Annotated in this window: 97 protein-coding genes, 1 tRNA gene and 1 pseudogene (2 of these 99 running past the window's edge); 42 read left to right on the forward strand and 57 right to left on the reverse strand. The window is 70.5% G+C overall.

What is annotated here, in order from left to right; translation table 11 throughout:
* Window positions 1-1,212: the 5' portion of a PQQ-binding-like beta-propeller repeat protein gene (locus KCH87_RS24075; protein ID WP_210588295.1), read on the reverse strand. The gene continues 198 nt to the left of window position 1, outside the view; the window shows 1,212 of its 1,410 coding nt (coding positions 1-1,212); it begins with the start codon at window positions 1,210-1,212; its stop codon lies off the left edge, out of view.
* Window positions 1,213-1,301: 89 nt separating this feature from the next.
* Entirely contained in the window at window positions 1,302-3,104 is a 1,803-nt protein-coding gene (locus KCH87_RS24080; RefSeq protein WP_210588296.1) for an ABC-F family ATP-binding cassette domain-containing protein, read from the reverse strand.
* Between the two features lie 229 nt (window positions 3,105-3,333).
* On the opposite strand from KCH87_RS24080, the gene KCH87_RS24085 reads away from it, so the two are divergent.
* Complete coding sequence (locus KCH87_RS24085) at window positions 3,334-4,932, forward strand: S8 family peptidase (protein ID WP_210588297.1); 1,599 nt, start codon at window positions 3,334-3,336, stop codon at window positions 4,930-4,932.
* 18 nt (window positions 4,933-4,950) lie between these two features.
* Here KCH87_RS24085 and KCH87_RS24090 read toward each other — a convergent pair whose 3' ends face one another.
* The 9 genes from KCH87_RS24090 to rsmI all read right to left on the reverse strand — a co-directional run bounded on the left by KCH87_RS24090 (window position 4,951) and on the right by rsmI (window position 15,198).
* Window positions 4,951-6,933, reverse strand: a complete 1,983-nt coding sequence (locus KCH87_RS24090) for an ATP-binding protein (protein WP_210588298.1) — start codon at window positions 6,931-6,933, stop codon at window positions 4,951-4,953.
* Between the two features lie 130 nt (window positions 6,934-7,063).
* A complete protein-coding gene (locus KCH87_RS24095) occupies window positions 7,064-7,840 on the reverse strand; it encodes an MHYT domain-containing protein (protein WP_210588299.1) in 777 nt (258 codons plus the stop codon).
* 68 nt (window positions 7,841-7,908) lie between these two features.
* Window positions 7,909-9,015 carry a peptidoglycan recognition family protein gene (locus tag KCH87_RS24100; RefSeq protein ID WP_308298896.1) on the reverse strand — a complete coding sequence of 369 codons (1,107 nt, stop codon included), beginning with the start codon at window positions 9,013-9,015 and terminating at the stop codon, window positions 7,909-7,911.
* Between the two features lie 184 nt (window positions 9,016-9,199).
* A complete protein-coding gene (locus tag KCH87_RS24105; RefSeq protein ID WP_210588300.1) occupies window positions 9,200-10,093 on the reverse strand; it encodes a 4-(cytidine 5'-diphospho)-2-C-methyl-D-erythritol kinase in 894 nt (297 codons plus the stop codon).
* On the reverse strand, window positions 10,090-10,983 hold the full coding sequence (rsmA, locus tag KCH87_RS24110) for a 16S rRNA (adenine(1518)-N(6)/adenine(1519)-N(6))-dimethyltransferase RsmA (RefSeq protein WP_210588301.1): 894 nt from the start codon (window positions 10,981-10,983) through the stop codon (window positions 10,090-10,092). The genes KCH87_RS24105 and rsmA overlap by 4 nt, the downstream gene beginning before the upstream one ends.
* A gap of 134 nt (window positions 10,984-11,117) precedes the next feature.
* On the reverse strand, window positions 11,118-12,611 hold the full coding sequence (locus KCH87_RS24115) for a ubiquitin-like domain-containing protein (RefSeq protein ID WP_374199024.1): 1,494 nt from the start codon (window positions 12,609-12,611) through the stop codon (window positions 11,118-11,120).
* A gap of 145 nt (window positions 12,612-12,756) precedes the next feature.
* Window positions 12,757-13,638, reverse strand: a complete 882-nt coding sequence (locus KCH87_RS24120) for a TatD family hydrolase (RefSeq protein ID WP_210588302.1) — start codon at window positions 13,636-13,638, stop codon at window positions 12,757-12,759.
* A 46-nt stretch (window positions 13,639-13,684) separates the two neighbouring features.
* Window positions 13,685-14,083, reverse strand: a complete 399-nt coding sequence (locus KCH87_RS24125) for a hypothetical protein (RefSeq protein ID WP_210588303.1) — start codon at window positions 14,081-14,083, stop codon at window positions 13,685-13,687.
* A gap of 263 nt (window positions 14,084-14,346) precedes the next feature.
* Entirely contained in the window at window positions 14,347-15,198 is an 852-nt protein-coding gene (gene rsmI, locus KCH87_RS24130) for a 16S rRNA (cytidine(1402)-2'-O)-methyltransferase (protein WP_210588304.1), read from the reverse strand.
* A 62-nt stretch (window positions 15,199-15,260) separates the two neighbouring features.
* On the opposite strand from rsmI, the gene KCH87_RS24135 reads away from it, so the two are divergent.
* From KCH87_RS24135 to KCH87_RS24150, 4 genes are all read left to right on the forward strand, one after another.
* Window positions 15,261-17,000 (forward strand): dolichyl-phosphate-mannose--protein mannosyltransferase, encoded by a 1,740-nt coding sequence (locus KCH87_RS24135; protein ID WP_210588305.1) that lies wholly within the window; start codon window positions 15,261-15,263, stop codon window positions 16,998-17,000.
* Window positions 17,001-17,127: 127 nt separating this feature from the next.
* The gene (locus tag KCH87_RS24140) at window positions 17,128-19,278 is read left to right on the forward strand and encodes a LamG domain-containing protein (RefSeq protein WP_210588306.1); all 2,151 of its coding nucleotides are present in this window, start codon (window positions 17,128-17,130) and stop codon (window positions 19,276-19,278) included.
* A 159-nt stretch (window positions 19,279-19,437) separates the two neighbouring features.
* Window positions 19,438-21,069, forward strand: a complete 1,632-nt coding sequence (locus tag KCH87_RS24145) for a penicillin-binding transpeptidase domain-containing protein (protein WP_210588307.1) — start codon at window positions 19,438-19,440, stop codon at window positions 21,067-21,069.
* 111 nt (window positions 21,070-21,180) lie between these two features.
* Window positions 21,181-22,860 carry a penicillin-binding transpeptidase domain-containing protein gene (locus tag KCH87_RS24150; protein WP_210588308.1) on the forward strand — a complete coding sequence of 560 codons (1,680 nt, stop codon included), beginning with the start codon at window positions 21,181-21,183 and terminating at the stop codon, window positions 22,858-22,860.
* Window positions 22,861-22,959: 99 nt separating this feature from the next.
* Here the strand turns inward: KCH87_RS24150 and KCH87_RS24155 are convergent, their stop codons facing one another.
* Entirely contained in the window at window positions 22,960-23,310 is a 351-nt protein-coding gene (locus KCH87_RS24155) for an SsgA family sporulation/cell division regulator (protein WP_210588309.1), read from the reverse strand.
* Window positions 23,311-23,497: 187 nt separating this feature from the next.
* On the opposite strand from KCH87_RS24155, the gene KCH87_RS24160 reads away from it, so the two are divergent.
* The 6 genes from KCH87_RS24160 (at window position 23,498) to KCH87_RS24185 (ending at window position 28,669) form a co-directional block, all read left to right on the forward strand.
* Window positions 23,498-24,544, forward strand: coding sequence for an energy-coupling factor ABC transporter permease (locus tag KCH87_RS24160; protein ID WP_210588310.1), 1,047 nt, complete (start codon window positions 23,498-23,500; stop codon window positions 24,542-24,544).
* 1 nt (window position 24,545) lies between these two features.
* Window positions 24,546-25,307: a cobalt ECF transporter T component CbiQ gene (gene cbiQ / locus KCH87_RS24165; protein ID WP_210588311.1), complete on the forward strand. Its 762-nt coding sequence runs from the start codon at window positions 24,546-24,548 to the stop codon at window positions 25,305-25,307.
* A complete protein-coding gene (locus tag KCH87_RS24170) occupies window positions 25,295-26,077 on the forward strand; it encodes an energy-coupling factor ABC transporter ATP-binding protein (RefSeq protein ID WP_210588312.1) in 783 nt (260 codons plus the stop codon). The genes cbiQ and KCH87_RS24170 overlap by 13 nt, the downstream gene beginning before the upstream one ends.
* Before the next feature lie 46 nt (window positions 26,078-26,123).
* Complete coding sequence (locus KCH87_RS24175; RefSeq protein ID WP_210588313.1) at window positions 26,124-26,585, forward strand: MarR family winged helix-turn-helix transcriptional regulator; 462 nt, start codon at window positions 26,124-26,126, stop codon at window positions 26,583-26,585.
* Window positions 26,586-26,714: 129 nt separating this feature from the next.
* Window positions 26,715-27,197, forward strand: a complete 483-nt coding sequence (locus tag KCH87_RS24180; protein WP_210588314.1) for an organic hydroperoxide resistance protein — start codon at window positions 26,715-26,717, stop codon at window positions 27,195-27,197.
* 302 nt (window positions 27,198-27,499) lie between these two features.
* The gene (locus KCH87_RS24185; protein WP_210588315.1) at window positions 27,500-28,669 is read left to right on the forward strand and encodes a serine hydrolase domain-containing protein; all 1,170 of its coding nucleotides are present in this window, start codon (window positions 27,500-27,502) and stop codon (window positions 28,667-28,669) included.
* Between the two features lie 118 nt (window positions 28,670-28,787).
* Here KCH87_RS24185 and KCH87_RS24190 read toward each other — a convergent pair whose 3' ends face one another.
* Both KCH87_RS24190 and KCH87_RS24195 read right to left on the reverse strand, forming a co-directional pair.
* The gene (locus KCH87_RS24190) at window positions 28,788-29,294 is read right to left on the reverse strand and encodes an RICIN domain-containing protein (protein ID WP_210588316.1); all 507 of its coding nucleotides are present in this window, start codon (window positions 29,292-29,294) and stop codon (window positions 28,788-28,790) included.
* 120 nt (window positions 29,295-29,414) lie between these two features.
* Window positions 29,415-29,690: a DUF1876 domain-containing protein gene (locus KCH87_RS24195; protein ID WP_210588317.1), complete on the reverse strand. Its 276-nt coding sequence runs from the start codon at window positions 29,688-29,690 to the stop codon at window positions 29,415-29,417.
* Window positions 29,691-29,866: 176 nt separating this feature from the next.
* On the opposite strand from KCH87_RS24195, the gene KCH87_RS24200 reads away from it, so the two are divergent.
* Window positions 29,867-31,375 carry a metallophosphoesterase family protein gene (locus tag KCH87_RS24200; protein ID WP_210588318.1) on the forward strand — a complete coding sequence of 503 codons (1,509 nt, stop codon included), beginning with the start codon at window positions 29,867-29,869 and terminating at the stop codon, window positions 31,373-31,375.
* A gap of 69 nt (window positions 31,376-31,444) precedes the next feature.
* On the opposite strand, the gene KCH87_RS24205 is transcribed toward KCH87_RS24200, so the two are convergent.
* Both KCH87_RS24205 and KCH87_RS24210 read right to left on the reverse strand, forming a co-directional pair.
* Window positions 31,445-32,155, reverse strand: coding sequence for a class I SAM-dependent methyltransferase (locus KCH87_RS24205; protein WP_210588319.1), 711 nt, complete (start codon window positions 32,153-32,155; stop codon window positions 31,445-31,447).
* A gap of 24 nt (window positions 32,156-32,179) precedes the next feature.
* Window positions 32,180-32,677 carry a YbaK/EbsC family protein gene (locus KCH87_RS24210; RefSeq protein WP_210588320.1) on the reverse strand — a complete coding sequence of 166 codons (498 nt, stop codon included), beginning with the start codon at window positions 32,675-32,677 and terminating at the stop codon, window positions 32,180-32,182.
* Between the two features lie 73 nt (window positions 32,678-32,750).
* Here KCH87_RS24210 and KCH87_RS24215 point away from each other — a divergent pair, with 73 nt between their 5' ends.
* Window positions 32,751-33,548 (forward strand): methyltransferase, encoded by a 798-nt coding sequence (locus tag KCH87_RS24215; protein WP_210588321.1) that lies wholly within the window; start codon window positions 32,751-32,753, stop codon window positions 33,546-33,548.
* A gap of 84 nt (window positions 33,549-33,632) precedes the next feature.
* Here the strand turns inward: KCH87_RS24215 and KCH87_RS24220 are convergent, their stop codons facing one another.
* Both KCH87_RS24220 and KCH87_RS24225 read right to left on the reverse strand, forming a co-directional pair.
* Window positions 33,633-35,846: an MMPL family transporter gene (locus tag KCH87_RS24220; protein WP_210588322.1), complete on the reverse strand. Its 2,214-nt coding sequence runs from the start codon at window positions 35,844-35,846 to the stop codon at window positions 33,633-33,635.
* A 125-nt stretch (window positions 35,847-35,971) separates the two neighbouring features.
* Window positions 35,972-36,577, reverse strand: a complete 606-nt coding sequence (locus KCH87_RS24225) for a TetR/AcrR family transcriptional regulator (RefSeq protein WP_210588323.1) — start codon at window positions 36,575-36,577, stop codon at window positions 35,972-35,974.
* A 168-nt stretch (window positions 36,578-36,745) separates the two neighbouring features.
* On the opposite strand from KCH87_RS24225, the gene KCH87_RS24230 reads away from it, so the two are divergent.
* The gene (locus tag KCH87_RS24230; RefSeq protein WP_210588324.1) at window positions 36,746-40,000 is read left to right on the forward strand and encodes a S41 family peptidase; all 3,255 of its coding nucleotides are present in this window, start codon (window positions 36,746-36,748) and stop codon (window positions 39,998-40,000) included.
* A 138-nt stretch (window positions 40,001-40,138) separates the two neighbouring features.
* Here KCH87_RS24230 and KCH87_RS24235 read toward each other — a convergent pair whose 3' ends face one another.
* From KCH87_RS24235 to KCH87_RS24250, 4 genes are all read right to left on the reverse strand, one after another.
* On the reverse strand, window positions 40,139-40,357 hold the full coding sequence (locus tag KCH87_RS24235) for a hypothetical protein (RefSeq protein WP_210588325.1): 219 nt from the start codon (window positions 40,355-40,357) through the stop codon (window positions 40,139-40,141).
* Between the two features lie 76 nt (window positions 40,358-40,433).
* Window positions 40,434-41,318 (reverse strand): SDR family oxidoreductase, encoded by an 885-nt coding sequence (locus tag KCH87_RS24240; protein ID WP_210588326.1) that lies wholly within the window; start codon window positions 41,316-41,318, stop codon window positions 40,434-40,436.
* Window positions 41,315-42,232, reverse strand: a complete 918-nt coding sequence (locus KCH87_RS24245) for an alpha/beta fold hydrolase (RefSeq protein WP_210588327.1) — start codon at window positions 42,230-42,232, stop codon at window positions 41,315-41,317. The genes KCH87_RS24240 and KCH87_RS24245 overlap by 4 nt, the downstream gene beginning before the upstream one ends.
* Complete coding sequence (locus KCH87_RS24250; RefSeq protein WP_210588328.1) at window positions 42,229-43,755, reverse strand: NAD(P)/FAD-dependent oxidoreductase; 1,527 nt, start codon at window positions 43,753-43,755, stop codon at window positions 42,229-42,231. Before KCH87_RS24250 ends, KCH87_RS24245 begins: the two co-directional genes overlap by 4 nt.
* A gap of 164 nt (window positions 43,756-43,919) precedes the next feature.
* On the opposite strand from KCH87_RS24250, the gene KCH87_RS24255 reads away from it, so the two are divergent.
* A complete protein-coding gene (locus tag KCH87_RS24255; protein ID WP_210588404.1) occupies window positions 43,920-44,540 on the forward strand; it encodes a MerR family transcriptional regulator in 621 nt (206 codons plus the stop codon).
* A 111-nt stretch (window positions 44,541-44,651) separates the two neighbouring features.
* Here the strand turns inward: KCH87_RS24255 and KCH87_RS24260 are convergent, their stop codons facing one another.
* Window positions 44,652-45,443 (reverse strand): exodeoxyribonuclease III, encoded by a 792-nt coding sequence (locus KCH87_RS24260; RefSeq protein WP_210588329.1) that lies wholly within the window; start codon window positions 45,441-45,443, stop codon window positions 44,652-44,654.
* Window positions 45,444-45,512: 69 nt separating this feature from the next.
* Between KCH87_RS24260 and KCH87_RS24265 the strand changes: the two genes are divergently transcribed.
* Window positions 45,513-46,025 (forward strand): GNAT family N-acetyltransferase, encoded by a 513-nt coding sequence (locus KCH87_RS24265; RefSeq protein WP_210588330.1) that lies wholly within the window; start codon window positions 45,513-45,515, stop codon window positions 46,023-46,025.
* On the opposite strand, the gene KCH87_RS24270 is transcribed toward KCH87_RS24265, so the two are convergent.
* Window positions 46,006-46,695 carry a response regulator transcription factor gene (locus KCH87_RS24270; RefSeq protein WP_210588331.1) on the reverse strand — a complete coding sequence of 230 codons (690 nt, stop codon included), beginning with the start codon at window positions 46,693-46,695 and terminating at the stop codon, window positions 46,006-46,008. The genes KCH87_RS24265 and KCH87_RS24270 overlap by 20 nt on opposite strands.
* Window positions 46,653-47,942 (reverse strand): sensor histidine kinase, encoded by a 1,290-nt coding sequence (locus KCH87_RS24275; RefSeq protein ID WP_210588332.1) that lies wholly within the window; start codon window positions 47,940-47,942, stop codon window positions 46,653-46,655. The genes KCH87_RS24270 and KCH87_RS24275 overlap by 43 nt, the downstream gene beginning before the upstream one ends.
* A gap of 408 nt (window positions 47,943-48,350) precedes the next feature.
* On the opposite strand from KCH87_RS24275, the gene KCH87_RS24280 reads away from it, so the two are divergent.
* The 4 genes from KCH87_RS24280 (at window position 48,351) to KCH87_RS24295 (ending at window position 52,373) form a co-directional block, all read left to right on the forward strand.
* Window positions 48,351-48,824: a nuclear transport factor 2 family protein gene (locus tag KCH87_RS24280; RefSeq protein WP_308298897.1), complete on the forward strand. Its 474-nt coding sequence runs from the start codon at window positions 48,351-48,353 to the stop codon at window positions 48,822-48,824.
* A gap of 193 nt (window positions 48,825-49,017) precedes the next feature.
* Window positions 49,018-50,658: an MFS transporter gene (locus tag KCH87_RS24285; protein ID WP_308298898.1), complete on the forward strand. Its 1,641-nt coding sequence runs from the start codon at window positions 49,018-49,020 to the stop codon at window positions 50,656-50,658.
* Window positions 50,659-50,972: 314 nt separating this feature from the next.
* On the forward strand, window positions 50,973-51,401 hold the full coding sequence (locus tag KCH87_RS24290; protein WP_210588334.1) for a nitroreductase family deazaflavin-dependent oxidoreductase: 429 nt from the start codon (window positions 50,973-50,975) through the stop codon (window positions 51,399-51,401).
* A 42-nt stretch (window positions 51,402-51,443) separates the two neighbouring features.
* Window positions 51,444-52,373: an NADP-dependent oxidoreductase gene (locus KCH87_RS24295; RefSeq protein WP_210588335.1), complete on the forward strand. Its 930-nt coding sequence runs from the start codon at window positions 51,444-51,446 to the stop codon at window positions 52,371-52,373.
* A 156-nt stretch (window positions 52,374-52,529) separates the two neighbouring features.
* Here the strand turns inward: KCH87_RS24295 and KCH87_RS24300 are convergent, their stop codons facing one another.
* Both KCH87_RS24300 and KCH87_RS49230 read right to left on the reverse strand, forming a co-directional pair.
* Window positions 52,530-55,178: a LuxR C-terminal-related transcriptional regulator gene (locus tag KCH87_RS24300; protein WP_210588336.1), complete on the reverse strand. Its 2,649-nt coding sequence runs from the start codon at window positions 55,176-55,178 to the stop codon at window positions 52,530-52,532.
* Complete coding sequence (locus tag KCH87_RS49230) at window positions 55,175-55,570, reverse strand: hypothetical protein (RefSeq protein WP_247196685.1); 396 nt, start codon at window positions 55,568-55,570, stop codon at window positions 55,175-55,177. Before KCH87_RS49230 ends, KCH87_RS24300 begins: the two co-directional genes overlap by 4 nt.
* A gap of 369 nt (window positions 55,571-55,939) precedes the next feature.
* Here KCH87_RS49230 and KCH87_RS24310 point away from each other — a divergent pair, with 369 nt between their 5' ends.
* On the forward strand, window positions 55,940-56,653 hold the full coding sequence (locus KCH87_RS24310; RefSeq protein WP_210588337.1) for a class I SAM-dependent methyltransferase: 714 nt from the start codon (window positions 55,940-55,942) through the stop codon (window positions 56,651-56,653).
* 429 nt (window positions 56,654-57,082) lie between these two features.
* Here the strand turns inward: KCH87_RS24310 and KCH87_RS24315 are convergent, their stop codons facing one another.
* A complete protein-coding gene (locus tag KCH87_RS24315; protein ID WP_210588338.1) occupies window positions 57,083-57,526 on the reverse strand; it encodes a DUF6069 family protein in 444 nt (147 codons plus the stop codon).
* Between the two features lie 8 nt (window positions 57,527-57,534).
* A complete protein-coding gene (locus KCH87_RS24320) occupies window positions 57,535-58,419 on the reverse strand; it encodes an NmrA/HSCARG family protein (RefSeq protein ID WP_210588339.1) in 885 nt (294 codons plus the stop codon).
* 72 nt (window positions 58,420-58,491) lie between these two features.
* On the opposite strand from KCH87_RS24320, the gene KCH87_RS24325 reads away from it, so the two are divergent.
* Window positions 58,492-58,977 carry a MarR family winged helix-turn-helix transcriptional regulator gene (locus tag KCH87_RS24325; RefSeq protein WP_210588340.1) on the forward strand — a complete coding sequence of 162 codons (486 nt, stop codon included), beginning with the start codon at window positions 58,492-58,494 and terminating at the stop codon, window positions 58,975-58,977.
* Window positions 58,978-59,001: 24 nt separating this feature from the next.
* On the opposite strand, the gene KCH87_RS24330 is transcribed toward KCH87_RS24325, so the two are convergent.
* The 9 genes from KCH87_RS24330 to galU form a co-directional block, all read right to left on the reverse strand.
* Window positions 59,002-60,054: a hypothetical protein gene (locus KCH87_RS24330; protein ID WP_210588341.1), complete on the reverse strand. Its 1,053-nt coding sequence runs from the start codon at window positions 60,052-60,054 to the stop codon at window positions 59,002-59,004.
* A 143-nt stretch (window positions 60,055-60,197) separates the two neighbouring features.
* Complete coding sequence (locus KCH87_RS24335; RefSeq protein WP_210588342.1) at window positions 60,198-61,814, reverse strand: PQQ-binding-like beta-propeller repeat protein; 1,617 nt, start codon at window positions 61,812-61,814, stop codon at window positions 60,198-60,200.
* 1,652 nt (window positions 61,815-63,466) lie between these two features.
* Window positions 63,467-63,540: transfer RNA gene (locus KCH87_RS24340), tRNA-Ala, on the reverse strand.
* 127 nt (window positions 63,541-63,667) lie between these two features.
* Entirely contained in the window at window positions 63,668-64,954 is a 1,287-nt protein-coding gene (glpR, locus tag KCH87_RS24345) for a gephyrin-like molybdotransferase receptor GlpR (RefSeq protein ID WP_210588343.1), read from the reverse strand.
* Window positions 64,955-65,138: 184 nt separating this feature from the next.
* Window positions 65,139-65,774, reverse strand: a complete 636-nt coding sequence (locus KCH87_RS24350) for a GNAT family N-acetyltransferase (protein ID WP_210588344.1) — start codon at window positions 65,772-65,774, stop codon at window positions 65,139-65,141.
* Between the two features lie 20 nt (window positions 65,775-65,794).
* Window positions 65,795-66,301 carry a molybdenum cofactor biosynthesis protein B gene (locus KCH87_RS24355; protein ID WP_210588345.1) on the reverse strand — a complete coding sequence of 169 codons (507 nt, stop codon included), beginning with the start codon at window positions 66,299-66,301 and terminating at the stop codon, window positions 65,795-65,797.
* Entirely contained in the window at window positions 66,298-66,810 is a 513-nt protein-coding gene (gene moaC / locus KCH87_RS24360; RefSeq protein ID WP_210588346.1) for a cyclic pyranopterin monophosphate synthase MoaC, read from the reverse strand. The genes KCH87_RS24355 and moaC overlap by 4 nt, the downstream gene beginning before the upstream one ends.
* An 85-nt stretch (window positions 66,811-66,895) precedes the next feature.
* Window positions 66,896-68,218: a gephyrin-like molybdotransferase Glp gene (gene glp, locus KCH87_RS24365; protein ID WP_210588347.1), complete on the reverse strand. Its 1,323-nt coding sequence runs from the start codon at window positions 68,216-68,218 to the stop codon at window positions 66,896-66,898.
* Window positions 68,219-68,223: 5 nt separating this feature from the next.
* On the reverse strand, window positions 68,224-69,126 hold the full coding sequence (gene galU, locus KCH87_RS24370) for a UTP--glucose-1-phosphate uridylyltransferase GalU (protein WP_210588348.1): 903 nt from the start codon (window positions 69,124-69,126) through the stop codon (window positions 68,224-68,226).
* A 132-nt stretch (window positions 69,127-69,258) separates the two neighbouring features.
* Here galU and KCH87_RS24375 point away from each other — a divergent pair, with 132 nt between their 5' ends.
* Window positions 69,259-69,852: a 5-formyltetrahydrofolate cyclo-ligase gene (locus KCH87_RS24375; RefSeq protein WP_210588349.1), complete on the forward strand. Its 594-nt coding sequence runs from the start codon at window positions 69,259-69,261 to the stop codon at window positions 69,850-69,852.
* A 46-nt stretch (window positions 69,853-69,898) separates the two neighbouring features.
* On the opposite strand, the gene KCH87_RS24380 is transcribed toward KCH87_RS24375, so the two are convergent.
* Window positions 69,899-72,658 (reverse strand): penicillin acylase family protein, encoded by a 2,760-nt coding sequence (locus KCH87_RS24380; protein ID WP_210588350.1) that lies wholly within the window; start codon window positions 72,656-72,658, stop codon window positions 69,899-69,901.
* Between the two features lie 248 nt (window positions 72,659-72,906).
* On the opposite strand from KCH87_RS24380, the gene KCH87_RS24385 reads away from it, so the two are divergent.
* From KCH87_RS24385 to mscL, 6 genes are all read left to right on the forward strand, one after another.
* Complete coding sequence (locus tag KCH87_RS24385) at window positions 72,907-74,436, forward strand: potassium/proton antiporter (RefSeq protein ID WP_374199026.1); 1,530 nt, start codon at window positions 72,907-72,909, stop codon at window positions 74,434-74,436.
* A gap of 235 nt (window positions 74,437-74,671) precedes the next feature.
* Window positions 74,672-75,964, forward strand: coding sequence for an MFS transporter (locus KCH87_RS24390; RefSeq protein WP_210588352.1), 1,293 nt, complete (start codon window positions 74,672-74,674; stop codon window positions 75,962-75,964).
* A 67-nt stretch (window positions 75,965-76,031) separates the two neighbouring features.
* The gene (locus KCH87_RS24395) at window positions 76,032-76,349 is read left to right on the forward strand and encodes an FmdB family zinc ribbon protein (RefSeq protein WP_210588353.1); all 318 of its coding nucleotides are present in this window, start codon (window positions 76,032-76,034) and stop codon (window positions 76,347-76,349) included.
* Window positions 76,350-76,456: 107 nt separating this feature from the next.
* Complete coding sequence (locus KCH87_RS24400) at window positions 76,457-77,290, forward strand: S-methyl-5'-thioadenosine phosphorylase (protein ID WP_210588354.1); 834 nt, start codon at window positions 76,457-76,459, stop codon at window positions 77,288-77,290.
* A gap of 153 nt (window positions 77,291-77,443) precedes the next feature.
* Window positions 77,444-78,022 (forward strand): hypothetical protein, encoded by a 579-nt coding sequence (locus KCH87_RS24405; RefSeq protein ID WP_210588355.1) that lies wholly within the window; start codon window positions 77,444-77,446, stop codon window positions 78,020-78,022.
* Between the two features lie 138 nt (window positions 78,023-78,160).
* Complete coding sequence (gene mscL / locus KCH87_RS24410; protein WP_210588356.1) at window positions 78,161-78,619, forward strand: large conductance mechanosensitive channel protein MscL; 459 nt, start codon at window positions 78,161-78,163, stop codon at window positions 78,617-78,619.
* 52 nt (window positions 78,620-78,671) lie between these two features.
* Here mscL and KCH87_RS24415 read toward each other — a convergent pair whose 3' ends face one another.
* Complete coding sequence (locus tag KCH87_RS24415; protein WP_210588357.1) at window positions 78,672-78,854, reverse strand: hypothetical protein; 183 nt, start codon at window positions 78,852-78,854, stop codon at window positions 78,672-78,674.
* 139 nt (window positions 78,855-78,993) lie between these two features.
* Between KCH87_RS24415 and KCH87_RS24420 the strand changes: the two genes are divergently transcribed.
* The 4 genes from KCH87_RS24420 (at window position 78,994) to KCH87_RS24435 (ending at window position 83,692) form a co-directional block, all read left to right on the forward strand.
* Window positions 78,994-80,235 (forward strand): low temperature requirement protein A, encoded by a 1,242-nt coding sequence (locus KCH87_RS24420; protein ID WP_210588358.1) that lies wholly within the window; start codon window positions 78,994-78,996, stop codon window positions 80,233-80,235.
* A gap of 62 nt (window positions 80,236-80,297) precedes the next feature.
* A complete protein-coding gene (locus KCH87_RS24425; protein WP_210588359.1) occupies window positions 80,298-81,326 on the forward strand; it encodes a P1 family peptidase in 1,029 nt (342 codons plus the stop codon).
* Window positions 81,327-81,541: 215 nt separating this feature from the next.
* On the forward strand, window positions 81,542-82,759 hold the full coding sequence (locus KCH87_RS24430) for an Ig-like domain-containing protein (protein WP_210588406.1): 1,218 nt from the start codon (window positions 81,542-81,544) through the stop codon (window positions 82,757-82,759).
* A 186-nt stretch (window positions 82,760-82,945) separates the two neighbouring features.
* Window positions 82,946-83,692 carry a DUF6227 family protein gene (locus tag KCH87_RS24435; protein WP_210588360.1) on the forward strand — a complete coding sequence of 249 codons (747 nt, stop codon included), beginning with the start codon at window positions 82,946-82,948 and terminating at the stop codon, window positions 83,690-83,692.
* A 173-nt stretch (window positions 83,693-83,865) separates the two neighbouring features.
* Here the strand turns inward: KCH87_RS24435 and KCH87_RS24440 are convergent, their stop codons facing one another.
* From KCH87_RS24440 to KCH87_RS24455, 4 genes are all read right to left on the reverse strand, one after another.
* The gene (locus KCH87_RS24440; protein ID WP_210588361.1) at window positions 83,866-85,965 is read right to left on the reverse strand and encodes a fructose-specific PTS transporter subunit EIIC; all 2,100 of its coding nucleotides are present in this window, start codon (window positions 85,963-85,965) and stop codon (window positions 83,866-83,868) included.
* Window positions 85,966-86,236: 271 nt separating this feature from the next.
* Window positions 86,237-87,184, reverse strand: coding sequence for a 1-phosphofructokinase (gene pfkB / locus KCH87_RS24445; protein WP_210588362.1), 948 nt, complete (start codon window positions 87,182-87,184; stop codon window positions 86,237-86,239).
* The gene (locus KCH87_RS24450; RefSeq protein WP_210588363.1) at window positions 87,181-87,942 is read right to left on the reverse strand and encodes a DeoR/GlpR family DNA-binding transcription regulator; all 762 of its coding nucleotides are present in this window, start codon (window positions 87,940-87,942) and stop codon (window positions 87,181-87,183) included. Before KCH87_RS24450 ends, pfkB begins: the two co-directional genes overlap by 4 nt.
* A gap of 177 nt (window positions 87,943-88,119) precedes the next feature.
* Window positions 88,120-89,643, reverse strand: coding sequence for an MFS transporter (locus KCH87_RS24455; protein ID WP_210588364.1), 1,524 nt, complete (start codon window positions 89,641-89,643; stop codon window positions 88,120-88,122).
* Between the two features lie 62 nt (window positions 89,644-89,705).
* Here KCH87_RS24455 and KCH87_RS24460 point away from each other — a divergent pair, with 62 nt between their 5' ends.
* The gene (locus KCH87_RS24460) at window positions 89,706-90,671 is read left to right on the forward strand and encodes a YafY family protein (protein WP_210588365.1); all 966 of its coding nucleotides are present in this window, start codon (window positions 89,706-89,708) and stop codon (window positions 90,669-90,671) included.
* 47 nt (window positions 90,672-90,718) lie between these two features.
* On the opposite strand, the gene KCH87_RS24465 is transcribed toward KCH87_RS24460, so the two are convergent.
* Both KCH87_RS24465 and KCH87_RS24470 read right to left on the reverse strand, forming a co-directional pair.
* Window positions 90,719-91,420, reverse strand: a complete 702-nt coding sequence (locus KCH87_RS24465; protein ID WP_374199027.1) for a TetR/AcrR family transcriptional regulator — start codon at window positions 91,418-91,420, stop codon at window positions 90,719-90,721.
* 389 nt (window positions 91,421-91,809) lie between these two features.
* Window positions 91,810-92,805 (reverse strand): RNA polymerase sigma factor RpoD/SigA, encoded by a 996-nt coding sequence (locus KCH87_RS24470; protein ID WP_210588366.1) that lies wholly within the window; start codon window positions 92,803-92,805, stop codon window positions 91,810-91,812.
* 196 nt (window positions 92,806-93,001) lie between these two features.
* Between KCH87_RS24470 and KCH87_RS24475 the strand changes: the two genes are divergently transcribed.
* On the forward strand, window positions 93,002-93,520 hold the full coding sequence (locus KCH87_RS24475) for a GNAT family N-acetyltransferase (RefSeq protein WP_210588367.1): 519 nt from the start codon (window positions 93,002-93,004) through the stop codon (window positions 93,518-93,520).
* Between the two features lies 1 nt (window position 93,521).
* On the opposite strand, the gene KCH87_RS24480 is transcribed toward KCH87_RS24475, so the two are convergent.
* Window positions 93,522-94,313 carry a dioxygenase gene (locus KCH87_RS24480; protein ID WP_210588368.1) on the reverse strand — a complete coding sequence of 264 codons (792 nt, stop codon included), beginning with the start codon at window positions 94,311-94,313 and terminating at the stop codon, window positions 93,522-93,524.
* A gap of 109 nt (window positions 94,314-94,422) precedes the next feature.
* Between KCH87_RS24480 and KCH87_RS24485 the strand changes: the two genes are divergently transcribed.
* Window positions 94,423-94,950: a MarR family winged helix-turn-helix transcriptional regulator gene (locus tag KCH87_RS24485; RefSeq protein WP_210588369.1), complete on the forward strand. Its 528-nt coding sequence runs from the start codon at window positions 94,423-94,425 to the stop codon at window positions 94,948-94,950.
* 209 nt (window positions 94,951-95,159) lie between these two features.
* Here the strand turns inward: KCH87_RS24485 and KCH87_RS24490 are convergent, their stop codons facing one another.
* The gene (locus KCH87_RS24490; RefSeq protein ID WP_210588370.1) at window positions 95,160-96,701 is read right to left on the reverse strand and encodes an MFS transporter; all 1,542 of its coding nucleotides are present in this window, start codon (window positions 96,699-96,701) and stop codon (window positions 95,160-95,162) included.
* A gap of 130 nt (window positions 96,702-96,831) precedes the next feature.
* Window positions 96,832-97,479: a TetR/AcrR family transcriptional regulator gene (locus tag KCH87_RS24495; RefSeq protein ID WP_210588371.1), complete on the reverse strand. Its 648-nt coding sequence runs from the start codon at window positions 97,477-97,479 to the stop codon at window positions 96,832-96,834.
* A gap of 257 nt (window positions 97,480-97,736) precedes the next feature.
* On the opposite strand from KCH87_RS24495, the gene KCH87_RS24500 reads away from it, so the two are divergent.
* From KCH87_RS24500 to KCH87_RS24520, 5 genes are all read left to right on the forward strand, one after another.
* The gene (locus KCH87_RS24500) at window positions 97,737-99,041 is read left to right on the forward strand and encodes a M6 family metalloprotease domain-containing protein (protein WP_247196687.1); all 1,305 of its coding nucleotides are present in this window, start codon (window positions 97,737-97,739) and stop codon (window positions 99,039-99,041) included.
* Between the two features lie 168 nt (window positions 99,042-99,209).
* On the forward strand, window positions 99,210-100,895 hold the full coding sequence (locus KCH87_RS24505) for an IclR family transcriptional regulator C-terminal domain-containing protein (protein ID WP_210588373.1): 1,686 nt from the start codon (window positions 99,210-99,212) through the stop codon (window positions 100,893-100,895).
* A gap of 75 nt (window positions 100,896-100,970) precedes the next feature.
* Entirely contained in the window at window positions 100,971-101,306 is a 336-nt protein-coding gene (locus KCH87_RS24510; protein ID WP_210588374.1) for a CATRA system-associated protein, read from the forward strand.
* A complete protein-coding gene (locus KCH87_RS24515; RefSeq protein WP_247196688.1) occupies window positions 101,299-102,843 on the forward strand; it encodes a CATRA conflict system CASPASE/TPR repeat-associated protein in 1,545 nt (514 codons plus the stop codon). The genes KCH87_RS24510 and KCH87_RS24515 overlap by 8 nt, the downstream gene beginning before the upstream one ends.
* Window positions 102,844-102,894: 51 nt before the next feature.
* Window positions 102,895-105,354, forward strand: coding sequence for a CHAT domain-containing protein (locus KCH87_RS24520; protein WP_210588376.1), 2,460 nt, complete (start codon window positions 102,895-102,897; stop codon window positions 105,352-105,354).
* Here the strand turns inward: KCH87_RS24520 and KCH87_RS24525 are convergent.
* The 8 genes and pseudogenes from KCH87_RS24525 to KCH87_RS24560 form a co-directional block, all read right to left on the reverse strand.
* Window positions 105,342-106,859, reverse strand: a complete 1,518-nt coding sequence (locus KCH87_RS24525; protein WP_210588377.1) for an amidohydrolase — start codon at window positions 106,857-106,859, stop codon at window positions 105,342-105,344. The two genes, KCH87_RS24520 and KCH87_RS24525, sit on opposite strands and share 13 nt — an antisense overlap.
* Window positions 106,856-107,458, reverse strand: coding sequence for an FMN-binding negative transcriptional regulator (locus KCH87_RS24530; protein WP_210588378.1), 603 nt, complete (start codon window positions 107,456-107,458; stop codon window positions 106,856-106,858). The genes KCH87_RS24525 and KCH87_RS24530 overlap by 4 nt, the downstream gene beginning before the upstream one ends.
* A gap of 68 nt (window positions 107,459-107,526) precedes the next feature.
* Complete coding sequence (locus KCH87_RS24535) at window positions 107,527-108,519, reverse strand: oligopeptide/dipeptide ABC transporter ATP-binding protein (RefSeq protein ID WP_210588379.1); 993 nt, start codon at window positions 108,517-108,519, stop codon at window positions 107,527-107,529.
* Window positions 108,512-109,508: pseudogene (locus KCH87_RS24540) on the reverse strand (ABC transporter ATP-binding protein). The gene KCH87_RS24535 and the pseudogene KCH87_RS24540 overlap by 8 nt, the downstream one beginning before the upstream one ends.
* Window positions 109,509-109,531: 23 nt before the next feature.
* Window positions 109,532-110,428, reverse strand: coding sequence for an ABC transporter permease (locus KCH87_RS24545; RefSeq protein WP_210588380.1), 897 nt, complete (start codon window positions 110,426-110,428; stop codon window positions 109,532-109,534).
* Window positions 110,421-111,344, reverse strand: coding sequence for an ABC transporter permease (locus KCH87_RS24550; RefSeq protein ID WP_210588381.1), 924 nt, complete (start codon window positions 111,342-111,344; stop codon window positions 110,421-110,423). The genes KCH87_RS24545 and KCH87_RS24550 overlap by 8 nt, the downstream gene beginning before the upstream one ends.
* The gene (locus KCH87_RS24555; RefSeq protein ID WP_210588382.1) at window positions 111,341-112,777 is read right to left on the reverse strand and encodes a M14 family zinc carboxypeptidase; all 1,437 of its coding nucleotides are present in this window, start codon (window positions 112,775-112,777) and stop codon (window positions 111,341-111,343) included. The genes KCH87_RS24550 and KCH87_RS24555 overlap by 4 nt, the downstream gene beginning before the upstream one ends.
* A gap of 41 nt (window positions 112,778-112,818) precedes the next feature.
* A complete protein-coding gene (locus tag KCH87_RS24560) occupies window positions 112,819-114,417 on the reverse strand; it encodes an ABC transporter substrate-binding protein (protein WP_247196690.1) in 1,599 nt (532 codons plus the stop codon).
* Between the two features lie 169 nt (window positions 114,418-114,586).
* On the opposite strand from KCH87_RS24560, the gene KCH87_RS24565 reads away from it, so the two are divergent.
* On the forward strand, window positions 114,587-115,343 hold the 5' portion of the coding sequence (locus KCH87_RS24565; protein ID WP_210588383.1) for a transposase. Its footprint extends 383 nt past the window's final position; only the first 757 of its 1,140 coding nucleotides appear in the window; its start codon is at window positions 114,587-114,589; its stop codon lies beyond the right edge, outside the window.

The raw sequence follows: 115,343 nt of genomic DNA on the forward strand, positions 1-115,343 counted from the left end.
CCGGCCGCCCGCGTCGTGCGACGGCCGGACGTACGCGATGAGCCTGCCGCCCTCGGCTTTCAGCGGCAGCATCGGCTCGTCCGCCGGGGACTTGACGCGCCACTTCTCCTTGCCGGTGGACAGGTTGATCGCGACGATCTCGTTCGCGCCGCTCGTGGCCTCGGTCGGCAGGTAGAGGGTGTCGGCGTCGGCGGCCACGCCCGCGCAGCCCCGGAGGTCACGGGCGCGGATCGCCGGGGTGCAGTCGGGGGCGAAGTCCTCGTCGAAGCCGACCTGGGAGCGGAACGTGCCGCCCGAGGTGAACGTGGAGATGTTCCAGGCCTGCTTGTCCTCGTTGGTGCTGTAGATGACCAGCGGGTCGACGGAATAGGTGCGTTCGACCGTCCAGCCCTTGTCGATCGGCAGAGTCCACAGGACCTCGCCGGTCGTCGGGTCGAGCCCCTGCATCTCCTCGTGCTCGTCCGTGGTGCCGGCGTCGCAGGACGCGAGCTGGACGAGCTTCTCGCCGCCCGCGAAGGCGGTCGGGAAGCAGGAGTCGCCGTACTTCTTCCTGTCGTAGAGCTTGCTGCCGCTCATGACGTCGTACGCCGTGCCGGACTGCGAGCGGCCCACCATCAACGTCCTGCCGGTGAGGGACATCTCGACGGCGGGTGCGGAGTCGGACAGCGTGCTGTCCCAGCCCTGCTCGCCGGTGTCGAGGTCGACCTCCTGGAGCCGGGTGCACTCGGCACCGTCGCCGCTGCCGCTCAGGTACGCCACGACGATCTTGTCGTCGGCCGTCTTCTGCGGGGTGACCGCGCAGATCTTCTGCGGGAAGGCGATCGGGTCCCAGGCCGGGTAGCCGTCACCGGCGTTGTACGCGACGAGTTGCTTGTACGCCGCCTTCACCACCGTCCTGTCCGTGATCCACATGCCGGGGGCGTCGGCGCCGGTACCGGGCACGTCCGGCGCCTCCGCGTGCCAGAGCATCTGCGACTCGCCCGCCCGGCGGCCCTCGTCGAGGCTTTCCGGGTCGTACGAGGCGGACGGCTTCGCGGCGACGCCCGCCGGCTGCTTCGGGGCGTCATCGCCTCCGCTCGTCGCCGCGAACACGGTGCCGCCGATGACGAACAGGGCGGCCACCGCGACACCGACGGCAAGCGCGGGCCTGCCCCTGAAGGCGTCGCGGGGCCCGGATCCGGGCGGCGGCGGGGTCTGGGGCGGCTGGCTCATCAGCGGCCCTTTCTATCACCCGGCACCGGCAGCGCACCGGCCCGGATCCGCCCTGTTCCCAAAGGGAGGACCGGTCCGTGATGCCGTCGTTACGCGTCCTCGGCCAGTTCCAGCCAGCGCAGCTCCAGTTCGTCGCGCTCGCCCGCCAACTGGCGCAGCTCGGCGTCCAGTTCGGCCACCTTTGCGAAGTCGGTGGCGTTGTCGGCGATCCGGGCGTGCAGCTTGGTCTCCTTCTCGGAGATCTTGTCGAGCTGCCGCTCGATCTTCTGGAGCTCCTTCTTGGCGACGCGCTGGTCGGCGGCGCTCGGCCCGGCGGCGGGCTTCGCCGCGACGGGCGACGCGGCGGCCACCGCCTCCTCCATGCGCCGGCGCCGCTCCAGGTACTCGTCGATGCCGCGCGGCAGCATCCGCAGGGTGGCGTCGCCGAGGAGGGCGAAGACGCGGTCCGTCGTCCGCTCGACGAAGAACCGGTCGTGGGAGATGACGACCATCGAGCCGGGCCAGCTGTCGAGGACGTCCTCAAGCTGGGTGAGGGTCTCGATGTCGAGGTCGTTGGTGGGCTCGTCGAGGAAGAGGACGTTGGGCTCGTCCATGAGGAGCCGGAGGATCTGGAGCCGGCGCCGCTCGCCACCGGACAGATCACCGACCGGCGTCCACTGCTTGTCCTTGTTGAAGCCGAACGTCTCGCACAGCTGCCCGGCGGTCATCTCGCGCCCCTTGCCGAGGTCGACGCGCTCGCGCACCTGCTGCACGGCCTCCAGCACCCGCAGGTTCGGGTCGAGTTCGCCGACCTCCTGCGAGAGATAGGCCAGCTTGACGGTCCTGCCCACGGCGACCCGCCCGCCGGCCGGCTGCGTCTCGCCCTCGCTGCGGGCGGCCTCGGCCATGGCACGCAGCAGGGAGGTCTTGCCGGCGCCGTTCACGCCGACGAGGCCGATGCGGTCGCCGGGGCCGAGCTGCCAGGTCACATGCTTGAGCAGCACCTTCGGCCCGGCCTGGACGGTGACGTCCTCAAGGTCGAAGACCGTCTTGCCGAGCCGCGTGGACGCGAACTTCATCAGCTCGCTGCTGTCCCGGGGCGGCGGTACGTCCGCGATCAGCTCGTTGGCGGCCTCGACGCGGAAGCGGGGCTTCGACGTACGGGCGGGGGCGCCGCGCCGCAGCCAGGCCAGCTCCTTGCGGACCAGGTTCTGCCGCTTGGTCTCCTCGGTGGCGGCGATGCGCTCGCGCTCGGCGCGTGCGAAGACGTAGTCGGAGTAGCCGCCCTCGTACTCGTACACATCGCCCTTCTGCACGTCCCACATGCGGGTGCAGACCTGGTCGAGGAACCAGCGGTCGTGGGTGACGCAGACGAGCGCGGAGCGGCGCTCGCGCAGGTGGTTCGCGAGCCAGGAGATGCCCTCGACGTCGAGGTGGTTGGTCGGCTCGTCGAGCACGACCAGGTCCTGGTCCTCGATGAGCAGCTTGGCGAGTGCGATACGTCGGCGCTCGCCGCCGGAGAGGGGGCCGATGACGGTGTCGAGCCCCTGCGGGAAGCCGGGCAGGTCGAGGCCGCCGAAGAGTCCGGTGAGTACGTCCCTGATCTTGGCGTTGCCCGCCCACTCGTGGTCGGCCAGGTCCCGGATGACCTCGTGGCGGACGGTGGCGGTGGGGTCGAGGGAGTCGTGCTGGGTGAGCACGCCCAGGCGCAGGCCGCCGGAGTGGGTGACCCGTCCGGTGTCGGCCTCCTCCAGCTTGGCGAGCATCCGGATGAGGGTGGTCTTGCCGTCGCCGTTGCGGCCCACGATGCCGATGCGGTCCCCCTCGGAGACGCCGAGGGAGATCCCGTCGAGCAGGGCACGGGTGCCGTACACCTTGCTGACGTTCTCGACATTGACCAGGTTGACGGCCATTTCTCTCCTGACACGGGGATCGATCGACCCTCCAGGGTAGTCGCCGCGCCTCTTGATCCGTCCGGCGGTCGGCACAGCCCGGGTAAGCAGAGGGTCGCTCACCCCTACCCGGACGTAGGGATTCCCCTAATTGACGTGACCTCGACAAGACCGTCACCGTAGCCACGCAGGACCGCCACCCCCCACGCCCCAGATCCCGTGCACGTTCCACGAGAGGGGAACCACCCCCATGTCCGGTCCGCACTCCCCAGGTCGCCGCAGACCAGGTGCCCTCGCCGCGCTTCTCGCCACCACCGCCGTACTCGCCGTGAGCGCCGCGACCGTCGCCCCCGCGGCCGCGGCCGCCCCCGCCGAGGGCGTGATCGTCGGCGCCGGCGCCGAGGGCGCCGTCAAGGACAGCTACATCGTCACCCTGAAGGACAACGCCGGCTTCCGCGCCGCCTCCACCAAGGGCAAGGCGCTCGCCACCCGCTACGGGGCCGAGGTCGAGCGCACGTACAAGACGGCGCTCAACGGCTACGCCACCGAGATGTCCGAGACCGAGGCCAAGCGGCTCGCCGCCGACCCGGCCGTGGAGAAGGTCGTCCAGAACAAGACCCTCCACATCAACGACACCCAGACCAACCCGACCTGGGGTCTGGACCGCATCGACCAGGCCGACCTGCCGCTCGACTCCGCGTACACCTACCCGGACAGCGCGGGCAGCGGCGTGACGGCGTACATCATCGACACCGGCGTCCGGATCACCCACACCGACTTCGGCGGCCGTGCCTCCTACGGCTACGACGCCGTCGACGGCGACACCACCGCCGACGACGGCAACGGCCACGGCACGCATGTCGCCGGCACGGTCGCGAGCGCGACGTACGGCGTCGCCAAGGCCGCGGACATCGTCGCCGTGCGCGTCCTCGACGACGAAGGCTCCGGTACGACGGACGGTGTGGTCGCGGGCATCGACTGGGTGACCGAGAACGCCCAGTTCCCGGCCGTCGCCAACATGTCGCTCGGCGGCAGCGCCGACTCCGTGCTGGACGAGGCCGTCGAGAACTCCATCGCGGCGGGCGTGACCTACGCGGTCGCCGCCGGGAACGACAACACCAACGCCTCCTCCAACTCCCCGGCCCGCGTCGCCTCGGCGATCACCGTGGGCGCCTCGACCAGCGCCGACGCCCGGTCGTCGTTCTCGAACTACGGCAGCGTGCTCGACATCTTCGCGCCGGGATCGAGCATCACCTCGACGTACAACACCTCCAACTCCGCCACCGCCTCCCTCTCCGGTACGTCGATGGCGTCCCCGCACGTCGCCGGCGCGGCCGCCGTCTACCTGGGCGAGAACCCGAGCGCCACGCCCTCCCAGGTGGTCTCGGCGCTGACCTCGGCGGCGTCGTCCAACACGCTCACCAGCGTCGGCACCGGCAGCCCCAACCTGCTGCTCCAGGTCACGCCGGCCGGTGACGGAGACGGCGGCGGCGACACCGGTACGGCCTTCGAGTCGGCCACCGACGTGTCGATTCCCGACGCGGGCTCCGCCGTCTACTCGCCGGTCACCGTGAGCGGCCTGACCGGCAGCGCGCCCAGCGATCTCTCGGTGTACGTCAACATCGTCCACACCTACCGCGGCGACCTGGTGATCGACCTGGTCGCGCCGGACGGTTCCACCTACCGCCTGAAGAGCAGCAGCTCCTCCGACTCCACGGACAACGTCGACGCCACGTACACGGTCGACGCCTCCAGCGAGACAACGGTCAACGGGACCTGGCAGTTGAAGGTCCAGGACGTCTACAGCGCGGACACCGGCTACATCAACAGCTGGAAGCTGACCTTCTAGGAGCGTGCGCCCCGGGGTTCACCCCCCGGGGCGCTGCTGCGGAATCAGCGCCGACGCGGGAGCCAGTCCGCGCCCCTGCGCCGCATGCTCGCCCACCGGCATGTCGTCGCGCATCAGGGACTCGGGTATGTGGACCGCGGCCGTCACACCGCCGTTCGGCGAGGTGCGCAGCTCCACGCCGAGACCCTGCCGCTCACGCAGCCGGTTGACCACGAACAGGCCGATCTGCTTGGCGTCGAGGAGGTCGACCTTCTCGGACTCGATCTTGCGGTTGGCCTCGGCGAGGGCGTCCTCGTTCATGCCGAAGCCGCTGTCCTCGACCTCGATGAGCACGCCGTCCCGGATACGCGCCGCGCGCAGCTGCACCTGGGCGCTGGGCGGCGAGAAGGCGGTGGCGTTCTCGACGAGTTCGGCGAGCAGATGGATGACGTCGGCGACGGAGCCGCCGGCCAGGGAGACCCGGGGAACCGCCCAGATCTGTACCCGTGAGGCGCCCTCGATCTCGGCGACGGCGGCGCGCAGCACGTCGGAGAGGGGGATCGGGTCGCGCCAGCCACGGCCCGGCGCGATGCCGGAGAGGATCAGCAGGCTCTCGGAGTGGCGGCGCATCCGGGTGGCGAGGTAGTCGACGCGGTAGAGGTCGTCCCGCTCGGCCTGATCCTGCTGGCGTCGCTGCATCGCCTCGAGCAGGTCGAGTTGGCGGTGGAGCAGCACCTGGCTGCGGCGGGCGAGGCTGACGTACACCCCGGAGATCCCGCTGAGCAGTTCGGCGCGCTCGGCGGCGGCCTTGAGGGCGGCCCGCTGGACGGCGGTCAGGGCCGTGCCGACCTGGGCGAGTTCATCGCCGACCAGGCGTCGCATGGGGGCTTCGGCGTCGATGTCGACGCCCTGTCCGGCGTGCAGCCTGCGCATGGCCTGGGGCAGCCGGCGGCCGGCCACCTCCAGGGCGTCGTTGCGCAGGTCGAGGAGTTCGACGATGAGGCCGCGTCCGACGAGCACGGAGACCAGCAGCGACAGCAGCACACCGACCAGACCGAGGACGACGGCGACGCCGGAGGCGCCGAGCGTGTCCCAGCCGAACGGGTCGGCCTGGGCGGTGGCGCCCGTACCGGCCCTGGTCTCGGCCGCCGTCAGGCCTTTGAGCACGTCGGAAACGGCCGTGTCCCAGCCTTCGAGGAACCCCGCCGACACGGCCGACGCGCCGGGTCCGGCACTGCTGACCCGGTTCTCGATGGCCTGCACGCGCGCGTACGCGTCGCCGTCCAGGACGTCCTCGTAGGCCGCCCGGTGCGCGGACTTCAGATCGTCCACCGCCGGCTGGAGCAGCTCGCGCTGGGTGGCGACGGCGCCCACGAACTGCGCGTACTGCTCCTGCGTGAGCGCCCCGCTCACGGCACCGGCGCCCAGGAGTGCCTGCTGGCGCGCGACCGCCTCGCGCGCGCGGGCGAGTTCGAGCACCACGCGCGCCTCGGACGCGGCGTCCGTGCCGTCGTCGTCGGTGAGCGCGCCCATCACCGCGAAGCCGTGCTCGATGACCGTCGTGTAGTTCGTGTACGTCGCCGAGGACTTGGCGCTCTTCGCGGTCGCCTCGGTGCGCAGCGCCGCGAGGCCGCCGGCGTCGCTCTCCAGCCGGTCGATGCGCCCCGGCAGGCTCGCGTCGAGGAGGGCGGCGTCGGTGCTGGAGACGTTGATGCCGTCCAGGAGGGCCGCGGCGGTCCTGTCGGTGGCCGCGCGGGCGGTCGCGTACGCGTCCGGCGCGGCCGTGCGCCGCAGAACGGCGGTCCGTTCCGCCTGGAGCACGGTGACGAAGTCGCTGACGGGGGCGAGCAGTTCGGAGTTGACGTCCTTGGCGCGCTCGGTGGCGCCGATGCTGGACGCGGTGGTCACGGCGGCGAAGCCCCACAGCGCCATCAACGACACGATGGGCAGCAGAAGCAGGGCAATGATCCTCGCCCGCACGGATCTGGGACGCAACCGGTCGGTGGGTCGGGGAACGCGCATGGGGAGCCTCGTTAGGGGGACTGGCAAAGCCGGGGACGATAGCGCCCCAAAGGGGCGCGGGGAACTGCGCGACCAGCCACGACGGCGCCGCAGCCAACCGACGACCGATCGCGCCACTCACAGCGAAGCGTCACGCGGCAGTGCTGAGTTCGACCTCGCGCAACAGCTCCGCAGCAGACTCATGTCGCTTACCGGTCGGAGACAGAGCGACATACGCGGCGGCCAGGAACAGGAACGACCCGAGCACCACGGCGAGCGGGAAGATGAACTCCGTGGCGGTGGCGCCGGGCAGCGCCGCACTGCTCGGCTTGAGGGAGATGCTCACGGCGTACATCGCGGTGTAGTGCATGCTGCTCACCGCGAGCCCCATGACGAGCGCGGCGGCGGTGGCCAGCACGGGCCCCCGCACGATGAGCGTCAGCGTGAGCGCGGCGGTCGCGGCGACCACGGCGATCAGGACCGAGGCGATGACGAGCACGGGATCGAAGTCGACCTCGCCGTGCAGGTTGAGGGCCGCCATGCCGGTGTAGTGCATGGCGGCGACGCCCAGTCCGGTGCCGAGGCCGCCGAGCAGGACGGATGTCACCCGGGAGCGCCCGTAGCCGGCGGTGAAGACACCGGCCGCGACCACCGCGACGGCGATCAGCAGGCTGAGGGCGGTGAGCGGGACGTCGTAGCGGATGGGGGAGCCGTCGACGCTGAAGCCCAGCATGGCCACGAAGTGCATGGTCCAGATCCCGGAGCCGATGGCGAGGGAGGCCAGCAGCAGCCAGTTCCGCTTGGAGGAGCCGACGGCCTCCAACGCCCGCACTGTGCAGCGCAGCCCGAGGGCCGAACCGACGCAGGCCATCACATAGGACAGGACGGGGGTGACCCATCCGGCGCTGAAGTGGTCCATGTGCCCCATAGGGGGGTTCCTCTCGGGCATGGCGCGGCCAGGCAGGCCGCACACAGGGGGGATACCGGAGAGCCCGGTCAGGAAAGCACGCCGGCGGCTGCCGCGCGGACCTCGCCGAGGAGGTCGTACATCGTCTGGCCGGGGCAGTCGGTCTCCAGCCAGTCACGGTGCCCGCTGATCGTGTTCACGTCCTTGGTCACGCCGTTGACCGGGTTGACGAAGGTGACCTGCGCCTGCGGGTCCAGGCCCTTGAAACGGGTGATCACCTTGATCAGACGGATCAGCGAGGCCTTGGCCGCGTCCGTCGGCGGCTGGGCGACCAGGTTGCCGAGGAGGGCGATGCCGAGGTTGCCGGAGTTGAAGCCCGCCGTGTGGAAGGCGGTGACGAGGTTGCCGCTCGGGTCGAAGGCCGGGATGAGGTCGTCGCCGGAGTAGCGGCCCTCGTAGACGGTGCCCGCCTCGTCGATGAGGAAGTGGTAGCCGATGTCGCCCCAGTCGTTGGTGATCGCGTGGAACTCGTAGATGCCGCGCACGGTCGCCGCCGGGTCGGGGTCGGCGTTCGGGGTGTCCGTGTGGTGGACGGTGATCGTCTGCAACGGGTAGTACGTCTCGGGCGAGTTGACCTTCCCGTCCTTGTAGCGCTTCGACTCGTCGGCGCCCCACGCCGGCCGCGACAGGTACCGCACACCACGCACCCGGGTCGGCTCGGTCGGCACCCGGAAGGTCTTGCCGGTCCCGCCGGTCGTGTCGATCGCCAGCGAGTGCACCCCGCTCGCGCTCGCCCCGTCCGGTGCCTTCAGCTCGTACGCGGTGGCGTCCCCCGCCGCCACGAGCGCCGTCCCGCCGTTCTCGACGGTCGCGCAACCGCCGCGCAGCTCCTGCCACTTGCCGTCCGCCAACCGGATCCCGGCACCGTCCGCCGCGCCGGTCCAGCGGACCCCGACGTACGAGATGGCGAAGGCGGTGGTGGTCTCGGCGGTGCCGGTGGCGGCCTCGGTGCGCGTGGCCGGGAACTTCTGCGGCTCGGTGCCAGGAGTATCCGACAGGTCGGAGTCCGAGTCCGTGGTCGCGAAGACGACCGGGGTCAGGGCGGCGCCGGCGGCCACCGCACCGCCGGCGGCTATGACGCCGCGTCGGGACAGAGAGCGCTTCCTGCGGTGGGCGGGATCGGGGGATGCAGACACGGAGGTGCCTCCAGGGTCAGTTCACTCGGGGGGATACCACGCCGCGCGCACTCTGCGACGGCGAGTGCTTGAAGTTGAAATGACCCTACGTGCCACATCCGCCCCACCCGCACCAACCCAGGCCAAGGAACGGTGAATTCACTGTGCCTGTCGGACAAATAGGGCCGGTTCCTGAACCTGGGGTTCAGAGCACGGTGGCGCCCGGCGCCGGTCCCGAGGCCTGCCGTACGGACCGGCAGGTGCCGGACGCGAGGAGTGCCTCCGCGACCTTCGACGCCGACTCCCGGTCCCGGGCGAGGAACGCCGTCGTCGGACCGGAGCCGGAGACCAGCGCCGTCAGCGCGCCGCCGCCGCGGCCCGCGGCGAGGGTGTCGGCCAGCTCCGGGAAGAGCGAAAGGGCGGCGGGCTGAAGGTCGTTGGAGACGGCGGCGGCGAGCGCGTCGGGGTCGCCCTTCGCGGCTGCGTCCAGGAGTTCCTGGGAGGCCACGGGCTCGGGGATGTCCAGGCCCTCGGCGAGCCGGTCGAACTCACGGAACACGGCCGGTGTCGACAACCCGCGCTCCGCCATCGCGAACACCCAGTGGAAGGTGCCGCCGACCTCAAGCACCGTCAGCTTCTCGCCCCGTCCGGTCCCGAGCGCGGCCCCGCCGACCAGACTGAACGGCACGTCACTGCCCAACTCGGCGCAGATGTCGAGGAGTTCCTCACGCGAGGCGTTCGTACCCCACAGCGCGTCACAGGCAAGCAGCGCACCGGCCCCGTCCGCACTCCCGCCCGCCATTCCGCCGGCCACGGGGATGTCCTTGACGATGTGGATGTGCACTTGGGGAGTACGGCCGTGGCGCGCGGCCAGCGCTTCCGCCGCGCGCGCAGCCAGGTTCGTACGGTCCAGGGGGACCTGGTCGGCGTCGGGCCCCTCGCAGGTCACGCCGAGTGCGTCGGCCTCGGTGACGGTGATCTCGTCGTAGAGGCCGACCGCGAGAAACACGTTGGCCAGATCGTGGAACCCGTCGGGCCGCGCGGCGCCCACGGCGAGCTGGACATTGACCTTGGCGGGAACGCGAACGGTGACGCTCACTGCTGACCGGGCTCCTTGTTCTCGGCGGCGCTCTTGCCGTTCTCGGCGATGCGGGCGAACTCCTCGACGGTCAGCGACTCGCCACGGGCCTGCGGTGAGACACCGGCGGCGACGAGGGCCGTCTCCGCGGCCGCGGCCGACCCGGCCCACCCGGCGAGCGCGGCGCGCAGCGTCTTCCTCCGCTGGGCGAAGGCCGCGTCGACGACGGCGAACACCTCACGCCTGGAGGCCGTCGTCTTGATCGGCTCGGCCCGCCGGGTGAGGGACACGAGTCCGCTGTCGACATTGGGTGCCGGCCAGAAGACGCTCCGCCCGATCGCGCCGGCCCGCTTGACCTCGGCATACCAGTTGGCCTTCACGGACGGCACGCCGTACACCTTCGACCCGGGCGGGGCGGCCAACCGGTCGGCGACCTCCGACTGCACCATCACCAGCGTGCGCTCGATGGTGGGGAAGGTCTGGAGCATGTGCAGCAGCACCGGCACGGCCACGTTGTACGGCAGATTCGCCACCAGCGCGGTCGGCGCGGGCCCCGGCAACTCGGTCACCTGCATCGCGTCGGAGTGCACGAGCGCGAACCGCTCGGCCCGCTCCGGCATCCGGGCGGCGACGGTGGCGGGCAGCGCGGAGGCGAGGACGTCGTCGATCTCGACGGCGATGACCCGGTCGGCGACCTCCAGCAGGGCGAGGGTGAGCGAACCCAGTCCCGGCCCCACCTCGACGACCACGTCATCGGGCCGCACGTCGGCGGTACGGACGATCCGGCGGACCGTGTTCGCGTCGATCACGAAGTTCTGACCGCGCTGCTTGGTGGGACGCACACGTAGGGCTGCCGCCAGCTCGCGGATGTCAGTGGGCCCGAGTAGGGCATCGGGGGTGGGGCTACTCACGGGACAAGGGTACGGGTCGCGGGCCGCGGGCATTCGGGGCGTCTGCGGAGGGTGTGCATTCTGCGGGCCGGTGGGGGCTGGTCGCGCAGTTCCCCGCGCCCCTTCAGGGGCGCGGTGCTGCGCCCCGCGACCGCTCACCTGTGCAGCCGTGACCCACAGTGCGGCCACGGACTCGCCCCCCGCCGCACATACAGCCTCTTCGCCCGCTGCGTCTGTTCCGCCGCCGACGCATCCTGCGGCCGCCCACTGCCCCCAAGGCTCCGCCACGTCTGCGTATCGACCTGATACAGCCCTCCGTACGTCCCCGAAGGATCGACCGCGCTCGCCCGCCCCCCGGACTCACAGGCCGCCAGCCCCTGCCAGTTCAGGCCGTCCGCCCCCTGCACGGAGGTGGGCATCGGCTTCGTCCCCACCTTCACCACCCGGTCCCGCGCCTCCCGCACCACCTCGTCCTTCACCCGCCGCGGCTTCTGCTTGACCCCGTTGACGGTCCGCAGCACATATGTGATCCGCCGCAGCCCCGCCTGTCCGGCCCGGTCGACGACCTCCGTCCCCTCGAACAGCGAGGGATCCTCCACCCGCCGGATCTCAACCGGAATCGCCTCGTCCCGCACCTCCTTGGTCCGGGTGATCCGCAGGACGGAGACGGTCTGCCCGTCCCGCGGGAAACTCCCCGGCGCGACGGACGTGGTGTCCTGCCCCCGCAGGCTGACACCGGCCTCCTCGACGACCTCGCCCACGGTCGCCGCGTTCGTGCGAACGGTCCGCGCCCGCCCGTCCGCCATCACCGTCACGGAGCGTTCGGTGCGCACATCCAGCGCGAGCCCCTCACGCCCGATGGTCCGCAGGCGCGAAGTGGACACGTAGGCGCCCTCCGCCCGCACCCCCAGCTGCTTGAGCGCCGCTTTCACCGTGCGCGCCGTCGTCCACACCTCGTGCCGCTGACCGTCGAGGGTGAGCCGGAGGGGTCGCCCGTACTGCACCTCGACCTCGTCACCGCTGGCGAGCGCCGCACCGGGGGCGGGCGCCACTACGTCGTGCGCCCCCATCTCCACGCCCTCCTCCGCAAGCAGTTCGGTCACGTCGTCCGCGAAGGTGTGCAGCGTGCGCGGCTGCCCGTCGACGCTCAGCTCGATCGCCTTGTCCTTGGCGACGAACGCGGAGGTGCCGCCCGCGAGGAACGCGACGACCAGCGCCTGCGGCAGCAGCCGGCGCATGGAGCCGTCCGCGCGCTCGGTGTACCGCGGCTTGCGCCGACGCGTGGCCCGCCGGCTTCCCGCGGCGCGCGTGACGGGAGCGGGCGCCTCGTCGTCATCGGCCGCACTCCCCGCCTGCCGCGGCAGCACCGGCTCCAGCACCTCGTAGGCCGGCGCGTAGGTGTCCCCGTACGCCCAGGCGGTCTCCCCCGGCACCCCGTCGGGCGCCAGCCCCACGCCATACGCCAACGTCTCGGCGCTGTACGGATCGAAGGCACCGCTCGACGCGTCGTACGCCGGTCCCACCCCGGACACGTACGGCCCGTACGCCTCGTACGGCACGTCCACTCCGTACGACGACTCCCACGCGTACTGCGAGTCCTGCACGTTCTGCGCGTACTGCGAATTCCGCGCGTACTGCGAGTTGCTCACGCCGACACGCTCCAGAAGGCCAGAGGGGTCCGGATCGGGCCCAGAACCTAGCGGAGCGATGGTCACTCAACAAAGCGACGTGATTACTCAGAGTGGTGACAGGGTGGAGAATGTACCGAAGTGGGCGTTATCGGACGGTTATCCGTCAGTACCCGAAGGCACGCGCCGTGTTCGCGCCGAGGGCCGCCGCCAGCGCGTCCTCGTCGATCCCCCGCACGGCGGCCATGGCGCGCACCGTGATCGGAATGAGATAGGGGGCGTTGGGCCGTCCGCGGTACGGCATCGGTGTCAGGAAGGGCGCGTCGGTCTCCACGAGGACCAGCTCCAGCGGGGCCACGGCGACGGCGTCGCGCAGATTCTGGGCGTTCTTGAAGGTGACGTTCCCGGCGAAGGACATGTAGTAGCCGGCGCGAGCGCAGATCTCCGCCATCTCCGCGTCGCCCGAGTAGCAGTGGAACACCGTCCGCTCGGGCGCCCCCTCCTCCTTCAGCACGCGCAGCACGTCCGCATGGGCGTCGCGGTCGTGGATGACCAGCGCCTTGCCGTGCCGCTTGGCCATCTCCACATGCGCGCGGAAGGACCGCTCCTGTGCCGCCTTGCCCTCGGGCCCGGTCCGGAAGTAGTCGAGTCCCGTCTCGCCGACTGCCTTCACATGGGGCAGCGCGGCCAGCCGGTCGATCTCGGCGAGCGCCTCGTCGAGCCCCGCGTCGCCGCCCGGCTCGCGCGCCCCCTGCCGGGACCATCCGTCGGGGTCGCCGTGGACGATGCGGGGGGCTTCGTTGGGGTGCAGGGCGACGGCCGCGTGGACGGCGTCGTGCGCCGCCGCCGTGTCCGCCGCCCACCGCGAGCCGCGTACGTCACATCCGACCTGCACGACCGTCGTCACGCCGACCGCCGCGGCCTTCGCCAGCGCCTCCTCCACCGTGCCGGACTGCATGTCGAGGTGGGTGTGCGAGTCGGCGACGGGCACCCGGAGCGGCTCGGGCAGCGGCGGTGCGGGGTTCTTGTCGGACGCGTTCGAAGGCATGCCCCGATCCTACGAAAGGGGCATGCCTCCCCAGCGGGCGACCGGGTCAGCTCGCCTTGCGGTGGAACACGTGCAGCAGATCGGAGAGGTGCCAGTGGTGGGGTTCCCGGGCGGCGGGCTCCGGCAAATCGACCGGCTCCGCCTGACTCGGCAGCGGACGCGGCTGATGCGCGGCCTCCCGCACCGACGACACCTGTCCCGCCCGCATGATCCGTACGACATGGTTGTCGCAGTTCTGACAGGTGGGCCGGCTCAGCGGGGACGGCACCACCCGCCCGTCCGCCACATACAGGACGAACTCACGGTCCTCGGCGTCCTTGTGGTGCTCTATCTCGTACGACTGCTCCCAGCCGTGCCCGCAGCGCATGCAGGCGAAGGAATACGACTCGTTCACGACGGCTGTCGCACCATTGCGGAGGCCGGTCTGCCCTGCGATCTCACTCATGCCAGCTCCTCTGGTCCGCTGGACGGGGACGGATTGCGTCCCTTCGACCAGTGGACTCCTCCACCGGCATGAGCGCTGCAGTCCTGTCGAGTGTTGGAGGCATTTTGGCGATCCCTTGTGGAAGGGGCCCGAACACGGGGTCTGTGCTTTGCCTTTACCAACAGCCCTTTACCGGCGTATGGGGCGCAAAGCGCCCCGTCAGGGGCGCGGGGAACTGCGCGACAAGCCCCCACCGGCCCGCAGCCCGCGACGACGACAAGCCATCAACGGCGCTTCGCAGCAACAACCGCATCAAAAACCTGCCGCTTGGGCACACCCGCCTCCACGGCGACCGCAGCAATCGCCTCCTTGCGAAGCTCCCCCGCCTCCTCGCGCACCCGCACGCGCCGCACCAACTCCTCCGCGTCGAGTTCCCCCGCCCCCTTCGCGGGCGCCCCCTCGACGACGACCGTGATCTCGCCGCGCACCCCCTCCGCCGCCCACGCGGCCAGCTCCCCGAGCCCACCCCGCCGTACCTCTTCGTACGTCTTCGTCAGTTCCCGGCACACGGCGGCCCGCCGCTCCTCGCCGAACACCGAGGCCATCGCGACGAGCGTTTCGTCGATCCGGTGCGTGGACTCGAAATACACCAGCGTCCGCTGCTCCTCCACGACCTCCCGCAGCCGCGACAGCCGCTCCCCCGCCTTGCGCGGCAGGAACCCCTCGAAGCAGAACCGGTCGACGGGCAGCCCGGACAGCGCGAGGGCGGTCAGCACGGCCGACGGCCCCGGCACCGCGGTCACCCGGATGTCCTGCTCGACGGCCGCGGCCACCAGCCGGTACCCGGGGTCGGACACCGACGGCATCCCCGCGTCCGTGACGAGCAGCACACGCGCGCCGCCCAGGAGTTCCTGGACCAGCTCGGGCGTGCGGGCGGTCTCGTTGCCCTCGAAGTACGACACCACGCGCCCCTTGGGCGTCACACCGAGCGCCTGGGTGAGCCGCCGTAGCCGCCGGGTGTCCTCGGCGGCGACGACATCGGCGCCCGCCAGCTCCTCGGCGAGCCGGGGCGGGGCGTCCGCGATGTCGCCGATGGGGGTACCGGCAAGGACCAGGGTTCCGGGCTCAACTGTCACGTTTCTATCCTCGCAGCCCCCATGCGCGGGACTCCCACAGAAGGGTTCCCTACGATGGCGCGGTGACCAGTACCGCGTCCTCCACGGACACCCGGCAGGGCCAGGCCCTCCACGACCAGCGGCCGTCGTGGCAGCAGCGGCTGCGCCGTTTCGGCTATTCGGCAGGGCCCAGAACCGATGTGCAGGGCCGCCTGGTGCCGCCGTACACCCGGCCCAGCCCGCGTCTGTGGGCGGCCATCGGACTGCCGCAGGCGCTGGTCGAGCGGCTGATCCGCTGGTCGGGCTGGGGCGGTCCGCTGCTGGTGACGCTGTTCGCGGGCGTGATCCGGTTCTGGAACCTGGGCAACCCGAAGGCGGTGATATTCGACGAGACGTACTACGCCAAGGACGCGTGGGCGCTGGTTCACCGCGGGTTCGAGGTCAACTGGGACAAGAACGTCAACGACCTGATCCTGTCCTCGAACGGGAACGTGCCGATTCCGACGGACGCGTCGTACGTCGTGCACCCGCCGGTGGGCAAGTACGTCATCGGGCTGGGCGAGCTGATGTTCGGGTTCGATCCGTTCGGCTGGCGGTTCATGACGGCGCTGCTCGGCACGCTCTCCGTGCTGATGCTGTGCCGGATCGGCCGCCGGATCTTCCGTTCGACCTTCCTCGGCTGTCTCGCGGGCGCGCTGATGGCGGTGGACGGACTGCACTACGTGATGAGCCGCACCGCGCTGCTCGACGGCGTGCTGATGTTCTTCGTGCTCGCGGCCTTCGGCTGCCTGGTCGTCGACCGCGACAAGGCGCGCGAGAAACTCGCCGCCGCGCTGCCCGCCGACGCCGACGGCCGGGTCCGCCCGGACGCGTACACGGCCGAGAACACGAAGTTCGGCCTGCGCCCCTGGCGACTGCTGGCCGGGCTGATGCTGGGTCTGGCCATCGGCACGAAGTGGAACGGCCTCTACATCCTCGCGGCCTTCTGCGTGCTGGCCGTGCTGTGGGACGCCGGCTCCCGCAAGGTCGCCGGCGCCCGCCACCCGTACCAGGCGGTGCTCCGGCGCGACCTGGGCTGGACGTTCCTGTCGACGGTGCCGGTCGCCGTGGTCACGTACATCGCCTCCTGGATCGGCTGGATCCTCTCCCCGGCGGACGGCACCGGCGGCTACTACCGCAACTGGGCCGCGACCGACGGCAAGAACAGCGACTGGTCCTGGCTCCCGGACTGGGTGCGCAGCCTGTGGCACTACGAGCACCAGGTCTACGAGTTCCATGTGGGCCTCTCCTCGCCGCACACGTACCAGTCGAACCCGTGGAGCTGGATCGTCGACGGCCGCCCGGTGTCGTACTTCTACGAGTCCCCCTCGCCCGGCAAGGACGGCTGCCCGGTCGACGCGGGCGAGAAGTGCGCGCGCGAGGTGCTGGCGCTCGGCACGCCGCTGCTGTGGTGGGTGGCCGCCTTCGCGCTCCTGTACGTGCTGTGGCGCTGGTTCTTCCGCCGCGACTGGCGTGCGGGCGCGATCGCCTGCGGTATCGCGGCCGGCTATCTCCCCTGGTTCATGTACCAGGAGCGCACGATCTTCTTCTTCTACGCGGTCGTCTTCCTGCCGTTCCTGTGCCTGGCCGTCGCGATGCTGCTCGGCGCGATCATCGGCCCACCGGGCTCCAGCGACACCCGCCGCGTGGCGGGCGCGACGGGCGCGGGCGTGCTGGTGCTGCTGATCACCTGGAACTTCATCTACTTCTGGCCGCTGTACACCGGCACGGCGATCCCGATCGACGACTGGCGGTCGCGGATGTGGTTGGACACCTGGGTGTAGCCGGGCAGCCCACCTGCTCCGACGGCCCGTCAGAAAACCGTACCGGCAATGTCGGTGGCCGCTGTTAGCCTCCTCCCGCTCGGCCGTCCGACGATCGAGCATTCATCCAGGGGAGGGGTATTCGTCCATGTCAGGAAGATCACGAAGATTCAGGACGCGAGGCCTGCTGGTGGGCAGTTGCCTCGCGGCGGTCTTGGGGGCGGCCGCACCGGGCACCGCGTACGCGGCGGAGACGGAGAACCTGCCGCCCGTCGTCCAGGACCTCCAGACCGAGTTCAAGGACTGCGCGACAGGTGACACGCCGGCCTACGTCGGACGTCCTCCGGTCCTCACCGCCCGGCTGACCGATCCGGTCGAGGACGACCGCGTCGGTAACCCGGAGCAGCTCTCCGCCGAGTTCGAGATCTGGTGGTCGGACGCGAACGGCGCCGAGCAGCGCCGCTCCTTCACCACCGGCCCGGCCTACCCGGACCGGATCCACCGCATCGCCGTCCCGGACGACATTCCGGCCGACACGGTCATCTCCTGGCACGTCCGCGCCAACGACGGCACGGTCGACTCCGCCTGGAGTTCCGAGGCACCCGGCGCCGCATGCCGGTTCGTCTACGACGACCAAAGCCCGGCCGCTCCCGTGGTGAGCTCGCCGGAGTACCCCGCGGAGACATGGTGGGTCGGCGGGGTCGGCGTCTACGGCAGCTTCACCATGGACTCCCCCTCGCCGGACGTCGACGAGTACCAGTACGGCTTCATCGGCGGCCCGTACGGCACCGTGCGCCCCTCCGAGCTCGGCGGACCGGCCACGATCCGCTTCGTCCCGCTGAGCAACGCCCCGCAGCGGCTCAGCGTCCAGGCCCGTGACCGCTCCGGCCGGATGAGCGGGCGCACCGACTACACGTTCTACCCGAAGGCAGCGAGCGAGCCGGTCTCGCGCTGGAAGCTCGCCGACGCGGCCGGCTCCACCACGGCGGCTGCCGAGGCGGGCCAGGCGGCCCGGGCGGGACGCGGCGTGACCTTCGGCGGCCCTGTGCCCCCGGGCACCCCGCTCACCTCCACGGCCACCCTCGACGGCAGCGGCCACGGCTTCCTCACCACGGACGCCCCGGCCGTCGACAGCGGCAGGACCTTTGCCGTCGGCGCCTGGGTGCGCCCGGCGGAGACCGGCCGCGCCATGACCGTACTGAGCCAGGACACCGCGTCCGGCACGGCCTACGCCCTCGGCCTGGACGCCCCTGAGCACGCGACCGCCGCCTGGACCTTCGCTCTCGGCGGCGCGAAGGTCGCCGGCGGCACTCCGGAGGCCGGTGAGTGGGCCTACCTGCTGGGCGTCTACGACACCGAGACCGGGCACGCCCAACTCTTCGTCAACGGCCACGAGGTCGGCACCGAGGCCGAGGCCGCCCCGGTCACGGCGGACGGCGCGTTCCAGATAGGCCGGATCCGCGGCACGAACGGCTACCGGCAGCGCTGGCACGGCGATATCGGCGACGTCCGGGCGTACGACCGTCTCGTCGTCCCACAGGAGGTGACCGAGCTCGCCGGCCGCAAGCCGGACCTGCTCGGCCACTGGTCGTTCAGCACGGCCGCCGACGGCAGCACGCCCGAGAACAACGGCGGTTCGCCGCTGCGGCTCGGGACGGGCGCGTCGATCTACCGGGGTCCGGACAACTCCTGCCTCCCCGACATCGACCCCGACTGCCCGTGGAAGCCGTACCCGCTGGTCGGCGAGGGGCACCTGGCGCTGGACGGCGAGAGCGGTCACGCGGTCCTCGACGCCCCCGTGGTGGACACCGGTGACAGCTTCACCCTCGGAGTCGTCGCCAGCATTCAGGACGCCGACGCCACCCGGCCGATGACGGTCCTCTCGCAGGCCGGTGACCACACCGACGCGTTCAGGCTCCGCTACGACCCGTCGACGCACGCCTGGCAGCTGATCATGCCGGAGCGGGACGAGGCGGGCGCACCCGAGACGGTCGTCTCGCAGGTCACGACGCCGACCGGCGGCAGCGGCCAGGGCACGCGGCTGGCCGTCGTCTACGACGACGCGACCGACACGGTCAAGCTCTACGCCGACGGCTACACGAACGCCGGGGCCACCGCCCACCTCAGCAACGGCTGGACGAGCACCGGCCCGCTCCAGGTGGGGCGTGGCGGTACGGCCGACGGCTGGGGCGAGTACCTGAAGGGCGACGTCGACGAGATCCAGGCGTACGCGGGCGCTCTGGATGACGACGACATCATCGGCCTCGGGAGCGAGACCGACCCCTGCCTGTGCGGCTGAAGCACCCGGAACACCATAAGTGGCGTTCACGTATGTGGCTGGATAGCGGGGTCTGATTCAGTCGGCTGATCTCCGTTCGGACAACATACGGAAACTCCCCTCACAGCTCCCTCCCCAGCCACTTACAGTGCTCGCACTGGAACGGGGAGGGAGCGCGTCATGCGCAAGGGGGTCAAGGTCACTGTCATCGGCGGGGTGTTCGCCGTGATGGTGGGAGGGGCCGGGTACGGCGCGTTCAACGTCGTGTCCGCGCTGAACGGTGACGGGGGCACGGCGGGGTCGAGCAGGCCGGAGGCCGTGAAGACCGGGCCGCCGAGCAGCGCGGAGGTCAAGGAGACGACGGCGAAGTTCTTCGCGGCCTGGGAGAAGGGGCAGGCGGCGACGGCGGCGTCGTACACCAACAACGAGGGCGTGGCCGGGGCGCTGTTCACCGCCTACGGCCAGGCCGCGCACATCACCGGCGTCAGGATCACGCCCGGTGCGGGGACCGGCGCGACGGTGCCGTTCACGGTGAAGGCGACGGTGTCGTACGAGGGGAGGTCCAAGCCCCTGACGTACAAGAGCACGCTGACCGTGGTGCGCGGGAAGACCACCGGGAAGGCGCTGGTCGACTGGCAGCCGTCCGTCGTCCACCCCGAACTCCAGCGGGGCGACACGCTCGTCACGGGTGAGGCCGCGAGCCCGCCGATCGAGGCCGTGGACCGCGACGGGGCCGTGCTGACGGAGGACAAGTACCCCTCCCTCGGCCCGATCCTGGACGAACTGCGCGGCACGTACGGCGAGAAGGCAGGCGGTACGCCCGGCGTCGAGCTGGCGATCCGGCACGAGGCCGCCGAGTCCGCCGACACCTCGCTCCTGACCCTCGCGGAGGGCAAGCCGGGCAGGCTGCCCACGACGCTCAGCACGAGCGCGCAGGCCGCGGCCGAGAAGGCGGTGAAGAGCTACGACGAGTCGTCGGTGGTCGCCGTCCAGCCCAGCACCGGCGAGGTGCTCGCGGTGGCCAACAACCGCAAGGACGGCTTCAACGCGGCCTTCCTCGGCAAGCAGGCACCCGGCTCCACGATGAAGATCCTCACCGCGGCCACGCTCATCGACAACGGGATCACCGAGATGAACGGCCCGGCCCCCTGCACGCCCGACGCGGTCTGGCAGAGCCAGACCTTCCACAACCTCAAGGGCATGGCCCCGAACGAGAACGCGACCCTCTCCGAGAGCTTCGCCCGCTCCTGCAACACGGCGTTCGTGAAGTTCGCGGACGCGGTGAAGGTGGACTCCCTCACCAAGGAGGCCCAGGACCGGTTCGGGCTCGGCAAGGACAACTGGCAGACCGGCATCCCGTCCTTCGACGGCGGTGTCCCGGCCTCCGGCGGCCCGGACACCGCGGCCAACATGATCGGCCAGGGCCAGGTCCAGATGAACCCGCTGAACATGGCGTCGGTCACGGCGACCGCGATGACGGGCGCCTTCAAGCAGCCGGTCATCGTGCCGCTGAGCCTCGACGACCGTGAACCGGCACGCGCGCGTGGCCTGTCCGCGGACACCGTCGGCCAGCTGCGCGCCATGATGAACCGCACCGCGACCAGCGGTACCGCGGCCGCCGCGATGTCCGGGCTGGCCGGCAGCGTGGGAGCGAAGACCGGCTCCGCCGAGGTGGACGGGCAGACCACGTCCAACAGCTGGTTCACCGGTTACCGCAACGACATCGCCGCCGCGGCCATGACCGAGGAGGGCGGGCACGGCGGTGACGCGGCCGGGCCGATTGTCGCAGCTGTGCTACGGACCGGCGGCTGAACGGGCGGAGGAACTCACCCCCACAGGACGGGACTCTAGGGTGGTTGCCGTCGTTGATGAGGTGCATGAGGGCAACGGGGACCCTGGGGATTCGCGGAGGATTCAGGAACTGTGGGTAACAGAAGGCGCGTCGCCGAGCGACGGAACACGAAGAACCCCGCCGTCATCGGCGGGACGATCGCCGTGGTCGTCATCGGCGCCGGAGTAGGCGTCTACGCGCTGTACGGCGCCGGGGCCGCGGCCGACGACCGGACGTCCCCGACGGCGGCGAGCGCCAAGGAGAAGGCGGTCAAGACGGGCCCGCTGTCGGCGACCGAGGTCACCACGACGGCCCGCACCTTCCTCACGTCCTGGCAGCAGGGCAAGGTGACCACGGCGGCCGCCGCCACGAACGACACCACGGCGGCCACCACCCTGCTCACCGGCTACACCAAGAACGCCCACATCAAGGGCGTCACCCTCACCACGGGCACCCGCACGGGCGACAAGGTGCCCTTCTCCGTCAAGGCGACGGTGTCGTACAAGGGCACCAGCAAGCCGCTGACGTACGACAGTTCACTCACCGTCGTCCGCAACGCCAAGGACGGCAAGCCGTACGTCGACTGGCACTCCGCCGTCGTCCACCCGGACCTCGCGGACGGCGACACCCTCGTCACCGGCGAGTCCGGCACCCCGCCGGTCAAGGCGCTGGACCGGGACGGCGGGGAGATCACCACTGACAAGTACCCGTCGGTGGGCACGGTGCTGGACGGGCTGCGCGAGAAGTACGGCAAGACGGCGGGCGGCAAGGCGGGCATCGAGCTGCGGGTGATCCGCGGCAAGGCCTCCCAGGCCAAGGAAGTCTCCGACGAGACGGTCCTCGAACTCAGCAAGGGCACACCGGGCACGGTCAAGACGACCCTGGACCCGACCCTCCAGGCCGCCGCCGAGGCTCAGGTGGCCAAGAAGGCGAAGTCGTCCGTCGTCCTCCTGCGCCCGTCGACCGGCGAGATCCTCGCGGCCGCCAATGCCTCGCGCGGCTTCAACACGGCCTTCCAGGGCTCCCTCGCTCCCGGCTCCACGATGAAGGTCATCACCGCGTCGCTGCTGATCGAGAAGGGCCTCGCCTCGCCTGAGAAGGCGCATCCGTGCCCGAAGTTCTTCACGTACGGCGGCTGGAAGTTCCAGAACGACGACAAGTTCCAGATCAAGGGCGGCACCTTCAAGGCGAGCTTCGCCCGCTCCTGCAACACGGCCTTCATCAGCCAGGCCCCGAAGCTGTCCGACGACGACCTGACCAAGCAGGCGCAGCAGGTCTTCGGCCTGTCGATGGACAACTGGGCGATCGGCGTGCCCTCCATGGACGGCTCGGTGCCCGTGCAGTCGGACGCCCAGATGGCGGCCTCGCTGATCGGCCAGGGCGCGGTCCGCATGAACCCGCTGAACATGGCGTCGGTGTCCGCGACCGTCAAGACGGGCGTCTTCCACCAGCCGTACCTGGTCTCCCCGGACGTCGACGACCGCACCCTCGCCACCGCGTCGCGCACCATGTCCGCGTCCACCCTGTCCCAACTGCGCGAACTGATGGCGTACACGGCGGCCTACGGTACGGCGGCGGAGGCGATGTCGGGCGTCACCGGCGACGTCGGCGCAAAGACCGGCTCCGCGGAGGTAGACGGCCAAAAGAAGCCCAACGGCTGGTTCACCGCGTACCGCGACGACCTCGCCGCCGCAGGAGTCGTCCAATCAGGCGGCCACGGCGGCGAAACGGCTGGGCCAATCGTCGCGGCACTGCTGAAGATGGGCGGCTAACCAGAAACGCCCCGAGCGGGAGCGCCCCGTAAGGGGCGCGGGGAACTGCGCGACCAGCCACAACGGACCCGCAGCTGACAACATGCCGCCGCGCAGCGCTCAGTGGACGACCGGCGTCCCCGCCAGATACGTCCGCCTCAAGAACCGCATCAACGCCTTCGTCTCGAACTGCACCACCGAAACCCCCGTTGCCGAGTGCAACTCGACAACGGCCTGCACCCGGCCGCACGGCCACACCCGTACGTCACCGGTGCCGGCCGGCGCCCGCAACCCCTGTTCCAACAGGGCCCGCGAGAACGTCCACTCATGCAACCCGCCGGGCAGGCCCACCCGCACCGAACGCGGGTCGGCCTCGGGGTCGTAGCGCAGGACGACCGGAATCGTCTCGCCCTCCTCGATGGGGGCGTCCGTGACGATGTGGGCTCGTGCGTACTGTTCGACTGCAGACATCGGACGGCCCTTCACGCTGCGTAACCTGTGCGAAAGCTGTGCATCCGCTTCCCCTCCAATGTCCCATATTTTGTGGATTACGCCCCTTGACGTCGCGCATCTCATATAGCAGTCGTAAATCTCACGTAGCCGATGTACGAGCCACTCGCTCTTGCAAGAGGGTCGCAACAAGCCACATCATCAGACGGTGCACGTACCTGACGGATTCATAGACGCCCCCACCTCCGCCGTGACCGGAGTCGTCGCCGCTGCCGCCGTCGCGGTGAGCCTGCGCGGCGCGCGCCGCGAGCTCGACGAGCGCACCGCGCCGCTGGCCGGCCTGGTGGCCGCGTTCATCTTCGCGGTGCAGATGCTGAACTTCCCCGTCGCGGCGGGAACGAGCGGCCATCTCCTCGGCGGCGCGCTCGCCGCGATCCTCGTCGGCCCCTATACCGGCATCCTGTGTGTCTCCGTCGTCCTGCTCATGCAGGGCATCCTCTTCGCGGACGGCGGCCTGACCGCGCTCGGTGTGAACATCACGGACATGGCGGTCGTCACGACGGTCGTCGCCTACGGCCTCTTCCGCGGCCTGGTGAAGGTCCTGCCGCGCAGCCGCGGCTCCGTGACCGCCGCCTCCTTCGTCGCCGCCCTCGTCTCGGTTCCGGCCGCGGCCGCCGCCTTCACGTTCCTGTACTGGATCGGCGGCACCACCGACGTCTCCATCGGCAAGGTGGCCACCGCCATGGTCGGCGTGCACATCCTGATCGGCATCGGCGAGGCCGCGATCACCGCGCTGACGGTGGGCGCCGTGATCGCCGTACGCCCGGATCTCGTCTACGGCGCGCGTGACCTGCGGCAGCCCCTGCGGCTGCGGGTGAACGGCGAACTCGTCGACGCACCCGCCCCCGAGGTCGCCGTGGCCGCGCGCACCTCGCACCGCAAGGTGTGGATCGGCGGTCTGGTCGCCTCCCTCGTGCTGGCCGGATTCGTCAGCTTCTACGCGTCCGCCGACCCGGACGGTCTGGAGAAGGTAGCCGCCGACAAGGGCATCGACCAGAAGGTCGAGGAGCACGACGTCGCGGACTCGCCACTCGCCGACTACGGCGTCGAGGATGTCGAGAACGCCCGCCTGTCCGGGGGGCTGGCGGGCGTGATCGGCGTGGGCGTGACGGTGGTCGCCGGCACCGGCGTCTTCTGGGCGGTGCGCAGGCGTCGTACGAGCGACGATTCGTCTCCCGTGAGCACGAGCGTCTGACATGGGAGCCGGACACGCGCACAAGCTCTACCGGCACGCGCACTCACCCGTGCACGCCCTCCCGCCGCACACCAAGCTCGCCGCGGTGCTCGCCTTCGTGGTCGTCGTCGTGTCGACGCCCCGGGAGGCGATGTGGGCGTTCGGGCTGTACGCCGTGCTGCTCGCGACGGTGGCGTCCCTCGCGCGCGTGCCCGCAGGGTTTCTGCTGAAGCGGCTGCTGATCGAGGTGCCGTTCGTCGCGTTCGCGGTACTGATGCCGTTCGTCGCGGAGGGCGAGCGGGTCGACGTGCTCGGCCTCTCGCTGAGCGTCAACGGACTGTGGGGCGCCTGGAACGTGCTCGCCAAGGGAACCCTCGGCGTCGCCGCGTCCGTGCTGCTCGCCGCCACCACCGACCTGCGGGAGCTGCTGCTCGGGTTGCAGCGGCTCAAGCTGCCGCCGCTGCTCGTGCAGATCGCGTCTTTCATGATCAGGTACGGCGATGTCATCGCCGACGAGATGCGGCGGATGCGGATCGCCCGCGAGTCGCGGGGCTTCGAGGCGCGCGGGATCCGGCACTGGAGCGTGCTCGCGAAGTCGGCGGGCGCGCTGTTCATCCGCTCCTACGAGCGTGGTGAGCGCGTACATCTGGCCATGATCAGCCGCGGGTACACCGGCTCGATGCCGGTGATCGACGAGGTGACCGCGGACCGGGCGCAGTGGTCGTACGCACTCACCCTCCCGTTCGCCGCGCTCGTGGTCTGTCTGCTGGGATGGACGCTGTGACAGCTACTCTCGATTCTCCGGCTTCCCTGGAGGTCTCCGGCCTCGCCTTCGCCTATCCCGACGGCCACCAGGCCCTGTTCGGCGTGGACTTCTCCGTCGCACGCGGCGAGCGGGTCGCGCTGCTCGGGCCGAACGGCGCCGGCAAGACGACGCTCGTGCTGCACCTCAACGGCATCCTGACCGGCGGCACGGGCACCGTGAAGGTCGCCGGGCTGCCCGTCGGCAAGCAGCACATGGCCGAGATCCGGCGGCGGGTCGGCATCGTCTTCCAGGATCCGGACGACCAGCTCTTCATGCCGACCGTGCGGGAGGACGTGGCCTTCGGGCCCGCGGCGGCCGGGCTGAAGGGGCCGGAGCTGGAGGCGCGCGTCGACCACGCACTGGAGCTGGTCGGCATGGCGGAGTTCAAGGAACGGCCGCCGCACCACCTCTCCTTCGGCCAGCGGCGCCGGGTGGCCGTCGCGACCGTGCTCGCGATGGAGCCGGAGATCCTCGTCCTCGACGAGCCCTCCTCCAACCTCGACCCCGCCTCCCGCCGTGAACTGGCCGACATCCTGCGCTCGTTGGACGTGACCGTGCTCATGGTCACGCACGACCTGCCGTACGCCCTGGAGCTGTGCCCGCGCTCGCTGATCCTCAGCGAGGGCGTGATCGCGGCGGACGGCAGGACCGGCGAACTGCTCGCCGACGAGGAGCTGATGCGGGCGCACCGCCTGGAGCTGCCGTTCGGCTTCGACCCACGCTCCGTGGCCGCCCCGAACCGTCCATGACGCGTTTCCGTGACGGCCGTCCCCGGTCGTCCGTGACAATGGGCGCGTGACGAACCAAGAGGACGCCGGATCGCCGCTGCTGGACGAGCAGCTGTGCTTCGCGCTGTACGCCGCCCAGCGCGCGGTGACGGCCGCGTACCGTCCGCTCCTCGACGAACTGGGGCTCACCTACCCGCAGTACCTGGTGCTGCTGGTGCTGTGGGAGCGCGGCGAGACCACGGTGAAGGAGCTGGCGGCGGCGCTGCGGCTCGACTACGGCACGGTGTCGCCCCTGCTCAAGCGGCTGGAGAGCGCGGGGGTGGTGCGCCGGGACCGCGCGGCCCATGACGAGCGCTCGGTGGTCGTCGCCTGCACGGAGCGCGGCGAGGAACTCAGGGAACGCGCGGGGCGCCTGCCCGGCGCGCTGCGCGCGGCCACCCAACTCGGCGGCGCCGACGTCGACCGGCTCCGCGGCGAGTTGTGGCAGCTCGCACAACGGGCGCAGGCCGCGGCCGAGCGCTCCCGCTGAGCTCCGGTTACCGCGGGTTTCCACCCCCTGATGCCACCGCGGCCCATTACTGGCGAGTACCTTGTGCGCGATGCACTTGCACACTCCCGTGTTGCCTGCTGCCCCGTCCCACCAGGGGGAGGTCCTGCCATGATCGACGGCACCGCTGCCGACACCCGTCCCGACGGCCCCGCCGACGCCCGTCCCGACACCCGTCCGACGAAGATCGTCTACGTCGCCGAGGCCACCGCTCACGGCGGCCGGGACGGCTATGTCACCAGCCAGGACGGCCAGATCGAGCTGAAGGTCGCGATGCCCCCCGAGCTGGGCGGCGACGGCAACGGCACCAACCCCGAGCAGCTGTTCGCGGCGGGCTACAGCTCCTGCTTCCACAGCGCGCTGGTCCTGGTCGGCAGACGCGAGGGCTACGACCTGAGCGGCTCGACGGTCGCCGCGAAGGTCGGCCTCGGCCCCAACAAGCAGCGCGGCTACGGTCTCGCGGTCGCCCTCAGCGTCTCCCTCCCGGTCCTCGACGCGGACATCGCGGCGAAGCTCGTGGACGCGGCCCACGAGGTGTGCCCGTACTCCAACGCCACCCGCGGCAACATCGACGTAACGATCCTCCTGGGCTAGGGCCTGTCCGGCGGATCATGCCGCAGACGCGGGGTCTGGCACGCCCATCTGCGGCGTTGTCGTCAGTCGCCGACTCCCCCACGCTCGAATGCGCTCGCGCGGGGGGACCCCCATCGCGTCGACTCCCTCCTCCGCCTTGCAGCTGGACGCTCCCCCATCGCCCCCGCTCACCAGCGCTTATAGGGCGCCGCCGATTTCCTGCGACCTGATCCGCCGGACAGGCCCTGACGCAACGAAGGAATCGCAGGCTTCAGAGGGGTGTTCCACCCACTGTCGCAGGTGATCCGGAGGGAAGTACGGGCGTGGACGTGCACGGTGCGGTGGCCGAGGGCTTCGAGCCGGTCAGGGAAGCCTTCGCAGCCAACTTCGAGGTGCTCGGGGACCGGGGCGCTGCCGTCGCCGTCTACCGGGACGGGCACAAGGTCGTCGACCTGTGGGGCGGCACCAAGGATGTCGACGGAGCCGAGCCCTGGGTCCACGGGACCGCACAGATCGTGCGCTCGGCGACGAAGGGCGTCGCCGCCGCCGTACTCCTGCTGCTGCATCAGCGCGGGGAGCTGGACCTGGACGCGCCGGTCGGCGAGTACTGGCCGGAGTTCAAGGCGGCGGGCAAGGAGCGGACGCTGGTGTGGCAGCTGCTCGCGCACCGGGCGGGCGTGCCGGTGCTGGACCGGCCGCTGACGCCCGCGCAGGCCGCGGACCCCGTGCTCGGCGCGGAGGCGGTCGCGGCGCAGGCGCCGGTGTGGGAGCCGGGGACGGACCACGGCTACCACGCGCAGACGTACAGCTGGCTGACCGGTGAGCTGGTTCGGCGGGTCACCGGGCGGTCGATCGGCGACTGGGTCGCGGACGAGATCGCGGGACCGGTCGGGGCGGACCTGTGGATCGGGCTGCCGGACGACGAGATACCGCGCGTGGGACGGGTGGGCAAGGTCGAGGCGCCGGAGCGGGCCGGTGGTCTGAAGACCCGCCCCAAGCGTGCCGTGTCGGACGCCTACGCCGACCCGGACTCCCTCACCCGCCGGGCCTTCGGCGCGATCACCCCGCAGCCGGACGAGAACGACCCCGCCTACCGTGCCGCCGTCCTGCCCGCTTCCAACGGCATCGCGACGGCCGACGGTCTGGCCCGTTTCTACGCCTCGCTGATCGGCGAAGTGGACGCCGGGACACGGCTGTTCACTCCGGAGACGGTGGAGCTGGCCCGCGCCGAGCGTTCCGCGGGCCCCGACCGCACCCTCGTCGTCAGCACCCGCTTCGGCCTCGGCTACATGCTGCACGGCGCCGCCTCACCGCTGCTCACCCCCACCTCCTTCGGTCACCCCGGCCGCGGCGGCGCCCTCGGCCTCGCCGACCCGGAGACGGGTATCGCCCTCGGCTACGTCACGAACGGCTTCCGCAAGAGCGTGACGGCGGATCCGAGGGCGCAGGCACTGGTGCGGGCGGTGCGGAGCGCTCCGCTGGAAGTGCGGTGATGCTGTATCGATTTGCGGCTTCGCCGCGGGCGCGGGCCGGTGGGGGCTGGTCGCGCCCACGCGGCGGTAGCCGCAAAATCAACACAGCCCCGCGCCCCTTTGGGGCGCAGCCCTGGCGTCACAGGGAGGTCGCCCGGAACTGCCAGATCTGCGCCGGGTCCTGCGACCGCAGGGCGGTGAGGTCGGTGCGCGGCGGGTGGATCAGCAGCGGGCTCGTGTCCAGGGCCAGCTCGGTGTCGGGGACCACGACGTGATAGCCGTACACCGCCTCGTGCAGGGACCACTGGACCGGTACGGCGTTCCCCATGACCGGCTGGTTGATCTCGCGGGAAACCGCGTAGCCGAGGTAGCTGCCTTCCTTGACGTTGCGGATGGTGGTGTGGCCGTTGGCCAGGGTCTCGACCTCCCACGCCTGGCCGCCGCCGGCGTTGGGCGGCAGGATCACGACGGCGCCCTCGGCCTCGTCGAGGGTGAGGAGCTGGCGCTGGAAGCGGGAGATCGTGTAGAGCCCGTTGCGGAGAGATGCGGCAGCGCGTGCCGGGCTCGCGGCCGGGAGCAGGGCGGTCAGTCCCAGGGCCGCGACGGTGCCGAGCGCGCCGCGCCGGCTGATGGATCGCTCAGTCATGCCGCGATCGTGGCGCGCCGTCGCCGCCCCGGCCCGCCCTGACCCGCTCGGGCGGGCCGATTTCCCTCAGCCGTGTGAGCCCGCCCGGACCGGTGAACCTCCCTGATCAGGCGTGAATGGTCAGACGTGGATCGGATGCGAGGTGCGCCCCGACGCCGTTTCGATCTCGCCGTGCGCCTTGGTCAGCAGCTGCATGGCGAGTTCGTTGAGCGCGCGTGCCGCGGCGATCTCCTCACCGACCCGTGGCTGATTGGGGTCGGTGTGGTGTCGGCTGGCGTGCCCGTGGGCCCGTACCTCGGTGCCGTCGGGCAAGCGCACCAGCGCAACCGTCCGGGTGTGGGTCTCGTCCTCCTGGAACTCCAGCTCGACATGCCATCCCACTGTGGTGTGCATCATGACGATCACCTCCGGAAGACCTGCTTCCAGAGTGCTCCTTCGGGCGTGCGGGCGCATCCATGAGCACGTCATGTAGACACGATGTGACCCTGAAGGTGACGGATGTCGCACACCGGACGGAAGGTTGCCCCCGCCAAAACCGCCACAGTTAACGTCAACAGGGCACAACCTGAAGTATGCGCTGCTGCCTTTCCGCTCCCCTGGCGGTGCTGGCCGCCCTCCCCAGCCCCTGCGACGTCATGCGCTCCGGCGCACTTCTGGCGCCCGCGATGTTCCGCGGTGCCCTCACGCGCGCCCAGCGTGCACTCTTCGCACGCCCCGTTCTCCCCCACCCCGACGCTCTGTCCGCCGTACACCTCGAACTGGTCACCCTCACCGAGGACCGCGCGATCATCACCTGGTTCACCGGCATCCCCGGCACCGACGACGGCTGGGGCCATATGCTCCCCGCCGTCACCGAGGGCGAGGTCGTCTACGGCACGCACCCCGGCCGCCTCAACCGCACCGCTTCCGAAGGACGCCTGACCGCACACCACCAGGTGGAGATCACCGGCCTGGAACCGGGCCAGACGTACTACTACCAGGCCCGTGCGCGCGGTACGGCCGCCACACCCACGCCCCTGCACCTCGTCCGCGGCAACGCGGTCGGCACCAATCTGCACGGCATCGGCTCGCGCGGCGGACCGTACTCCTTCACCACCCCGCAGCCCCCGCCCGGCAGCCACCTGATGTCGATCGCCCTCTGCAACGACCTGCACCTCGGTGAGACCACCGCCGGCCGGGTGGCCGGGGTGCCGATGCTGCGCGGCATCTCGCAGCACCCGGGGCTCGCGCCGTATCCGGAGATCATGGGCCGGGCCCTGGTCGAGGAGGCGCGGCGGCGCGGGGCGGACGTGCTGCTGGCCGCCGGGGACATCTCGGCGGGCGGGGCGCCGCTGGACCTCGCCGAGGCGAGACGGATCCTGGACGGTTTCGGCGTCCATGGGCGGGACTACTTCGTCGTACGCGGAAACCACGACCGCTCCGGGCCCGCCGGGGACACCTTCAGCGACGGGTTCCTGAACGGCACGGGGACCGGCTATCTCACCCATGACCTGGGCGGACTGCGGCTGATCGGGCTCGACACCTACGAGAAGCAGGGCAACGGCGGGGACGCGGGCGGGCTCGGGGACGAGCAACTGTCGTGGTTCCGGGCACGGCTGCGGGAGCAGCGGGAGCAGCCCACGCTCGTCTTCGGCCATCACCCGCTGACCGTGCGGGACTCGGTCTTCCCGATGGGGCGCGGGCAGCGCCTCGACCGGCGCCAGGCGCGCGCGATCGTCGACGCGTACGCCGACTCGCCCGGTGTCTTCCTTCACCACGCGGGTCACACCCACCGCAACAAGCGCACGGTCCTCATGCGCGCGCCGCATGTGACCCAGCAGGAGGTCAGCGCGGCGAAGGACTATCCGGGCGGCTTCTCCCTCCTCCGTATCCATACCGGCGGCTACGCCCTCAACTACTACAAGTGCGGCGACGACTCGGCCCGGGAGTGGAGCGAGCGGAGTCGGCGTGTTGCCGGGGGGTTGTGGCCGCACCATGCGCTGGGGCGTTCGCCTGCCGACCGCAACAGTGTGCGGGCGCACGACTTGTCCGGGGTTGGCCTGCCGGGGCCGCGGGTGTCCACCGAGGCGGTGGGGGCGTGAGCGCTCCGCGCGGTGGGTAGTTCTTTGGCCGCGGGCCGGTGGGGGCTTGTCGCGCAGTTCCCCGCGCCCCTACGGGGCGCTTTTGGTTACCCGGAATGCGAACTGGCCGCAATATGTCAGTTTGCGGAGGTTTACCAGGGCCGGGCGGCGGCGGGACTTCTTGGCCCAGGTGTCGATCTCGGTGTTGAGGGGGGACTCCTCGCTCCAGTAGCGGCTGTATTCCGGTGCCCGGTCGTCGTAGGAGCGCATGATCAGAGAGATGCCGTCGAGCGAGGGCCGGATCTCCTGGAGGGCGAGCCCGGCCTCCTCGACCAGCACGCGGAAGCCGTACGGCGTGTAGTTCCACAGGCTGTAGGAGTGGTACGGCTCGAACTGCGAGGTGCTGCCGATGAACAGCCCGCCCGGACGCAGCACCCTGCCGATCTCCGCGAGCAGTTCCCGCGGGTGCGAGACATGCTCGAAGACCTGGTGGGAGTAGATCAGGGGGACGCGGTCCGAGCTGAAGGGCAGGCGGACGCCGTCGTAGTACAGCACCGGATCACCACCGGGCGTCCGCTGCCGGGCCTCGGGCGAGTCACGGATGTCCACACCCACCCAGCGCAGCTGCGGGTCGTACCGCCTGAAGAGCGCCGCGGAGGTGCCCCGCCCGCACCCCAGGTCGACCACCCGGTCCGGCCGGCCCGGCGATCTCATCACCTCGTCGAGGTAGTACCGGGACGTCACCTGACGTGCGTGGTCATCGGGGATGCAGTCCTTCAGGAGCTCCCAGAGGGTGGCCATGCGCCGAACGTAGCCGACGAGGCGTCACACGGGCTGTTCTCGTACGTCCACAAGGGTGCCGCCCGCGTGGGCGACCAGGGTCTTGGGCTCCATGGGGAAGACGGTGTACGGGGTTCCGGCGGCGGCCCACACGAGGTCGTGGTCGAGGAGGGAACGGTCGGCGAGCACCCGGGTCTTCGTACGGTGCCCGAAGGGCGGTACGCCACCGATGGCGTACCCGGTGGCCTCCCGCACGACGTCCGCCTTGGCCCGCGTGACCTTCTCGGCCCCGAGTTCCTCCCGGACGCGCTCCAGATCGACCCGCGACGCCCCGTCCATCAGCACCAGCACCGGCACGCCGTCCGCCGCGAAGATGAGCGACTTGCAGATCTGGCTGAGCTCACAGCCGACCGCGGCCGCGGCCTCGGCGGCGGTACGGGTGGCGTCCGGGAAACGCCGGACCCGGGGAGTGACGTCATCGAGGCCCAGCTCGGCGAGGGCTTCGGCGAAACGGGGGTGGACCCCGGACTCAGAAGTGGTCATGAACCGCACGCTAGCGGTGTGTGTCCCCCGCGCGCCCTGCCGTCACGCCGCCACGCTCCCCGATCATGGCGATATGTCCCGATACCTGTTCGACAACAAGCACGACAGCACGCCCGATCGCTTCTCCATCCTTGAGACCACCTACGACCCCTTCTCCCGCCGCCGGCTGGAGGCGACCGGCCTGGCACCCGGCTGGCGCTGTCTCGAAGTCGGCGGAGGCGGCGGCTCACTCGGCGACTGGCTCGCCGAGCGCGTCGGCCCGGCCGGCGAGGTGACGGTCACGGACCTCGAACCCCGCTGGGCGGAGAGCCGCCCGCACGCGTCCAACCTCCGCCTCCTGCGCCACGACATCGTGCGCGACCCGCTGCCGGGCGGCGACTACGACCTCGTCCACGCCCGCCTGGTGCTGCTGCACCTCCCCGAGCGACTCGCCGTACTCGACCGTCTCGTCGATGCGCTGCGCCCCGGCGGCCGGCTGGTCCTCGACGAGTTCGACTGTTCCTGGATGCCGGTGCTTGCCGCGCCCGACGAGTCCGCCGTCGCCCTCTTCCAGCGCGTCCAGTCAGCGCTGCTCGCCGAACTGGAGAAGGCGGGCGCCGACCCGGTCTGGGGCCGCCGCACCCTCGCCGCGATGGCCCGTGCGGGGCTCGGTGAACTCACGGCCCAGACCTACGCCGAGGCGTGGCAGGGCGGCGGCGCGGGCATCGACTTCCACCGCGTCAATATGCGGCAGGCCGCGGAGGGGTTGCGCGAGCAAGGGGTGACCGATGAGGAACTGGGCCGGTTCTACGCCCTGTTGAAGGACCCGGGGTTCGTCGTGAACTCGTACGCGCTGATCAGTTGCCAGGGGCGGCGGCCGTTGCGCACATGAAGAAGCCGCGGCAAAAGGAAGCCGGTGAGGGTAGCCCCGTCCCCACGGAACCCTCACCGGCTGGTCTTGGTCAGAAGCGGCGCGTCAGACGCGTACCAGCTCCCGGTCCTCGTCGGGATCGACGTCCTTCGACCGGTCCTTCAGCCCCTCACCCTCGACGTCCACGTTGGGCAGCACACGGTCCAGCCACTTCGGCAGCCACCAGGCCTTGCGGCCGAGCAGCGCCAGAACCGCCGGGACGATGGCCATCCGGACGACGAACGCGTCGAAGAAGACCGCGATCGCGAGGCCGAAGCCGATCATCTTGATCATGGACTCGCTCGAGCCGATGAAGCCCCCGAAGACCGCCATCATGATCACCGCGGCCGCGGTCACCACACGGGCGCCGTGCTTGAAGCCCGTCACCACCGCCTGGCTCGGCTTCTCGCCGTGGACGTACGCCTCCCGCATCCGGGTCACGAGGAACACCTCGTAGTCCATCGCGAGGCCGAAGACCACGCCGACCATGAAGATCGGCATCATCGACATGATCGGGCCGGTCTCCTCGACGCCCATCAGGCCGGCCAGCCAGCCCCACTGGAACACCGCGACCACGGCACCCAGCGCCGCCAGCACGCTCAGCAGGAAGCCGAGGGCCGCCTTCAGCGGGACGAGGATCGAGCGGAAGACCGCGATGAGGAGCAGGAAGGCAAGGCCCACCACCAGCGCCAGGTACGGGACCAGCGCGTCGTTCATCCGCTGCGAGAAGTCGATGTTCATGGCGGTGGTGCCGGTGACCAGCACCTCGGTGTCCGTCTCGGCCTTGATGGCCGTGCCCTCGTCACGGATGGAGTGGACGAGGTCCTCGGTCTGCGTCGACGACGGCTTGGAGTCGGGGATCACGGTGATGGTGAAGGTGTCCCCGGCCTTGTTGAACGCCGCCGGGCTCACCGACACGACACCGTCCAGGCCCTTGATGTCGTCGATCGTCGTCTGCGCGACCGCCTTCGGGTCGTCGCTGTTCTTGGCGTCGCCCGCGATCATCAGCGGCCCGTTGAAGCCGGGCCCGAAGCCCTCGGAGAGGTGGTCGTACGCTCGTCGCTGTGTCGTGGACGTGGGCTGCGAGCCGTCGTCGGGAAGGCCCAGCTCCAGCGAGGCGACCGGCACCGCGGCGGCTCCGAGGCCGATGACGCCGAAGAGGAGGACGGCGACCGGACGGCGTACGACGAAGCTCGCCCAGCGCGTGCCCATGTTCGGCTTGGCCTGCGCCGCCGCGGACTTCCGGCGGCCGAACAGCTTGCTCTTCTCGCCCGCCGGCTGCACCTTGCGGCCCGCGTATCCGAGCAGCGCCGGGATCATCGTCAGCGCGATCAGTACGGCGATCACGACCGTGCCCGCCGCCGCGAAGCCCATCTTCGTCAGCATCGGGATGTTGACGACCGCGAGACCGGCCAGGGCGATCACGACCGTCAGACCCGCGAAGACCACCGCGGAGCCCGCCGTGCCGACCGCCCGGCCGACCGCCTCCTCGCGGTCGCGGCCCTCGGCGAGTTCGGCCCGGTAGCGGGAGACGATGAACAGCGCGTAGTCGATGCCCACCGCGAGGCCGATCATCATGGCCAGTGTGGAGGTGGTGGAGCCGAGATCGAGGGTGTTGGCGAGGGCTGTGATGCCCGAGACGCCGATTCCCACGCCGATGAGCGCCGTCAGCAGCGGCAGTCCGGCCGCGACCAGGGACCCCAGGGTGATGACGAGGACGACGGCGGCGATGGCGATACCGACGATCTCGGTGGAGCCGGTCTCCGGCGTCGCCTGGAGCGCGTCACCGCCGACGTCGACGGTCAGCCCGGCATCCCGCGCGTCCTGCGCGGCATCCTCCAGGGCTTCCTTGGAGGCGTCCTTCAGCTCCATGCCGGAGACGTCGTACGACACCGACGCATACGCGACCGTGCCGTCCTTGCTGACCGCGTTGGCCTTGAAGGGGTCGGCGACGGAGGTGACCTCGGAGCCGTCGGACAGCTCCTCGACGGTCTTCTCGACGGTCGCCTTGTTGGCGGCGTCGGTCATCTTCTCCCCGTCGGGCGCCTGGAAGACGACCCGCGCGGTCGCGCCGTCGGCGCTCGTGCCGGGGAAGCGCTCCTCCAGCAGGTCGAAGGCCTTCTGGGCCTCGGTGCCGGGGATCGAGAAGGAGGAGGAGCCCGCTGCGGGCGCGCTGGCAGCGCCCACACCCGCGAGCGTCAACAGCGCCACCCATATCAGGGCGACGAAGTGGCGTCGCCTGAAGGCGAGCCGGCCGAGTTTGTAGAGGAACGAAGCCACGAGGGCGTACTCCCGGTCAGGTCGTGGGATGTGCAGGGCAGGGGTGATCAGCCCTGGTGGGTGGCAGGGGTGATCGGCCCGACGACGTGAGCGGTTACGTCAGGTGTGGGGCTAACTGCGGGGACTTACAGGGAGGCGGGTACGCCGAGGGCGGGGAGGACCACGGCGTCGATGTACGAAAGGAGGAAGGCCTGCGTCGGCGGCTGCTCGTCGATCATTGTGCAGGCGGCGAAGGCGCCGATCATCATGTGCACCATGTAGTGGATCGCCGGGTTGTCCGCACGGACCTCGCCCCGGTCGATCGCCCGCTGCACCACGTTCTTGAACTCCGCCATCTCCGGTTCGACGAGATGTTCCCGGAACGCCGCCAGGAGGTCCGGGTTGCCGTGCATCGCCATGGCCAGACCCCGCATCAGCGCGGAGTTCCGCTCCATCTCGCAGTCGTCCGAGCGCATGGTGAGCGCGTGCAGGTCGCCCTTGAGCGACCCGGTGTCGACCCCGCCGAGGGAGGCGCCCGGCTTGTTGTGCCGCACCGCTTTCGCCACCAGCTCGGCCTTGCCGCCCCACTGGCGGTAGAGCGTCGCCTTGCTGGATCGGGTACGGGCGGCCACGGCGTCCATGGTCAGGGCGTCGTAGCCGACCTCCCGGAGGAGATCGAGCACTGCCGTGTACAGCTCGGCCTCGCGCTCGGGGGTGATCCGACTGCGCCGCGGCGTTGCGACCTCAGTCATGCTTCACACCTCTTCTCCACTGGGAACGACACGGTTTCGTACGACACGAATGTAGCGCACCCTTCCGCGAAACGAAACCGTTTCGTACGTGCGCTGGGTCACGTGCGCCTCACGTACGCCGATTTCTCATAAGTTGCTCCGGTCCATCCCCCGGAAAAGCATGGGGAGGTGAGCTATCTGCGCCTACCGCACCTGAGCGGCGACCTGCTGTGCTTCGTGACCGAGGACGACCTGTGGCTGGCCCCCCTCGACGGCCCCGGCCGTGCCTGGCGCCTCACCGTCGACCGCACCAAGGCCGGCCACCCCCGCTTCTCGCCGGACGGCCGACACATCGCGTACTCGACCTGGCGCAGCCTCGTCCCCGAGATCCACTCGGTGCCGGTGGACGGCGGCCCCGGCAGCCGGCTCACCTACTGGGGCTCCGCCGACACCCGCGTCTGCGGCTGGACCCCCGACGGCACGATCCTCGCCGTCGCCTCCCACGGCGAACCCTTCTCCTACTTCACCTGGGCCTACAAGGTCACCCCCGACGGCACCCCCGGCCGCAAGCTCCCCTGGGGCCCGGTCTCCGACATCCAGGTCGCCGACATCGACGGCGAGCGCAAGACGCTGCTGCTCACCGGCACCCCGCCGCACGAACCGGCCGCCTGGAAGCGCTACCGCGGCGGCGCCATGGGCCGCCTCTGGCTGCACGGCGACCGGCTCCTCGCGGACCTCGACGGCCACCTCGACTCCCCCATGTTCGTCGGCGGCCGGATCGCCTTCCTCTCCGACCACGAGGGCGTGGGCAACCTCTACTCCTGCTCGTACGACGGCTCCGGCCTGCGCCGCCACACCGACCACGACGCCTTCTACGCCCGGCACGCCGCGAGCGACGGCACGCGCGTGGTCTACCAGTGCGCCGGCGACCTGTGGATCGTCGACGACCTGACCGCGGACTCGGCGCCGCGCAGGCTCGACGTACGCCTGAGCGGACCGCGCGCGGGCCGCCGTACGTACCAGGTGCCCGCCGCCCAGCACGTGGACGGCATCTCGGTCGACGAGACGGGCCGGGCGAGCGCGGTGGTCGTACGGGGCAGCCTGTACTGGCTGACCCACCGGGACGGCCCGGCCCGCACGATCACCGACACTCCGGGTGTACGGGTCCGGCTCCCGGAGATGCTCGGCAAGGTCGGCCAGGTCGCGTACGTCACGGACGCGGAGGGCGAGGACGCCGTCGAGATCGCGTACCTGCCGCGGGCGACGGGCGACCGCGAGCCGCGCCGGCTGGCCTCCGGCGGACTTGGCCGGGTCCTGGAGCTGGTGTCGGATCCGCAGGGCGAGCGCCTGGCGATCGCCGCGCACGACGGACGGGTGTTGCTGATCACTGTGTCCAATAATGCGGCTACCGCCGCGGGGGCTGAGGACTCCAACGGAGAGGTCACCGAGCTGATCCGCTCGATCAACGGCCCGGTACGGGACCTGGCCTTCTCCCCGGACGGCGCGTGGCTGACCTGGTCCCACCCGGGGATCGGCCGCTCGCTCCGCCAGATCAAGATGGCGAGGATCAAGGACCGTTTGATCGTCGACGTGACCAACGGCCGCTTCGAGGACGAGAACCCGGTGTTCACGAGGGACGGCCGCTATCTGGCCTTCCTCTCCTGGCGGGGCTTCGACCCGGTGTACGACGTCCACACCGGCGACCTCTCCTTCCCGCTCGGCTGCCGCCCCTACCTGGTCCCCCTCTCCTCGGCCACCCCCTCCCCCTTCGCCGTGAACCCGGAGGGCCGCCCGGCGGCGGGCGGCCTGGACCCGGTGGAGGACGACGAGGGCGGCGACGGCGCGGTGACGGTGGAGGTGGAGGGCCTGGAGAGCAGGGTGACCCCCTTCCCGGTCACCGCCTCCAAGTACTCGGCCCTGTATCCGGTCGCGGGCGGCGGCCTGGTCTGGCTGCGCTGGCCGATCTCGGGCGCGCTCGGCGAGACGTTCGTGAACCCCGACGACACCAGCGGCCGCCCCACCCTCGAGTACTTCAACATCACCAAGGCGAAGAAGTCCGAACTGGTCGAGCATCTGGACTGGTTCGCGGTGAGCGGCGACGGCAGCCGCCTGGTCGTGGTGGACGAGGGCGAACTGCGAGCCGTGCCCTCCGCCGAATCCGGCGACGGCGACACGACCGTCTGGATCGACCTGCGCCGCATCCTGCACGAGGTCGACCCGGCCGCCGAGTGGCGCCAGTCGTACGAGGAGGCGGGCCGGCTGATCCGTGCGTACTTCTGGGAGCCGGGGATGTGCGGCATCGACTGGACGACGGTGCTGGAGCAGTACCGCCCACTCGTCGAACGGGTCGCGTCCCCCGACGAGTTCGCGGACCTGCTCCGCGAAGTACTGGGCGAACTCGGCACCTCCCACGCCTACGTCTCGGCGGCCCGCCGCAACGAAGGCCCCCCGCACTATCAGCGCTGGCAGGGCCTGCTGGGCGCCAACTTCGTACACCGTGACGGCGGTTGGACGGTCCAGCGCATCCTGCCCGGCGACTCGTCGGACTCCAAGGCCCGTTCACCGCTCGCCGGCACCGGCATCCGGGAGGGCGCGGTCCTCACCCACGTCGACGGCCGCCCGGTGGACCCCGACACGGGCCCGTACCCGCTCCTCGCCGGGGCAGGCGGTACGACGGTGGAGCTGACGTTCACCCCGGCGGAAGGGGAAGGCCACTCCCGCAGGGTCGCCGTGGTCCCGCTGATCGACGAACGTCCCCTGCGCTACCAGGACTGGGTGGCCAAACGCCGCGCGGTCGTACGGGAGTTGAGCGGCGGCCGCTGCGGCTACCTCCACATCCCCGACATGGGCGGCTCCGGCTGGGCCCAGTTCAACCGCGACCTGCGCATGGAGGTGTCGAGGCCGGCCCTCATCGTCGACGTACGCGGCAACGCGGGCGGCCACATCAGCGAACTCGTGGTGGAAAAACTCACCCGCACCATCCTCGGCTGGGACCTGACGAGAAACGCCCAGCCGGTGTCGTACGCGTCGAACGCCCCGAGAGGCCCGGTAGTGGCCCTGGCCGACGAAGCGACGTCCTCCGACGGCGACATGATCACGGCGGCGTTCAAGCTCCTGAAGCTGGGCCCGGTGGTCGGCCAACGCACCTGGGGCGGAGTGGTCGGCATGACCGGCCGCCACCGCCTCGGCGACGGCACGGTCATCACGGTCCCCATGAACGCCGCCTGGTTCGACGCCTACGGCTGGTCCATCGAAAACCACGGCGTCACCCCGGACTTGGAGATCCTCCGCACACCGTTGGACTGGGCAGAGGGCCGGCATGCCCAACTGGACGACGCGGTAAAGCTGGCCCTGGACCTACTACAAACGAACCCCCCGGCCACACCCCCGGACTACACACACGTACCGGACCGCTCAAGACCAAAACTCCCGCCAAGATCTTGAGAGAGGGCAAGGCGTCCCACCTAAGGGGCGCGGGGAACTGCGCGACAAGCCCCCACCGGCCCGCAGCCGAATACGAAACGTGGGGCGCCCCAAAACACAGGGCACCCCACGTCAATCGGCTAAAGCCGAGCGCCGCAGCTACGCGTCGTAGTCCTGATTGAGACGGTCCTCTTCCTCCCGCTGGAGGCGTTCCATCTCCTCGTCGCGCGGCCGACCACTCCGCTCAGGCCCCTGCTCACGCCCCTGCTCCTCACGCCGGCGCCCCTGCTCCTCGCGCTGGCGACCCTGCTGGGCCTTCTCCTTGGCCTGCTGCTGCCACTGCTCCGACTGGTCCTGGAACTTGTCCTTCATGCCCATGTGGTTTCACTCCCGAAACGGGTGAGGGGATCAGGCTCGACCAGGCTCACACGCGTGGTGACGCAACGCATGTCGATCAGTTACGCCGCGTAGTCCTCTCCTGCTCATCGGCGGAGCCACCCGCACCGACAAGCCCCGTCCGCATGCCCTCGACCCGATGGGCGAACCTCTTCATCTCCCGCTGCCCCACGGCCCCGATGACGCCCGGCAGATACCCCCGCACGCCCTGCATCCCCCGCAGCCACCACTGCCCGTACACATGGCTCGACCGGCGCTCGATCCCGGCGACGATCCGGTCCACCGCGGGGCCCAGCGGATACGTCTTGTTGGCGGGCCACGGCAGCCGCTGCCGCAACTCCCGCATCACGTCGTCCTGATCGGCCCCGCGCACCATGTCCGTGTCGGTCCACGACAGATACCCGACCCCGACCTTCACGCCCTGGTACCCGACCTCGGCCCGCAGGCTGTGCGCGTACGCCTCGACGCCCGACTTGGACGCGCAGTACGCCGTCATCATCGGCGCCGGAGTGATCGCGGCGAGGGAGGCGATCTGGAGCAGATAGCCGCGGCTCTCGCGCAGCACCGGCAGGAAGGCGCGGGCCGTCACCGCGGACCCGATGAGATTGACCTCGATCACCCGTCGCCAGGCATCCGGATCGGAGTCCGCGAACGGACCGCCGGTCGCCACACCCGCGTTGGCGACCACGATGTCGACCTTCCCGAACCGCTCCTTGACCTCGCCCGCCACCCGCGCCATCGCCTCGTGGTCGGTGACGTCGGCGTACCAGTGGTCACTGTCTCCGTGCAGCCGCTCGGAGACCTGCTTGAGCGCGTCCGGCTCCAGACCGACCAGCGCGATCCGCGCCCCGCGCGCGGACAACTTCCGGGCGAGCAGCTCGCCGACGCCCCGCGCGGCCCCGGTGACGACCGCGACCTGCCCCTCCAGGCTCACCCTGCTCATGCGCCCTCCTTGACCTGTGCGTACGTCATGACGAGTTCCCGGATCTTCGCGGTGACCAGCTGGGGCGCCTCGATCGGCGTCATATGGCCGAGCCCCGGCAGCTCGGTGATCCCGACGCAGTTCGGCAGCGCGGCGACCAGCGAGCGGGCCTGCACGACCGGCGTCAGCCGGTCCGCCGTACCGACGACGACGGCCGCCGGCACCGCCAACTCCCGTATCCCGTGGCCGAGATCGAGCAGGTCGAGCACCTGCGACCAGGCGTACCGCACCTTGCGCGGACACGCGTGCACGATCCGCGCGCACGCCTCGACCATGTGCGGGGCCGAACCCGGGCCCATCGTCCCGTACTTGAGGATCCGCCGGGCGAGCGGTGTGACCGGTCCGAGGGGCGCCCGGGAGCCGAGTATCCGCCGGGTCAGCGCGGTCCGCAGCCGCCCGGCCCGCATCGGTACGACCGTCGACTCGGCGACCAGCCGCGACGCACCGGTGCTGCACAGCAGCACCGCCACCGCATGCTCCCGGAACCCGGCCCGAGCGGACGCGGCCAGCACCGTCATCCCGCCCATGGAGTGCCCGACGATCACCGACTTCTCACCCGGGGCGAGCGTTGCTTCGAGTACGGCTTCGAGGTCGTCGGCGAGCGCGTCCGTACTGCATGCGGGGCTCGCCGGACTGCGTCCGTGGCCGCGCTGGTCGTAGGCGATGACCCGGTGGTCGACGGCCAGTTCACGTATCTGGGCCGCCCAGAAGGCGGTCGAGCAGGTCCAGCCGTGGGCGAGGACGACGGCGGGCGCGTCCTTCGGGCCGTGCACCTCGACGTGCAGCCGGGCGCCGTCGGCGGAGACGGCGGTGAGCTCGCGGGCGGGGACGGGCGGGGCGTACGGGCCGGAGGCCACGTGCATCAGGCGGCTCATGCGTTCACCCCGGTCTTCTTCTCGGAGGGCTCCGCCTTCTTTTCGGCGGGCGCCCGCAGGAGTTCGTACTCCCCCAGATCCACCCGCCGCGTCGCCCGCCGGAACTCGGTCGTCGTGCCCGGCCAGATGGTGGTGTTGCGGCCGCTCGCGTCCAGGTACCAGCTGGTGCAGCCGCCCGTGTTCCACACCGTGCGCTTCATGCGCTCCTGGACCCTGTCGTTCCAGGCCTGCACGGCACCGGGCCGGGCGTCGAGGGCGACGCGACCGCCGAGGACGTCCAACTGCCGTACGAAGTCGGCCAGGTAGTTCAGCTGGGACTCGATCATGAGGATCATCGACGAGTTCCCCAGCCCCGTATTGGGCCCGATGATGGTCATCCAGTTGGGGAACCCGGCCGCCGAGGCCCCCCGCAGCGACTCCATCCCCGTCTTCCAGACCTCGGCGAGCGTCCGCCCGTCCGCGCCCACCACCCGCTCGGCGATGGGCATGTCGGTGACATGGAAACCGGTCCCGAAGACGATCGCGTCGGCCTCGGCCTCGGTGCCGTCCGCGGCGACCAGCGTGGACCCCCTGACTTCGCTCAGCCCGCTCGCGACCACGTCGACATTGGGCCGGGCGAGCGCCGGGTAGTACTCGCTGGACAGCAGGATGCGCTTGCAGCCGATGCGGTAGTCGGGGGTGAGCTTGGCGCGCAGGGCCGGGTCCTTGATGGAGCGGCCCATGTTGCGCTTGGCCAACTGCTCGACCATGCCGAGCTGGTTGGGGCGCTTGGTGAACGCCTGGACCTGCAACTCCCGTAGGCCCCACAGCAGTCCGCGGCGGGCCTGGGCGGTGAAGGGGAGCTGCTTGTGCAGCCGGCGCTCCGCGCCGCTGATCGCCCGGTCGACCCGGGGCATCACCCACGGCGGGGTGCGCTGGAAGAGGGTGAGCCTCTCGGCGAGGGGCTGAACGGCCGGCACGATCTGGATGGCCGACGCGCCCGTCCCGACCATGGCGACCCGCTTGCCGCGCAGGTCGTAGTCGTGGTCCCAGCGGGCCGAGTGGAAGACCTTGCCGGGGAAGGAGTCGAGCCCCGGGATGTCCGGGATCTTGGGGTCGGACAGCGGCCCGGTGGCGGAGACGACGACGTCCGCGGAGAGCGACCCGCTGCCCGTCTCGATGTCCCAGCACAGCCGCTCGCCGTTCCAGGTCATGCGCTTGACCTCGGAGTTGAAGCGGATGTGGGGCCGCAGCCGGAAGACGTCGACCACGTGCTCCAGGTAGGCGCGGATGTGCTGCTGCCCGGAGAAGGTGCGGGGCCAGTCCGGATTGGGCGCGAACGAGAACGAGTAGAGATGGGACGGCACATCGCAGGCGCACCCGGGATAGCTGTTGTCCCGCCAGGTGCCGCCGACGCTGTCGGCCCGCTCCAGGACGACGAAGTCGGTGACACCCTCGCGCCGCAGCCGTACGGCCGCCCCGAGCCCGCCGAACCCGGACCCGACCACCGCCACCCGCACATGCCTGTGCCCGTGCTCGGCCATCTTGCCTCCACACTCCACTCCGCGACTCTGCCAGTGAACACTGGCGCAATTGGGAGAGTAGAGCAGCACCGTACTGATGGGTAGGGGTCGGGAAGAAGGAAGTTACCGACGGTACGACATAGGCTGCCGACGTGGCAGAAGACGGAGGACTACGCGAGTACCGCATGGCGGAGCTGGCCCGCCTGGCCGGCATCACCGTGCGCACCCTGCGCTTCTACCGCGAACGCAAGTTGATCCCGCCGCCCCGCCGCGAAGGCCGAATCGCCTGGTACGACGACCACCATCTGGCCCGTCTGCGCACCATCGCGGCGCTGCTGGAACGCGGCCACACCCTGAGCGGCATCGCGGAACTTGCGGAGGCCCTCGAACACGGCCGGGACGTCGCCGACCTGCTCGGCGTCGGTCCGCCCACCGAGGAGGAGCCGGTCCGCCTCACCCCCGAGGAGCTCGCCGCCCGCTTCGAGGGCGAGGTCAATCCGGAGAACCTCGCGGCGGCGATGGACCTGGGTTACCTCGGCACCGACGGCGACGAGATCGTCCACGTCAGCCGCCGCCTCCTGGACGTGTCCGCGGCCCTGGTCCGCGAAGGCATCCCCCTGGCGGAGGTCCTGGCGGCGGGCAAGCAGGTACGCGAACACGTCGACGCCCTCGCCGAACTCTTCGCGGACGTGATCCTGCGCCACGCCACCGAGGCCGACATGCAACGCCTGCGCCCGCTCGCCCGGAGCGTGGTGGAGGCGGAGCTTTCACTGGCGATGGACCGGCGGATACGGAAGGAGAACTGAGCGCTCCGCGGGAAGTGTAGCGATGGGCCGTCGCTCGTCTGCGGGCCCGTCGTGGCTGGTCGCGCAGTTCCCCGCGCCCCTTCGGGGCGCTGCCGACTTCACCAAGCCCACTTAACGGTCGTAGACCACGGTCACCGGCGCGTGGTCCGACCACCGCTCCTCATGCGTGGCCGCGCGCTCGACATACCCCTTGAGGGCTTTCGCGGCCAGACCGGGCGTCGAGACATGGTAGTCGATCCTCCATCCTGCGTCGCCGTCGAAGGCCCGCCCCCGGTACGACCACCACGAATACGGCCCCTCGACATCCGGATGCAGCGCCCGCACGACGTCGACGTACTCGTCGAGCACACGGGACAACCACTCCCGTTCCTCCGGCAGAAAGCCCGAGTTCTTGGTGTTGCCGCGCCAGTTCTTCAGGTCGGCCTGCTGGTGGGCGATGTTCCAGTCGCCGCAGACCAGGACCTCGCGCCCGTCGGCGGCGGCGCGCTCGCGCAGTCCCTTCAGGTAGGCGAGGAACTCGTCCATGAAGCGGACCTTCTCGTCCTGCCGCTCGGTGCCGACCTCGCCGGAGGGGAGGTAGAGCGAGGCGACGGTGACGCCGGGCAGGTCGGCCTCGACATACCGGCCGCTGCCGTCGAACTCGGCCGAGCCGAAGCCGACCTGGATGCGGTCGGGCTCGCGGCGGGTGTAGAGGGAGACGCCGGCGCGGCCCTTGGCGGCGGCCGGGGCGTGTACGACGTGCCAGCCGTCGGGCGTGCGCACATGCTCCGGCAGCTGCTGCGGCTCGGCGCGCACCTCCTGTAGGCACAGCACGTCCGCTTCGGTCTGCGCGAGCCACTCCACGAAGCCCTTCTTCGCCGCGGCGCGCAGCCCGTTCACATTCACAGAGGTCACAGTGAGCACTCGGGCACCCTACCGGCACACTGGACCGAGTCCAGATTCGAGTCGCCACACAGATTTACGAGAGCCGGCATGCATATACGTCGCGTCCCCTTCGACCACCCCGACGCCGTCAAGCTCAACGACGACGTCCAGGCCGAGTACCACGAGCGCTACGGCGACGGCGGCGACGCCACCACCCTCGCCCCGTCCGACTTCGAGCCGCCGAACGGCGTGTACCTGATCGCGTACGACGAGCAGGACCGCCCCGTGGCCACCGGCGGCTGGCGCAGCCAGGACCGGAACGACGAGGGCAACCAGGACGGCGACGCCGAGCTCAAGCGGATGTTCGTCATCGGCGGGATGCGTGGGCGGGGGCTGGCGCGGCGCATGCTCGCCGCGCTGGAGGAGGACGCGCGTGCGGCGGGCCGGGTCCGTATGGTCCTGGAGACCGGGCTCGAACAGCCGGAGGCGATAGGCCTGTACACGTCCAGTGGCTACGAACCGTGCGAGAAGTTCGGCTACTACCGCCAGTACGAGTCCAGCCGCTGCTTCGCGAAGCCGCTCGACTCCGCAGAGAAGCCGCTCAACTCCGCAGATAGGTAAGAACGGCCAGGACCCGCCGGTGGACGTCGTCGGCCGGCGGCAGGTCCAGCTTGGTGAGGATGGAGCCGATGTGCTTGCCGACGGCCGCCTCGGACACCACCAGCGCCCTGGCGATCGCGCCGTTCGAGCGCCCCTCGGCGATCAGTGCCAGCACCTCCCGCTCGCGCGGGGTGAGCCGCGCGAGCGGATCCCGGCGCCGGCGCAGCAGCTGTCGTACGACTTCCGGGTCGACGACCGTGCCGCCGGACGCCACCTCGGCCAGCGCGTCCACGAACTCCTCGACCTGGCCCACCCGGTCCTTGAGCAGATATCCGACGCCGGATCCGTCGCCGGAGTCGAGCAGTTCGGCCGCGTACGCCCGCTGCACGTACTGGCTGAGCACCAGCACCGGCAACCCGGGCCGCTCCTCGCGCAGTTGTACGGCCGCCTGAAGCCCCTCGTCCTGGAAACCGGGCGGCATGCGTACGTCCGTGACGACGACGTCGGGTGCGTGCTCGGCGACCGCCACACGCAGGGCGTCCGCGTCGCCGACGGCGGCGACCACCTCGTGTCCGAAGCGGGTGAGCAGCCCGGTCAGCCCTTCGCGCAGCAGCACGCTGTCCTCGGCGAGGACTATGCGGAGGGGACTCAGGGGACTTCTGTCGGACGGCTCGGACGGCTCGGACGGCAAGGAATCTCCACGCACAGCAGGGTCGGTCCGCCCGGCGGGCTGGACAGGGTGAGTCTGCCATCGAGGACCGACACCCGGTCGGCGAGACCGGTGAGTCCGGTGCCCTGTGCGCTGTCGGCCCCGCCGCATCCGTCGTCTTCGATACGGAGGACCAGGCGTCCGCCGTCGTGCCGTCCGTGTATCCGGGCCCTCTCCGCCCCGCTGTGCCTGGCGACGTTGGCGAGGGCCTCGCAGACCACGAAGTACGCGGCGGTCTCCACGAGTCGGGGCAACCGGCCGGGAAGGTCGAGGTCCAGGTCCACCGGCACCGGGCTGCGCTCTGCCGCGTCGGCGACGGCGGCTTCGAGGCCGTAGTCGGCGAGGACCTTCGGGTGGATGCCGTGGATCAGCTCCCGGAGTTCGGCGAGGGCTCCGTCGGCGTCGGCGTGGGCCTTGGCGAGCTGGTCGGCGAGCGGGCCCGGCGGCGCGTCGAGGCGGGCGAGGCCCAGGGTCATGGTGAGGGCGACGAGCCGCTGCTGGGCTCCGTCGTGCAGATCGCGTTCGATCCGGCGGCGCTCCGCCTCGAAGGCGTCCACCAACCGCACGCGGGAGCGGACGAGTTCGGTGACCCAAGGGCTGTCCTCGTCGGCCTTGGTCGTGAGCAGCACACGCGCCAGCTGGGCACGCGCCCCGGCGGCGCACCCGAGGGCGTACACGCCGGGAGCGAGAAGCGCGAGCCCGAGCGCGGCAGCCCCGAAGGCGCCGGGCCAGGTGTCGACGGCCCACAGCTTGGCCACCTTCGCCTCGCCCTCGACGGCGACGACCAGGGGTACGCAGGCCGTGGCCAGCGGAACGCCCGCCAGGAGTAGGACGGCCAGCGCGTCCAGCGGCCACAGCACAAGCCCGAACAGCACGGCGTACGCCAGCTCCCGCCAGGTCGCCGCCTCCTTGAGCCGCGTCGACAGCCACCCCCACAACCCCGGCACGGCGGGCACCCGGTGCGGCCCGGCGGCCACTGGCTGCCCGACGATCCGCAACCGCCACCGCTCCACGCCCGCCACGGGTATCCCCGCCAGCGCGGTGAGCACCAGCACCGGCAGCCCCACGACCACAACGGACAGCGCGCTCCCGACCACCACCCCACTGACGATCACCACCAGGACGACCGCCCCGAACGCCGCCCCGCTCACCAAATAGACAACCGCCCGCCAGGGCCACGGGGACACCAGGTACCTACGGCTGCCCAGGGCCCACCAGATGCTTCGCATGGAGACGACCGTAGGAGTCCGTGGCCCTCCCCCGCGATCGGGCTACACGGAGAGTCGGAGGTATACCTGGCCCTACCCCACGGCCCGGTCCTGCCGCACAAACAGAAATCCCGCCCGTCGGTGGGACGTTCACGAGTGGGATCTACCTGGGGCGATGGCACCTGCCGTAGTGCTCCTTCCCGCGAACGCGAAGATCACTTCCCATCTTGTCATGCCTACATCATTAACCCGCTCCTGGACCGGTCCCCCAGGTACTTCTCGACCCCGACTCCGATTTCCGCGAATCGGCCACCTGGCGGTGTGATCGGCGAAGTCGTTCGAGAATCACCGGAATCCGGTGATGGCCTCTCACCCTCCCGGACATGAGCCTGGGACTCATCCCGATCGATGCCCGGATGGGAGACGGCTGTGACAACCGGAACCGAAGCGCTCGTTCGCCGCGCGTACCACTCGGCGGAGGGTGACGTGCTGGACGTCCAGGGGTTCGCCAGTCTGTTCGCCGAGGACGGCGTATTCAACGGCATCGGCGGTGTGACTCCCCGGGAGAGCTACCGCGGTGAGCGACTGGGCGACGTGGTCGCCTGGATGGGCAAGCTGCTTCCGGACGTCCACCGGGAACTGCACCGGGTCAACGTGCTCGGGGACGTCGTCGCGATCGAGCTGTCGATCCAGGGCACCTTCCTCGGACCGTTCGAGACGCCCGCCGGGGTGATCCAGCCGACGGGCGCCAAGCTCGACATCCCGACCGCTGACTTCTGGTACGTGCGTGACGGCAGGATCCAGGAGTTCAACTGTCATATCGGTATGACCTCCATGTTCGCGCAGATGGGCGTTCTGCCGGACTTCGCGTCCGCAGTCACGGTCTCCGCGGCCGAACGATAGGACCGACCGACATGGGTCCCCGCCGGGCGGTCCCAGGCGCCGGCGTCCACGTCGCCGACCCGCCCCGCGTCGTCGAGGCCGGCGAATCACCGGAATCCAGTGAGGCCCTCTCACCGTGCCGGCAGTGAGCCTCCGTCCATCGCCAACCCTGCCCGGCCCGCCAGGGACGTACTCCGAGGCCCAGGGAGATACCGTGACGTCACCAGCCTCCGGCGCAGACGGCGCCGCCGACCCGTCCGACAGCGGCAACCGTCGTCTCGACCTGGCTCTGCTGGTCATTGCCACCGCCCAGCTCATGGTGGTCCTCGACTCCACCATCGTGAATGTGGCGTTGCCGGATGTGCAGCGTGCGCTCGGCTTCTCCGGCACCGGCCTGGAGTGGGTGGTGAACGCCTACGCGGTCACCTTCGGAGGTCTGCTCCTGCTCGGCGGCCGTGCCGGTGACATTCTCGGCCGACGGCGGGTGTTCGTATTCGGGCTGCTGCTGTTCTCCGCCGCGTCCCTCCTCGGCGGGTTCGCCACCAGTCAGTGGTGGCTGCTCACCGCGAGGGCGGTACAGGGCGTTGGCGGCGCGGTGATCGCGCCGACGGCGCTGGCGCTGATCACCACCAACTTTCCCGAAGGCGGGCAACGCAACAGGGCGTTCGGAGTCTACGCGGCGATGGCCGGCGCCGGCAGCGCGGTGGGCCTGCTGCTGGGCGGCATCCTGACCACCTACGTGTCGTGGCGGTGGGTGATGTTCGTCAACGTCCCGATCGGGCTCCTGGTGGCGGCCGCGGCACCGCGCGTGCTGGCCGAATCGCCCCGCATGCCGGGTCGGATCGACCTGGCCGGAGCCATCACCAGCACCGGCGGAGTCGCACTGCTGGTCTACGGTCTGTCCAAGGCCGCCACCGGGTCCGACGGAGTGTCGCACTGGGGTGACGCGCAGGTACTGGCATCGCTGACCGCGTCCGTGGCGCTGCTCGTATCGTTCGTCTGGATCGAAATGCGCAGCCCCCACCCGCTGCTCCCGATGCGGATCCTCGCCGACCGCAACAGGTCGGGTACCTACCTGATCATGCTGTGCGTCGCCACCGCGCTGTTCGGCCTGTTCTTCTTCCTCACCCTCTTCATGCAGTCCGTGCTCGGGTACAGCGCGATGCAGTCGGGCATCGCCTACCTGCCGTTCGCCGTCGGGGTCGTGGCCGGCTCCGCGCTGGCCTCGCCGCTGATGGCGCGAGTAGGCGCCCGGCCGCTGATCCTGGCCGGCACCGCCGCGGTCGCGGGCGGCACGTTCTGGTTCTCCAGGCTGACCGAACACTCCGGCTACGCCGGCCAGCTGCTCGGCCCGCTGCTCGTGACCTCGCTCGGGCTCGGCCTGGTGTTCGTCCCACTGGCCCTCGTCTCCCTGCACAACGTGGCCGAGGAGGACTCCGGCGTCGCCTCGAGCCTGCTCAACACCGGCCAGCAGGTCGGTGGCGCAATCGGGCTTGCCGTGCTCGGCACCGTCGCCTGGACTGCCGTCGCGAACAGCGTCGAGGCCCAGGCCGCGGGCACGGCGGCCGCGCAGGCGGGCACCCCTCCGCCCGCGTCCGTCTACAACCACGCCCTGGCGGTCGGCTTCTCCCGCGGGTTCGAGGTCGCGGCAGGGGTCGCGCTGCTCGCCCTGCTCATCGCGATCGCCACCATCCGGGTCCACCGTCAGGAACTGACCGGTGCGGTGCCCGAAACTCAGCCGGCCGCACCGCCGCTGGCGGCACCGCAGCCCGGAGCGCAGCTGGTCGGGACTGTACAGCGGGACGACGACCTTGCCGCTCGCGCCAAGGCGGTCCGTCCTTGCCGCTACTGCTAGCCGAGACGTCCCATGGCAGAGAAGGCACGCCTGTCCGCACAGAACGGGTCCCGCGGGTGCCCCGGCCGTGCGAATCACCCTGATCCGGTGATGCCGCCTCACCTGCCTGGTGGAAAGGATCACAGTGGTCCGCCTCCCGGCAGGAGGTGGCCGACCGAAGGGAGGTCGTCTGTGAGCACCGAACAGCGACAGAACCTCGATTCCATCTCTCCGGCGCAGCTCGCGTCGCCACCTGGCGCAAGGCAGAACCCACTCTGTCCCTACCGCTCACCCTCCCAGCGCATAACCCGGCTCGTGAACGACAGGAGTTCGACATGAGCGAAGCACGCGACTGGAACGCGAAGACCATCGCGGAGTTCCGCGCGAACGAGGGCAGGGTCGGAGGGGTCTTCGAGGGCGCTCCGCTGGTCCTCGTCCATCACCGCGGCCGCAAGAGCGGGCAGGAGCACGTCAGCCCGGTGATGTACCTCCCGCACGACACCGCGCCGGACATCGTCTACGTCTTCGCGACCAAGGGCGGAGCACCCACCAACCCGGACTGGTACCGCAACCTGACCGCCGCCGGTGAGGGCACCATCGAACGCGGTACCGCGACCTACCAGGTGACCGTCCACGAACTGACCGGCGCCGAACGCGACCGCATCTACGCCGAACAAGCGCGGCGCTATCCCGGCTTTGCCGAGTACGCACGACAGACCGCCGGAATCCGCATCATTCCCGTGCTCGAACTCCGGCGGGCGTAGCCCCCACCCCTGTCAGCCTCAGCGAGTCGAAGGAGAGAGATCATGCCCAAGGCGGTCAGGTACGACGAGTTCGGCGGGATCGACGTGTTGCGGGTCGACGAGGTGGAACGCCCGGAGCCCGGGGACGGGCAGGTCCTCGTACGCGTGAAAGCGGCCGGCATCAACCCCAGTGAGGCGGCCATCCGCACGGGGGCGCTGGCGCAGATGTTCCCGTCGACGTTCCCGTCAGGGCAGGGCAGCGACCTCGCCGGGGTCATCGAGGAGGTCGGCGCCGGGGTCGGCGGTTTCTCGTCCGGCGACGAGGTGATCGGGTTCACCCAGAAGCGGGCCTCCCAGGCCGAGCTGGCCCTGGTCGAGGCCGGTGACCTCACGCGCAAGCCGGAGAAGGTCCCGTGGGAGGTGGCCGGCAGCCTGTACGTCATCGGCGTAACCGCGTGGGGGGCGGTGCACTCCGTGCAGCTCAAGAAGGGCGAAACCGTCGTCGTTTCCGGAGCCGCCGGGGGAGTCGGCTCGCTCGCCGTCCAGCTCGCGCGCCGTACCGGGGCCACGGTCATCGGCCTGGCGAGCGAGAGCAACCACAAGTGGCTGAAGAGCCACGACGTGATCCCGGTCGCCTACGGTGAGGGCGTCGCGGACCGCATCAGGGCCGCCGCGCCCAGTGGCGTGGACGCCTTCATCGACACCTTCGGCGACGGGTACGTCGAGCTGGCCCTCGCCCTCGGCGTCGCGACCGACCGGATCGACACCATCGCCGATTTCGCGGCAGCCGCGAAGCACGGAGTGAAGACGGACGGGGGGAGCGCGGCCGGGCCCGGCGCCAGGGTGCTCGCCGAGCTTGCCGGCCTGATCGCCGACGGACACCTCGATGTGCCGATCGCGAACGTCTACCCGCTGGCCCAAGTACGCGAGGCCTACACCGAGCTCGAACGCCGCCACACCCACGGCAAGATCGTCCTCAAGCCCGGCGGCTAGACCCCCCTACGAACGCCAGGCCTGTCGGTCGTTGACTGACACCACCCAGTCTCATCGGGGAGCGGTGTTCAGTCCGCTTGAGCCGGTGGTTGGACATTTTGCGTTTGACGACACAGGGGCTGGCTGCCCAGGCATCCGGCGGGCAGGAGTCTGCGCTCAGGTGCGGCCCAGTGAGAGCAGGTGCAGTTCACGGCCGCGTTGCACGGCCGAGGACCGGTCGGCGGCGCCGAGCTTGGCGTAGATCCGGCGGATATGGGTGCTGACCGTGTTCACCGACAGCGACAACTCCATGGCGATCTCGGGTCTGGACAAGTTCGTCGGCAGGTAGCGCAAAACGCGCAACTCGCTCTGGCTGAGCGCCTGGACCGGTCCCTGGGCCGACCGGTCGGCCCCCGCGTGGACAGCGTCGAGGACATCGGCGACCATCGCCCCGTGCGACGTTCCTTGCGGTGGCAGGGCCTCCAGCAGCTCCCACGCGCCGGTCATCGCGAACGGCAGGATCAGCCGGTCGGGCTCTGCGAGTTCAAGCGCCCGGTCGACAGCCTCGTACGCCGCGCGCTCATCGCCCACGTCACGGCAGGCGAGCGCCTCCAGGACCAGGGCCTCCACCTGGGTGAGATGGGAGTTGACCGGCGCGGTGCCGTCGAGGACGGCGCGGAGTTCGAGACGGGCGGCAGCCGGGTCCTGCTGGGCCAGCCGGATCACTGCGGTGGCGTTGCGGATTTCGCCGACGGCGGCCTGCCGGTCGTCGAGGGCGGCGAGGGCCGCCTGCGCCTGGTCGACCATCCCGAACCGAGCCTGCGTAGCGATCGTCCATGCGATGACACGGGTGGTCAGCGCGTGCTCACCCACCATGCGCGCCTGCAACTGCCGGGCGGCGGCGAACTCCTCCAGGGCCTGGTGGCGGTTCCCGCGTACCGCCGCGAGAATTGCGGCGGTCACGCAGACCAGTAGCCGGATGGCTGGTTCGCTCGTCGCATCGGTGGTGTGCCGGGCGCGATCCAGCCAGTGTGCGCCGTGGTCGAACTCGCCCGTCCAGACCAGCGCGTTGGCGAGTGTCGCCAGTGCTGGGGCGGTCACCGGATCCGTGTCCCAGTGGTGCCGGGAGGCGAGCGCCAGCGCTTCCTCGCTGCGCTGCCGGGCCAGGGTGAAGGAGTGCTTCGTGGAGGCGAAGCCCAGGTGGCCGAGGCAGGCGACCTCCAGGTAGGGCCGGCCGATGCGGTGGGCGAGCGCGGCGCCTTCCTGGAGGTGCCGCATGCTGTCGGTCAGTCGCAGTGCCCAGGCCTCGGTGACGCCGAGGTTCAGGAGTGCGTCGGCCCGTAGATCGGCGCTGAGCGCGACGTCGGTGACGGACTGACCGTCGGGAGGTGTGAGAAGCGGACCCACCTGGTCGAACACCCCGTCGAAGTGCCCGCGCAGCCGCGCCGAGCGCAGCCCCAGCGAGACGACGGCCATCCGCAGGCGCTGCCGACGGTCGGGCGGGGCGGAGGCAGCGTAGAACTTCGCGACCTCCAGGTGCGCGTCTGCCTCGTCGAGGCGGAGCTGGTCCAGCGCAGCAATGGCACGCACCAAGGCCAGGCCGGGAGAGTCCGTATCGCTGCGGACCGGGAAGGCGCGCAGCAGCGCTGCCACCGTTCCGGCCTTGCCGTCGAGGGTGAGGCTGACGGCGTGGTCGGTGAGCAGGCGAGCCGCCTCGTTCCAGTCGCCGGCTGCCTGCAGGTGGCCGATGGCGTGGGCGGCCTGCCCGTGCTCGCCGAGCCAATGGGCCGCGAGCCGGTGCAGTTCCGGGATGTCCTCGGGGGACGTGCGACGCAGTTCGAGCCGGAGCAGGTCGCCGAACATACGGTGGTAGCGGAACCACGTGCGGTCCGGGTCGAGGGACACGGTGAACGCGTTCGCGTCCTCCAGACCCAGCAGGATTCCCTCCGACCCCGTCGTGCCGGTGAGCAGGTCGGCCAGCTCGCCGTTGACCCGGTCCAGTACGGAGGTGCGCAGCAGCAGGCGCTGGACCTCAGGGGGCTGTCGCTCCAGCATCTCGGCCATCAGATATTCCGCGACCGTACGGTCGCTTCCGGAGAATTCGGTGACAAACCGTTCCGGATCGGGGTGCCCGGTGAGGGACAGGACGGCGAGCCGCAGCCCGGCCGCCCAGCCTTCGGTCCGCTGATGCAGCGTCACCACCGTGTGCTCGGGCAGCACGAAGCCGGCCACGGTCAGGAGATCACGGGTCTCGTCCTCGGAGAAGCGCAAGTTCGCGGCCCGGACCTCGGCCAGTTCCCCGGCCAGCCGCAGTTGATGCAGGCGCATTGGCGGGTCGTGACGCGTCGCCACGATCGCGTGGACCCCCTGGGGCAGGTTCGTCAGCAGTGCTGTCAGCTGTGCGGCGGCCTCAACCGAGCCGAGTTCGTGCAGGTCGTCGATGACCAGGATCAGAGGATCGCCGACTCCCGCGCACTCGGACAGCGATGTGTCCACCGCGGAGCCGTCGCTGCGGGCAGGCGTCACCGGCAGCGGTCCCGCCCCGCGACCGTCATCGACGGCCGCGGCGCGGACCGCGCCCAGCACCGTGCCCCAGAACAGCTGCGCGTCTCGCTGGCCGGGCCGCACGGACACGAAGGCAATACGGCGATTCTGATCCGGCCGGCCGGCCCAGGCGCGCAACAGCGATGTCTTCCCGCTGCCGGCCGGCGCTGAGATGACGGTGACCTGCTTGCGGGCAGCTCGGTCCAGCGCCGAGACCAGGTCGCGACGGTGGATCAGCCCCATGCGGCCAGGGCCAGGCGCGGACGGAACGTCGGTCATCATGTACAGGGGTATACCGCGATACAGCCGGGACGTGCAGCGCGAAGTCGTTCCGGTCGCATCATGACGCGCGGGTCTGTTTTCGGGGGCGGAGGGCGGCCAGGCGGGGTAACAGCGTCGCCGCCGTGGCGCCGAGCACGTCCGTAGGGACGGCCGATGTCGCGGGCGAGTGCGGCACCCTCCAGAAGGTGCCGCTCGCTGCCGGCGAGCCGCAGCGACCAGGCCTCGGTGACACCCAGGTTCAGGAGTACGAGGGCCCGCAGGTCGCCGGCGAGCGCCACCTCGGTGTTGGACTGGCCGGTGGCGGGAGAGGGCAGTGCGTCGGCCTGCTCGAACACGGCGTCGAAGTGCCCACGCAGCCGGGCCAGTAGCAGGTCCAGGGAAGCGATCGCCATCTGCAGCAGATGGCGGCGGGCGGTCGGGCGGTGTCGTGGCGGCGTACGACCTGGCGATCTCGAGGGGTGCCTGCGCCTCCTCCGGGCGGCCCTGGTGCAGGTCGGCGTTGGCGTATACCAGCGCCAGCTCCGGGAATTCCTCGCCGGTGCGGGCCAGGATCGGCGCACGTGGTTCCTCGGCAAGAACATCACAGAAGGGGCTCTCTCGGGTAGCACACGCCCCGGCGACCGCGAGAGGCGGCGGGCAACAGGGACGTCGCCTGCGGCGCTGTGGGTGATGTTCGCTTGATCAGTCGGGGAATCGAGCACACTTGGCTGGCCTTCGTTACTGGTGGCGGCGCACAACCACGTTCGCATAGTGTCGCGGACATGGCAGATGTATTTGCGGGCGTCCGTCTGCTCGGCCCGCCAGTAACCGACGGCGAGTACATCGCGCTGAGTGAGCACGAGATTGTGAACCTGCACCAGTACACGCGGATTTACGCTGTGCCCGGCCTCTATGAGCATGTCGTCCAGGAACGGCTGCAGTGCAGATCGCCGCAGGTCGCGGCTGCGGGCTTTCTGCGCGCCGCGGCGCGCCTTGGGTTGGAACCAGGCTCGATGACGGTCCTCGATGTCGGCGCCGGCACGGGATTGGTCGGCGAGCTTGTGCGTCGCGGTGGCGTTGCTCAGGTTGTCGGGGTCGACTCGCTGACGGCAGCGCGCGTGGCGAGTCTGCGCGACCGGCCAGGCGTCTACGTCGACTACGTGGTCGGCGACTTCTTGCGTGGCGACACACTCCGTGAGGCACTACGCCCGTACGCGCTCGGGGGGCTGGTGTCAGCCGGAGCGTTCGGCGGCACGCACGCCACACCGCAGGCGCTTGAGAACGCACTCGCGGTTCTGTCACCCGGCGCACCCGTGGCCTTCACGATCGATGAGCGGTGGATGGATGAATCGGATCCGGACGGGTTCGGCGCCGCCGTCGAGCGACTGGTGGCCGGCGGAGGTCTTGCAGTGATGGAACGAACCCGGTTCCAGCACCGGGTGACGACGACCGGCGAGCCAATCTTCTACCAGCTCGTCGTGGGCCGGACCGGGTAAGGTGAACGCCCCCCGTCCCCGGGCACCGGGCGTTCCACCTCGTCGACCCGCAACACGCCGATCCCGCCGAACTCGTCGTACCTGACCGCCTTGGGCATGGTCTTTCCATCTCCCTTTCGGTTGGAAATCGCCTTGCAACACCCCAGGGGCTCGCCCTGTCAATCCGCGGCGGACCGGATCGCGCCGAAGCCGGTCCTACCCTGCCCGCCCGTTGCCAGAGCCGCCCCTCCCAGCCCTGGTCATGTTCGTGTGGACAACGCCGACCATGGCCGCGCGGACCCGCAGGCCGCGGTTGGCCAGGTGGGCACGCAGGCCTTGGGTACGGGAGAAAAGCTGCGGCCTTGGAGACCGAACAACCGGGCAGAAGCGGCAGGTTCGCTCGACCAGCCGCCGCGGCAACGCCAGGCGTCGGGAAGACGCGTCTGACCTTTAGCTCGTCTTCTTCGCCCCCACCATCATCGCGGAGAACCAGGCCGCCCCGGCGACGACGTGCATGAGCGCGAGAGAGAGGCCTGTGGCGATGTCGTGCGCCGATAGGAGCGGAACGGGGATGGTGGCAACGCCCAGTATCAGTCCGACCCAGGCGAACGCGACCTGGGCGCGTGGCGTCCGCCGAGCCAACAGCCAGACGAAGACTCCGCCGAGGACGATCGGGAGCGTCGTTGCGATGAGCACGGCCGCAGGCGTCACGGCCGTCGAGGTGCCCTGCGCGTCGACGAGCATGTCCGCGCCTGCCGCGGACGCGATCAGACGGATGACGACATTGACAACGGCAGCGACGGCGACCGCGATGAGACCGCGGATCCAGAGGGGAGGCGCGACGGCCGCGGAGGTTGAGGAAGCGACTGAGGTGGTCAGGCGGTCCTCCTTCACATCCGGGGTTACGCGGTGGGGTCCCAGCCCGACGAGGCGAGCCAGGAGGGGAAGTCGAGCACGTCGGGCACGAGCGCGCGCGTCGCGGCGAAGTCGGCCTGGTAGGCGGGGGTCTCGGTGAACCAGCGGAACATCTCAGCGGTGTCCCCGAAGGAGGCGATGGCCTCGAGCGGCAGTGCCTCGTAGCGTGCGGGAAGGCCGGTGTGCGCGCCGATCGCCTGCGCGATCTGTTCGCCGGTCAGGCTGTCGCCGGCGATCTCCACGCTGGTGCCTTCGACGGCGGTTCCGCCAAGCAGGATCGCTGCCGCCGCTTTCCCGATGTCGCCGACGGCGACCATTTGCAGCGGGATGTCGCCGGGCATCGCCATCCGCACGACAACCTGGCCCTCCTCGACGCTGGTCGGGAAGCCTGCGAGGTTGTCCATGAAGAAGACGGGGCGCAGGAAGGTGTGGTGGATGTCGAGCGATTCGATGTGCTCTTCGGCACGGCGCTTGCTCTCGAAATGCGGGACGCCGGATTCGCGCTCGGCGCCGCCGACGGAGCTGAACACCAGATGCGGCACCTGCGCACGAGCGGCGGCATCCGCGATCGCGATGCCGACGGCGGTCTCCTGCTCGGTGCCGCCAGGGATCGGTGTGGTCATCGCGAACGCGGCATCCACACCGTCGAAGAGGGTGTCGAGCGATGCGGCATCGCTCAGGTCGCCAACCCTCAGTTCGACACCGCGGCCGGCGAGGCGCTGCGCGGCGGGCGCACCGAGATCACGCACGAGGGCACGCACCCGCACGCCCTGCCCCAGCAACGCGTCGACGACAGAGCCCCCCTGGTTGCCCGTCGCGCCGACGACGGCGATCAGCCGCGAGTCGGTGGAAGGTGTGACACTGGTGTTCATGATGTTCTCCTTGGTCGAGGTGGACAACATACGAAAACATAAGCCGGCTTACTATTATTTCCGGGGAGGGTCGTGAACGCGAAACCGGCCGACTTCACCTCGGCGGTCCAGGGGGTGATCAACCCGCTGATCCCCACCCTGGCGCGGGCACATCGGGCCATGTCACAGGAGCTGCTGCGGGATACAGGGCTCAGCGCCGGCCAGGAGCTGATCGTCATGCGCCTGTTCGATTCACCCCCGCAGTCCCAGGCCGAACTCACGCGATGGCTGGGCGTGGAACCGCCCACGACGGCAAAGATGCTCGCGCGCATGGACAAGGCGGGCATCGTCGAGCGGGTCCCGTCAGAGACCGACCGGCGCGTGACCCTCGTCAGCCTGACCGCCGAGGGGCACGCCATCCACGAACGCGTCCAGAACATCTGGGGCGACCTCGAACGCGTCACCGTCGCCGGGCTCACTCCCGCCGAGGTGCAGCAGCTGGAACGCCTGGTGCGCCACGTGCTCTCGAACCTCCAGAACAGCCAGGAGACGCCGGCGCCCTGCCAAGAGAGCGTTTGATGTAGGCGAATTGCCGTTTATTTCCTAGTAGGTTCCTCGCCAGGTGGGTGTGGTCTCGTCCGTTATGCGCTTGGCGAGGTTGTCGCCGTCGAACAGTGCCCCGATGTCAATCTCCCCGGCCTGCAGTGACGCGTTGTTCGGTGCGGCGATCCCAGAGTTCGTGATGTAGATCTGGGTTCTGCTGATCGCGGCGTCGGTCGGTGAGTTGAGGCCGTTGGAGGCGTCCAGCACGATCCTCGTCCGCCCGTTCGGATAGACCACGGCGAGTTTGTTCTGGAAGTTCAGCGCGACGAACGCCACATCGGAACGGCCGGACAGGAGTTCGAAATCGTCGATGCCCGCCAGGTTGTCGGCGATGAGCTGGATGGGACCCGGAGCGCCCGAGGCGGTGACGGGCACCCGGAGCAGCGTGCCCTGGTCGGTGTTGGAGAACCACACCGCACCGTTGTGGTATTCGACCCCGTTGGCTCCGATGCCGTTCCCGGACGGGGAGGGCGCGAGGGCGGGACCGACCAGCCATTCCGTCGCCGGGCCGCCCGAGGCCGGAATGGCCCAGATCGTGCCGGCCACGCTGTCGGCGACATACAGCGTCCGGTTGCTCGAGTCGAGAGTCAGTCCGTTGAGGAACTGGCCAGCGGGCATTGCGGTGATGCGCTGCGCGGCGCCGTACGGGGGCAGGCGCCACACGCCGGATCTGGACGGGTCAGGTGAGACCACGTTGTAAATGATGGTGCCATCTCGGCCGATGACGTTGCCTCCGATCGCATCACCGACCGGCCCTGTCACCAGTATCGTCTGCTGCCCGGAGGGGCTGACCTGCACGAGTTCCGGCGGCTTGCCCACCAGGAAGCCGAGCATCGAGACGATCAGCGAGCCGTCCTGGGCGATGCTCACGCTCTCCGGCTCCTGCCCGGCCGCGGAGTCGAATGCGGCGACGGTCCGGACATCGGTGATGACCGGGCGAGGCCGGCCCGCCTCCGTGCTTGCCGCGGACGTGGGTGACGCGGACGCCGCGGCGATGGCGGCGACGGCCGACACAATCAGCGCCGCGACCGCCTTGATCCCCAGCTTGTTCATTGTCGTCCTTCCGGTAGACATGGTCGCCCTTGCTCTCACGCCCCAGATTCGTCATGGGGCCGCAGCCCGGGGGCATCGCCAGATCCCTCGCCTGACAGCGGCGCTGGCCGGTCCGCCGGCAGACCGGTCAGCGCTCTACGGTGCTATCGGGGCTCGAACGCGTACACCTTGTTGTTGTTGGTCAGCGGGCCGGTTCCCAGGCATCCGGTGCCGCAGTATCCGGAGCCCCAGTAGATGCTGCCGTCGACGATCGCGGCCCCGCCGGTCACCGAGCCGCCGCTGGCGAAGCTCCACAAGATCGTCCCGGTCTTGGCGTCCAGGGCGTACATGTTGGTGCCGGTGGCGGCCAACGATCCGGCGTAGACGACGCCGTTGGCGGCGCTGACGAAGGAGGTATCGACGGCGCCGACCGGGTCCGGGGTCTGCCACAAGATCTTGCCGGTGGCCGGATCCAGGGCAGCCCAGGACCCGCCGGTCACGGTCTTCCCGGCGTGCGGCCCGGAGCCGCCCAGCGTGTAGGGGAGTTTGGCGGTGTTGCCCTCAGCAACGTAGATGCGCCGCCCGTCGGTCGCCGTGCCGTACACGATGCCGCCGTTGGCGACGTTACCGTCCGGGCCGACCCGGGTCTGCCAGACCACCTCGCCGGTGGCGGGGCGGACCGCCCAGTACACCGAGCTCTTCTGGCCGATGCCGAGCAACTGCTCCTTGCGGCCGGTGGCCGGGTTGGTGGTGGTGAACAGGTTCGGCCCGGCGCCGAAGTCGAAGTCCGGCCCGGACGGCTGGGGAAGCGTCCACAAGTCGGCCTCCAGTGTGTGGTCGGCCCAGGCCACCGTTCCGTCCCGCAGCCTCAACGCCAGGATCGAGTCCACGTAGTTGTCGGCGACGGACGGGGTGCACCCGGTCTGGTCCGGCGCGGTGCAGACCCCGTCGGGCACGCTGTAGTTGTTTCCGGTCCCGACGTACAGCAGCCCTCGCGCCGGGTCCACGACCGGGGAGGATGACCACACTGCGTTGCCGCTGTAGTAGCCGGGCAGGTTGGAGTCGCCGCCGCCGTTGTTCGACGGCACGGTGTAGGAGCTCCACAGCACCCTGCCGGTGGCCGCGTCCAGTGCCTTGACCGCCCCGCGGAACGTGCCGGGCCCGCCCGCCTCCTCCTTGGAGGAGATGCCCACGTACGCGACCCCGTGGTGGACCACGGGGGCGCCGGTGATCACCGACGCCGGATCGGTGTCCACCTGCACCGACCACTTCCGCGCGCCGGTGAAGCGATCGACGGCGAACACGCGGGCGCCGGCCGTGGACGAGTTGAGGATCCAGCCGTCGCCCAGGATCAGGTCATTGCCGTTGACAGCCGGGCTGGTACGAGACAGGTCGTCCGCCACGCCGGTGTAGCTCGAGACAGCGCGCGACCAGAGCACACGGCCGCTCCGGGCATCAATCGCCGACAGCTTGCCGCCGTAGTCGGGAACGTAGACCGTGCCGTCGTACACGGTCGGGGTGGCAGACACGGCACCGCCCACAGTCGCCGTCCAGCGCGGCGCCAGCCGACCCACATTGGCCGGGGAGATCTTGTGCTCGGCGGCCTGGAAATGGGTGTCGTCGAGGTTCTGCCCCGCCATCGACCACTGCGCCGTGACCAGTTCCTGTCCGGTTGACGCCCCCGCCGTGCTCCCCCCGGGCATGAGCACCGCCGCCGTGGCGGCTATCGCCGCGGTGAGCCGGCCACGGCCTGCCCACCGCATTCTTCTTCGCGTCGTCATCTGGTCTGTCTCCTCAGCCTGGTGTCCCGCCGGTCCGCCCACTGGGTTCGTCCCGTTGCACGGTCCCGAGTAGCGTCCCGATCGGCCCGGTGAAACGTCGTCACCAGATCCCGGTGATCTGGTCCGAAATGGACCATGGGTGGACGCGGGTTTTCGCTCAGTGGCGTGGCGTCGCCAGGCGTCGGAGTGCCCTGGGCTATGCCGCAGGTTTTGGAACATTGCCCGGTAGCTGAGGTGTTGCAGGCTACGGATATGGTCGCGGACCGCACGTCGGGTGCCGCCGCGGTTGTCGTGGTGGTCGGGGCGAGGTCCACGAAGTTGGCATGCTCGGCGGAGAGCAGTTGGCAGATGACGACGAGACCGGACCGACCGAGCGCGGGAAGTAGGCCTAGAAGACCGATGACGATCTTGGGCGAGGGCGTTCGGCCGTGAGGCCGGACGGCTTGCCGATCTGCCTTGAGATGACGCTGATCGACTCCCCGGACCTCCACCGCCGCCACAGGTCGGCCTTCATCTCGTCCGACATCCCCGGCCGACCCAGTCTCGCCACGTATACCGTCCTCAACCAGCACTGTTGCTCTGACCGGTTGAATCTAAGACGGCTTTCTTCGTGAAGGAGACCCGGTGACGGTGCACCCGTTCATCGAGGCGGAGAAGCGAGACGGTCACAACGTCAACGCGCACGCACTCGCAGCCTGACCGCCACACTGACGGTGTCCGCCAAAGCGGAACAAGATCAGAACCTCACCCGGCAGACGCGGACACAGCGACACCACGACCACCTCACGGTCGCGCCCCACGCCGCTCCAGCCATCATCCCGCCACCGCAAGGTCCTTTGGCGAGGTGTCCTGTCCCGGTAGCCACCCCTGCATCGTTTACAGCTACCCGATACGTCCGTAAACCCACTGAGTCCATAGGGAATTGCCTGATAACTGGTGACAACTGATCAGCTCCTCCGGGCCGGGCCTTCGAACTGCCCCGCTTCCCGCCCCTGCAAGGCAACCGCTACCTCTACGCCCCGGACCGCCAGGTCGAGCGACCCAAGAACGCGATCAGCAACTGGGCCGCCAGGAACAAACCAGGCGACCCCAAATCCCTGCTCTGGACATACGGCGCCTGCGTGCGACCTGGATCGTGTCCCTGCTGCGCGACCACGTCCCCACAGACCTGATCGCCAGGGCAGCAGGCTTGAAATCCGCAGCGGCCCTCGCCCCGTACCTGGCGTGGGTACCGGAGATCTCCAAGGACGCTGCCGTCCGCCTGCTGCGGGGGTGGGCATGACGCACAAGCGTGAAGAGCGCAGGCCATCGAGTCCTTCCTCCGTACACGGCACCTCTGGAAGCCCGAGCGCTACACGATCGGCACCATCCCCGAGACACCTGACCCGTACAGGGCGACGACCCGACCGAACGAAAGCGACGTCACCACACCACCGCGCCGTGGGACCACCAGCACTCCGGTCCCGCGGCCGCTTCGGCATGCCCGCGTACCCATCGCACGCTCCACTCGACGCATCCACGGCACCGCCCGGGGCTCCCCGAAGCGGCATCCGTGCCGAACCAAGCCTCAAAACCAAGAAATCCCGCCCAACTCTGTGAGCTGGACGGGATCTCGTGATCCGTTGACGAGCTGACTCGTGAACGGCTTGCGGTGGACCTGTGGGGATTTGAACCCCAGACCCCCTCGATGCGAACGAGGTGCGCTACCGGACTGCGCCACAGGCCCTTGCAACGAGTGAAACCTTAGCACCCCGATCCGGCTGCTTGGAAATCCGTTCCCTCGCCGACCGAGAGGACACCACAGGTGGGGCGGGTAGGAGGGGCCGCGCGGGTGCGTGCCGGCGACGCGTCGCCTACTCGTTCGCCGCCCGCGGCCGCTCCCCGTCCTCGTACTGGTCGAACAACGGCGTGCGCCCCCGCTCCCGCGCCCGCCGGGCGGAGGCAGCCCGGCGGGCGTCACTGCGCCCGCCCTCTTCCCCCTTCTCGTCCGCACGGTCGCCCGCGTCCCCCTGATCGGCGCCCTCGCGTACGGCACCGGAGCCTGCGCCCGATCCGCGCTGCTGCGCGCCGGCTCCCGCCTCGCCGTCCCGGGCGACCGAACTGGAGCGCGCCGAGCTCCACGCATCCGGCGCCCCGAGATCCACGTCGGAGGTGGCCCGCGGAGCGACCGGTGCCGTCACATACGTCGGCAGCGGCACCGGCACCGGCTCCCAGCTGTCGCCCTGCCCCGGCCGCCGCTGCCGCTCACGCTGCTGGTCGACCCACTCGGCGTGATCGGTCTGCTCGACGAGGGCGCGCCGGTCGGCGGCGAGCGCCGAGAGCCCGGCGTCCTGCTCCGCCTTGGTGCCTTCGTCGCGCTCGTCGGTCCCCGCCCCCGCACCGGCTTCGGCGGACGTGCGCCGACGCGGCTGGCGGGTGCGCTCCCGCAGCCGCTGTGCCGCGACCTCGGCCCGGCGCCGGTCCATCTGGTAGGCGAAGCGACGGCGCTCCTGGGAGCGCAGGTACACGATGTACGCGCTGAGCAGTATGGCGGGCACGCCGGGCGCCCAGAGGAACGCCAGCCCTCCGACCGCGGCGACGATCGCGCCGAGCGTGAAGGCGATGAAGAGCACCACCGTTGTACGTCGACGGCGCGCCAGGACCTTCGTGCGCCGGGCACGCGCTGCGGCCTCCTCCGCGGCGGGGGTGCGCCGGGCGGGCGGTACCCGCTTGCGCGCCGACGCGGCGGCGGATTCAGGTGCGTGCGGGGCTTTTGACGCGGGTGCGGGTGCGGATTTGGCCGCAGGCGCGGGTGCCTGTTCACGCGCCGGTTCCGAGCGCTTCTGCTCCGGCTGCTGAACCGCCGCGCGCGCCTGCGGGCGCGCCGGAGGCATGGCGAAGGCCCGGACGTCCACCGAATCGGTGACCGCGCCCGAGTCGTCGGCGGCGCTGGGCTCCCCCTCGTCGGTGGAGCGCGCCCGCAGGTCCTTGGCGTATCGGCGCTCCATCCCCGCCCGTCCGGACAGCAACCGGATGGCCGTGCTGAAGCGTTCCGTCGGACGGGCCTCGTTCAGCTCGTCCTGCCTACGGAGCCACATCGGCACCAAGTAGGCGGCCCAGGCCCCGACAATGACTGCGTAGATGAGGCCGCTGCTGCTCACGCCTCACACGGTAGAGGGGTTTGCGTGAGGCCATCTGCCAATTGAGTCGGTGTGTCGCACGATCTGGCTGATATTTCGAACTTTTTTTGTGACGGATGCGATCAGCAGGCCGCCTACGGCGCGAATTTAATGCCCTGAGCCGGTCACCAGGCGATCAATTTCGAACACTTATTCAATTTTCGGGCTACGCGGGATTCCCCTGGGTGTTCTGCGGGTTCGTACGCGGCGCTTTCTGCGAGCGCGCCCTGCGCCAGCGGCCCAGCAGTCCTTCGGGGACCTCTTCCGCGGTGAGTGCGAAGACGAGGTGGTCGCGCCAGGCTCCGTCGATGTGCAGATAACGCGGACGCAGCCCCTCCGCACGGAATCCGAGTTTCTCCACGACCCGACGGCTGGGCCCGTTCTCGGGGCGAATGCAGACCTCGATCCGGTGCAGACCAACGGTCCGGAAACAGTGGTCCACGACAAGTGCCACGGCCGTCGGCATCACCCCGCGGCCAGCCACCGACTCGTCCACCCAGTAGCCGATGTGCCCCGAGCACATCGAACCCCAGGTGATCCCGGCGACCGTCAACTGCCCGACCAGGCGCCCCTGGTACTCGATGACGAACGGCAGCATCCGGCCCGCGTTCGCCTCGGACCGCAGATGGCGCACCATCTGGCGGTAGGTCGGCCGGTGCGCGATGGGCCCGCTCGGCGTCGGCGGCGGAATCGTCGCTTCCCAGGGCCGCAGCCAGTCGCGGTTGCGCCGGTTGACCTCACGCCAGGCCCGCTGGTCGCGCAGCTTTATCGGCCGGAGGACGACATCGCCGTCCACCAGCACGGCCGGCCAGGATGGGCTGTTCAGCTCGCACCCCCACTGCCGGCGCCGGGTCTGGGGTGGTCCCCGCCGCGGATCTGGTCGACGGCGTGCACCAACAGGGGCTCCAGGACGGCCAGTCCGTCCTTCACCCCGCCGGTGGATCCCGGCAGATTGACGATCAGCGTCCGTCCCGCCACCCCGGCCAGTCCCCGGGAGAGCGCGGCGGTCGGCACCTTTTCACGTCCGAACGCCCGGATGGCCTCCGCGATGCCCGGCACCTCGTAGTCGATCACCCTGCGGGTCGACTCGGGCGTGCGGTCGGTGGGCGAGATGCCGGTGCCGCCGGTGGTGACGACGACGTCGTACCCGGCGTCGACGGCTGCACGCAGCGCGGCCTCGACGGGGTCGCCGTCGGGGACGACCTGCGGCCCCTCGACGGTGAAGCCGAAGCCCGTGAGGCCGTCGGCGATCAGCGGGCCGCCCTTGTCCTCGTAGACCCCGGCGGCGGCCCGGTTGGAAGCGGTGACCACCAGCGCGCTGTAGGTCATGTCCGGCTCCAGTCGCCCGACTTGCCGCCCGTCTTCTCCTCCACCCGTACGTCCGTGATGACCGCTCCCTTGTCGACCGCCTTGACCATGTCGATCACGGTGAGCGCGGCGACGGAGACCGCGGTGAGCGCCTCCATCTCGACACCCGTACGGTCCGTCGTCTTCACGGTGGCCAGGATCTCCACGGCGTCGTCCGCGACCGACAGATCCAGTTTCACACCCGACACCGACAACGGGTGGCACAGCGGGATCAGGTCCGGCGTGCGTTTGGCGCCCATGATGCCCGCGATCCGCGCGGTGGCCAGGGCGTCGCCCTTCGGAACCCCCTCGCCGCGCAGCAGCTCGATCACCCGGGGTGAGACGAGGACGCGGCCGCTGGCGCGGGCGGTGCGCGCGGTCACGTCCTTCCCGGACACGTCGACCATGCGGGCCGCGCCCGCCTCGTCGATGTGGGTCAGTCGGTCCTGCACAGGGGGTCCGGGGGTCGTCCCCCGGGAAGGCACAGTCATGACGTGTGTGGCGCTCCCGGTCCGGGCCCGTCGCGGTGCGGCGCCGGGCCTGTTGTGCGCGACACGGTACCCCCACCTGGGGCACTCAGCCGAGCAGGACCACCTCGACCTCGCTGCCGGGCTCGACGGACTCCACGTCCTCGGGGACCACGATCAGCGCGTCGGCGTGCGCGAGGGCGGCCACCAGATGGGATCCGGCCCCGCCGACCGGGGTCACCTTGCCGTCGTCGTACGTGCCGCGCAGGAACTGCCTGCGCCCCTTCGGCGAGGTCAGCGCCTTGTCCGCGGTGAGGGTCGCGCGGGTCCTGGGCCGGTGGACGTCGTCCAGGCCCATGAGGGTGCGGATCGCGGGGCGGACGAACAGCTCGAAGGAGACGTACGACGACACCGGGTTGCCGGGGAGCGCCAGCAGCGGTGTGTGGTCGGGGCCGATGGAGCCGAAGCCCTGGGGCTTTCCGGGCTGCATGGCGAGCTTGCGGAAGTCGATGCCGCTGCCCGCCTCGTCCTCGTCCCCGACGTACGACAGCGCCTCCTTGACGACGTCGTACGCGCCGACGCTCACACCGCCCGTGGTGACCATGAGGTCGGCGCGGACGAGTTGGTCCTCGATGGTGGACCGGAGCGTCTCGGCCTCGTCGGCGACGGCACCCACCCGGTAGGCGATGGCGCCGGCGTCGCGGGCCGCCGCGGTGAGGGCGAAGCTGTTGGAGTCGTAGATCTGGCCGTTGCCGAGGTCCTCGTCGGGCTGGACGAGTTCGCTGCCGGTGGACATGACGACGACGCGCGGGCGCGGGTGTACGCGTACCGTGCCGCGCCCGATCGCGGCGAGCAGCGCGATCTGCGGCGGACCGAGGACGGTGCCGGCCTCCAGGGCGCGGTCCCCGGCCTTCACATCGCTGCCTTTCGCGCGCACATGCGCGCGTGCCTCGGCGGGCCGGTACACCTGCACATGCCCGTCGGCGCCCTCGGGGGCCAGACTGCGCGCGCGCATCCCGGTCACCGGGCCCTCGCCGAGACCGCCGTCGGTCCACTCCACGGGGACGACGGTCTCGGCGCCGGGCGGCAGCGGGGCGCCGGTCATGATGCGGGCGGCCTGGCCGGGCCCCACCTGGAGCAGCTCGGCCTGGCCCGCCGCGACGTCACCGACGACCTCCAGCGACGCCGGGAACTCCTCGCTCGCGCCCGCGACATCCGCGACCCGCACCGCGTACCCGTCCATGGAGCTGTTGTCGAACGGCGGCAGGGACACCGGCACCGTGACGTCGTCGACCAGGACGCAGCCCTGGGCGTCGAGCAGTTGCAGCTCGATGGGTTCGAGGGGGCGGACGGTCGCGAGGATGTCCTCCAGGTGCTCGTCCACCGACCAGAGGTGGTCCTGACCGGCGGTGCGGGGCGCGGCGCTGCTCAACGTTGTTACATCTCCTCGGCTACGTAACTGCGAAGCCAGGTCCGGAAGTCCGGGCCCAGGTCTTCACGTTCGCACGCGAGTCTGACAATGGCACGCAGGTAGTCACCGCGGTCGCCGGTGTCATAGCGGCGGCCCTTGAAGACGACGCCGTGCACCGGGCCGCCCACCTTCTCGTCCGCGGCGAGCTGCTGGAGGGCGTCGGTGAGCTGGATCTCGCCGCCGCGGCCGGGCTCGGTCTTACGCAGTATGTCGAAGATGTGCGGGTCGAGGACGTAGCGGCCGATGATCGCGTAGTTGGACGGGGCGTCGGCCGCGGCCGGCTTCTCGACCAGGTCGTGGACCTTGACCACGTCGCTGTCCTCGGTGACGTCGACGGCCGCGCATCCGTAGAGGTGGATCTGCTCGGGCGCGACCTCCATGAGCGCGATGACGCTGCCGCCGCGCTGCTCCTGGACCTCGACCATCCGCTTGAGCAGCGGGTCGCGCGGGTCGATCAGGTCGTCGCCGAGGAGGACGGCGAAGGGCTCGTGGCCCACGTGCGGGGCCGCGCACAGGACGGCGTGGCCGAGGCCCTTGGGGTCGCCCTGGCGGACGTAGTGCATCGTCGCGAGGTCGCTGGACTCCTGCACCTTGGCGAGCCGGCTCGCGTCGCCCTTCTTCTGAAGGGCGGATTCCAGCTCGTAGTTGCGGTCGAAGTGGTCCTCAAGGGGGCGCTTGTTGCGTCCTGTGATCATGAGGACGTCGTCGAGGCCTGCGGAGGCGGCCTCCTCGACCACGTACTGGATCGCCGGCTTGTCGACGACCGGCAGCATCTCCTTCGGAGTGGCTTTGGTGGCCGGCAGGAACCGGGTGCCGAGGCCCGCTGCGGGGATGACAGCCTTACTGATCCTGGGGTGCGACTGAGTCATGCTCGCAACCTTATCCGGTGCCTTTGTAGAGAATCTGTGGCTCCGGTTAATTGGCTCTCATATGAGCGCAATGGAAGGGTACGGGTACGACCTTTGAGTCACATCGGACGTCCGGCCGAGCCTGACAAGCGAATGTTGCGGCGAGAGTTCCTCGTGGTGAGAAACAGGTTGACTGCGGATGACGTGCGGGAGGCCGGGGACGCGCTGAGCGAGCGCGCGCTGGAGCTGCCCGAGCTGGCGCGGGCCGGCACCGTGGCGGCGTATGTCTCCGTGGGGAGCGAACCCGGAACGATCGCGCTACTGGACGCGCTGCGCGCGCGGGGCGTACGCGTCCTGCTCCCGGCGCTCCTGCCCGACAACGACCTCGACTGGGGCGCGTACGCCGGAGAGGGCTCCCTTGCGCGCGTCCAACACGGCGGCGGGATGGCCCTCTTCGAGCCCGCCGGAGAACGCCTGGGCCCGGACGCGGTGACCGCCGCCGACGTCGTCCTGCTGCCCGGTCTGGCGGTCGACGCGCGCGGTGTGCGTCTGGGGCGCGGCGGAGGATCGTACGACCGCGTACTCGCCCGCCTGGAGCGCGCGGGCGCGGACCCCGCGCTGGTGGTTCTCCTGTACGACTCGGAGGTCGTCGAGCGCGTCCCGGCTCAGGCCCACGACCGGCCGGTGCAGGCGGTGGTGACACCGTCGGGCGTACGGCGCTTCAGCCGCCGAGAACGTCGCCCATGAACATGAAATGCCCCTCCACGCACGCGTGGAGGGGCATTTCAGTGCCTCACGGTTTCAGCACCAGCGTGTCATTCGTGCTCTCCTCGACCGCCTTGTCCGAGAAGGACCAGTCGAGCAGTTCGCCCTTGACCCATTTATCCGTCTGGTCGGTGTAGTGGGCGCTGTAGGCATGCCCCGAGGCACCGGTGAGGTTGATCCACTTCGACTCGTCGAGGTCGCCGAGGTTGACCACCATGCGCATGGACGGCACCCAGACGACGCCGTAGCCTCCGGCGGCGTTCCAGCCGGTCGCGTTGACCGTCGCCTCGCCTCCGCCGAGCCTCCAGGGGCCGCGGTTGAGGGCGTACTGAAGGAAGCCGGGGCCGTCGGTGCCCAGGGTCTGGTTCTTCAGGAACAGACGGTGCAGCCGGCCCCAGTTCCAGGTGTCGATGTCCTTGCCGAGCTTGGCGGTCAGCTCCCAGCGGGCGTCGATCAACGCGCGCTTGAACAGCTCGTCGCGGTTGTCGGCGGCAGGGCGCGTGCCCGAGCGGGGCGTCTTCCACCAGTCGCTGTTCTCGTCGTCCATCAGATTGCGCACGACCTCGAACCAGCGGTCACCGCCGTCCGGCTGCGCCTGGTCGGCCTCGCGCTGACCGCACTCGCGCACCTTCTCGGTCTCGTCCGCGGGTCCAGTGGTGTTGACCGGGTCGACCCACAGGCACTGGCCCTCGACCCGAAGCTCCTTGGGCAGCTTGTTGCCGAAGGCGAGCTTGAGGATGTTGCGCCAGACCGAGTTGAAGTAGGCGGCCGCCGCCGAGTCGGCGTCCTGGGTGTAGTCCCAGCCTTCGAGGAGCTTCTGCGCCTCACGGACGTCCGGGTCATCTATGTCGATCTTCAGCAGCTGGGGCACGAGCAGCTTCGCGATCTCGCTGCTGTTGTCGAGCTGCATCTGGCGCATGTCGTCGGTGGAGATCTTGCCGCCGTCGTCGATCTTCGACTGGATCAGGTCGGTGATCCGCTGGCTGCGGGTGCCGTAGCCCCAGTCCGTGGTGAGCGTGTAGGGGTACTTGTCCTGGTCGACGACGGCCTGGTTGGCGGTGACGATGTAGCCGCGCTGCGGGTTGTACTCGTACGGCAGCTCGTCCTGCTCGATGTAGCCGGTCCACTGGTACTGGGGGTCCCAGCCCGGCGCCGGGAGCGAACCGTCGTCGGCCTTGGTGCGCTTGGGGATCCTGCCGGGCAGGGTGTAGCCGATGTTGCCCTGGGTGTCGGCGTAGACCAGGTTCTGCGAGGGCACCTCGAACAGTGCGGCCGCCTCGCGGAACTCGTTCCAGTCCGCCGCCTTGTCCATGGCGAACACGGCGTCCATGGTGGTGCCCGCGTCCAGGGCGGTCCAGCGCAGGGAGATGCCGTAGCCGTCCCCGCGGTCGGGGGCCGCGGCGTCGACGGTGGCCTTCTTGCCGACCTTCACCAGCTCGTCGTCACGGTCGGACAGCAGGGGCCCGTTGTTGGTCTCACGGACGACGATCTTCTTGGGGCTACCGCCGGCGACCTTGATGGTCTCCTCGCGCGAGGTGAACGGCTTGACCTTGCCGTCGTACAGGTAGCCGTCGCCGGTCAGCTTCTCCAGGTAGAGGTCGGTGACGTCGACGCCGGAGTTGGTCATGCCCCAGGAGATGTCCTGGTTGTGGCCGATGACCACGCCGGGCATGCCCGCGAAGGTGTAGCCGCTGACGTCGTACTGGCACTTGGCGGAGACGCTGCGGCAGTGCAGGCCCATCTGGTACCAGACGGACGGCAGCGAGGCCGACAGGTGCGGGTCGTTGGCCAGCAGCGGCATGCCGGTGATGGTGTGCTTGCCGGAGACGACCCAGGCGTTGGAGCCGATGCCGTTGCCGTTCACGCCGACGGCCGTCGGGAGGTCTTCCAGGACCTCGGAGAGACCCGTCAGCTGGGTCTGGAGGGCCGAGGACGACGAGCCCGCGGACTGGCCCGTCGTGCCGCTCGTGGACGTCCCCGACGTGCCGCTCTCACCGTCGCTCTGCTCGAACGTCTGCGTGAGGTCGTCGTACTGGCCCTCCTGGACGATCGCCTTGTTCCGGTCGTACGGGTAGTCCGGGTACAGATCGGCGACCTGCTTGGGGCCCAGGCGACTGGTCATCAGGGCACGGTCGATCTCGTCCTGCATGTTGCCGCGCAGGTCCCAGGCCATCGCCTTCAGCCAGGCGATCGAGTCGACCGGGGTCCACTCCTCGGGCTTGTAGTCGTTGGTGAACCCGAGAGCCGCGTACTCCAGGGAGATGTCCTTGCCTTCCTTGCCCTTCAGGTAGGCATTGACTCCCTTGGCGTAGGCCTGGAGGTACGTCTTCGTGGCGGCCGACAGCTTGGTGTCGTACTCCTTCTTCGCCACGCGGTCCCAGCCCAGGGTGCGCAGGAACTCGTCGTTGTCGACCTGACCCTTGCCGAACATCTCCGACAGGCGCCCGGACGTCATGTGGCGGCGCACGTCCATCTCGTAGAACCGGTCCTGCGCCTGGACATAGCCCTGCGCCATGAACAGGTCCTCGTCGGAGGAGGCGTAGATCTGCGGGATGCCGTTGCCGTCGCGCTTGACGTCGACGGGTGCCGTCAGGCCGTCGAGCGTGAGTGAGCCCTTGGTCTGTGGGAAGGAGGCACGGACGGTGCTGACGGACCAGTACCCCGCGAAGGCAACGCCTCCGACGACGGCCAGCACCAGGACGAGGACAATAAGACGGGCTTTGCGCCCCTTTTTCCTCCGGGACTTGCCGGGCTGCTGACCCGAAGAGGCGGTGGTATTGGGGGGCATCGCTGTCCTTGCTGTCCTTACGCGAGCGGCAGGGCCGGCTGTCCTTTTGAATGAGCGCTGGAGCAACCATAGGCGCAGGGCCTGACGCCACTTGACGCGGAGTGGGCAACCGGGATGTACGGATGTTCGATCATGCACCCCGGAACGTCAAGAAATCGTCAAGAGTTAGGTAAGGTAATGAAGTAGTTGGGTGCGGAGCACTGTGACTTCGTGTCCGATGTACGTGAGCCCACGCGCGCGTGCCGTGTGTGAGCCAGGGAAGGGAACGGCCGCTGACAGTCCACGATCTCAACGAACTCCTGCTCGTCTGCTCGCTCGTCCTGCTCGTCGCCGTCGCAGCGGTCCGGATCTCCTCGCGCAGCGGGCTCCCCGGCCTGCTCGTTTACCTGGGCATCGGCGTCCTCATGGGCCAGGACGGCATCGGCGACATCCACTTCAACGACGCCGAGCTGACCCAGGTGATCGGGTACGCGGCGCTGGTCGTGATCCTCGCCGAGGGCGGTCTCGGCACGAAGTGGAAAGAGGTCAAGCCCGCCCTGCCCGCCGCCACCGCGCTGGCGCTGGCGGGGACCGCGGCGAGCGTCGGGATCACAGCGGCGGCCGCGCACTATCTGATCGGGCTGGAGTGGCGGCAGGCGCTCATCGTCGGGGCGGTCGTGTCGTCGACGGACGCGGCGGCGGTCTTCTCGGTGCTGCGGAAAATCCCCCTCCCCGCGCGCGTGACCGGCACGCTGGAGGCCGAGTCGGGCTTCAACGACGCCCCCGTGGTCATCCTGGTGGTCGCCTTCTCGACCGCGGGCCCGATCGAGCACTGGTACGTGCTGGTGGGCGAGATTCTCCTGGAGCTGGCCATCGGCGCCGCCATCGGTCTCGCGGTGGGCTGGCTGGGCTCCTGGGGGCTCAGACATGTGGCGCTGCCCGCCTCCGGCCTCTACCCGATCGCCGTCATGGCCATCGCCGTCACCGCGTACGCGGCGGGCGCCATGGCCCACGGCAGCGGCTTCCTCGGCGTGTACCTCGCCGCGATGATCATGGGCAACGCGAAGCTCCCGCACTGGCCCGCCACGCTCGGCTTCGCCGACGGGCTCGGCTGGATCGCCCAGATCGGCATGTTCGTCCTGCTCGGCCTCCTGGTCACCCCGCACGAGCTGGGCGACGACATCTGGCCCGCGCTCGTCATCGGGCTGGTGCTGACGATGGTGGCCCGTCCGCTGAGCGTCGTGCTGTGCCTGACGCCGTTCCGGGTGCCGTGGCAGGAGCAGGCGCTGATGTCCTGGGCGGGGCTGCGCGGCGCCGTGCCCATCATCCTGGCGACCATCCCGATGGTGAACGGCGTGGAGGGCAGCCGCCGCATCTTCAACATCGTCTTCGTCCTCGTGGTCGTCTACACCCTGATCCAGGGTCCGACCCTGCCGTGGCTGGCCCGCAAGCTGCATCTGGGCGAGGAGGCCGAGGCCGCCGACCTCGGCATCGAGTCGGCGCCTTTGGAGCGGCTGCGCGGGCATCTGCTGTCCCTCTCGATCCCCGAGGGGTCGAAGATGCACGGCGTGGAGATCAACGAGCTGCGGCTGCCGGCCGGGGCCGCCGTCACGCTCGTCGTACGCGACGCAAAATCGTTCGTGCCCTTGCCCACCACCGTGCTGCGACGCGGGGACGAACTGCTCGTGGTCGCCACGGATCCGGTCCGGGACGCGGCGGAGCGGCGGCTGCGGGCCGTGGGACACGGCGGCAAGCTGGCCGGATGGCTGGGCACCAACGGCCGCGGCAATCACAGGTGAACACCGCTATGGTGCTCGCTTTCACAGGTGCATCGAGCAGTGATCCCTGTACTATGAAGGCGCACTTTGATCGAACCAACTCTGCCTGACGCAGAGCTGGCGCGACCGTATGGCGGCCGCGACGTCCTGAAGCAGTGGGCGCCGGTATCTACCGCAGTTCCGCGCAAGAGGACAGCTCTCGGCGCCGCCCCCGGCTGACGGGGCCGGGCCACCAGGTGGCAGAAAGGCACGGGCCGTGGCATCCACGGTCACCACCGAGCCGTCGAAGAACTCGCCGGCCTCCTCCCGCCCGGGCTACGGACAGCTGCTGCGCACCCGCGGCGCCTGGACGTTCCTGCTCCCCGGCTTCGCGGCGCGCCAGCCGTTCGCGATGCTCACCATCTCCATCGTGCTGCTCGTGCAGCACACCACCGGCTCGTACGGCACGGCAGGCGCCGTCGCCGCGGTCACCGGTGTCGCCATGGCGCTGTTCGCGCCCTACAGCGGGCGTCTCGCGGACCGCTACGGACAGCGCACCGTGCTGATCCCCGGCGTGCTGGTGCACACGGTGTCGGGCCTGACCCTGACGGCGCTCGCGCTCGCGGACGCACCCCTGTGGGCGCTGTTCGCGGCGGCCGTGCCCACGGGCGCCTCCGTGCCGCAGATCGGGCCCATGGTGCGCGCCCGCTGGGGCGTGAAACTCCAGGGCACGCCCCTGATGACGACCGCGGCGGCCTTCGAGTCCGTCACCGACGAGCTGACCTTCGTCTTCGGCCCCCTGCTGGCGACCGCCCTGTGCACCGCCGTCGACCCGGCCGCGGGCCTGGTGACCGAGGCGTCACTGACGCTGATCGGCGGCCTGCTGTTCGCCGCCCAGAAGAGCACGCAGCCCCACGTCACAGTGGGCGGGCACGCGCGCGTGGAGCACAGTTCCGCGCTGCGTGTCCCCGGAGTACGCGTCCTGATCGTGACGTTCCTCGGCATCGGCGCCGTCTTCGGCGGCATGCAGGTCTCGCTGGCCGCGTTCAGCGAGTCGATCGGCGAACCCGGCCTGAACGGCGTCCTGTACGGCGTCTTCGCCGCGGGCAACATGCTCTCCGGACTCGTGTGCGGCGCGATCGCCTGGAAGGTCGCTCCGCAGCGTCGCCTCGTGGTGGCGTACGGCGCACTCGCGCTGACGGCCTCCGGACTGTGGGCCGCGCACTCCGTGCTGGTCCTCGCGGGCCTCGGCCTGCTCGTGGGCATGTCCATCGCGCCCGCGCTGATCACCGGCTACACGCTGGTCGAGGGCCTGGTCCCGGCCGGCGCCCGCACCGAGGCCTTCACCTGGCTGACCGGCGCGGTGGCGCTCGGGCAGGCCGCCGCCGTCACGGCTGCCGGACAGCTGGAGGACCGCTACTGGGACGGTGCGGGATTCCTCGTGCCGATGGGCGGCACGCTGCTCGCCCTGGCGACGCTGCTGGCGCTGCGTTCGCGGCTGGCGACGCGGCCCCGCAGCCGTACCGTCGCACGTGGCGTCGGTCACCGCATGCCGGTGGCAGTGGACTGATCCCGAGGAATACGTCACTATGGACCGTCGTTAGCACTCACTGAGTGAGAGTGCCAGGAGGAAGACAGTGCCGACCTACCAGTATCAGTGCACCGAGTGCGGCGAGGGCCTCGAGGCGGTGCAGAAGTTCACCGACGATGCCCTGACCGAGTGCCCCAACTGCCAGGGCCGCCTCAAGAAGGTGTTCTCCGCCGTCGGCATCGTCTTCAAGGGCTCCGGCTTCTACCGCAACGACAGCCGCGGCTCCTCGTCGAGCAGCGCTCCGGCCGCGTCGAAGTCGGCGACGTCCTCCTCGGACTCTTCGTCTTCCTCGACCACCTCGTCGTCCTCGGACACGAAGTCGTCGAGCACCGGCACCTCGTCCAGCAGCAGCTCCGCCGCGTAGGACGCGAAAGACTCGCTCACGGAACCCTGTCGTCGTACGACGACAGGGTTTCAGGCGTTTCCGGGGCCCCTCTCTGCACCCGGCCGGGGGCAGCTAGTGTGCTGGTCATGGCGAACGCAGAGATCGGCGTAATCGGGGGCTCCGGCTTCTATTCGTTCCTCGACGACGTGACCGAGATCCAGGTGGACACCCCCTATGGGGCGCCCAGCGACTCACTGTTCCTCGGCGAGATCGCCGGGCGGCGGGTCGCCTTCCTGCCCCGGCACGGGCGCGGCCACCATCTGCCGCCGCACCGCATCAACTACCGGGCCAATCTGTGGGCGCTGCGGTCGGTCGGTGTGCGTCAGGTCCTCGGCCCGTGCGCGGTGGGCGGCCTGCGCCCCGAGTACGGGCCCGGCACGCTGCTGGTGCCGGATCAGCTGGTCGACCGTACGAAGTCCCGGGTGGGGACGTACTTCGACGGGCTTCCGCTGCCCGACGGCACCCTGCCGAACGTGGTGCACGTGTCCCTGGCCGACCCCTACTGCCCGACCGGGCGGGCGGCGGCGCTGAAGGCGGCGCGGGGGCGCGACTGGGAGGCGATGGACAGCGGCACTCTGGTCGTGGTCGAGGGACCGCGCTTCTCCACCCGTGCCGAATCGTTGTGGCACCGGGCGCAGGGCTGGGCCGTGGTGGGTATGACCGGGCACCCCGAGGCGGCGCTGGCCCGTGAACTCGAGCTCTGCTACACATCGTTGACCCTGGTCACCGACCTCGACGCCGGCGCCGAGACCGGCGAGGGCGTCTCGCACGACGAGGTTCTCCAGGTGTTCGCGGCCAATGTGGACCGGCTGCGGGGCGTGCTGTTCGACGCCGTCGCCGCGCTGCCCGCCACCGAGGAGCGGGACTGTCTGTGCACGACGGCGCTGGGTGGGATGGACCCCGGGTTTGAGCTGCCGTAGCGGGGAAGGCATCGCGCTCAGGAGGGCGGAACTTCCCGTTCGGGTGAGGGAGTTGTCCACAACCCGCCAGTAGCCCACCGGGCTCAGCGAGCGGCGGCGCGAAGCCTCATCGTGGCGTGGAAAGCCGATTCCTCGTCACAGGTGGTGGCCCGCATGTCCTTCGCTCCCTTCCCCTCCCCCTCTCCGATTTCGCCGCGTCCGCTCGGCACCGACGCCCCCGCCACATGCGAGGTGCCGCACTTCGCCCCCGTGCGGGTGCGCGGCGGGCGATATCAGCTGCGCCGTCTCGTACGGCACCGGAGGCGGGCCGTGGCGGCCGGCCTGGCCGTCACCGCCGCGGCGCTCGTGGCGGCCGGCCCCGGTGGGCCCGACCCCGCGCGCGGACATCCGGAGGGGAGTCCCCCGGCTCACGCGGAGTCGGCGGCCCGGCCCGATCCCGTACGACAGGACCGCGCCGTCGAGTCGGTGGCGGCGCCGGTGCGGATCGCCGACGGAGAGACGGTCCGGCTGCTACGGCCCGGCGACCGGGTCGACGTCATCGCCGCCGAGGAGACCGCGACGGGCGGTGATGCGCGGGTGGTCGCCCGTGGGGCGCGGGTGACGAAGGTGCCCGAGCCTGTGGACGGAGCCGCCGAGAGCGGGGCACTGGTCGTCCTCTCGGTGCCGCGCTCCACGGCGGCGCGTCTCGCCGGTGCGAGCGCGACGGCGCGTCTGGCGGTGACGCTGTGCTGAGTCAAGCGGCCCGCTTTCCGCGTGAGTTCGTGTCAAACCCCTCGTACGAGCTACCCAATTGGACACGGCCGCCTCGGGCTGACGTAGGTTGCGGAGCGTTTTGTTCCACAACCTGTGTGTGCGAGGAGAGGCTCCGCGGTGAGCGAGAAGAAGGAACCGAGCATCTGGGACGGCTTCAAGGCCTTCCTGATGCGCGGGAACGTCGTCGACCTGGCAGTTGCGGTGGTCATCGGTGCCGCCTTCACCAACATCGTCAATGCGGTGGTGAAGGGGATGATCAACCCGCTTGTCGGAGCGATCGGGACGAAGAACCTCGACAACTACAGCTCCTGTCTGAGCGACAACTGCCAGGGCGATCAGGGCATCCAGCTCCTGTGGGGCTCGGTCCTCGGCGCGGCCCTGAGCTTTGTGATCACCGCGGCGGTCGTCTACTTCCTGATGGTCCTGCCGATGGCGAAGTACCTGGCCCGGCTGGAGGCCCGCAGGAAGGCGAAGGAGGGCACGCACGAGGTCATCGAGGTGACCGAGCTGGAGGTGCTCAAGGAGATCCGCGACGCTCTGGTCGCGCAGCGCGGCTCCGGGCACAACGAGCAGTAGCGGCGACGGTTCGCGAGGTCCGGCGGGCGGGTGCCTGCTGGTGCCGCCGGGCTCAGAGGTGGTGCGGCGGCTTCTCGTCGAGGAAGCGCTTGAGGTCGGCCGCGCTGCTGCCGTCGGCGCCGGGCCGCTCGCCCCAGCCACGGTCCGTGTCGTCCGACGACTGCTGGTCCAGCGGGTCGTCGAAGATCAACGCGGGCTTCGGGGCGTGCTGCTCGGGCTCGGGGGCGGTGCTCATGCCTTCAGGGTACGGCGCCGGAGCGGCCGGCGGACCGGGCGGACCGTTGCGCACGGAAGGAGAGCGGCTTCCGAGCCCACGGGTGCTTGTGAAGGCGTTCACAAGAAATTCCTGCCGGTTATCTGCTGTGCTTGGACTCATGACGTCCAGTTCGACTCCCGCGCCGGACTCTCCCCGCGCGCCCGAAAGCCATCGGCCGCTGCGCAAGCTCACGGCCCGTGGCCGTGGTGAGGCGCACCGGGCCGCCACTCCGCTGGAACTCTTCTTCGACCTGTGTTTCGTCGTGGCCATCGCCCAGGCGGGAATCCAGCTGGTGCACGCCGTCGCCGAGGGACACGCGGGCGAGGGGATCCTCAACTACGCGATGGTCTTCTTCGCCATCTGGTGGGCCTGGATGAACTTCACCTGGTTCGCCTCGGCGTACGACAACGACGACGTCCTCTACCGGGTCGTCACCCTGATCCAGATCGCCGGTGTGCTGGTCCTGGCGGCCGGGGTGTCCCGGGCGTTCGAGGACCACGAGTTCCTGGCGGTCTGGCTGGGCTATGTGATCATGCGGCTCGCCCTCGCGTCACAGTGGCTGCGGGCGGCCAGGTCGAGCGAGGGCCCGGAGAGAACGATGGCCCTGCGGTACGCCACCGGCGTACTGCTGTGCCTGGTCGGCTGGGCGGGGCTGGTGGTCCTGCCCGAGGACGCCAGGCCCTGGCTCTTCCTGGTGATGGCGATCCTCGAGATGTGCGTGCCGCCGTACGCGGAGAGGGGCCACCCCACGGCTTGGCATCCGCGCCATATCGCCGAGCGGTACGGGCTGTTCACGATCATCGTGCTCGGCGAGACCGTCGCCGCGGCCACGGTCGCCATGAAGGCCGGTATCGACGAGAACGACGAGCTGAGCGACCTGCTGCCGATCGCCGCGGGCGGGCTGCTGATCATCTTCGCCGCGTGGTGGATCTACTTCGTGGTGCCGATCCATGCTCACCTGCGCTCCAACAGACAGTCGTTCCTGTGGGGTTACGGCCACTACCTGGTCTTCGCCTCGGCGGCCGCGATCGGCGCGGGTCTGGAGGTGGCGGTCGAGCAGGCCGTGGGCAAGGCGCACATTTCGACGCTGGCCGCGTCCGCCTCGGTGACCCTGCCGACGGCGCTCTACCTGCTCACCGTCTGGGCACTGCACTCCCGTCACTTCAAGGTGGGCATCGCCCAGCAGCTGGTGCTGCCGACGACCGCCCTGCTGGTGATCTGCTGCACCTTCCTGGGCGAGTGGGCGGTGCTCGCGGCCGGCCTCGTATCGGCGCTGGCGGTGGCGACCGGGACGACACTGACGGCTCGCGCGGCGGGCCGGGAGGACAGACAGGGGGAGGTGACCGAGCCGATCACCTAAGGGGCGGCCGAACGGCCAAGGAGGTCATGGGAAGAGGCCCGTCACTGGACAACACTGGGCGCATGACAGTTGATGCTCTGACAGACGTCGCGGGGCTGCGGGTGGGACACGCGACGCGCACCGACAACGGTTGGCTCACCGGCACCACGGTCGTCCTCGCGCCGGACGGCGGGGCCGTCGCCGCCGTGGACGTACGCGGCGGCGGCCCCGGCACCAAGGAGACGGACGCACTCGATCCGCGCAACCTCGTGCAGAAGGTCGAGGCGATCGTGCTGACGGGCGGCAGCGCGTACGGGCTCGATGCGGCGTCCGGAGTGATGGCCTGGCTGGAGGAGCGGGGACGCGGGGTGCGGGTGGGGGTGGATCCGGCGCATGTCGTGCCGGTGGTGCCTGCCGCCTGCGTCTTCGATCTGGGCCGCGGCGGCGACTTCCGGGCCAGGCCCGACGCCGCCACCGGACGGGCAGCGGTCGAGGCGGCTGCGGCGAGTGAGCTCGGCGCACGCGTGGCGGAGGGATGCGTGGGCGCCGGGACGGGCGCCACCGTCGGACCGATGAAGGGCGGCGTCGGCACCGCGAGCACCGTCCTCGACTCCGGGATCACGGTCGCCGCGCTGGTGGTCGCGAACGCGGCGGGTTCGGTGGCGGATCCGGAAACGGGCGTGCTGTACGGGGAGTTGCTCCAGGGGCGGGTGAGCTGGCCGGAGGCACACGTCCACGACGCCGCGCGTCGGCGTCTGGCCGAGATCGCGGCCAAGAACGCGCCTCCGCCGCTGAACACCACGCTCGCGGTGGTGGCCACGGATGCGGTGCTGTCGAAGGCGCAGGCGCAGAAGCTGGCCGGCACGGCGCACGACGGCATCGCGCGTGCCGTGCGGCCGGTGCATCTGCTCAACGACGGGGACACGGTCTTCACGCTGGCGACGGGAGAGCACGCCCTCGACGCCGAGCACCCCCTCGCCCTGAACGAGCTCCTCGCGGCGGGCGCGGATCTGGTGACGCGGGCCATCGTGCGTGCCGTACACGCCGCCGAGTCGGTGGACGGACCGGGCGGGGCGTGGCCGTCGTACGGGGAGTTGTACGGGAGGCGGTGACGGCGGCGGGCGGCTGTGCGGGCGCCGGGCGGCGTCGATACGGGAGGAGTTGGCACGGCTCGGGAGTGTGCGGGCCTGATCGCTGCGCGGGATTGTCCCGGTTCTGTCACGTGATGGCATTCATGGCGGCCGAAGGGAACCCGACCGGGTGCCGAACCGCTCTTTCTCCACGCACTGGAGCGGATCACTCACATCACATGAACCTGGAGCAGCTAGTGACAACGCCGGACATAGCAGCACGGCGCGCACTGGGGGCTTGTGCCGTCCTCATGGTCGGCGCCCTCGCCCTCACCGGGTGCGGCGGCAGCGCCAACGCCAGCAACGACAACAAGGGCGGCCAGGACGATCCGAAGTCGTCCGCCGCGAAGGTCGTCATCTCGGCGAAGAACGGCTCGACCGGCGCGTCGATCAACACGACCGGCGTACAGGTGAGCGACGGCAGGCTGAGCGACGTGAAGATGACGGTCGCGGGCGCGGGGACGGCCGTACCGGGCGAGATATCCGCGGACGGCGCCAGTTGGAAGCCCGCGGAGCAGCTGGAGCGCGGGACGAAGTACGAGATAGCGGCGACCGCCAAGGACGCGGACGGCAAGGCGGTGGCCGCCAAGTCCCTCTTCACCACCGTCTCCAAGGACAACAGCTTCATCGGGACGTACACCCCGGACAACGGGACGACGGTCGGTGTCGGGATGCCGGTGTCGTTCAACTTCGACAAGGTGATCAGCGACAAGAAGGCCGTGCAGTCGCACATCACGGTGACGTCGAGCAGCGGGCAGAAGGTGGCCGGGCACTGGTTCGGGACGCAGCGGCTCGACTTCAGGCCCCAGGAGTACTGGAAGGCCGGTTCCAAGGTCACGATGAAGATCGACCTGGACGGCGTGGAGGGCGCGAACGGCGTCTACGGGGTGCAGCAGAAGACCGTCACCTTCACCATCGGGCGCTCACAGGTCTCCACCGTCGACGTCAACACGCAGACGATGACGGTCGTACGGGACGGCAGGACGGTCAAGTCGGTGCCGATCTCGGCGGGCAGCTCGGAGTTCTCCACGTACAACGGGCAGATGGTGATCTCCGAGAAGTTCAAGCAGGTACGCATGGACAGCCGGACGGTCGATCTCGCCAACGCGTACGACATCAAGGACGTGCCGAACGCGATGCGGCTGACGACCTCCGGCACCTTCATCCACGGCAACTACTGGTACAACAAGGGCAATCCGCCCTTCGGCAACCAGGGCACCAGCCACGGCTGCGTCGGCCTTCAGGACGTCAAGGGCGCCCAGGGGGACACGCCCGCCAAGTCGTTCTACGACAGCTCGATGGTCGGGGACGTGGTGATCGTCAAGAACTCCCCCGACAAGCAGGTGTCGCCGGACAACGGGTTCAGCGACTGGAACATGTCGTGGAGCGCGTGGCTCGCAGGAAGTGCGGCCTAGTCGCCGAGCGGCGGGCAAATCTCTTCTCACCAGCACGTTTTGACGGACCATTGGGTCGCGTGGGAACTTCCCACGCGGCCCGCGCGTTTTCCGAGCGCACGTTTTCTCGGTTCCCGGACATGATGTCCGACCGAGGGGCTACGGTATGCACCCACAAGGTGACATGCAGCAACGCCGGGAGAAACCTTGAGCGTTCCGTACGAGACGGCAGCGTACGAACCACCCGAGTCGCCCGAGTCTCCGGAGGAGCACCTCGCGCGACTCCTCGGCCGTGCCCTGAACTCCTTCGAGCTGCCCGACGAGACGATACGACGGCTCGACTGCGCGCTGGCGCACGACAGCTCGCTGCACTCCGCGCACCACAGCGCGGGACTGCACCGCGAGACATACCGGCACACCTGGCTGCTCGCCGACGGCTCGGCGCTCACTCTCTGGGAGCTCGTCCACAACACCGCACCGGGCAGCGCCCCGCAGCACGAGGTGTACGTCGACGAGGAGGAACTGCGCGCCGCCACCGCCCGGCTGCCGCTGCCCGCGGACGCGCCGGACTTCGAACTCCCCGTGACGGTGCAGCTGTCACCGATCCCGGCGCCCCGGCACGCGTATATGCAGGACGACTCGGCGGACCACGCGCGCCGGCTCCTGCGCCGCGCGGAGAACCCGGACCGGCCGGGGGAGGACACGGCCGCGCTGCTGACCACGGCGTGCGCGCACCAGATCACGCAGGCTTTCGGACGCCCGTGCCGCGCCGGGCGCGCGGGACTGGGTTACGCGCTGTACGAGCACGCCTTCCTGCTGCACGACGGCGAGGAGATCTCCCTCTGGGAGGTCGAGCACACGGTGACGCCCGACGGGCGTCACATGTGCGAGGTCTACGTCACCGAGGACGCGGCCCGGGACGCGATGGAGCGGCGGGCGGCACAGGTCTCCTGACCGCCGGGCACCGGGGCAGGGGCGCTCCAGGGCTGCCGTAGGCGGACGGCTCACCGCGCCACAAGCGGATGTGCGGTCGGCTCACCGCCCACAAGCGGATGTGCGGTCGGCCGCGGCCCTCCGGAGAGAACCGCGGCCGACCGCACCGTTGCCGTGCCGTGCCGTGTGCGCCGTTACGCCGCCACCGGCTGCTTGGCCTCCGCCGGTGCCGTGGGCGAGCCCGCCGTCCCGGCGCTCACCGTGCCCGGGGCCGACTTACGCATGCCCTTGAGGACGACCACCAGGGCCGTGGTGACACACACGCCCGCCGCGATGGCGACCAGGAAGAGGAACGGGTTGCCGATCAGCGGGACCACGAAGATGCCGCCGTGCGGGGCGCGCAGCGTGGCGTCGAAGGCCATCGACAGGGCGCCGGTGACCGCGCCGCCCGCCATGGAGGCGGGGATCACCCGCAGCGGGTCGGCCGCGGCGAACGGGATCGCGCCCTCGGAGATGAAGGAGGCGCCGAGGACCCAGGCGGCCTTGCCGTTCTCGCGCTCGGTCGGGGTGAAGAGCTTCGCACGCACGGTCGTCGCCAGGGCCATGGCCAGCGGCGGCACCATACCGGCCGCCATCACGGCCGCCATGATCTTCATCGCGGAGTCGCTGGGGCTCGCGACCGCGATGCCCGCCGTGGCGAAGGTGTACGCGACCTTGTTGACGGGGCCGCCGAGGTCGAAGCACATCATCAGGCCGAGGAGGGCGCCGAGCAGGACGGCGTTGGCGCCGGAGAGCCCGTTCAGCCAGTCGGTCATGCCCTTCTGGGCCTCGGCGATGGGCTTGCCGATCACCACGAACATCAGGAAGCCGACGATCGCCGAGGAGATCAGCGGGATCACCACGACCGGCATGATGCCGCGCACCGCCGGGTGGATCTTGACCTTCTGGATGGCCATCACCACGCCACCGGCGATCAGACCGGCGGCCAGACCGCCGAGGAAGCCCGCGTTGATGGTGAGGGAGATCGCGCCGCCGACGAAGCCGGGCACGAGGCCCGGCCGGTCGGCCATGCCGTAGGCGATGTAGCCGGCCAGCACCGGGACGAGGAACTGGAAGGCCACGCCGCCGATCTGGAACAGCAGCGCGCCCCAGCTGTCCACCTGGGTCCACGCGAAGTGGTCCATGACCGACGGCGCCTTGTTGACCTCCCAGCCGCCGATCGCGAAGCCGAGGGCGATCAGCAGACCGCCCGCGGCGACGAACGGGACCATGTAACTGACGCCGGACATCAGCCACTTGCGCAGCTTGGTGCCGTAGCCCTCGGAGGAGTCGCCGGCCCGCTCGACGGGCGTCGGAGCGGACCCGCCCGTCGCCTCACCCCGCTCCGCCTTGCCGCGCACCTCGGTGATCAGCTCGCCGGGCCGGTTGATGCCCGCCTTCACTCCGACGTCGACCGTCGGCTTCCCGGCGAACCGCTCCTTCTCCCGTACGGGCACGTCGTGCGCGAAGATCACGCCGTCCGCCGCCGCGATGACCGCCGGGTCGAGCCGGGTGAAGCCGGCCGAGCCCTGCGGCTCGACGACGACCTCGACGCCCGCCTCGCGGCCCGCGTTCTCCAGCGACTCGGCCGCCATGTAGGTGTGGGCGATGCCGGTGGGGCAGGAGGTGACGGCGACGATGCGGAAGGGGCGCTCACCGGAGTCGGACGGGTCGCCCGACTCCGGTGCCTGCGCCGTGCTGACCGCTGCGGCGTCGGCGGAGGCCGCCCCCGACGCCGCAGCGGTGTCTTCGGAGGCGCGCTCAGCGCTCTGCACGCCCTCGGCCGCGCCCTCGGCGCCGCTCTCCGCCGGCGCCTCGTCCCCACGGATCAGCGCCGCCGCGGCCGCCGCGTCGCCCACCGCCCGCAACGCGTCCGTGAACTCGGTGTTCATCAGCTGCCGGGCCAGCGACGACAGGATCGTCAGGTGGGCGTCGTCGGCGCCGGCGGGCGCGGCGATCAGGAAGATCAGGTCGGCGGGACCGTCCGCCGCACCGAAGTCGATGCCGGCGGCACTGCGCCCGAAGCCGAGCGTCGGCTCGGTGACGTGCTCGCTGCGGCAGTGCGGGATGCCGATGCCGCCGTCGAGACCGGTCGGCATCTGCGCCTCGCGGGCGGCCACGTCGGCGAGAAAGCCCTCCAGGTCGGTCACCCGGCCCAGGGCGACCATGCGCTCGGCGAGGGCACGGGCCGCCGCTTCCTTCGTATCGGCGGACAGGTCGAGATCGACCAGGTCCGCGGTGATCATGTCGCTCATCGCGGGCTCCTTCGCTCGCGTATCGCCCTGGTAGTGGGGTGGGCGGGAGGGGTGGGGACAGGGGTGCGGTGGGGGGCTTTTGGGGTCGCGGAGGCGAGGTAGGGGATACCCCGCCTCCGCGGGTCGGCAGAGCGGCTCAGGGTGGTGCCCTGCCGGCCGTCGGCCGCGGCGAGTAACGGGGCGCCTCGCCGCTTCGGCGCCGCTTCGTTGTATGTCCCGGGAGACCCTGTCCGGGACGCAGGAGATGCCATGCCGGCCGTCGTGCGTACGTTCATGACACCGGCTCCGTCAGTACTCGGTCCACCGGGACCTCCCTCGTGACCGTCACCGCCGCCGGGTCCAGGTCGCCCGGCGTCGGCATCACGCTGCCGGGCAGCTGGACGGCGGCCGCGCCGTGGGCGACGGCGGACGCGAGCGCTTCGGCGCCGCTGCCGCCGGCGATCAGGAAGCCGGCGAGCGAGGAGTCACCGGCACCCACGTTGGAGCGCACGGCGTCCACGCGGGCGCTGCCGAACCAGGCGCCCGTGCCGTCCACGAGCAACTGTCCGTCCGCGCCCAGGCTCGCGAGCACGGCGCGGGCGCCCATCTCGCGCAACTCCTCGGCCGCCTTCACCGCGTCGCCCACCGTCGCCAGCGGACGCCCGACGGCCTCCGCGAGCTCCTCGGCGTTCGGCTTCACCACGTCGGGCCGCTCACGCAGCGCCTCCAGCAGCGCACGCCCCGAGGTGTCCAGCGCGATGCGCGCACCTCCAGCGTGCGCCCGCGCGACCACTTCCGCGTACCAGGACGGCGCGAGCCCGCGCGGCAGGCTTCCGCAGCACGCGATCCAGTCGGCGTCGTTCGACTGCCGGTGCACCGTGTTCAGGAGCAGCTCCTGCTCCTCGGCGGACAGCTCGGGGCCCGGCGCGTTGATCTTCGTCAGCACCCCGTCCGCCTCCGCGAGCGCGATGTTCGAGCGGGTGGCTCCGGCGACCGGGACCGGCGCGACCTCGATGCCCTGCGCGTCGAGCAGATCGGCGACGAGCGCGCCCGGCGCACCACCCAGAGGCAGAACCGCCACCGTGCGCCGTCCGGCGGCCGCAACGGCGCGCGAGACGTTCACGCCCTTGCCGCCGGGGTCCATGCGCTCGCCGGTGGCCCGGATGACCTCACCACGGTCGAGCGAAGGGACCTCGTACGTGCGGTCCAGGGACGGATTGGGGGTGACGGTGAGGATCATGCGCGCACTACTTCCGTGCCACCGCGCTCGATCGCGGTGGCGTCTTCAGGGCTCAGCCCGCTGTCGGTGATCAGCAGGTCCACATCGCTCAGGGCGCCGAACCGGGCGAAGTGCTCCTCGCCGTACTTGGAGGAGTCGGCGAGCAGCACCACGCGGCGGGCGGCGGCGAGGGCCGCGTGCTTGACCGCTGCCTCGGCGAGGTCGGGGGTGGTCAGGCCATGGTCGGCAGAGAAGCCGTTGGCCGCCACAAAGAGGACATCCGCCCGGATCTCGCCGTATGCGCGGAGCGCCCAGGCGTCCACGGCGGCGCGCGTACGGTGCCGCACGCGCCCTCCGACGAGATGGAGCTGGATGCCCGGGTGGTCCGCGAGGCGGGCCGCGATCGGCAGGCTGTGCGTGACGACGGTGAGGGAGGCCTCCAGCGGGATGGCCGCCGCCAGCCGCGCCACCGTCGTACCGGCGTCGAGGATCATCGTGCCCTCGGTCGGCAGCTCGGCGATGGCCGCCTTGGCGATGTTGTCCTTCTCGTCGGCCGCGGTGGTCTCGCGCTCGGCGAGGTCCGGCTCGAAGTCGAGGCGTCCGGCCGGGATGGCACCGCCGTGCACCCGGCGCAGCAGGCCGGCGCGGTCCAGAGCCTTCAGGTCCCGGCGGATCGTCTCGGCCGTGACCTGGAACTCCTCGGCCAGCGACACCACGTCCACACGCCCGCCGTCACGAGCGAGCCGGAGGATCTCCTGCTGCCGTTCCGGTGCGTACATGCCCGTTCGCCTCCGACCCTTGCCCGAACTTGTGGTTTCGTTTCGGAGGCTACGCTCGCATTTCCAGAAAGTAAACAGGTTCGGACCTCATTCGGGCATGAACGGACTTCCGGTCATGCCCGAAGGACCCGGCACCTGCGGAAACAGGTACCGGGCCCTCCTCGGCGGCTCCTCGCTTCAGGACACCAGCTCGGGTTCCCTCTCGGCCACCCGGAGTTCGCCCTCGGCACCCTCCACATGCTGAGCCGGCCGCTTCGGCAGCGCGAACATCAGCAGGAAGATCACGCCCAGCACCGCGGCCACCCACCCCAGCGCGTACTGGAAGGCGTCCACGAAGGCCGGGCCCACCTGAGCCGGCGTCAGATGGTCGCTGATCCGGCCGAAGAAGACGACCGACACCAGCCCGAGCCCCAGCGCGTTGCCCATCTGCATCACGGTGTTGATCAGCCCCGACGCCGAACCGGCGTGCTCGCGCGGCACCTCCGACAGCACGGCGTCCGTCAGCGGGGCGAAGATCAGGCCCATGCCCGCGCCCATCACGATCAGGGGCAGCGCCATCTGCCAGGAGGCGATGGTCAGGCCGTACCGCTCGGACTCCCACAGGTAGAGCAGCACGCCCGCCGCCATGGTCAGCGCGCCCGCCTGGAGCACCTTGCGCCCGAAGCGCGGGACCAGCTTCTGCACCGACATCCCGGCCGCCGTCGACACGGCGATCGAGAACGGCACGCCCGTCAGCCCCGCCCGCAGCGGACTCCACCCCAGCCCGGCCTGCATGTACAGCGTCCAGACCAGGAAGAAGACGCCGAGCCCGACCCCGAACACGGTCTGCACCGCGATGCCGGCCGCGAAGCTCTTCACCTTGAACAGGGACAGCTCGACCAGCGGGGACCCGTCACGCACGGTCTTCCGCTTCTCGTACGCCACCAGCGCCGCGAACACGACGAGCGCGCCCGCCATCGACACGTACCCCCACAGCGGCCAGCCCAGCTCACGGCCGCGGGTCAGCGGGTAGAGCAGCATCAGCAGACCCAACGTCACCAGGGCGACCCCGACGAGGTCGAGCTTCAGCGCCCGCGGCGCCCTGGACTCGGTGATGAAGCGACGGCCGAGGACCAGGCCCGCGATGCCGACCGGCAGGTTGATCAGGAAGATGGGCCGCCACTCCAGGCCGAACAGGTTCCACTCGGTCAGCAGCGCGCCCAGCAGCGGACCGGAGACGGCACCGAGACCCACGATCGCGCCGAACAGCCCGAACACCTTGCCCCGCTCGTGCGCGGGGAAGGTGGCGTGCACGATCGACAGGACCTGCGGCACCATCAGCGCCGCCATCGCGCCCTGAAGAAGGCGGGCGGCGACCAGCATCTCCGGGTTCGCGGCGAAGCCGCACAGCGCGGATGCGACCGTGAAGCCGCCGATACCGACGAGGAACACCCGCTTGCGGCCGTGAATGTCGCCGAGCCGTCCGCCGGTGATCAGTCCTGCGGCGAAGGCGAGCGCGTAACCGGCCGTTATCCACTGGATCTGGCTCCAGGACGCGCCGGCTTCCTGCTGGATCGACGGAATCGCGATGTTGACGATCGTGACGTCGACGAGGTCCATGAAGGCCGCGGTCATCACGATCGCGAGGGCGAACCAGCGGCGGCGGTCCGCCGGGGCAGTCGGTGTGCCCGGAGATGTCTCAGATGTCTCGGTGGAAGTCATGTCCTCAAGCTAGGACCGCATTAGGTCAGTTCATGTCCTAGTTCTGCGGCATCCTCGAACTCATGACGACGGACACTCCGGCCCGGCTCCTCCAGCTCCTCTCCCTCCTCCAGACGCCCCGCGAGTGGCCCGGCGGCGAGCTCTCCGAACGGCTCGGCGTCTCCCGCCGCACGGTCCGCAGGGACATCGACCGGCTGCGCGAACTGGGCTATCCGGTACAGGCGACCAAGGGGTCCGACGGCGGATACCGGCTGGTCGCGGGCAAGGCGATGCCGCCGCTCGTCCTCGACGACGAGGAGGCGGTGGCGATCGCGGTCGGCCTGCGGGCCGGCGCGGGGCACGCGGTCGAGGGCGTCGACGAGGCCTCCGTACGCGCCCTGGCCAAGCTGGAGCAGGTGCTGCCCTCGCGGCTGCGGCACCGCGTCTCCACCCTCCAGGCCGCGACCACGCCGCTGACCAGCGGAGACGGGGCGAGCATCGCACCCGAGACACTGACGGTGATGGCCTCGACCGTCGCCGGGCAGGAGCGGCTGCGGTTCGCCTACCGGGCGAAGGACGGCACCGAGTCGCGACGGGTGACCGAGCCCTATCGCCTGGTGTCGACGGGACGCCGCTGGTACCTCGTCGCCTACGACCTCGATCGCGCCGACTGGCGTACGTTCCGGGTCGACCGGGTGACCGAGCCCTTCGCGACGGGCGCGCGGTTCGCTCCGCGGGAGCTGCCGACGGGCAGCGCGGCGGAGTATCTGCGGCAGTCCATACGGCGGCAGCAGGAGACATACGAGTTCATGGTCACGTTCGCCGCGTCCGCCGAGGTCGTGGGGGCGCGGGTGCCTGCGTGGCTCGGCGCGCCCGAGCCGCTGAGCGCGGACAGGTGCCGGCTGCGGGCGTCCACAAGTGATCCGGTGGAGTGGCTGGCGGTACGGATCGCGATGCTCGGGATCGACTTTGCCGTACAGGGGCCTACCGAACTCGTGGAGTGCGTACGGGAGTTGGGTGGGCGGTTGAGTCGGGCGGGCGGTGGGTGAGCAGGGCTACGGCAGGCGGTGCCCGTGCGCCCGTTCACCAGTACGCCCTATCCCCAAAACCCCCGTACCGACCCCAGGTTCCGCAACGCCGACGCGGCCGGCCCCTCAGGTCCCGACGCGGAGGACTCGCCCGATGCCCAGGACTCGACCGCCACCCGTACCGCGGCACTGGCGACGGCGGCGGCGAAGCGCAGTTCAAGAGAGGCCGGGGAGTCCTCGGCAACGTTGTCGTCGCCCACTGCGACCGTCACCCCGGCCCGTTCCGCCAGCACCTCCGCCATCGTCGCCTCGGACGCCAGGCAGACCTCGGCCCACACCTTCCGCAGGGCAGGGCTCGCCGCGGCCAGGCGCACCAGGGTGCGGACCCACTCCCAGGAGGACGCCGACACCCCGGCACCGGGCGTGAGGGTGTGCCGTACCGCGTGTTCCAGGGCTTCGGTGATCGGCAGTTCGGCGGGAGCCTCCCGCACGGCCTCCGCCCAGCGCTGCGCGCCCGCCGCGTAGAGCGGGGCCACGGCCTCCTCCTTCGTCGCGAAGTAGCGATAGAAGGTGCGCGGAGCGATACCCGCGGCCTGGGCGATGTCCTCTGCGCGCGTGGCGCGCAGGCCGCGTTTCACGAAGAGGCCGGCCGCCGCCCTGGCGATCTCCATCCGGGTCTCCGCCTTGCGTCGCTCGGTCAGCGACATCGACGGGGGCCCGGAGGACGTCTTGGACGCGGCTCGGTGCGGTGCGGGGGTGGGACTGGTCACAGTCGGCAGGCTATGCCCATGTGACACAATCTGCCATTCGGCGGGCCACCCCGTGGTTCAGGTACGGGGTGGCCTGCCCTCCAGCATGCCCCGATATGGCTGCCGAGGCAGAGCCGGGCTCCGGCGCCCGGGGGGATGGGCACCGGAAGCCCGGCTCTGGGAGAGTCCCGGCGCCGGGGGGAGGGCGTCGGGACGTGGTTCAGGGGGGTCGTCGGTTTTGTTCCCGCGGGTCTGACGGTTGAAGCGGCTTTACCCGCCATGTTTGCGCGGTCTTTCGCCACCCGGCGTACGCGTCACCGGGAGTCGTACGCCGCCCGATGCGCCCAGCGTCCTGAGCGCTCCGGACGGAGTGCGTCTGCCCCGAGAAAACCGCCTTACACCGTCGTCTTTTACGCCGCCGCGTCGAACCCGGTGGACCGGGCCAGCTTCTTCAGCTCCAGCAGCGCATGCTTCTCGATCTGGCGGATCCGCTCGCGGGTGAGGCCGTGCTCCTTGCCGACCTCCGTCAGCGTGCGCTCCCGGCCGTCCTCGATGCCGTACCGCATCTTGATGATCGAGGCGGTGCGCTGGTCGAGGCGGCCGATGAGGCCGTCGAGCTCCTCGCTGCGCAGCAGGGTCAGGACCGACTGCTCCGGGGAGACCGCGGAGGTGTCCTCGAGCAGGTCGCCGAACTGGGTGTCACCGTCGTCGTCCACCCCCATGTTCAGCGAGACCGGGTCGCGGGCCCAGTCCAGGACGTCCGTCACGCGCTCCGGCGTCGAGCCGAGCTCGGCGGCGATCTCCGCGGGCTCCGGCTCGCGGCCGTTCTCCCGGTTGAACTCGCGCTGGATGCGGCGGATCCGGCCCAGCTCCTCCACCAGGTGGACGGGGAGCCGGATGGTGCGGGACTGGTCGGCTATCGAGCGGGTGATGGCCTGGCGGATCCACCAGGTCGCGTACGTCGAGAACTTGAAGCCCTTGCGGTAGTCGAACTTCTCCACCGCGCGCACCAGGCCGGCGTTGCCCTCCTGGATGAGGTCCAGCAGGGGCAGGCCGCTGCGGGGGTAGCGGCGGGCCACGGCCACGACAAGGCGGAGGTTGGAGCGGATGAAGACGTCCTTGGCCCGCTCACCCTCGGCGACCAGCGCCTCGAGTTCCTCGCGGGTGGCGTCCACCTTGGACTCCGCCTCGCCGTCGAGGACCTGTCGCGCGAACACTCCGGCCTCGATGGTTTCGGACAGCTCGACCTCCTTGGCGGCGTCGAGCAGAGGTGTGCGCGCGATCTCGTCGAGGTACATGCCGACCAGGTCGCGGTCGGCGATCTCGCCGCCGTGGGCGCGAACACTGCGTGCCGCGTCGGTCCCGCCCTTGGCGGACTGACGACGGGCGACGGCACCGGTTGCCATGCGTGCTCCCTTGCGATGGTGAGGTCAGCGGGTGGTCCTTCGGATGCCCGGTCCACACCTTGAGTAACTCTTCAGTTCACCCCTCGGGTTCCCTGCATCCGATGGAAACAACGACTGGAATCAGGACAGAATTCCCAACGCGTCCCTCTATTTTTCTGATCATGCAGTACCCTGTGCCGCCACACGAGGAGGCGTGATGTCGTCGGAACGTACAGAGGTGCAGGTCAGGCCGGGAGTCGAGAGCGACCTCGAAGCCCTCACCGACCTCTACAACCACTACGTACGCGAAACGCCCATCACCTTCGACACGGCCGTCTTCACTCCGGAGGAGCGACGTCCTTGGCTGCTCTCCCACCCTGAAGACGGCCCGTACCGGCTGATGGTTGCCACGTCGGGCGACTCACAGGAGATTCTGGGCTACGCCACATCCAGCCCTTACCGTGCGAAGCCCGCCTACGGGACCTCCGTCGAGGTCACGGTCTACGTCGCCCCCGGCACGGGCCGCCGCGGCATCGGCACGCTCCTCTACAAGGCCCTCTTCGAGGCACTCGCCGGCGAGGATCTGCACCGGGCCTACGCGGGCATCGCTCAACCCAACGAAGCGTCCACGCGGCTGCACGAACACTTCGGTTTCCGGTACGTCGGCACGTACCGCGAGGTGGGCCGAAAGTTCGGCCGCTACTGGGACGTCGCCTGGTACGAAAAGGCTCTGTAGGTCACCCGAACTGGACGGACCTCTTCGCCATCCCCATCCAGAACCCGTCGATCACCGACTTCTGCGCGTCCAGCTCGCCGGCCGCGTCCGCCGCGCCCAGCGTCACGAACAGCGGGGCGAAGTGCTCGGTGCGCGGGTGGGCGTAGCGGCCCGCCGGGGCCTTGTCCAGGAAGTCCAGCAGGGAGTCCACATCGCGCGCCTGTAGCGCCCGCCGGCCCCAGTCGTCGAACTCGGACGACCAGCTCGGCACTCCCCCGCCGGTGTGCCGCAGCGCGGCCAGGTTGTGGGTGAAGAAGCCGGAGCCGACGATCAGCACGCCCTCGTCGCGCAGCGGCGCGAGCTTGCGGCCGATCTCCATCAGCCCGACCGGGTCGAGGGTCGGCATGGAGACCTGGAGGACCGGTATGTCGGCCTCGGGGAACATCTCCACCAGCGGGACGTAGGCGCCGTGGTCGAGGCCGCGGTCCGGAATGTCCTGTACGGGCATGCCGGGCGCGCGCAGCAACTTCCGTACGGACTCGGCGAGTCCGGGGGCGCCCGGAGCCTCGTAGCGGACCTGGTAGTAGTGCTCGGGGAAGCCCCAGAAGTCGTAGACGAGCGGGATGGTCTCGGTGGCGCCGAGGGCGAGCGGGGCCTCCTCCCAGTGGGCGGAGACCATGAGGATCGCCGTCGGGCGCGGCAGGTCGGCGGACCAGGCGGCGAGTTCGCCGGGCCAGACCGGGTCGTCCGCGAGCGGTGGGGCGCCGTGGCTGAGATAGAGGGCGGGCATGCGCTCCTGAGTGGCGGCGGACATGACGGCGACTCCCTCCCGGAAACCAACTACTTGAAGTCTAAAGCACTCCTTCGCGAATCCTACGTCTTATTTGTTTAACCTTCAAGGAGAGCCTCGTACAGTGGAGTACATGAACACGGCACCCGCATCCGCACCCGAACAGAAACCGGCCGAGGAGCCCCGCTGGCTCACCGCCGAGGAGCAGCGAACCTGGCGCTTCTATCTGCACGCCACCTACCTTCTCGAGGACCACCTCGACCGCCAGCTCCAGCGTGACGCGGGCATGCCGCACATCTACTACGGCCTTCTGGTCGCCCTCGCCGAGTCCCCCCGCCGCCGGCTGCGGATGACCGAGCTGGCCATGTCCGCGAAGATCACCCGCTCCCGTCTCTCGCACGCCGTCGCGCGTCTGGAGAAGAACGGGTGGGTACGGCGTGAGGACTGCCCCTCCGACAAGCGGGGGCAGTTCGCGGTGCTGACGGAGGAGGGGGTGGAGGTGCTGCGGCGTACCGCGCCGGGGCATGTCGAGGCGGTGCGCCAGGCGTTGTTCGACCGGCTCAGCCCGGAACAGCAGAAGTCCCTCGGCGAGATCATGGAAATCATCGCGGAGGGGCTGCAGCCGAGTGAGGCGGGGGCGGATCTGCCGTGGCTCCGCTGAGGGCTGCGCTGGGTGGGCTGTTCGTCGGCTGCGGGCCGGTGGGGGCTGGTCGCGCAGTTCCCCGCGCCCCTTACGGGGCGCTGCCACCAAAGGGGGCGGACCTGCCCCCGGCTCCGGTGCTCGGAGTCGGGAACAGGTCCTGGGAGTCGTATGTACGAGGGCGTCCCCTCCCCCGTGCATACGAGTGGGTCCCGAAGGGGGCCGTTGCCTCAGTGGGCGACGACCGGTACCGCCAGTTCGTCCTCGACGGCGTCGCCGGAACCGGCCACCGCGGAGGTGTCGGGCTTGCCGGCGTTGACGAGGACCATGACGATGACCGCGGCGAGCACGAGCATGCCGACGGCGAACCAGATGGCGTTGGTGTAGCCGTGCACCTGGCCCTGCAGCTGGACGAGCTGCTGCTGCGACGGGGAGGTCGCGGAGCCGATGTGGTCCGCGATGTAGGTGGTCGTGGCCGACGCGGCGATCGTGTTCAGCAGGGCCGTACCGATCGCGCCGCCCACCTGCTGCGAGGTGTTGACCATCGCGGAGGCGACACCCGCGTCCCGGGGCTCGACGCCCAGGGTGGCCAGGGACATGGCCGGCATGAACGCCGTACCCATGCCGAGGCCGAGCAGCAGCATCGCGGGCAGGATGGTCGAGGCGTACGACGAACCGATCTCCAGCTGGGTCATCAGGAGCATGCCGATCGCGGCGACCAGGAAGCCGGGGCCCATCAGCAGCCGCGCCGGGACGCGGGTCATCAGACGGGTGCCGATCTGGGTCGAGCCGACCATCATGCCGACGATCATCGGCATGAAGGCGAAGCCGGTCTTGATCGGCGTGTAGCCCTTCACGATCTGCAGGTAGTAGGTCAGGAACAGGAAGGTGCCGAACATCGCGATGATCGCGATACCGAGCGAGAGGTAGACCCCGCCGCGGTTGCGGTCGGTGATGACGCGCAGCGGCAGCAGCGGGGCCTTGACCCTGGCCTCGGTGATCACGAAGGCGATCAGGAGCACCGCGGACGCCACGAACATACCGACGGTCGTCGAGTCGCCCCAGCCGTTGGACTCGGCGCGGGTGAAGCCGTAGACGAGCGCGACCAGACCGAGCGTGGAGAGCAGGACGCCGGGGATGTCGAGCGGGTTGCGGTTGCGGCCGCCCTCCGGCTCACGGATGACGAAGTACGCACCGAGCGCCGCGGCGATCGCGAACGGGATGTTGACGAAGAACGTCCAGCGCCAGTCCATGTACTCGGTCAGCACACCGCCGAGGATGAAGCCCACGGCACCGCCACCACCGGCGATCGCGCCGTAGATGCCGAACGCCTTGGCGCGCTCCTTGGCGTCCGTGAACATCACGGCGAGCAGGGAGAGCGCGGCGGGCGCGAGCAGTGCGCCGAACACGCCCTGGAGGGCGCGGGCGCCGAACATCATGGCCTCGTTGGTGGCCGCACCGCCGAGCGCGGAGGCCGCGGCGAAGCCGATCAGGCCGACGACGAAGGCGCGCTTGCGGCCCCACAGGTCGGCGATCCGGCCGCCGAACAGCAGCAGTCCGCCGAAGGCGAGGGCGTAGGCCGTGACGACCCACTGACGGTTGCCGTCGGAGATGCCGAGGTCCTGCTGGGCGGACGGCAGTGCGATGTTCACGATGGTCGCGTCGAGCACGACCATCAGCTGGGCGAGCGCTATGAAGACGAGCGCTTTCCAGCGGTTGGGATCGCCGGACTGGGCCGGGAGGCCGGGAGCCTTTGCGGCTGTATCAGACATGGAGGTACCCACTTCGGGACTTCGGGACGGAAAAACGGTGAGTTAAAGGGACGGCTCGTCCTCGCTGACGGCCGGAAGCTATGTGTCTCGAACGACGTGACTGACTGGCGTGACGCTCTGAACTAATCGGTCAGACTTGGCTCCGCAGGTCCTCCATGGTTGAGGCCACCCCCGGCAGGACCGAGCGGGCCGGGGCCCTCAGTCCGTCCAGGAAGAGCTGGAGGTGTCGGTGGACGAAACGGTCGAGGCTCATGCAGCCGACACCGGCCGGGGGCCGGCTGAGCTGGGCCACGGCGAGCATGATGTCGCCGACGGCCACGTCGGAGCGGAGCTGGCCCACCTTCTGGGCGCGCCCCATGACCTCTTCGATGAGCTGCTCGACCCGTTCCCGCGCCGCCACCAGGTCGGGGTGGTGCTGGTCGAAGGTGCTGGCGATCATCGGGCACAGCGCGCTGATCCGCTCGTCGGCGGCGGCGTGCACGAAGCGCTCCAGCGCCTCGAAGGCGTCCCCCGTCTCCGCGAGCGCCTGGTGCGCCGCCTCGGCCGTACGGTCCATGACCGAGCAGACGACCTCGCGGACCAGCGCGTCGCGGTCGGGGAAGTTGCGGTACACCGTGGCGTTGCCGACGCCGGCCCGGCGGGCGACCTCGTCGAGCGGCACGTCAGGGCCGAACTCGACGAACATCTCGCGGGCGGCGGTGACGATCCGCTCCCGGTTGCGCAGGGCGTCGGCGCGCGGCCGGCTCACCTTCTTCTGCACGGGGGTCGCGGTCTGCACGGCGTACTCCTCGAACTTGACTGTGGTGCGATCCGGGGAAGGTCTCCCCGCTTCGCGCGGACACAGGTCTAAACGGGGAAGCGATCCCCGGTTATTTCCCGCTCTCGAAGAGATTTCCTGTGACCTGAGTCACAGCACTACTCGCGGGAAACCCACGTTCGGCCCCTCCAGCGCGCGCCCCGTCCCTCCTCCGCCCCAGGGTGATCGAAAGGATGCAGCCGGTGACCTGCGGCTGCCCGGAGCGAAGGGGGCCGTGCATGCCGCAGCCGACCGCCAGACGTCGGATACGCCCGCGCCGCCTCGCCGCCCTCGCTTCCGTGACCGTCCTGACCTTCGCGGTCAGCACCTCGGCCGGTACAGGGCACCTGGTGGCGACCTCCACGACAGCCGGCGCCGGCTCGATCGCCCTGGCCCGCTCCGCCACCCACGGCCCCTGCATGATCGTCGGCACCTCGGCCGTCCAGATGTCGGAGGGCGTCCCGACCCCCCGCGGCTACTCCCGCTCCACCGGCACCGTCCGCGCCCTGACCCTGATGATCGACTTCTCCGACGCGCCCGGCGAGGGCACGGCGCTCGACCGCTACGCCGAGTTCTTCCCACAGACCCAGGAATGGTTCCGCACCAGTTCCTACGGCCGTCTGGACTACCGCCCCGAGATGCCGGTACGGCAGTGGCTGCGCCTGCCGAAGCCCTTCAAGGCGTACGGCATAGAGCGCGGCGCCCCCTTCGACCCCGGCTACCGCGACCTGGTCCAGGATCTCGTCGCCACGGCCGATCCCAAGGTCGACTTCCGGTCGTACGACTTCCTGAACGTACTGATGACCCCGAACGCCGGTCCCTCCGCGCTGGACACGGTCCTGTCGGTGACCTTCGCCGGCAACACGGAGGCGCCGGTGGCGGACGGCGTCCCGGTCGCGAACGCGTCCTTCGTCTACTCCCGCCAGGACGACGGCTCCGGCACCTACGCCAAGACCGGCTACCGCGTCCTGCCCCACGAGAACGGCCATGTCTTCGGCCTGCCCGACCTCTACACCCAGGAGGGCGGGGCCGCGGTCGGCCACTGGGACATCATGAGCGAGGACTGGGGCGCCAACAACGACTTCCTCGGCTGGCACAAGTGGAAGCTGGGCTGGCTGGACGCGACCCAGGTGAACTGCGCGGCCACCCGCGGCACGACCGACTACGCGCTGACTCCGCTGTCCCGCGCCGGCGGCCCCAAGCTGGTCTTCGTCCCGGTCGACACGCGCACCGGATACGCCGTGGAACTGCGCACCCGCGCCGGCAACGACGAGACGGTCTGCCGCCCCGGCGTGCTGATCTACAAGGTCGACGCAGGAGTGGACACCGGCCAGGGACCGGTCAGGGTGTACGACTCACGCCGGGACAGCGGCGGCTGCACCCGCAGCCCGAACGTCCACGCGGAACTGTCCGACGCGCCCTTCGCACCCGGCGAGGACTTCCGGGACCCCCGCCGCGGCATCCGCATCACGGTGACAGGAGCCGACCTCGACGGCGACTACCGGGTACGGGTGACACGGGACCGAGGAAACGGGCAGGGCTGATCCCCCACGGCTGACCCGGCCCTGAAGACGACCGGCCACGACCAGCCGGCGCGGCTGACACGGCCCTGAAGACCACCCACCACAACCACCCGCTACGGATAGCGCGGCAATGGCGCGGACGGGTGCGGATTACCGTAGGCCTGCCGCGTCCGCCGTACCGGAGAACCGATGCCCGCGAAGACCACGACGGCCGCCCTTGGGGTGGCCGGCCAACCCGCCGCCGTTCCGGCCGAGGCGGTCACGCCGCTGATGCGCGGGATCGCCGTGCTGCGGTGCCTGACCGAGGCGGGCGGCACGCTGAGCCCGAGCGGTCTGGAGCGGGCCACCGGCCTGGCCCGCTCCACCGTCGACCGGATCACGTCGACGCTCGCGCGCATGGGGTACGTCCGTCTCGACGGCCGGGACGCGGTCCTCACGCCCCGCCTGATGGAACTGGGCAACGCGTATCTGTCGGCCCTCCGCCTGCCGACGCTGCTCGACGCGCGCGCCGACGAACTCGCCGACGAACTCGACGAGTCCGTGTCGCTGGCGGTCGGCGACCGCGACGGCATCCGCTTCATCCACCAGGCCACCCGTCGCCGCGCGATGTCCCTCAGCTTCCGCATCGGCGACCTGCTCCCGGCCGAACGCACCGCGCCCGGACCGCTGTTCGCCGCCGAGTGGACGGACGAGGAGTGGGCGCGCTGGCGGGCACGCCGGGCGGCGGACCCGCAGGACCGGGACTTTCCCGCCGTACCACCGCGTGAACACACCCACCCCGACGAGGAGTTCGAGCACCGGGCGGCACAGGCGGCGGCGGACGGCTGGGCCCTGGACGACCAGCTGATCGAACCGGGCCTGGTGGCGGTCGCGGTTCCCGTACGGGACCCCCGCACCGGCCAAGTCGCCTGCGTGGCAAGCGTGGTGAGCCACACCAGCCGACACACCGCCGCCGACCTGCGCGACACGCTCCTCCCCCGGCTGCGGGCGGCGGTGACGGACATGGAACGCGAACTGCGGGAGACCCCGCCGGCGGAGCCCGCTCCGCCGCCGTCGGGGCTGGCGACCTGGACGGGAGCGTCGAAGCAGGAGCTGGGGCGGGAGTTCGTCGAGTCGCTGGCCCGCGGTCTGACGGTGCTGACGGCCTTCGGCGAGGGGCGCACGGAGCTGACCCTGACGGAGGTCGCGAAGGCGACGGGCCTGGCACGGGCGACGGCCCGCCGGGCGCTGATCACCTACGAACACCTGGGCCTGGTGGCACCGGCCTCGCACCGCACCTTCACCCTCACCCCGCGCGTCCTCTCCCTGGGCTTCCCGCCCCTCTCCCGCACGGACCTCTCCCATATCGCGACCCCGCACCTCTCCGACCTGTCGGCCCGGGTCCACGAGTCCGCGTCGCTGGCGGTCCTGACCCCGTCGGGCGAGGAGATCCAGTACACGGCCAGGGTGGCCATGAGCCGGGTGATGAGCGTGAACATCACGGTCGGCACGCGGCTGCCGGCGTACGCGACCTCGATGGGGCGGGTGATGCTGGCGGACGTACCGGAAGCGGCGCGGGTGTTCGGCGAGCTGCGGGCGTTGACCCCTCGCACGGTCACGGATCCAGCGGCCGTCTCCGAGCTGCTGGACGAGGTCCGTTCCCAGGGATACGCCCTGGTCGACGAGGAGTTGGAGGAGGGGCTGCGCTCGATCGCGGTGCCGGTCCGCGACCGTACCGGCCGGGTGGTGGCCGCGGTGAACGTCGCGATGCACGCGGCCCGCCACACCGTCGCCGAATGCGTCCAGGACATCCTGCCCGAGCTGCGGACAGCTGCCACGCGCATCGAGTCAGACCTGCATGTGGCGGGAAGGTTCACGCGGGTTTCGGCGATTTGAGGCGGCGCCGGCAACAGGTCAAGCCTGTTACCTGTGAGGTGAGTTGGCGCATGTGGGTCGCTACGCTCTTCGTTCATGGACGAGGGATTGCGGCAGCTGGCTGTGGAGGTTCTCGGGGATGTTCCGCTCTGGTCGCTGAAGTCCTCGAACTGGGAGCGGGTCGGCCGGGGCCTGGCAGGTATGGAGCGGACTCTCGGCGCCGGGGACGTCACCGGGTTCCGGCGTGCGGTGGCAGATGTCGAGATGGCGGGCCCTCATCGCATCTCGGGGCTGGAGGAGGCGTCCTCACTGCCGTTCCCCGAGGTGTACCGCGAGCGGGTCAATGAGCTGATCCACAGTCTGGGCGCCGCACCCGGCGAAGGGCCGGCGCCGGAGGACCCGGACTCCGCCGGCTCGGGCCCGCATGATTGAGGCCGAGGCCCTGGGAGTGCACGTGTTCGTCGTCACGGGCGGCGAGCATCGGGCGGCCGCGCTCGGATTCGTCCGGGAGCTGTGGGCCCAGTGCGGCGAGCGGCTCGGCATGACGGAGCCGGTGCCGCGGGTGGGCGTGGGCCTGGACCCCGAGGGCGGCTGGGAGTCGGGCCCGGACGATCCCGCCCCGCCCGCCTGGGCATCGCACACGCGGGGGCTGCTGGCGGTCAGAAACGGTCCCGGCCCCGGGCTGCGCCAGGCCGCGCTGCGCCGGGACCACGACGCCGTCTGCCTCTCGGTCATGCTGGCTCCGGGCGCCACCGAGGACCTGGGATGGGCGGAGTTGGACGCGCAGTGGTCCGAGGCCGTCCGGGCGGCCCGGCCCGCCGGAGCGACACGGGGACCCGGGCCGCCCGTCGACGGACTGCTCGGAGAGGCCCGGCTGTATCTGGCCCGGCTGTCCGAGCCCGCGGCCCGGCCCTCCATCGATCCGCACGGCCCCCTGTCCGTGGCCTTGCGCTCACGCATATCCGGCGCGCCCGCCCATGGGGCAGCGGGAGTTGTGACGCCCGAGGGCTTTGCCGTCTGGGAGGTCTCGCCCGCTCCGGACATCCGGGCCGAACGCCGGCTGGTCGTCGTGGCCGGGCACGAGCAGGATCCCGAACTGACCGCGTGGACCTGGACGGACCGCAACCGGGAACTCCCGCGCCTGGCGAAGTATCTCCTCCATGCCGCCAAGCTCCGCTACCAACTGCGGGTTCGGCGAGCGGCCGAGGACATCTCCACGCTGCGTGCCGCCACGGACGCCGCCATCGCGGAGCTGCTGAAACAGACCGCCGCCGCACCGACAGGGCCCGGGCGTCAGTCGGAGCTCATCAAGGCGGCCCATGCCCTGGTGGATCTTCAGGCCCGCGAGCGCGGCCTCGTCGACCGCTCGACCCGCAGCCGTGAGATGTCCCGCACCGTGGAGATCGCCGCTGCCAACCTCGCCGCCCTGGCCGGCGATCCGGCACTGGGGGGACCGTTCGCCGACGACAGAGCACTGGCGGACTGGCTTGTCCAACGTCTTGATGACGAGGCGACCTATGTGGAGGCCGCGCTGCGCCGCTCCGAACAGGTCGGCGCCCTCGCCGACCAGTTGGTGCAGCGCGGCCGGCAGCGCCGCCAGGAGACCGTCAACCTCGGTCTGACCGGGGCGATCGGCGCCATCCTGATGAGCCTCGCCGCCGTCCAGTCCCTTCAGTACACGGTGCCGTTGCCCGGACCGGTCAAACCGGCCGTCGTCACGGCTCTCGGTGCCCTCGCCCTGCTCGCGTCGCTCGTGGTGCTGCGGGTCGTGGCGCCGGAGCGGCGCTGGCCACTGGCCCTGGTGCGCCTGGGCACGGGAGCGGTCGGCGCGACGCTGGCCTGGGTGGGTGTGGCGGCTCTGGGGGGCCGAGGCCTCGGCGTGGGGTGGACCTGGGCGGGTGCGGCAGCCGGAGCGGTTGTGGCGGTTCTGGGCATGCTCGCGGCATCCGCACGCGACAGGCGGGAATGACAGAAATGATGTGAATGGCGGGAGCGGCGGGCGAGAGGGAGTGATGCCGTCATGGCCTACAGCAGTCAGTGGGGCGGCTCCGGGCGGGGAAACGAGCGGCCGGCCCAGTCCCGAAGAGTGGAGCAGCGGACCGTCAGAGCGGCGCTGTCGAGGGCCGCGGAGGCCTTCAAACAGGGCCTGGCGGCGCACGCCGACGCGCTGGGCGGCCGGGACCTCGCCCGCCTCGACATGTCCGTCACCTGCTTCCGTCGCGCCGTCGTCGCGGCGGCGGGCGATGATCCGGACCGGGGCAAGTACGGCAACAGCCTTGGTGTCGCTCTCATCGACCGCTATCGGCGCACCCAGGACATCGATGACCTCGACGAGGCACTCGACCACTTCGTCATGGCCTACGAGAAAACCGCCCGCCTCACGCTGTCCCGGGCCCGGGTGCTGCACAACCTGCTGGGCGCCCTTGAACTGCGGCTGTCACTGACCGGAACCCCGCTGTCCGACGAACGGCGCGAGCGTCTCCCTTCCCTTCAGTCACTGCGCCGGGACAAGAGCCGTACACCGGGGTTCACCGCACTGGAGCGGCTGAGTGCCGCGCGTGCCAGTGGGAACGCGGCGGTGACGAAGGAGGGCCTGGCGGCCGGCTGCCCAGACCTCACCTACGCCGTGGATCTCCTCTCCCAGGTCGTCTGGGGCCCCCGTGACCAGGTGCTGGAACTCCTCGCCGAATACCGGGGGTTGGCCGCCGAAGCCGCGTCCAGCGCCTTGGCCGCGGGCGATGCCACCCTCGCCGTACGCGTCCTGGAACAGGGTCGTGCCGTGGTGTGGGAGCAGGACCTCACGAACCGTACGCCCCAGGAGGAGTTGCTCAGGCGACTGGTCGCGCGGGGAGCCACTCCACGAGCCTCCTCCGAGGAGTCATCCGAGAAGTCCTCCGGGAAGTCCTCCGGGAAGTCCTCGGGGAAGTCCTCGGGTAAGGAGTCCCGCAAAGAGTCGCGGAAGAACCGGCGCGAGCGGCGGCGGAAACCGGCTGCCGTACGCACGACATCCCAGCTACCGCGGCTACCGCCGGATCTCGTGACGAGGATGGACCGTGCGTACGCCGGACTGACCCAACTGGGGCCGTCGACAGGCGTGTACGGGCCGTCCTCATCCGCTTCATCCGCCTTGGAGAAGGGCGATCCGCGGATGGACACCGACCGCTGGGGCTTCCCGTGGCGACCGCCGGCCGCCGTTGTGGGCGAGCTCTCCGACGCCGTTCGGGAATGGGAGTCACTGAGCCGGACGGCGAAGCGCGGTCTGCCGTACATCAGCTTCTTACGACCGGACTACCTCCGCGATATCCGGCCTGCGGCTTCGGAGGGTCCCGTCGTCTACATCAACGTCAGCCCCTGGCGTTGCGACGCGATGATCGTCAACCGGGACGCCGAGGGCCCCGACCTCGTCCACCTCCCGGACCTCACCGCTGCCGATGCCGAGCAGCAGGCTCAGACGTATCTCGCCGCCATGACCACGACCGACGGTGAGGGGCGTGAGGACACCATCCGGGAGGTGCTGCGCTGGCTCTGGCACACCGTGGCCTCGCCGGTCCTGGACGCGCTGGCAGCCCAGCCCCGCACCGCCGGGCCCACGACGCCCACGCATGTGTGGTGGATTCCCACGGGGCCTCTGACCACCCTGCCCCTGCACGCCGCCGGCGCCGTCGACGGCCCTTCGGTCCTCGACCGGGTGACCTCTTCCTACACACCGACTGTGAGCGCGCTGATGCGGGCCCGAAAGGCGCGCGACACCCCGGTCATCGGCGCGCCGGCCAACCGGCGTCACCTTCTCGTCTCGCCCGCGGCCGGTCATCTCCCGGCGACGGCCCGGACCCTGGCCAAGCTGACCGTGCTGCTGCCCCGTAAGCAGCGCACCTCTCTGGTGGGCCCCGCAGCGACGTGGGACGAAGTGCACAAGGCGCTCCCCCAGCACGCCTGGACCCACTTCGACTGCCACGCCGTGCAGAGCCTGGACGAGCCTCTCAAGAGTCATCTGTCGCTCCACGACCGCCCGCTGACCGTCGCGGATCTGGCCGAACTCCCTCCCCTGGAGGCCGAGTTCGCACTGCTCGCGGCCTGTACGACGGCGGCGGGCGGCAGCCTGGTCCGCGACGAGTGGGTCAGCCTCGCCGCCGCCCTCATGTACTCCGAGTTCCAGGCCGTCATCGGGACGCTCTGGCCGGTGCCCGACGGACCTACCGCACGCATCGCGCAGGACATCTATGCCGAGCTCGTCGCGCCGCCCGAGGACAGCGCCGCCGACCGCCCCGCCGCCAAGCCGTCGATGTGGCGCAGGCTCGGCCGCCGGCTTCGGAGGGCGTTCACCGGTTCCGGGCAGGAGTCGCAGGAGCCGCCGTCCAGGCCGGTCGACCTCGCGTCCCGCCGCAGCGCGCACGCCCTGCGCCGAGCCCTGCTCAGCGAACGCGCACGGCACCCCGATCACCCGAGCGCGTGGGTCTCGTTCGTCCACTACGGCGTCTGATGGCGGCCGTGCGTCCAGGCACCGGCCAGCATGGTGGCGTACACGGGCATGTCGCGCAGGGTCGGGGCGTCGGCGGTGAGCGGGTCGGCGTCCGTCACCACCAGGTCCGCCCGGTCGCCGACCCGGATCAACCGCCGTCCCCGGGAGGATCCGGCCAGGGCTGCCGCCACCGGAATCCGCTGTTCCGGGTGCCATGCCGGGCGTTCGTCGCCGGTCCGGGTGACGGCGGACGCGATGGTCAGCCACGGGTCGAGCGGTGCGACGGGGGCGTCGGAACCCAGTTCGAGAACGGCTCCGGCGGCGAGCAGGTCGGCGAAGGCGTAGGCGCGGTGGGTCCGGCCCGCCCAGTGCCGGTCGGCGACATCCCGGTCGTCCACGGCGTGGGTGGGCTGGACGCCGACGGTGACGCCCAGCTCGGCGAAGCGCGGAATGTCCTTCGCCGCGAGCAGCTGACCGTGCTCGATCCGGCCGTGGCACCGCACCGCCTCGAAGGCGTCGAGGGCCACCTCGTTGGCGCGGTCCCCGATCGCGTGCACGGCGGGGACGATCCCGTGGGAGGAGGCGCGGCGCAGCAGCGGCACGAGTTGCTGCGGGGTCAGCTCCGCCAGCCCGTGGGAGCCCGGCTCGCCGGGGACCGAGCCCGGATACGCCTCGTGGCACAGCGCGGTACGGGTGTTGAGCGAGCCGTCGGTGAACAGCTTGAACGGCCCGACCTCCAGCAGCCCGCCCGGGGTGTCCAGGGTCTGGCCGGTGCGGAGCCCTCGGCCGATCGCCGCCTCCAGATGCGGGGGCCAGATGGAGGCAGCCACCCGGAGCGGCACCGCGGCGCCGTTCATCCGGCGGGTCCAGTCCGCGATGTTGTCGGCGTACTCGAAGTCGACGATGCCGGTGATCCCGCGCGCGGCGGCGGCGACGCAGGCGTCCCGAACCCATTGGTCCGTCAGCTCCGGCGCGGCGGACGGCATGGCGGCCACGGCCTTGATGCAGTCCTGTTCGCGCAGCAGTCCGGTGGGGTGGTCGCCGCGGCCCACCAGGGCGAGTCCGGCCGAGTTGAGCCAGGCGGAGTGGAGATCCATGCTGATCAGCAGCACGGGACGGTCGCGTACGACGGCATCCAGCAGGTCCTTGTGGGGCGGGTCCGGCCACAGTCCGTCGCGGAAGCCGTAGCCGATCAGCGGTTCGCCCGGCGGCAGGGCGGCGGCCCGCTCCCCGGCCGAGCCCGCCGCGGCCTGCGCGGAACCGGCGCCTGACACATCGAGGCGGCGGCGCGTCACCGCCCACTGGACCATGTGGACGTGCGAGTCCCACAGGCCCGGCAGCAGCGTACGGCCGTCGAGGTCGACGCGCTGTCCGTCGGCGGGCGGAGCTTCGCCCGCCGGGAAGACGGCCGTGACGACGGCGTTCTCGATCCGGACGTCGCTCAGCGGCCCGCCCGCGCCCAGGTGGACCCGACGCAGGGTGACGGCCCCTGCGGTGGTCGTCGTCGTGGTGTTCGCGGTGCTCACGGCATCCTCCGGATGTCCCGCATGGCGCGGGCGAGTTCGGGACGGGCGTACGGCTGGTCGGATTCGAGGGCCTCGGCGAGCCGGCGGACCACGCCCTCGCGCTCGTCCTGGCTGAGCTTCGCCTTGGCGACCAGCCTGGTGGCGGGCAGCCGGAACGCGGTGACGGCGGGGGCGATCCGGTGGGCGTAGGCCTCCACCCGGGCCAGCCGCCAGGGCTCGGGGAAGCGGTCCTCGAAGTGGTCGACGGTGGCGGACAGCACGTCGTAGGTGTCCGCCGGGTCGAGGATCTCGGGACGGCCGTGGACGTGCAGGACGGTGAAGTTCCAGGTCGGGACGTGCGGTGTCTCCTCGTACCAGGCCGGTGAGATGTAGCCGTGCGGTCCCTGGAGGACGACGACGGCCTCGTGGGAGCCGAGTTCGTGCTCCTCGGCGTCGGTACGGGCGAGGTGGCCGAGCAGGGTGGGCACGGCATCGTCCTTGGAATCGTCCATCAGCACCGGCAGGTGGGAGACGACCAGTCCGCGGTGTGCGGTGTGGCTGATCAGGGTGGCCCAGGGGTGGGCGCATACGAGATCACGGATCCACCCGGGGTCGTTCACCCGGAAGATCTCCTGCTGTAGCAAGTGTTCTGTCCCGTTCTGTCAGTTCTCTGTGTCAGTTCTCTGTGTCAGTTCTCGGGGAAGTGGCAGGAGACCTGCCGTCGGTCGTCGGCCGGCGGCGCGGACAGCACCGGCCGGTGTGCGGCGCAGAGCTCCTCGCTCTTCCAGCAGCGCGTGTGGAAGGCGCATCCCGTGGGCGGACGGGACGGGCTGGGAGGGTCGCCCCGCAGCACGATGCGGCCGGCGGCGGCGCGGCGGCGCGGGTCCGGATCGGGGACGGCGGACAGCAGTGCCCGGGTGTACGGGTGCGCGGGGAGCGCGAAGACGGTGTCCCTGTCGCCCTGTTCGACGATCCGTCCCAGGTACATGACGGCGATCTCGTCGGCGACATGCCGGACCACGGCCAGGTCGTGCGCGACGAAGACGTACGACAGCCCGAACTCGCGTTGCAGTTCCTTGAGGAGGTTGATGACCTGGGCCTGGACGGACACGTCGAGTGCGGACACCGGTTCGTCGCAGACCAGGATCTTCGGGCGCAGCGCGAGCGCCCGGGCGATGCCGAGGCGCTGGCGCTGCCCGCCGGAGAACTGGTGGGGGTGGCGGTTCGCGTGCCCCGGGTCGAGTCCGACCGTCTCCAGCAGCTCGCGGGCCCGGGACGCGCGGTCCTGTTTCGGCACCAGGTCGCGGTGGATGTCCAGCGGCTCCCGGACGATCTCCAGGGCCGTCATCCGGGGGTCGAGCGAGGTGTACGGATCCTGCATGACCAGCTGGATGTCCCGCCTGCGGCGGCGCAGTTCGGCCGACGGCAGCCGGAGCAGGTTCCGGCCCTCGACCAGGACCGTGCCCGAGGTGGGGCGGTCCAGGGCCATCAGGAGGCGGCTCAGGGTCGACTTGCCGCAGCCGGACTCGCCCACGAGGCCGAGGGTGGAGCCCCGCCGCAGGGTGAGGTCGACGCCGTCGACCGCCTTGACCGTCGTCCGGCGCCCGCCGACCGCCGGACCACCGGCCTTGTAGTGCTTGACCAGGCCGCGGGCTTCCAGCAGCGGGGGGTCGTCAGACACCGGAGACCTCCAGCGGGTAGTGGCAGGCGACGAGCCGGGCCGGCGGGTCCGGGAGCAGCATCGGCGCTTGCGTCGCGCAGGGCTCACGGACGTCGGGGCAACGAGGGTGGAAGGTGCAGCCGGCGGGCTGCGGTCCGGGGCCGGGCGGGGTGCCGGGGATGGGCGTGAGGGCGTCGGTGTCCCCGTCGAGGCGGGGCACGGCGGCCAGCAGCCCTCGGGTGTAGGGGTGGGCGGGCCGGTCGTACAGCTCCTGGACCGGGGCCTGTTCCAGGATCCGCCCGGCGTACATGATGGCGACCCGATCGGCGGTGCCGGCCGCGAGCCCCAGGTCGTGGGTGATCAGCAGGAGCGCGGAGCCGGTCTCCTCGCGGAGGTCGGCGAGCAGTTCCATGATCTGGGCCTGCACGGTGACGTCCAGGGCGGTGGTGGGTTCGTCGGCGACGAGGACGTCGGGGCTGAGCGCCACCGCCATCGCGATCATGATGCGCTGGCGCATGCCGCCGGAGAACTGGTGCGGATGGTCGCGGTAGCGGCGGGCCGGGTCGGGGATACGGACCCGCGCCATCAGCTCGACGGCCCGGGCGCGGGCCTCGCGGCGGCCGACGCCCTCGTGGGCCCGGATGGTCTCGGCGATCTGGAAGCCCACGGTGAGCGTGGGGTTGAGGGCGGACAGGGCGTCCTGGAAGATCATCGCGATGTGCTTGCCGCGCCGGGCGCGGAGTTGGTCCTCGGGCAGGGTCAGCAGGTCCGTGCCCCGGTGGCGGGCGCTGCCGCCACCGGGCGGTGGTGGCCGGGAGCAGGCCCATGACGGCCATCGCGGAGAGGCTCTTGCCGGACCCGGACTCGCCGATGAGCGCGAGGGTCTCGGCCTCGTGGAGGGTGAACGAGACTCCGTGGACGACTCGTTGGGCGGCACCGGTCCGGGACAGCACGTCGACGGTGAGGTCCTGGACGTCCAGCAGCGGCGTGTTCACGGCCGTGCGGTCCATGTTCTTGTGGTTCATGAGGGGGTTCACCGGCCTCTCGGATCCAGGGCGTCGCGCACGGTGTCGCCGAAGGTGATGAGTACGAAGACGGTGAAGGAGAGGAAGAGCCCGGGGAAGATCAGCAGGTGCGGGTGGGTCTGGAAGGAGTTCTGGGCTCCGGCAAGCTGAAGTCCCCAGGAGATCGAGGGGGGTTGGAGCCCGACGCCGAGGAATGTCAGGGCGGCCTCGGCGACGATCACCCCGCCGACGGTGATGGTGGCGAGGACGAGGACCGGCGTGAGGGCGTTCGGCAGGACGTGTCTGCGCACGATGTGCCACTGGCTCCCGCCGAGGCTGCGGGCCATCACCACGTAGTCGGCCTCACGCACCGACCGCACCGACGCCCGCACCACCCGGGTCATGGTCGGCCAGCCGAACAACGCCAGCACGCCGGCCACCGTCGGTACGTCACGGGTGGTGACGCTGTTCAGGACGACGATCGCGCCGAGCAGGAACGGGAAGCCGAGGAAGACATCGGTGATCCTGGCGATCACGCTGTCGACGATCCGGCCGGCCATCCCGGCAAGGGACCCGAGGACCAGCGCGACGGCGAGCCCGAGGCCGGTGGCGAGCAGGCCGACGCCGAGCGAGGCACCCGCGCCGTGGATGACGTTGGCGTACAGGTCGCAGCCCTGGACGTCGTATCCGAAGGGGTGCCCGGGGGCCGGGCCCTCGGCGCTGTGCCCGAGGTCGCAGACGGTCGGGTCGCCGTGGCCGAACCAGCCCGCGAAGAGTCCCGGCGCGGCGGCGAGCAGGAGGAGCAGCAGGGCGCAGCCGCCGGTGAGGAGGAACACCGGCCTGTGGCGCAGCTCGTGCCAGGCGCCCTGCGAGGTCCCGTACGAAGCCGCCGGTGAGACCCCCGGTGATGGAGCGGTGTCAGTCATGGCGGATCCTCGGGTCCAGGAGGCTGTTGAGGAGGTCGACCAGGACGCTCGCGGCCAGGAAGATCAGGATCAGGGTGGTCGACACCCCCACCACCGTCGGCCCGGCGTGGGCGCGGATGGCCTGGAAGAGCAGCTGGCCGATGCCGGGGAGGTTGAAGACACCCTCGATGATCACGGTGCCGCCGAGCAGATAGCCGAGGTCGATGGCGAGGTAGGTGACGGCCGGGATGAGGGAGTTTCGCAGGACGTGGACGCCGACCACCCGGCGCCGGGTGAGGCCCTTGGCGACGGCGGTGCGTACGTAGTCGGCGCGCAGGTTCTCGATCACCTCGGCCCGGACCAGCCGGGACACCGACGCCAGTCCGAAGGCCGCGACGCACAGCGCGGGCAGCAGATAGCTCGTCGGCCAGCCGTCGGTGTTCCCGGCGACCGGGAACCACCCCAGCTTCACGCCGAGGACGACCTGTGCGGTGTACGCGAGCACGAACACCGGCACGGAGGTGGCGCCGATCGTGAACGCGAGCACCGTACGGTCCGTCCAGGTGCCCCGGCGCAGCGCGGCGAGCACTCCGAGTCCGATGCCGACGACCGCTTCGATGCCCCAGGCCGTCAGCGCCAGCTTCAGGGTGACCGGCCAGCGGTCGGTCATCTGCTCGGCGACGGAACGCCCGTTGAAGTCGGTGCCGAGGTCGCCCTGGAACAGACCGGCCAGGTAGTGGCCGTACTGCACCAGCAACGGATCGTCGAGGTGGTGCTGTTCGCGCAACGCCCGCACCACGCTGGGCGCCAGGGGCCGGTCACCGGCGAGCGCGGCGACGGGGTCGCCGGGCAGTACGTACGTCATCGCGTAGATGACCAGGCTGATGCCGAAGAAGACGAGCAGCGCCTCCAGCAGGCGGCGTAGCAGATACGTCATCCGGGGTCCCCCGGGACGTCACGGGCGCGGGCGTGGTCCGCGGCGGCCAGCAGCGCCCCGTACTGGATGCCGGCCAGCGTCGAGATCGGGATGGGGTCGCCTGTCACCGGGCCGGCCTCCCGCTCCCACGTCTCGTACGTCTCCAGCAACTCCCGGTGGCACCGGCGCACTTCGGGGGTGGCCGTGCCCGCGACCACTTCCGCGTTCAGGGCGCGCAGCAGCATGCCCCCGAAGCGCACGCGGAGGCTGTGCACTCCGGCTTCGCAGTCGAAGCGTTCGGACACGGTGGCGGCCCGGTCGGGCAGTCCGTCGGCGCGGGCCGACTCCATCGTGGCGAGTTCGGCCAGCGACGGTACGAAGTCGCGGACCGCGCGCAGGAAGGGGGACGGGATCGTCAGGTGCGGGTTCGCCGCGTCGAGGATGCCGCCGAGGAGCGTCCCCGCCTCTCCCAGCGCCCGCGCCCGGCCCCGGACGACGTCGGCGTAACGCTCCTCGGTGGGCGTGCTGTCGCCGGCGTCCGGGTGGCTCCAGTGCGGGACCTCGGTGACGAAGTAGAAGGTGCCGTAGCGCTCGGCGTACGCGGCGCTCGACGAGCCCGCGATCTTCGCGGCGGCGTCGACGCCGAGCCCTTCGAGGTAGTCGTAGGCGTCCTTCATGTCGATACAGCCGTAGACCGCCTGGGAGTAGACCGGGGCGTGCGCGGCCTCGGGCTCGCCGGTCGCCAGCGGCATGCCGAGGGAGGCCGGGATCTCCGTCAGGACCTCGTACAGCTCGGGGGCCGGACGGTTCATGTAGTAATAGACGCCGCCCGCCTCGCAGTTGTGCAGGGTGGTCAGAAAGCGCGGCCGGGTGGCGTCCAACAGCCGCATCAGCGCCAGGGTTTCGGGCAGTACGCGGTCGAACCACGCGTTCTTGTAGGCGAACGGGAAGGTCCACTCGACCTGTTCGTTGCCGGCGGGCCGGTAGAAGTGGCGTCCGTAGTTGCGCTTGTCGGTCGGGGTGGCGAACCAGCCCTCGTTGAGCCGGGCCCCGTCCGGGTCGATGCAGGGCACGATGTGCCAGGCGCCGCCGAAGTGATCGCGCAGCTCCGGGCTCTCGCACAGGGCGGTGGCCAGGCGTAGGGCGGTCACGGCGCCGACCGGCTCATTGGGATGCACCCCGCCGACGACGACGTATCCGCCGCCCTCGCCGGTCGCGAGGCTCGCGGGTCCTTCGCCGACCGTGAAGCAGTACAGGGGCTCGCCGAGGGTGGAGGTGCCGATCCGGCTCTCGGTCACCAGGCCCCGATGAGCTGCGGCCAACTCCCGGAAGGAAGCGAGGAGTTCGTCCACAGCCGGGTAGGCGTGGGTCTCGGGGACGGTCGCCGCGTGCCGTACCCAGTTCCCGGGGGACGGCATGGCGGGGGCGGACTGCTCGGATGTCGCGGCGGTCATGCTGGTGCGGGTCTCCGGGGTATCGGGGGCGGGTGGGGTGGTCAGCCGACGACGGATACGTTGAGGAGATCGACGTCGGCCGGGCCCACGCTCACTCCGCTCACCCGGCTGGTACTGGCGTAGATGTAGCTGCCGTAGAAGAGCGGGATCACCGGGAAGTCCTTCAGGACGCGCTTCTGTGCGTCGTTGTAGAGCCGCGCGGCCGAGGAGGTGTCGGCCGCACTGTCGGCCTGCCGCAGCAGCTTGTCGACGTCGGTGTCGCTGTAGTGGCTGCACACCTGGCAGCCGCCGGCCTTGGTGAAGATGCCGCGCAGGGTCGCCTGCATGCTGGGATAGAGGGCGCCCCAGTGCGCGTGGTTGAGCCCGGTGATCTTGTTGCCGAACGCCTTCTCGCTGAACTCCGCCCAGTCGGCGGTCGGCACCGCCCTGACGTCACTGATGCCCAGGTTCTGCCTGATCTGGTTGGCGACCGCCTTGTAGAGCTCGTCGAGGCCGAGCCCGCCCGGGTAGGTGAGGGTCAGCTCCCCTGACCAGCCGCCCGCCTCCTTGAGCAGCGCCTTCGCCGCGGCCGGGTCGTATGCGCAGGCGGCGCAGATGCCGGTCTCGGCACCGACCTCGGAGGGCGGGGTGAGGGAGGTGGCCGGGGTGTAGAGGCCGCCGTAGATCGCCTTGTTGACGGCGGAGCGGTCGATCGCCATGGACAGCGCCTTGCGCAGCCGGATGTCGTCGAACTTCCCGCCCTTCAGCGGCAGTCCCATGAACTCCAGCGACGGCGCCTCGTAGGTGTACAGCCGGTCCCCGAAGTCGGCCTTGGCCTGGCCGTACTTGCTGACCGGCACATAGGCCACGTCGATGTTGCCCGCCTGTACGTCGGTGTAAGCGGTGCCGAGGTCGCTGTAGCTCCTGAACGTGATGGCGGACGACTTCGGCTTGGTCCCCCGGTACGCCGCGTAGGCGCTGACCGTGGTGCCCTCGTCGGCTTTCCAGGCGGAGGTCATCCTGAACGGGCCGTTGCCGATCGGCTTCTTGTCGTAGCCCTTGGGGTCCTTGAACGCCGCCTTCGGCAACGGGTAGAAGCCCAGCTGGAGCGGGGTGAGCTGGAGCGGGAACTGGCTGTCCGGGCTGGTGAGGGTGACCTCCAGCGTCGTGGCGTCGACGACCTTCACCCCCGAGAGGGTCTTGGTCTTCGGCTTGCCCTTGGCGGGGTTCAGTGCCGAGTAGCCCTCGATCCCGGCGAGCTGGCCGTTGCCGGCCCAGCCGTTGGGGGCGTAGGCGGTGGCGTTCCAGGCATCGGCGTAACTCTGGGCGGTGACCGCCTCGCCGTTGTGGAACTTCCAGCCGGAGCGGATCTTGATGGTCCAGTGCCGGGCGTCGGTGGAGGTCACCGACTTCGCCTGTACGTAACTGATCCCGCCCTTGGCGTCGACCTTGACCAGGGGGGCGAAGAGCACGCGGAGTTCATCGGAGCCGAGGGTGCTGCGGCCCGGCGTGAGATGGTCGGGTTCGGCTACGGCGACCGAGAATCCACCGGTCTGCGCCGAAGAGCCACCGCCCTCCGTGCCGCCGGAACAAGCGGCGAGGGCGGGAACGAGGGCCAGCGATAGGCTCGCCGAGGCTGCGAACATGGGTGATCTACGCAAGACGACTCCATGGGAGAGCGGGACGCGCCATCACACGGCCCGGGGAAGAGAGCCCGGGTGGCTGGATCTCACCGTGGCGCGTACCTGGATACTGGTGTCGCTGAGATGCCATGTCAATGCATAGCTACGAAACCTTTAGCATGAGATAAAAGTTTACGCGGAGGACTCAATGCCCGGCGACGCTGCGGACAGCACCACGCACAGCGGCACCGCACACCACGACAGCGGCGACGGCGGCGACGGCGGTTGGAGCCGGGAGTCGTTCGTCGAGGAGATCGGGCTGGTATGGGAGGCGGCCGGCAGCAGCCGGATGGACGGCCGCATCATCGCCTACCTGCTCATCACGGATGTCCCGTACGTCTCCTCGGCCGAACTGGCCCGCGCACTGCGGGTCAGCGCCGGCTCCGTCTCACTGGCGACCCGCCGGCTGGTCGAGGCGGGCTTCATCAGACGGCACGCGGTACCGGGAGAACGCAGCCACTACTTCCGCGTCGAGGACGACGTATGGGGCAGCTTCCTGGCCGGCGAGCGCCGCTACCTCGACCGGCAGGAGTACCTGGCCGAGCAGGCCATCACCCTGCTCGGCCCGGAGGAGGAGGCCCCCCGCCGCCGGCTGAGCAACATGCGCGACTACATGCGCTGGGTGCGTAGTAGCCACGGTGAACTGCTGGCGCAGTGGCGGACGTACCGTGCGCAGACCGCGGACCGGGCCGGGGGTCAGACCACGGACCGGGCCGGGGGTCAGACCACGGACCGGACCGCGGAAGAGGCCGCGGGCCTGGTCACGGACCGGGCCATGGACCGGGCCGCAGACCGGAGGACCACGGAAGAGGCCGCGGATCGGACCACGGACCGGAGCACGGAAGAGGCCGCGGGCCTGGTCACGGACCGGTCGGCGAACGGGGCGGTCGCGGCAGCGACGGCGG

This window comes from Streptomyces sp. GESEQ-35 (genome assembly GCF_017948485.1).
GTDB lineage: Bacteria > Actinomycetota > Actinomycetes > Streptomycetales > Streptomycetaceae > Streptomyces.

Coding starts and splice junctions, on each gene's coding strand:
- KCH87_RS24080 (WP_210588296.1), bottom strand. CDS start 3,104: ATGGCCGTCAACCTGGTCAATGTCGAGAACGTCAGCAAGGTGTACGGC.
- KCH87_RS24085 (WP_210588297.1), top strand. CDS start 3,334: ATGTCCGGTCCGCACTCCCCAGGTCGCCGCAGACCAGGTGCCCTCGCC.
- KCH87_RS24090 (WP_210588298.1), bottom strand. CDS start 6,933: ATGCGCGTTCCCCGACCCACCGACCGGTTGCGTCCCAGATCCGTGCGG.
- KCH87_RS24095 (WP_210588299.1), bottom strand. CDS start 7,840: ATGGGGCACATGGACCACTTCAGCGCCGGATGGGTCACCCCCGTCCTG.
- KCH87_RS24120 (WP_210588302.1), bottom strand. CDS start 13,638: ATGCCTTCGAACGCGTCCGACAAGAACCCCGCACCGCCGCTGCCCGAG.
- KCH87_RS24125 (WP_210588303.1), bottom strand. CDS start 14,083: ATGAGTGAGATCGCAGGGCAGACCGGCCTCCGCAATGGTGCGACAGCC.
- KCH87_RS24140 (WP_210588306.1), top strand. CDS start 17,128: ATGTCAGGAAGATCACGAAGATTCAGGACGCGAGGCCTGCTGGTGGGC.
- KCH87_RS24145 (WP_210588307.1), top strand. CDS start 19,438: ATGCGCAAGGGGGTCAAGGTCACTGTCATCGGCGGGGTGTTCGCCGTG.
- KCH87_RS24155 (WP_210588309.1), bottom strand. CDS start 23,310: ATGTCTGCAGTCGAACAGTACGCACGAGCCCACATCGTCACGGACGCC.
- cbiQ (WP_210588311.1), top strand. CDS start 24,546: ATGGGAGCCGGACACGCGCACAAGCTCTACCGGCACGCGCACTCACCC.
- KCH87_RS24170 (WP_210588312.1), top strand. CDS start 25,295: ATGGACGCTGTGACAGCTACTCTCGATTCTCCGGCTTCCCTGGAGGTC.
- KCH87_RS24180 (WP_210588314.1), top strand. CDS start 26,715: ATGATCGACGGCACCGCTGCCGACACCCGTCCCGACGGCCCCGCCGAC.
- KCH87_RS24190 (WP_210588316.1), bottom strand. CDS start 29,294: ATGACTGAGCGATCCATCAGCCGGCGCGGCGCGCTCGGCACCGTCGCG.
- KCH87_RS24195 (WP_210588317.1), bottom strand. CDS start 29,690: ATGATGCACACCACAGTGGGATGGCATGTCGAGCTGGAGTTCCAGGAG.
- KCH87_RS24200 (WP_210588318.1), top strand. CDS start 29,867: ATGCGCTGCTGCCTTTCCGCTCCCCTGGCGGTGCTGGCCGCCCTCCCC.
- KCH87_RS24205 (WP_210588319.1), bottom strand. CDS start 32,155: ATGGCCACCCTCTGGGAGCTCCTGAAGGACTGCATCCCCGATGACCAC.
- KCH87_RS24210 (WP_210588320.1), bottom strand. CDS start 32,677: ATGACCACTTCTGAGTCCGGGGTCCACCCCCGTTTCGCCGAAGCCCTC.
- KCH87_RS24215 (WP_210588321.1), top strand. CDS start 32,751: ATGTCCCGATACCTGTTCGACAACAAGCACGACAGCACGCCCGATCGC.
- KCH87_RS24225 (WP_210588323.1), bottom strand. CDS start 36,577: ATGACTGAGGTCGCAACGCCGCGGCGCAGTCGGATCACCCCCGAGCGC.
- KCH87_RS24235 (WP_210588325.1), bottom strand. CDS start 40,357: ATGGGCATGAAGGACAAGTTCCAGGACCAGTCGGAGCAGTGGCAGCAG.
- KCH87_RS24240 (WP_210588326.1), bottom strand. CDS start 41,318: ATGAGCAGGGTGAGCCTGGAGGGGCAGGTCGCGGTCGTCACCGGGGCC.
- KCH87_RS24245 (WP_210588327.1), bottom strand. CDS start 42,232: ATGAGCCGCCTGATGCACGTGGCCTCCGGCCCGTACGCCCCGCCCGTC.
- KCH87_RS24250 (WP_210588328.1), bottom strand. CDS start 43,755: ATGGCCGAGCACGGGCACAGGCATGTGCGGGTGGCGGTGGTCGGGTCC.
- KCH87_RS24255 (WP_210588404.1), top strand. CDS start 43,920: ATGGCGGAGCTGGCCCGCCTGGCCGGCATCACCGTGCGCACCCTGCGC.
- KCH87_RS24265 (WP_210588330.1), top strand. CDS start 45,513: ATGCATATACGTCGCGTCCCCTTCGACCACCCCGACGCCGTCAAGCTC.
- KCH87_RS24275 (WP_210588332.1), bottom strand. CDS start 47,942: ATGCGAAGCATCTGGTGGGCCCTGGGCAGCCGTAGGTACCTGGTGTCC.
- KCH87_RS24290 (WP_210588334.1), top strand. CDS start 50,973: ATGAGCGAAGCACGCGACTGGAACGCGAAGACCATCGCGGAGTTCCGC.
- KCH87_RS24295 (WP_210588335.1), top strand. CDS start 51,444: ATGCCCAAGGCGGTCAGGTACGACGAGTTCGGCGGGATCGACGTGTTG.
- KCH87_RS24300 (WP_210588336.1), bottom strand. CDS start 55,178: ATGATGACCGACGTTCCGTCCGCGCCTGGCCCTGGCCGCATGGGGCTG.
- KCH87_RS49230 (WP_247196685.1), bottom strand. CDS start 55,570: ATGGCGATCGCTTCCCTGGACCTGCTACTGGCCCGGCTGCGTGGGCAC.
- KCH87_RS24310 (WP_210588337.1), top strand. CDS start 55,940: ATGGCAGATGTATTTGCGGGCGTCCGTCTGCTCGGCCCGCCAGTAACC.
- KCH87_RS24320 (WP_210588339.1), bottom strand. CDS start 58,419: ATGAACACCAGTGTCACACCTTCCACCGACTCGCGGCTGATCGCCGTC.
- KCH87_RS24330 (WP_210588341.1), bottom strand. CDS start 60,054: ATGAACAAGCTGGGGATCAAGGCGGTCGCGGCGCTGATTGTGTCGGCC.
- KCH87_RS24335 (WP_210588342.1), bottom strand. CDS start 61,814: ATGACGACGCGAAGAAGAATGCGGTGGGCAGGCCGTGGCCGGCTCACC.
- KCH87_RS24355 (WP_210588345.1), bottom strand. CDS start 66,301: ATGACCTACAGCGCGCTGGTGGTCACCGCTTCCAACCGGGCCGCCGCC.
- moaC (WP_210588346.1), bottom strand. CDS start 66,810: ATGACTGTGCCTTCCCGGGGGACGACCCCCGGACCCCCTGTGCAGGAC.
- galU (WP_210588348.1), bottom strand. CDS start 69,126: ATGACTCAGTCGCACCCCAGGATCAGTAAGGCTGTCATCCCCGCAGCG.
- KCH87_RS24375 (WP_210588349.1), top strand. CDS start 69,259: ATGTTGCGGCGAGAGTTCCTCGTGGTGAGAAACAGGTTGACTGCGGAT.
- KCH87_RS24380 (WP_210588350.1), bottom strand. CDS start 72,658: ATGCCCCCCAATACCACCGCCTCTTCGGGTCAGCAGCCCGGCAAGTCC.
- KCH87_RS24400 (WP_210588354.1), top strand. CDS start 76,457: ATGGCGAACGCAGAGATCGGCGTAATCGGGGGCTCCGGCTTCTATTCG.
- KCH87_RS24405 (WP_210588355.1), top strand. CDS start 77,444: ATGTCCTTCGCTCCCTTCCCCTCCCCCTCTCCGATTTCGCCGCGTCCG.
- KCH87_RS24415 (WP_210588357.1), bottom strand. CDS start 78,854: ATGAGCACCGCCCCCGAGCCCGAGCAGCACGCCCCGAAGCCCGCGTTG.
- KCH87_RS24420 (WP_210588358.1), top strand. CDS start 78,994: ATGACGTCCAGTTCGACTCCCGCGCCGGACTCTCCCCGCGCGCCCGAA.
- KCH87_RS24425 (WP_210588359.1), top strand. CDS start 80,298: ATGACAGTTGATGCTCTGACAGACGTCGCGGGGCTGCGGGTGGGACAC.
- KCH87_RS24440 (WP_210588361.1), bottom strand. CDS start 85,965: ATGAGCGACATGATCACCGCGGACCTGGTCGATCTCGACCTGTCCGCC.
- pfkB (WP_210588362.1), bottom strand. CDS start 87,184: ATGATCCTCACCGTCACCCCCAATCCGTCCCTGGACCGCACGTACGAG.
- KCH87_RS24450 (WP_210588363.1), bottom strand. CDS start 87,942: ATGTACGCACCGGAACGGCAGCAGGAGATCCTCCGGCTCGCTCGTGAC.
- KCH87_RS24455 (WP_210588364.1), bottom strand. CDS start 89,643: ATGACTTCCACCGAGACATCTGAGACATCTCCGGGCACACCGACTGCC.
- KCH87_RS24460 (WP_210588365.1), top strand. CDS start 89,706: ATGACGACGGACACTCCGGCCCGGCTCCTCCAGCTCCTCTCCCTCCTC.
- KCH87_RS24470 (WP_210588366.1), bottom strand. CDS start 92,805: ATGGCAACCGGTGCCGTCGCCCGTCGTCAGTCCGCCAAGGGCGGGACC.
- KCH87_RS24475 (WP_210588367.1), top strand. CDS start 93,002: ATGTCGTCGGAACGTACAGAGGTGCAGGTCAGGCCGGGAGTCGAGAGC.
- KCH87_RS24480 (WP_210588368.1), bottom strand. CDS start 94,313: ATGTCCGCCGCCACTCAGGAGCGCATGCCCGCCCTCTATCTCAGCCAC.
- KCH87_RS24485 (WP_210588369.1), top strand. CDS start 94,423: ATGAACACGGCACCCGCATCCGCACCCGAACAGAAACCGGCCGAGGAG.
- KCH87_RS24490 (WP_210588370.1), bottom strand. CDS start 96,701: ATGTCTGATACAGCCGCAAAGGCTCCCGGCCTCCCGGCCCAGTCCGGC.
- KCH87_RS24500 (WP_247196687.1), top strand. CDS start 97,737: ATGCCGCAGCCGACCGCCAGACGTCGGATACGCCCGCGCCGCCTCGCC.
- KCH87_RS24505 (WP_210588373.1), top strand. CDS start 99,210: ATGCCCGCGAAGACCACGACGGCCGCCCTTGGGGTGGCCGGCCAACCC.
- KCH87_RS24510 (WP_210588374.1), top strand. CDS start 100,971: ATGGACGAGGGATTGCGGCAGCTGGCTGTGGAGGTTCTCGGGGATGTT.
- KCH87_RS24515 (WP_247196688.1), top strand. CDS start 101,299: ATGATTGAGGCCGAGGCCCTGGGAGTGCACGTGTTCGTCGTCACGGGC.
- KCH87_RS24520 (WP_210588376.1), top strand. CDS start 102,895: ATGGCCTACAGCAGTCAGTGGGGCGGCTCCGGGCGGGGAAACGAGCGG.
- KCH87_RS24545 (WP_210588380.1), bottom strand. CDS start 110,428: ATGACTGACACCGCTCCATCACCGGGGGTCTCACCGGCGGCTTCGTAC.
- KCH87_RS24550 (WP_210588381.1), bottom strand. CDS start 111,344: ATGACGTATCTGCTACGCCGCCTGCTGGAGGCGCTGCTCGTCTTCTTC.
- KCH87_RS24555 (WP_210588382.1), bottom strand. CDS start 112,777: ATGACCGCCGCGACATCCGAGCAGTCCGCCCCCGCCATGCCGTCCCCC.